Here is a 111,365-nt window from a genome sequence, read left to right on the forward strand (position 1 = left end):
AGGGGGAAATTGTAACAATTCCCTCCTTCTCCGTTTCGGAAACACTCTGGGGGTGCGTGGGCAAAGACCCCGTCAGGGCGCGATTCAGGAATCGGGCTCGATCAAACCCAGGCCGCGCAGGTAGATGCCGATGCCGGATTCCAGCAGGTCCTCGGGTGGGAACGGCGTGTTGCCGCCGGGATTGCCCCGCGCGAACAGCTCCACCACGCCATGTGACATTGCCCAGATATGCGAGGCAAACATCGTTGCCGGGGGCCGCCGGTCGGCCGGAATGTGTTGCGACAGGTCTTCGGCGGCCTTCTCCAGAATCCCGCGGGAGCGTCCGACCGCGCGGCTAAGTTCGGGGGTCGCGTGGCGCGACAGGCCGGATTCGAACATCGCCATGTAGTGGCCGGGATACTTGCGCGCAAACGCCAGGTAGGCGCGGCCCGTTGCTCCGAACGCAGCCAAGGCGGAGGGCTGTCCGTCGCGATAGGCGAATTCCATCAGGTCACCGAAGATCGCGTGACCCTGAAGGGCGCATTCGATGATGAGCTGTTCACGCCCTTCGAAGTGACGATACACGGCGGCGGGGGTCACCCCAGCCTGCTTCGCGGCCTCGGACAGGGTGAAACCCGTCGGTCCCTTCTCGGTGATGAGCGAGAGGGTAGCATCGACAAGCGCCTGCCTCAGGTTCCCATGATGGTAGCCGCGCTTAGGCACCGGCCAACCACAACTCGGGGCCGCCGGCGATCTTGGCGTCGATCTTCAGTACGGCATCATCGCGACCGGCATAATCCACCTGCGCCAGAACGCTGCGGATGGCGTTGAGGCGGGCGCGTCGCTTGTCGTCCGAGCGGACAACGGTCCAGGGGGCAAACCCCGTATGGCTGCGCGCAAAGGTTTCGGAAATCGCGTCCGTATAGGTGTCCCATTTGGCCAAGCCCTTCACGTCGATCATCGAAAGCTTCCATTGCTTGAGCGGGTCGTCTTCCCGCGCAAGGAAGCGGCGCAATTGCTCGGCGCGACCGACATTCAGCCAAAGCTTCACGAAGGTGATGCCTTCATCGACCAGCATCTGCTCGAACGCGGGCAATTGGCCGAAGAACGTCTCTCGCTGCTCGGGGGTGCAGAAGCCGAATACATGTTCGACCACCGCACGATTGTACCAGGACCGATCAAATAGCGTCATCGTTCCGGCAGTCGGCAGGTGCTGCACGTAGCGCTGGAAATACCATTGCCCGGCCTCGGTCTCTGTCGGTTTTGACAGGGCGACCGTGTGGGCGATGCGGGGGTTCAGGTTCTCGCGGAAGCGCTTGATCGTGCCGCCCTTGCCAGCGGCGTCGCGACCCTCGAAGACCACGGCGATGCGCGCGCCGGTCCCGTGAACCCAAGACTGGCACTTGACCAGTTCGATCTGGAGCGCGTCCAGCTCCGCCTCGTAGGTGTCCCGGTCCATCCGTTTGTCATAGGGATAGCCCTCGGCCAGTATGTCCTTCTTGCCGCCCTCTTCGATCAGGTCGCGAATACCCTGAGGGGCCTCGTCCTCGAAGAACCGGGTGATGGCGGCGTCAAAGGGTTTGGGCATCGGTCTCTCCTGTTGGCCACGACTTGCGCAGGCTGGGGGTGGCGCGTCAACGGGCGCGGCGCGCGCCGTGACCGACAACGGTGCACACGGACAACTCAGGCGGCGCAAACGCCTCTGCTTGGAGACGATACATCTCAGCAGGCATTGCCCAAATTGCCTGACCCATCAAGCGATCGTAGTCATTCGGCACGGGCGGCCGCGCGGTCGACGGCGGCTATGGTCGCCTCCGGATCGACGTGATGGGGCATATGTCCCACGCCATTCAGCATGGTCAGACAGCCATTGGGGATCATGTCGATCAGAACACGGGCATGGATGTCAGCGGGTACGATGGTGTCGTCGGTGCCGTGGATCATCTCGATCGGAAGGGTCAGCGTGGAATAGCGTTTTTCCATTTCGATGATGTGCGGCTTCAGCCCGTTCACCTGCCGTGCGTTCGACCGCAGGGAGTCGCGACGCAAGGTCAACTGACCGCCGACATGATCAAAATACCCCTCGGGCATGGGGTCGGGTGCGAAGATGGCCTTGGTGATCGCGCGCAGGCGGTCCTGACCGACGGTCGCTGTCAGTAAGGGCACCGCCAACGCCCCGCCGGGGGCGGAGGCATTGACTGCATACAGAGGGCCAAGACCGCCTTTCCATGTGTTCGATGCAGCACTCAACAGGACCAGCGCGCGCGCCGGGTGATCCAGCCCCCAGGCCAGCGCGATGGTTCCGCCGAAACTGTGCCCGAGGACGAGCGGCGTGCTTTCAGCGATCTCGGCATGGGCGCGGGCCAGCAATGCTGCCTGCTCTGCCGGGCTTTCAGAAGCGCTGGTGAAGGGTGTCGCGTATTTCGGGTGGGTATGGCCGGTATAGCCGAGACCGGGCCGATCGAAGGCGATGCAGCGATAGCGATCGGACAGGCGGCCCATCAGGTCGAACGTGAATTCGCGGGAATTTCCCGACGCCCCGTGCAGCATCACAAGGTCGGGGCCGGTGCCACGAATGACGGCGTGAACCGGCACGCCGTCCACATCCAGGATTTCGCCTTCCGGGGGATATGCCGCTTCAAACTCCGCCTCGCGGGCGGCGACCCGCCTTTCGATGGCGTTCCCACCAAGGGCGGCGATTATGGAGGCCAGCCCGCCCCTAGCGGCCAATCTGCGAGAGATCATAATGCGTTGTCTGATATATCTGGTTGATCCAGTTACCATATAGGAGGTGCGCGTGACTTCTCCACCGGTTGAGCGGTTTCCGACTGGGATCGTCACCGGGGTAGTAGTAACCAGGCACGTTGACGGGCGTGCCGCTCGCGATGTCACGCTCGTATTCCTTTTGAAGCGTATCGCTGTCGTATTCGAAGTGGTTGAAGATATGGATTGCGCGGTGCGCGCCGTCTTCGATCAGGCAGGGCCCTGTTTCCTCGGACCCGAGCAGGACCTTCATGCCCGCCGCTTCAACCGCGTCACGGCGGACCTCGGTCCAGCGCGATACCGGGATGACGCATTCGTCCGAAAATCCGCGCAGGTATGGGGATGCAGGATCCTCGTTCTGGACCTTGAAGCAGCCGAAATGCTTGTGATCCAACAGGTGCTTCTCGACCCCGTGGAAATGCCACGCCATCGCCATCCCGCCCCAGCAGACGCCGAAAGTGGAGTGCACGTTGGTCTGCGTCCAATCCATGATCTCGCGCAGTTCGTCCCAATAGGTGACCTCCGAGAACGGCAAATGCTCGATGGGGGACCCTGTGATGATGAAGCCGTCGAACTTCTGGTCTTTCACGTCCTGAAACGGGCGGTAGAAGGCATCCATGTGGATCGGGCTGGTGTGGCGCGATTGATGCTCGGTCATGCGGATCAGCGTCAGATCGATCTGGAGCGGTGTGGCACCGATCAGTCGGGCAAACTGTGTCTCGGTCGTGATCTTCATCGGCATCAGGTTCAGCAGGCCGATGCGAAGCGGGCGGATGTCCTGCCGGTGGGCCTGATCCTCGGACAGCACCATGACTCCTTCGCCGTCAAGAACGTCATAGGCGGGCAGGTCGCGGGGTAAGGTGATGGGCATTACGGTTTCCGGCTTTGAGCAGACGCGTGAATTAGGCCTTGCGGGCGGCTTTGCCAATGCCTTCTGAGATCAGCGCCATCACATCGCTGGCATCGCGCACGGTGGCGACGTCGACGGCCTGTACGGTTATGCCCCAGTTGCGCGCCATCGCGGCATAGCGCGGATGACGTGCCGTAATCGCGTCGCGATATGTGGCGGTGGCGAATTCATTCGGGTCCACGTCGTCGCCCCCGTGGGTTTCCCATTTCGCATTCAGGAACTCGGGGCGGTAGCACATGGGCTTGGGGGCCTTGGCAAAGCGCGCGACCAGGGTCTCGACGTGATCGGGCGTGCCTTCGATCCAGACGGGCAGGGTGTTGGCGGCCAGCGTGGCCATCACTTGGTCCTCGGGGTTGTCGGGGTCGACCACTTCGCAGATGGAGCCACCGGTGTCGCAGACAAAGTTGTCATAGCCGTAGATTTCGCGCGCGCGCTCGATGAAATGCGGCGTGTCAAGCAGGGCATTGACCTCGGCCCGGTGGTGCAACTCCTGCCGGCGGGCGTATTCCTCGAACGGCAGGCCGCCCTTGGACGTGGCACCGGGCTGGCCCAGGAAAGTCGACAGCGGGCTGAGGTTTTCGAACGTCATGTTCGGTCCGATGTAAATGCTATCGGTCCGAAGAAGTTGCGCCAGGAAGGGTTGCCTCATGGCATGACGCTTCAAGTTGTCGTTGATATGTTCGCCCAAGTATCCTGTGCCGATACGGTAATCGATGGAAAAGTGAAACCAGTCGCCCGAGCCGCGCAGGATCTGGCTGATATGCGTTTTTCCGAGGCCGGACATGCCGAACAGGGAAATGCGCTTGGCGGTGGCCTGGTTCCAGGCGTCTGGGGTGTCGTAGATCATGGACCGGGCGTAACGCTCCGGCGGAAGACGCGCAATATGCGCCCGTCCATAATGCCAAGGCCACAGGCGAGCAGGGCAAACCCCAAATAGACGTTGGGCGACAGAACCTCATCGCGCACCCAAGCCCCCAGAAGGATGGCAACAGGGGCCACCAAAAGCGTGCTAAGCATGGTGTTCCCGCTGCCCGCCATAGCAAGAACACGGAAATACAGAAGATAGGCAATGGCCGTCGCCGCGACCGCGTAATAGCCGATTGCAAGCCATGTCGCCGGATCGTGCGGCAGGACCGGTCCGTCAACCAGGAGCGCTGCGGGGATCATCAACAGGCTGGAGCCGGTGAGCATGCCGGCGGCCGAAACCTCGGGGTCCAACCCCTGTAGTTTCACCCGCCCCCAAACTCCGGCCAGCGCATAGAAAACCGTTCCGGCCACGACGGCCAGTTGCGCGGCGGAGCGAAGGTCCAATGCCGTCAGGTTTTCAAGACCGATCGCCGTCGCGACGCCGAAAAACCCAAGGCCGACGCCGACCGCGCGCCGTCTGGTTAGCCGTTCATCCGCCAACAAGAGGGCCGCGACCAGAACGCCGAACACCGCCGTGCCCGCGTTGAGGATGGAGGTCAGCCCGGTTTCGATGTGCAACTGACCCCAGGCCATCAGGCTGAACGGCAAGGCGTTGTTGAGGATACCCATCACCAGCAACGCGCCCCAGATGCGCGGATCACGCGGCACCGCAAGACGCCGCATCGCCACCCAGCCCCAGAGGACCAGTGCCGCAATGCCGACGCGGTAGGCGACCGAAGTCACGAAAGAGATTTCGTCCAGCGCGGTGCGGATCGCAAGGAAGCTGCCGCCCCAGATCAAGGCCAGAAGCGCCAGTGCGACCCAGGCGCGGTTGGGGATGTCGCGTGTGCTCATAGGCGCACCGTTAGACCGCAGCGTGTGACGGGGCCACCCGGAAGTTGTGCATACGAAAAACGCCCCGCCGGTGAGGGCGGGGCGTCAAACTTGGATCACACGTGGATCAGAAGCGATAGCCGATCTTGAAGCCCACGCCGATAAGCGAGTTGCCGTCGAAGTTCGCTCGGGCGACATTGGGCGGGTTGGTTTTGGGACGGGCGTCGCCCAAGCGGGAGTAGTTGATGCCGCCCGAAATCTTGACCGCGTCCGTCACCTGATAGCTGCCGGACAAGGTGATGCCATAGCGGCCATCGGTCGGACCCAGTGGCGATACGAGATCATCAGGACCACCATGCGAATAGTTCAGGGAGACAGCGCCCGAAAACTGATCGTTGAAACGGCGACCCACGCCGATCGTGTAGTCCCGTGCGGTGTCGATATCAGTCAGGCTCGTCCCGCCGAGGAGGCGCGGGCGCACCTTCGTCACCGTGTAGTCGGCGTAACGGAACGACGCAAAGGCCAGCGTGTCCTTGGCAATGCCTGTCTGGAACGAGATGTTGATGGCTTGGGGTGTCGTCACCGGCGTATTTGTAACGCCGGCCGCGAAGTTTTCGGTGGTGCGCAGGTCGTGGTCGATTTCGGAGAAATACGTCACTGCCAGCCGTAAGGCGATCTCGGGGATCTCGTAGGCTGCGCCGACTTGGTAACCGTAGGATAGATCTTTCTCGAAGTTCGGTGAGTAGCCGCTGCGGCCAACCGGAAATGGTCCCCCATAAGCCAAACCATCAAGCGTCACCTTGGCAGCCAAGGTCTGTGCACGCATGCCACCATGCACGCTGAAGCGATCGTTCAGCTTGTAGCGAAGCATGCCCGTCACGGAAGTCGTGTTCACCAGCGCGGAGGTGCCGCCCAGAACCGGACTGGCCGCCGAGTACTGGATGTCCGCACCATAGGGCTGATCTACGATAATCGCGAAGGACAGCTGATCGTTGATCTGCTGTTTATAGGCCAGGCTTCCCTGAATAAAGCTGTCTGCGACTTCACCGGTGGCCACGCCGGCTTGATCAACGCCATCGACCGACGGGCTGACATAGCCGAAGCTAAGCTCGGCGACCGTGCCGGTTTCAAAAATGATGTCGATGTTCTGACCCGAGCGGTCGAGGCCGCCGGCCATGGCGGTCCCGCTGCCTGCGATCGTAGCCACGACGGCGAGAGTGAAACGGTTCATCTTGGTGTCCTCTTCCCTGGAACGACCCCGGTTCGCGGGGCGATGTGCGGCGACGATCGAACCTCCTCAGATCGACAACCGCGTGCTGGAGTGGACGTTTATTGGCATGTAGCATCTGGTCAAATCTGACCCTACGTCACGGAATAATGACCATACGTCAGGCCAAGAAATATGACCGTAATGCAACATTTTTTCACGTACAAAGGCATCAGGCGCGACGGGACAGCCGCAGATTGGCCCATGCCGCCGCGAAAACGATTCCCCCGCCAAGCAGGACCATCGGCTCCAACGCCTCGGCAAAGAATACCGCCCCGATCATAGCGATGAGCGGTAGGCGAACGAAGTCGATGGGCATCACCGTCGACGCCGGGGCAAGGCGGAGCGCGTTCGTCAGGCACCAATGCGCACAAAGACCGGCCAGACCAATCAGGATGACCCAGGGCGCGGTCGTCGTCGTGGGCAGTGCGATGTCGCCGTCGTAGCCTGCGGTGATCAGCCCGAAAAGCAATTGGAGGGACGTCAGCCAGAACAGGATGCCCGTCACCGTCTCGTTACGCGTCAGGCGGCGTGTCAAAAGGTTGGTCAGGGCGAAGAATACTGCAGCCAGCGCGGCCCAAAGCAACCCGATCGACATCGTCCCGGAAAAAGGCTGGGCCACCAGAACGACCCCGGCGAAGCCGACGGCGGCCACGGCCAGCTGGACACGGCGCACCGTCTCGCCAAGTATCAGGGGTGCGAGCACGAGAACCCAGAGCGGTGATGTGAATTCAAGCGCGAAGACCTGCGCCAGCGGGGCCAGCGTGATCGCCAGGAACCAAAGGTTCTGGCCGGTGAAGTGGGTCATGTTGCGCAGGACCTGCATCGGCAGGTTGCGCGTCGTGATCTGACGCCACTTGCCCGTCGAGAAGGCCAGTGTCAGCACGACCAATATCCCCACACAGGAGCGGTAGAGCATGATCTCGAACGTATCGAGCGAGGTGCTGACGGCGCGGCCCGCGACGGCCATGGAGGTGAAGCTCAGGACGCTGCCGACCATCCATGTCGCAGCGCGCAAAGTGTCTGATTGCATTCCCGTCAGCTCTCGGGGGTCGCATCCGGATCGACGTAGGTGCCCTGTTCCTTGAGTGCCTCGATCACTTCCTTGGGCATGTAAGTCTCATCATGGCGGGCGAGGATTTCAGTCGCTTGAAAGGCCTGTCCGTCAAAGCGACCCGTGCCGACCATCCCTTCACCTTCCCCGAACAGGTCGGGCAGTACGCCGGTATAGCTGACAGGGATCGAAGCACCGCCGTCGGTCACCCGAAATGTGATCTCGGTACCTTCGCCGCGCACCAAGCTGCCTTCCTCGACCAGGCCACCGATGCGGAAAACCTCGTTCGCGGGGGGCGGGTTCGCGGCGATTTCGCTTGGCGCGCGGAAGAAGTTGAAGCTGTCCTGCGAGGCATAGATCATCAGGGCGGTCGACCCGGCAAGGGCAACGGCCGCCAAGGCGAGAACCTGTATCCGGCGGGTTTTCTTGAGCGATCTCATCTACGCAGCCTCGAACGTCAGGGGGCGGCGCAGGAATTGCGTCGCGCGGGCCGAGACCAGTTCCGGGTCGCCTGTCGTGAACATGCGCGACTGGCCACCCCGCTCCATCTCGGGCCTACGGGACAGGTAGTCGTTCAAACTCGCCGCGACAACGTCCGCCTGGCTGAAGACGGTCACGTCTTCGCCAAGGGCCCTCTGAAAGGCGTCCTGCACGATTGGATAATGCGTGCAGCCCAGGATCGCAGCCTGTGGCGTGGGCATCTTGCGTTTGAGCGCGTCAACATGGCTGCGAACCATCGCCTCGGCCAGGATCATATCGCCGTCCTCGATCGCGTCGACCACGCCGGCGCAGGCCTGCGCTTCGACATCGACGCCGATCGCGCGGAAGGCCAGCTCCCGCTGAAACGCGCGGCTTGCAACGGTGGCGGGCGTGGCGAACAGGGCCACCTGGCTGATCGCGACTTCGCGCGGCGGGGAATTGTCGCCCCAGTTGCGTTCGGTCAGTGCCTCGATCAGGGGGACAAACACGCCAAGCACCCGTTTGCCTTCGGGCACGCCTGCCTCCTGCATCCGGCGCAGGGCGGCGGCGGAGGCGGTGTTGCAGGCCAAAACCACCAAGTCGCAGCCTTTGTCCCACATGTCGTGAACGGCTGCCTGCGTCAGGTCGTGGATGTTGTCCATTGTCCGCACGCCGTAAGGCGCGTGGGCATTGTCGCCATAATAGGTCACCGCAAGATCCGGGCGCGCGCGGGTCACCGCATCCCAGATGGTCAGTCCGCCCAGTCCACTGTCAAAGATGCCGACGCTCATGTCTCGTGCCTCGTGTTCTCGCGGAGCCTATCACTTGTGCGCACATGCAAAAAGGCACCCCGTGGGGTGCCTCTGCAATCCTCGATCCGAAAATGGATCAGGAGTTGCCTTTGATGAAGCTGACGGCGTCACCAAACGTCTGGATCGACTCGGCGGCATCGTCAGGGATTTCGATCCCGAACTCTTCCTCGAATGCCATGACCAGCTCGACTGTGTCCAGCGAGTCGGCACCAAGATCGTCAATGAATGACGCGTTCTCGGTCACCTTGTCTTCTTCGACGCCCAGGTGTTCGACGACTTTCTTGCGGACGCGGTCCTCGATGTCGCTCATATCTCTACCTCATCTCGTGGCCCCTGGGGGCGAATGTGCATGACCGTGACCCCATGCCGGGTTGCCCGATCGTCCGGGCTGCGGGGTCCCCCCCGAATAGGTGTGCCGCCTATATCACGGGCGACTTGGATGGCAAATCTTTTGTCCGGTCGCGGTCAAAGCATTGCCATGCCTCCGTTCACGTGGATCGTGGCCCCCGTGACGTAGGCGGCTTCGTTCGACGCAAGATAGGCACAGGCGGCGGCGATTTCACCGGCTGTCCCCATACGACCGGCGGGAATCTGGTTGTTTATCTTGTCTTTCTGGTCGTCGGTCAGCTTGTCCGTCATCGGCGTTGCGATGAAACCGGGGGCAACCGTGTTGACCGTGATGTTGCGGCTGGCCACCTCGTGGGCGAGCGATTTGCCCATGCCGACCATGCCCGCCTTGGAGGCGGCGTAGTTTGCCTGACCGGGATTCCCTGTCGCACCGACGATCGAACTGATGTTGATGATCCGGCCCCAGCGCGCTTTCATCATGCCGCGGAGCACACCCTTGGACAGGCGGAAGGCGGATGTCAGGTTGACGTTGATGACCTCGGCCCATTCATCCTCGGACATGCGCATAAACAGGTTGTCGCGGGTAATGCCGGCATTGTTGATCAGTATATCGACACTGCCCATCGCCTCGGCCGCCTGCTTGGGCAGGGCGTTGACGGCTTCGGCGTCACCCAGGTTGCAGGGCAGGACATGCGCGCGGTCGCCCAATTCGGCCGCAAGCGTATTCAACGGATCCTCGCGCGTGCCCGACAGGCCCACGGTTGCGCCCTGCGCGTGAAGGGCGCGCGCGATTTCCGCACCGATGCCCCCAGACGCGCCGGTGACAAGCGCGCATTTCCCATTCAGATCAAACATCTGCGGACCTTTCTTAAAGTTCTTCTTTCGCGGCCACGACATCGGCGGCAGTTCCAACGGACCGGGTCGCGATGGATTTTTCGATACGGCGGATCATGCCGGACAAGGCCTTGCCCGCGCCGATCTCCCAGATTTCGGTCACGCCCAGTTCAACCATGCGGCCCACGCTCTCGCGCCAGCGGACGGAGCCGGTGATCTGGTCGACCAGCAGGGATCTGATCAGTTTGCTATCGTTGACCGGACTGGCCGTGACGTTGGCAATGACGGGCACGCTCGGTGCCTCGATCTCTACATCGTCCAGCGCCTCGGCCATGACCCGCGCGGCGGGTTTCATCAGGTCGCAATGAAACGGCGCAGATACAGGGAGCAGCATCGCGCGCTTGGCCCCCTTTGCCTTGGCAATTTCCAGCGCGCGGTCAACGGCTTCCTTGTGCCCCGAGACGACCACCTGACCCGGATCGTTGTCGTTGGCGGCCTGGCAGACCTGACCCTGTGCGGCTTCCTCGGCGACCTCCTTGGCATCCTCGAACCCGAGGCCCAGCAGGGCGGCCATCGCGCCCACGCCAACCGGAACGGCGCTTTGCATCGCTTCGCCGCGTATACGAAGCAGCCGCGCGGCGTCGGCGATCGTCAGGGACCCGGCGGCGACGAGCGCGGAGTATTCCCCAAGCGAATGCCCCGCGACATAGGCGGCGTGTTCGGACACGATGATTCCTTCGGCCTCCAGCGCGCGAAGGGCGGCGATGGACGTGGCCATCAGCGCGGGCTGCGCATTGCGGGTCAGCGTAAGTTCGTCGGCGTCGCCCGACCAGATGAGGTTCGAAAGGGACTCGCCAAGGGCGCTGTCGACTTCCTCAAAGACGGCGCGCGCGGCTGGATAAGCCTCGGCAAGGTCTCGGCCCATGCCGATGGCTTGCGCGCCCTGACCCGGAAAGACGAATGCTCTGCTCATGTGTTCCCCCTCAATATCAGGCCGGTTTAGCTATGCGGCAGGGTTATGTGAACCCTGCACGGTGTTTGTGCGCTGGTCGGGGATGGCAATGTGCCAGCCCGCTTTTAGGACTGTAACCAATACGATCACACACAAGGTGCTTTTAATGCCGCGCAACACCAACGCAACCAATACGACGTCCAGCTATGGCTGGGTCGAACGTGCTTTTCATTGGGCAATCGCGCTTTTGATTGTAACGGCCCTCGTCCTGTCCAAGGTGGCCGAGGAAATTGGCACCGGGACCGATGCTGAACTCGCGCAGAAGGTCTGGGTCTATTCGTTCCACAAGACGATCGGTGTGTCGGTCTTCTTCGTGGCGGTGGGGCGTATTCTCTGGGCCGTGTCGCAACCGCGTCCGCGCCCGTTGCACCAAGGTTGGGAGGCGCAACTCGCGGCTGTCGTGCATTGGATGCTCTATTCGTCGCTGGTGCTTGTTCCGCTGCTGGGTTGGACGGCGCACGCCGCGTCCTCGGGATTCGCAGAGATATGGTGGCCGTTTGGCCAGGGACTACCCGGTATCCCGAAGAGCGCAGAGCTGTCCGAGACGCTGTTCGGTCTGCATACGGTTTTTGTCATATTGCTGCTCGGATCGCTGATTTTGCACATATTGGGTGCGATGAAGCATGCGGTTCTCGACCGGGACCAGACTTTCGCGCGGATGTGGAACGGCACCGATCCGGGGGCCCTAGCGGGCGACCGTGGCCATGCACTGCCATTTGTCGGCGCGATGATGATCTGGGGCTTAACGCTGAGCGTGGGCCTCTTCCTGATCCCCGGCGAGGAGCAAGCCGGTGCAAGTGAATCGGCGCAGGCCGACGTGCCGTCAGTTGCCGCCGAAGCCGCCGACTCGAACTGGACGGTCGAGGAGGGGACGCTGTCGATCACCGTCACGCAACTGGGCAGTCCGGTGACAGGAAGTTTCAAGGACTGGCAGGCAAACATCGACTTTGACGAAACCCCCCGTGCGGATGGTACGAACGGAACGGTCGAAGTCTCGGTCGCGACCGGATCGCTGACGCTGGGGTCGGTTACGGGGCAGGCTACAGGAGAGGAGTTCCTTGCGGCCGGGCAATTCCCGACGGCGCTCTATGCCGCCGTTATCCGGCCGGACGGCGACGGATATATCGCCGATGGCCGACTGTCGCTGCGTGGAGCGGACGTCGCACTGCAGATACCGTTCACGCTCGCGTTCGAAGGCGACACGGCGACAATGGCCGGGCAGGCCGCGCTGGACCGGCGGGACTTTGGAATGGGCGAGACATATCCCGACGAATCCAGCGTCGGATTCGGGGTCAAGCTGGATATCGAACTGACGGCGGTGCGCACGCAGTGACGGTTGGCTAAATAACTCGTTAACTGCTCCGCCCGACCTTCCGAGGCTCACGCAACTGAGCACGGGAGGTCGGGCCATGCAGTCGGTTCGTGCCATCGCAGAAGAAATCGTCGCCCGTGAGGGCGGCTATGTGAACGACCCCGATGATCCGGGCGGGGCCACCAATCATGGCGTCACGATCCACACGATGCAGGGTCTGGGCCTTGATCTGGATGGGGACGGGGTCGTTGGCACGGGCGACGTGCGCGCGCTTACACGGGACCGCGCCGTCGATATTTTCGTCGAACACTATTTCTACCGTGTCCGCATCGACGTTCTGCCCGAGCCGTTGCAGGCGACGGTTTTCGATATGCAGGTGAATTCCGGGTCGAACGCGGTGAGGATACTGCAACGTCTGCTGCGGCGGATGGGGCAAAACGTGGCGATCGACGGGCGGATCGGACCGAAGACGGCAGCCGCAGCGCGTGCCGCGGTTGAGGAAGCGCCGGATCATATAGTCGATGCTTACGGCATTGCGCGTCGGAACTGGTACTATGCGCTGGCCGACGGGCGACCATCGTCGCGAAAATACGCACGACGCCGGGATGGCGGGAAGGGCGGCTGGATTACCCGCGCGGAGGAGTTCATCGCGCCCAGATTTCACCTGACGGAGGCCGAGCATCGCGCGCGGACCGCGAAATGGGCCTGATCCGGGGTTTGACCGCCGGGTCGGGCGCGGTGGAGACGCTGGGCCGGGCGGCGCAGGGTATCGCGGAGGTTTTCCATCCCAACGCCACCGAGGGGCAAAGGATGGGACATGCGGCACAGCAGGCAGCACTGGCGCAGTTGAGCGAGGAATTCGACATGCCAGCGCGGGGCTGGTTCGACCGGTGCGTGGACGGCCTGAATCGCCTTCCGCGCCCAATGCTGGCGTTGGGGACTCTGGGCCTGTTTGTCTACGCAATGGTGGATCCGGCGGGGTTCGCGCGCCGGATGGAGGGGCTGGCTTTCGTACCTGATCCGCTCTGGTGGTTGCTGGGCGCGATCGTGGGGTTCTATTTCGGCGCGCGGGAGCTGCATTACGTGCGCCGCGTGCCGCCGACCCCGCGTCCAGCGGCGTTGCATTCGTCGTGGCACGCTGCGGATGAAGAGACCGTAGCTGAGGTGAACCCCGCGCTTGGCGAATGGGCGGCCGCGCGCGACTGACGCAGAATTGACCGTCTGTTCCCGCGACCCCGCGACGCGCCCCATTGGCGCGGTCGCGGGGTTGGCGTAAGTGAAGGGCATGATCGTAGAGCTTGGACATTTCGCCCTGATCGTGGCCTTTGCGGTCGCCATCGTTCAAACCCTTGTTCCCCTGATCGGGGCCTGGAAGGGATGGAGCGGGTGGATGGCTGTCGCCACGCCCGCCGCCACGGCGCAGGTGGCGCTGGTCGCCTTCAGCTTCGCGGCGCTGACCTACGCCTTTGTGACGTCGGATTTTTCGCTGAAGTTGGTGGTGCTGAATTCGCACACCGACAAACCGATGCTCTACAAGGTGTCGGGCGTGTGGGGGAACCACGAAGGGTCGCTGCTGCTTTGGGTGCTGATTCTGGCGCTGTTCGGGGCTGCGGCTGCGTGGTTCGGCGGGCAATTACCGGCGACGTTGAAGGCCCGAGTTCTGGCCGTGCAGGCCAGCGTGGGCGTCGCCTTTTATGCCTTCATTCTGTTTACGTCGAACCCGTTCGTCCGGCTGGAGGTGCCGCCGTTCAACGGTGAGGACCTCAACCCGCTGCTTCAGGACCCAGGTTTGGCATTCCACCCGCCGTTTCTCTACCTCGGCTATGTCGGCCTGAGCATGGCGTTCAGCTTCGCCGTCGCTGCCCTGATCGAGGGGCGGGTTGATGCCGCGTGGGGGCGTTGGGTGCGGCCCTGGACGCTGGCGGCTTGGCTGTTCTTGACCATTGGCATCGCGCTTGGCTCTTGGTGGGCCTACTATGAGTTGGGCTGGGGCGGGTTCTGGTTCTGGGATCCGGTCGAGAACGCCTCGTTCATGCCTTGGCTGATCGCCGCGGCGCTGCTCCATTCCGCGATCGTCGTGGAAAAACGCGAGGCGCTGAAGGCCTGGACGATCTTATTGGCGATCCTGGCGTTCGGGTTTTCGTTGATCGGGACATTCATTGTACGCTCGGGCGTTCTGACGTCTGTGCATGCCTTTGCCAACGATCCGGAGCGAGGTGTGTTCATTCTTGGCATCCTTGGGTTCTTCACGGGTGGTGCACTGCTTCTTTACGCCGTTCGTGCGCCGGTGATGCAGGCCAAGGGCGTGTTCGGCGTCGTCAGTCGGGAATCGGCCCTGGTGGTGAACAACCTGTTGCTGGCGGTGTCTTGCTTCGTGGTCTTTATCGGCACCATCTGGCCTTTGGTGGCGGAGTTGATGTTCGACCGAACACTGTCGGTGGGGCCGCCGTTCTTTGACGCTGCGTTCACGCCGTTTGTCATCGCGTTGGCGGCGATCCTGCCGCTCGGGTCGATCCTGCCTTGGAAACGGGCGCGCGCGAAAACGCTACGGGTCATGATGCCGGTTCTGGTTCTGGCCTTGGCGGTGATGGGTCTGGTCTGGTCTATGCAAACGGGTTATTCCTTGGGCGGGCCACTGGGCGCGGGTCTGGGTGTCTGGCTGGTAGCTGCGGCGGCGGTCGATCTGGCGACGCGGACCGGACGGGGCCGCTGGTCCGAGCGTCTGAGCCGCGTAACACGTTTGCCAGGGGCCGACTGGGGCAAGGCACTGGCGCACGGTGGGCTTGGCATCACGATCTTCGGGGTCGCCGCCCTGACCGCCTGGCAACAGGAGGAGATCGCCATTCTGAACATTGGCGATAAACTGACGGTTGGGCGCTACGAAGTTGTTCTCAATGACGTGACGCGAGTACAGGGGCCGAATTACTTCGCAACGCGTGCCGACCTGACCGCTTACGAGGACGGACGGACGCTGGGCCATCTGTTCCCTGAGAAACGCGTGTATCCGGTAGCGCAGATGCCGACGACCGAGGCGGGAATCGACAGCGGGATTGCTCGCGACGTCTATGCGGTGATCGGGGACGCGCAGACGGGCGGAGGATGGGCAATCCGGGTCTACATCAAGCCATTCGCCAACTGGATCTGGGGCGGCGCGATCATAATGGCGCTGGGCGGCGCGGTGTCGCTGTCGGACCGCAGGTATCGTGTGGCGGCCGGAGCGCGCAAGATGCCGGCGGGCGGGGTGCCGGCGGAATGAGGGCCTCGCTGATTTGTGCGATGCTTTTCCTGGCGACACCGGGCTTTGCCGTCGAGCCGGGCGAGGTTCTGGACGACCCGGCGTTGGAGGAGCGCGCACGCGACCTGTCAAAGGGCTTGCGCTGTTTGGTTTGCCGCAACGAGTCGATAGACGAGAGTAACGCCGAGCTTGCGAGGGAACTGCGCGTTCTGGTGCGGGAGCGGCTGACCGAGGGGGACAGCGATCAGGAGGTCATCGACTATCTGGTTGCGCGCTATGGCGAATACGTCCTGCTGGAGCCGACCAAGGGCGGGTCCAACCTGATCCTCTGGATTGCGCCGCTGGCGCTGTTACTGCTGGGCGGGGCAGTCGCGGCGTTTGCCGTCACACGGCAGCGTCAAGCGCAGGACGGGCTGAGCGCCGACGAGGAAGCCCGGCTGAAAGTCCTGTTGGACGAGGAACCGCGGGCCTGATATCACTGCCCCACGGTCCGCAGTTCACCAAGGCGCCGCCGGGCAAATGCCCATGCTGAACCTGCATTCGAATCTGATCCATGATGATCCCATCCGTCATCCGACGGGCATTGGCGGCCACCTGACTCCCCGGTGGAGTGTGATGACGGCAGGAGAGATATCATGCCTAGGGATGCAATCCCCATTTTGGTCGAGGACGTGAGCCTGTTTGCGCGCAGCCTGCGCAGCCAGTTATCCGGGGAGACCACGCATCAGACGATGCTGAACACCGTGGCGCGGGCTGCGGGCTATCGCAATTTCCAACACCTGAAGGCCGCACATGGTTGGGCGGAGAAGGAGGCCGAAGTCCCGCCGAACCTCGCACTCGTGCGGCGGGCCCGCGCCAGATTCAATCCGGAAGGATTGTTCATCGGTTGGCCGGCCAAGCGTAGCCTTCGTACGCTGTGTCTTTGGCCGATCTGGGCGCGTTTGGACCCGAAGGCGGTTCTGACCGAGCGGGAAATATCGTCTGTGATCCATGGCCTTTGCACATTCCGCGACGCCGCCGGGATCCGCCGTGAAATGGTTGGTGAGGGGATGCTGACGCGGACGCTGGACGGCAGCGAATACCGCCGCGTGAACCGCAAGCCTGACCCGACGCAGCGCGCACTGATCCGTCTGGTTCTGCCGTGAGGTAGCTCTTCCCCCGGGCCGCGGCCCGCCCTAGGATCGCGGCAAAATGGGAGGCCCGACATGGACTATGAGACGATCCGCCTGAGCACGCGCGACAACGTCGCCGTTCTTACCCTGCACCGTCCGGATGTGATGAACGCGCTGTCCACCCAGATGCGCGCGGAAATCCTGCACGCGGTGCATGTGGCCGAAGACTCGGCGCGGGTGCTGGTGATGACGGGCAAAGGCCGGGCGTTCTGCTCGGGTCAGGATCTGGGTGACCGGGCCAACGTCAACAACCTGAACCTGGAGCGGACGCTGCGGGATGAGTACGAGCCGATGCTCAAGGCGATTTTCGACTGCGCCATTCCCACCATTGCCGCGGTGAATGGCCCGGCGGCGGGCGCGGGGGCAAACTTGGCGCTGGCCTGCGACGTGGTGATCGCCACCGAGTCGGCGGTATTCTTGCAGGCCTTCACGCGCATCGGCCTGATCCCTGACGCGGGCGGAACCTATTGGTTGCCGCGCCAGATCGGTATGGCCAAGGCGATGGGGGCCGCCTTGTTCGCCGAGCCGGTCAGCGCCCGCCAGGCCAGCGATTGGGGTATGATCTGGGAAGCGGTACCGGATGGGGAGTTCGAGACCGTCTGGAACGAGCGTGCGGTGCACTTGGCGAATGGCCCATCGCTGGCCTATCGCAACGTGAAGCGCGCGATCCGGGGGTCGTTCGACAATAGTCTGGACGAGCAACTGGCGCTGGAGGCGAAGTTGCAGGGTGAAGCTGGCCACTCGCGCGATTTCAAGGAGGGCGTAATGGCGTTTCTGGAAAAGAGGCCAGCGAAGTTCGAAGGGCGCTAGGGCCGGCTGTCTCTGCGGGCCTGAGAGTCGTGCTCCCCGGAGTATTTGAAAAGCCGGGAAAGACCCTGTGTCTTGAGGGGCGGGTGTCTGCCGTGTATCAGGCGCGGAAACGAACTGGAGTTTTGGCCGATGCAAATGCGCCGCGTTGTTGTAACGGGACTTGGAATGGTGACGCCTTTGGCCTGCGGGGTCGAGGAGACTTGGACGCGTCTGCTTGCCGGCGAGTCTGGTGCAGGGCCGATCACGCGGTTCGATGCGGGTCATCTGGCAACGACCTATGCTTGCGAAATTCCGCGTGGCGATGGCACCGCAGGGACTTTCAATCCCGACGATTGGATGGCCCCGAAAGAACAGCGCAAGGTTGATGATTTCATCTTATACGGTATGGCGGCGGCTGTGCAGGCGGTCGAGGATTCCGGGTGGAAGCCTGATGATGACGAAGGTCAGTTCCGGACCGGCGTGATGATCGGTTCGGGAATCGGCGGGCTTTCGACGATTGCCGAGACAGCCATATTGCTGAAGGAACGTGGGCCTCGGCGCGTGTCGCCCTTCTTTATCCCGTCGGCGTTGATCAACCTCGTCTCGGGCCAGGTGAGCATCCGCTACGGATTCAAGGGGCCGAACCACGCGGTGGTCACTGCCTGCTCGACCGGGGCCCATGCCATCGGCGACGCATCGCGTCTGATTGCCTTGGGTGATGCGGACGTCATGGTTGCGGGCGGCGCCGAGAGCCCGATATCCGAGATCGGCATTGCGGGTTTCAACGCCTGCAAGGCACTGTCGACCAAGTGGGGTGACGACCCCAAGAAGGCATCCCGTCCCTATTCCGACGACCGCGACGGGTTCGTTATGGGCGAGGGGGCCGGCGTCGTCGTCTTGGAAGAGTACGAGCATGCCAAGGCGCGGGGCGCGAAAATTTACGCCGAAGTGACGGGCTACGGGATGTCTGGCGATGCCTATCACATCACCGCACCTGCGGAGGATGGCAATGGCGCTGAGCGTTCGATGCGTGCCGCATTGAAATCGGCGAGGATCACGCCGGCGGACGTAGATTATATTAACGCGCATGGCACCTCCACCATGGCCGACACGATCGAACTGGGCGCGGTGGAGCGGATGATGGGCGACGCGGCCACCGGGGCGACAATGTCGTCGACCAAATCAGCCATCGGGCATCTGTTGGGCGCGGCGGGTGCCGTCGAGGCGATTTTCTGTATTCTTGCGCTGCGAGATCAGGTGGCACCCCCAACGCTGAACCTGGACACACCGGCAGTGGACACGAAGATTTCGCTTGCGCCGAAAGTGGCCGAGAAGCGCAAGATCGACGTGGTGCTATCGAACTCCTTCGGGTTTGGTGGCACAAACGCATCGCTTGTCATGGGCAAGATTTAACTTCGAGGCACAACCATCTGATGTGGAAGCATATTGCAGCCAACGCCCTGACCCTTGGTGTGGTTCTGATCGCCTGTCTTGCGGGGATCGTACAGTTAGGAAAATCCAAGTGGGCCGAGCCGGGACCGCTGACCGAGGCGACATTTTTTGAGGTGCCGCGCGGGGCTTCGATGCGCGGCGTATCGGAGGATTTGGCAGCGGCGGGTATCATATCGTCGGGCAGTGTCTTTCGCATCGGCACGAGGTACACAGAGCGCGCTGGTGATCTGAAGTTCGGGACTTACGAGATACCGGCCGGTGCATCTATGCCTGAAGTGCTGGATATCGTTACCGCTGGTGGCCCGTCGGTCTTCCCCTATTCGGTGACTTATCTCGTGCGCCAAAGGGGGCCGGAAATCCGTGTTCGAGAGCGTATTCCGGGGCAGGAAGAAGCAATCGAGATCGCCACATATCAACCTGGCGTGGATGACGTCCCTGAGGAATACACGGCACTGATCGAGCGTGGCGTGCCGATTGTCTGGCGTGTGTCGGTAGCGCCGGGCCTGACGTCCTGGGATGTGGTCGATGCGTTGAAGGTGGTGGATTTCCTGGAGGGCGGGGATGATCTGCCGCTGCCGCCAGAGGGGACGTTGGCCCCGGATACCTATGATGTGGTGAGTGGGTCGAGTGTTGAAGATTTGGTGAGCCGTATGCGGTCGGCGCAGGAGCGAATCCTGGCGGATGCCTGGGCAAGTCGTGTGCCGGGGCTGCCAGTGGAAACGCCGGAAGAGGCGCTGATCCTGGCATCTATCGTCGAGAAAGAGACCGGTGTGCCCGAAGAGCGTCGGACGGTCGCAGGTGTTTTCGTCAATCGCTTGAACCAGGGTATGCGACTTCAGACAGATCCGACGGTGATCTATGGCATCACGAACGGGCAGGGTGGGCCGCTGGGCCGGGGCATACGCGCGTCGGAACTGCGTGCGGCGACACCTTACAATACCTATGTCATTGACGGTCTGCCGCCGACACCGATTGCAAATCCGGGAGCAGCGTCGATCCGGGCTGCGTTGAACCCTGAGGAGACGAGCTTTGTCTTTTTCGTTGCCGACGGATCGGGTGGGCACGCCTTTGCAGATACGCTGGCCGAGCATAACGAGAACGTGGCAGAATGGCGCGCGATCGAAGCGGCGCGGGGTGCCACCTCGGGTAACTGAGGTAAGTTGGTTGATTTGGCGAAGGGCCGTCCGGTGGGCGGCCCTTTGGTGTTTCTATAGATTTTATTTGAAATCAGACGTTTGAGGAAATTCTCCGATCCCGGTCGAATTTGTGTTGACCCGGCGCGCGCTCAAAAACATCTTTGATCCAAGCTGGAGGAGATGGGCGAGGCGAACCGGGGAACCGGGCGACTTCGAACCATTTCCCATCGTGCGGACCGGGTCACTTACACCTGCGCGGAGCTGACTACATGGAAGAGCAAATCGTCGAACCCTTGGGCAAGGATTCACCGGAGGGGTTCAAATCACGCGTCGAAGCGGCCTTGGCAGGCATGGAGGCGCTACGGCAAACGGTACAACGAAAACTTGGCGAACTGAACGCAATGACCGAGGACGAATTGAAGGCAGCCGATTTGACGGCGCTTCAACGCGACCTGGGCAAGGCGGTGACATTGGCCGTACTTGAAGAAGGGAAGGTGTCTGATGCCTTACGACAGCAGACGGGCGGAGGTGGACTCGACCTCGACGCGGCACGCGCTGCGATACGGGGGCGTCTCGATAGCATCCGCGCCGCGAGCGATCCGGGAAGCGTTTCTGGAGTCGCTGAGCGAGAATGAATTGCAGGCCTTGCCCTATCTCTTCGAGTTTTGGGCCTTGGACCATCAGTTGCCACCACAAGAGGATTGGCGGACATGGGTGATCCTGGGTGGACGGGGCGCGGGCAAAACCCGCGCCGGCGCGGAGTGGGTCAGAGATCGGGTCGAAGGCTCCCGCCCGTTGATGGCCGGAAGCGCGCGACGCGTGGCGCTGGTCGGCGAAACCTATGATCAGGTACGGGATGTTATGATCGAGGGGGAGAGCGGCATCTTGCGATGCTCTCCCCCGGACCGGAAGCCGCAATGGAAGGCAGGCCAGCGCAAGCTGGTCTGGCCGAACGGAGCCGAGGCGCAGGCGTTTTCGGCGCATGACTTCGAGGCCCTGCGTGGCCCTCAGTTCGATGCCGCGTGGGTGGACGAACTGGCGAAGTGGAAACGACCGCAGGAGGCCTGGGACATGTTGCAATTTGGGCTGCGATTGGGCGACCGGCCGCAGGTGGTAGTGACGACGACGCCCAAGAACGTGGACGTATTGAAAGATATCCTGAGCAGAACATCTACCGTATCTACCCACGCGGCGACCGAGGCCAATCGCGCCAATCTGGCGCGCGGCTTTCTGGAGGAGGTCATGGAGCGCTATGGCGGCACCCGTCTGGGCCGTCAGGAATTGGAAGGTTTGCTTCTGGAGGACATCGAGGGAGCGTTCTGGACGACACCCGTTCTGGATGCGTTGCGGGTGGACGATGTCCCGACGTTTGACCGCGTGATCGTCGGTGTGGACCCGGCGGTTTCGTCAAAAGGGACATCCGACGAAACCGGGATCGTGGTCGTTGGCGCGGTTACGAAAGGCCCCGTGAAGGACTGGAAAGCCTGGGTGCTGGAAGATGCGACGGTGTCCGCAGCTTCGCCGACGGACTGGGCCAAGGCTGTGGCAACGGCCTATGAGCGATGGGGTGCCGACCGCGTCGTGGCAGAGGGCAACCAGGGCGGAGACATGATCGAAGCGGTGTTGCGGCAGGTTACGCCGACGGTGAGCTATCGCAAAGTGATGGCGCGACATGGCAAGGGCGCTCGGGCCGAGCCGGTTGCCGCGCTTTATGAGCAGGGCCGGGTACGGCACCGCAGGGGCCTGGGTGAGTTGGAAGACCAGATGTGCCGGATGTCGGTCACCGGATACGCGGGACGCGGATCGCCGGACCGAGTGGACGCGCTTGTCTGGGCGCTGTGGGCGGCGTTGCTTGACCCGGCGCTTTCAAGGGCTGGACCGCGGATGCGTCAACTCTGAACCTGCGCAAACGCGGCGGAATTGAAGACATTGAAACGAACGAGTGAAGGGCCCCCGCAAGGGCCCTTTTCTTTTGGGCAGACGGAAGGACGGACGATGTTCGGATTCAAACGGAAGGCCGCGGCGCAGGTGCCGGAGGCGAAAGCCTCGGCCACGGGGCGACTGGCGGCGATGGGTGCGGCCGGACGCGCCGTCTGGTCGCCACGTGACACGGGCACGTTGATGCGGCTGGGCTTTTCCGGGAATCCCGTGGGGTTTCGGGCGGTCAAGTTGATCGCGGAGGCGGCGGCGGCGATGCCGTTGGTGTGTTCGGATAGCGACGGACGCATGGATGTTCACCCGGTTCTGTCGCTATTGGCACGCCCAAACGGGGCGCAGGGCCGGAGCGAGTTCCTGGAGACTGTGTTCGGGCAGTTCCTGCTGTCGGGAAATGTATACGTGGAAGCGGTAGGGGCGGGCGGCCTGCCGGCGGAACTGCACGTGCTGCGGTCGGACCGGATGGCAGTGGTGCCCGGGGCGGATGGCTGGCCGGTTGCCTTCGACTACACCGTGGGAGGGCGCACGCATCGGTTTCGGGTCGGTGAAATCTCGCCGATCTGCCACATCCGGGCGTTCCACCCGCAAGACGATCACTACGGCCTGTCGCCCCTGTCGGCAGCGGCGGGGGCGGTTGACGTGCACAACGCGGCGTCGCGCTGGTCGAAAGGTTTGCTGGACAACGCGGCCCGGCCCTCGGGAGCGATTGTTAACTCGGGCGAGGGACTGACGCAGGAGCAGTTCGACATGCTTTCGGCGGAGATGGAGGCGCAGCACCAAGGCGCGCGCAACGCCGGGCGTCCCATGCTGCTGGACGGGGGGTTGGACTGGAAACCGATGGGATTCAGCCCCAGCGATATGGAATTCCAGAAGACAAAGGAGGCCGCGGCCCGCGAGATTGCGATGGCCTTCGGAGTGCCGCCCATGATCCTGGGGATTCCCGGTGACGCGACCTACGCCAACTACGTCGAAGCGAACCGGGCGTTCTATCGCCTGACGGTCGTGCCGCTGGTCGCGAAGATCTGCGACGGACTGGCCCATTGGATCGGCAGGCATTCCGGCGCGCCGGTATCCCTGACCATTGACCGCGACCGGGTACCCGCCTTGCAGGCCGAGCGGGATGCGGAATGGGCGCGGATCGCGGGGGCGAGATTCCTGACAGACGTCGAGAAGCGCAGGATGCTTGGACTGCCGCCATTGGAAGACGCATGAGCTTGGCGCGCAGCGGAGGGTCGCGGTTTCTGTACGATCCGTTCGATGCGGCCAACGCGCGGATCGATGCCAATGAACGGGTTTTGCAGGAGCGCTGGGACGCACTCACGTTCCGTTTGGAGCAGATCGAGGGGACGCTGGAGCGGCTGGAGAAGCGGCTTTGGCTGGCGGTAATGGGCGTAGCGGGGGCTGTGTTGGCGCAGGGCGTCAACTACCTGATTTCATTATAGGAGGGGCCTATGGGTCTGGAACGTAAGTTCGTGCAGGGGGATGCCCCCGTGCGTCTTGAGGATGGCTCCTGCGTTGCGGGATACGCATCGTGGTTCGGGGTGGAAGATACCGGTCGAGATATCGTGCAAGCAGGTGCCTATTGCGACAGCCTGGCGCGGATGTCGGTCGAGGGCCGGCGGGTCAAGATGCTTTGGCAGCACGACCCTACCCAAGTGATCGGTATCTGGGACGAAGTGCGCGAGGACGCGCGGGGCCTGTTCGTCAAGGGCCGCCTTTTGCCGGGCGTCGAGAAGGCGCGAGAGGCGGCGCAGCTGATCGAGGCGGGCGCGCTGGACGGGTTGAGCATCGGATACACGGTCAAACGGGCCGGGAAAGACAGTCAGGGCCGCAGGCTTCTGAAGGAACTGGAGCTTTGGGAAGTGTCGTTGGTGACCTTCCCAATGCTGCCCAGTGCGCGGGTTGGGACCAAGGCAGACCCTCTGCGTGAAATGGCGCGGGCGATCCAGTCCGCGCGTCTTGAACTGGCGCGCGACTGACGCCGCCGATCCCAACGGAAAGGAACACCCGATGAGTCATTACGGCGTCGGGGAAGTCACCGAAGCGCTGACCGGTCTGGTCAGCGATTTCAGAGGCTTCCGCCAAAATATTACCCAGAAGATGCAGCAACAGGAAGAGCGGCTGAATATGAGCTACAAGACCCAACGCCCCCAGCTGGCGAGCGACGATATGAGCCACGCCCCGCACCAGAAGGCCATGGACGCCTATCTGCGGTCTGGTGACGACGATGGGCTGCGCGCCTTGGCGCTGGACGCCAAGGGAATGAATACCGCCGTGTCCGCCGAGGGCGGATACCTGGTTGACCCGCAGACCGCGGAAACGGTGAAGTCGGTCCTGACTGGTGCCTCGTCTATCCGGGCGGTAGCCAATGTCGTCAATGTGGATGCCACGTCTTATGACGTCTTGGTTGACCACACCGATCTGGGTGCCGGTTGGGCCAGTGAGGCAGGCGGCTTTGCCGAGACGGTCAGTCCGCAGTTCGACCGCGTGTCGATCCCGCTTCACGAATTGTCCGCAATGCCCAAGGCTTCGCAGCGGTTGCTGGACGACGCGGCATTCGACATCGAGGGCTGGCTTGCGGGGCGTATCGCCGACAAGTTTGCATCCTCGGAAGCGGCAGCTTTTGTCGTAGGTGACGGCGTCGACAAGCCGACGGGGTTCCTGATCTATTCCAATGTCGACGAGGCAAGCTGGACCTGGGGCGCGCTTGGCTATGTCGCCACCGGGGCAGTGGACGATTTTCACGCAGAGCGTCCTTCTGATGCAATCGTAGACTTGGTCTATGCATTGGGTGCAAAATATCGGGCCAACGCCACCTTCGTCATGAATTCGAAGACGGCTGGCGCGGTGCGCAAGATGAAGGATGCGGACGGTCGCTTCCTGTGGTCGGACAGTCTGACCGCCGGTCAGTCGGCGCAGTTGATGGGGTATCCGGTGCTGATTGCCGAAGATATGCCGGATATCGGCGCGGATGCCACCGCCATCGCATTTGGTGACTTCGGTGCCGGCTACACGGTCGCAGAGCGGCCTGACCTGCGCGTTCTGCGCGATCCCTTCAGCGCCAAACCCCATGTTCTGTTCTATGCAACCAAGCGTGTTGGAGGTGACGTGACCGACTTCGCGGCGATCAAGCTGCTGAAGTTCACGTTGGCCTGATCCCAGCCGGCCCCGACTGTCGCGGTCGGGGCCAAGCGAGGTCGTCTGGGGACGAAACCCTTCATGCGACCAGAGATGGACGCAGGTTGGTGGGGCCGGTGTGTTTCCGGCCTGGTCCGCACGCGGCGCACTGGCTCCACAGTTGAATATGAAACCAATACGCAGGCGGAGGTGCCGATGGCGATGATGGTGCAGGGATCCGATGGGATCGAGGATGACGTTCTGCCGGTGGCAGATTTGGCCGCGTCAATGCGCTTGGCCGATGGCTTCGAGTCCGTTCCGGGCCAAATGGCTCGGTTGCGAGGGCGTTTGCGGGCGGCCATTGCCATCGTGGAGACACGCACGAGCAAGGTGTTGGTCGCACGGGAGTTCATGCTGAGAGGCGTGGCAAAGGACGGCACACGCCAAGCTGTTTCGATTTCGCCGCTGGTAGAGGTGATCGCAGCCGAAGTTCAGCAGGGGACGACGGTGGTCGATCTTGGGGAGGTTCTGGTTGAGCCGCATCCGCACCGGGCCGTTCTTGTATTCGAGCGTTCACTCCGGGTCGGAGCCGTTTTGACGCTGAGGGTGACGGCTGGATATAGCGCCTGGTCGCAGGTTCCAGCCCCATTGCGCGAAGCTGTTCTGATGATCGCGCAGGGGTTGGATTCTGGCGACGATGTCACGGCGCAGGCGGAGAGCCTTATGGCTCCATATCGGGCGTTGCGGATTGGGGGGAGGGGCTGATGGCACATGTCTTCACGCGGTACCTGAAGCTGGAGGTTCCCGTGCGCACTTCCGACGGTGCCGGAGGGCAGGCCGTGACATGGGAGCAGCGTGGAGGCCTTTGGGCCGAAGTTAGAATGCGGTCCGGCTCGTTGCGGCATGGGGACTTTGGGCGGACGCCGAGATTACAGGTTCGTATGCGAACCCATGCATTGCCCGAAGGCAGTTCAATGCGACCGGAGCCGGGTCACCGTCTGCGTGACGGGGCCCATGTCTATGAGGTCGAAGCCGCGCATTGCGACGACGCGCATGTGCTGACGATTCTGGCAAGTGAAACGCCCGGTGCGGGAGGCACGGCATGACCTATGCGATGGGCGAGAGCCTCCAGGCCGCGATTTACGCGCACCTGATAGACGATCCGTCGGTGGACGCTCTGCTGTCGGGTGCCGTTTTCGACGATGTTCCGACGGATGCACCAGACCCGTTCGTGGCGATTGGACCCGAGAGAGCGCGAGGCATCGGCGACAGCGGTGGCACCGGTGCAATGCACCAGATGACGATCAGCGTTGTAACGCGACGAAAGGGATACCTCGCAGCCAAAGCAGTGGCCGTCGCGGTTTCGGATGCACTGTCGCGCGCGGATCTGACGCTGGCGCGGGGCCGTCTGGTGTCGCTGCGCTTCGTTCGAGCTCAAGCAAAGCGGGACAAGGCTGAGGGCGCGCGGCGGATCGATCTGATCTTTCGGGCACGTACAGATGAGCCGGGTCTGTAGGCCCAATCAAGGAGATATGGAAACATGACTGTTCAAGCGGGCAAGGACCTTTTGTTGAAGGTTGACCAAGATGGAACCGGCGTTTTCGTGACGCTGGCGGGGCTGAGGGCGACGCGGCTGACTTTCAATGCTGGAAGTATCGACGTCACCTCGACTGAAAGTGCCGGCGGTTGGCGCGAATTGTTGGGGGGTGGGGGCGTAAAGTCAGCCGCCGTATCGGGATCGGGCATTTTCCGAGATGCTGGCACGGATGCGCGGGCGAGACAGCTGTTCTTCGATGGAGAGGTGCCTGCGTTCCAGGTCATCATTCCGGACTTTGGAATCGTGGAGGGGCCATTTCAGATCACCTCACTGGAATATGGTGGCACCCATGATGGAGAAGCCACCTATGAAATCGCGCTCGCGTCAGCGGGCGAGCTGATCTTTACGCCGCTTTGATGGAGTATGGGAACCCCTTCGCGGGCGAAGTGGCGCTGGTATTGAATGGCCAGCGATATGTCCTGAAGCTGACATTGGGCGCGCTGGCCGAATTGGAGGCCGACCTGGACGAAGATAGCCTGGTTGCGCTGGTTTCCCGGTTTGAAAGCGGCGGGTTCCGCGCACGCGACGTGGCGCAGCTCCTCTTGGCTGGACTGCGGGGCGGCGGGTGGCGCGGCAACGCCGGAACGCTTTTGTCCGCGGAAATCGAGGGCGGCCCCCCCGAAGCGACGCGGGTTGCCGCGTTGCTGCTGGGAAGAGCGTTCGCCCTGCCGGGATCATGAAACGGGTGTCTGACATCGGGCTTGATTGGCCTGCGCTCATGGCGGCGGGTCTCCGCAGGCTCGGACTAAAGCCTGCGGAATTCTGGGCACTGACACCAGCGGAGTTAGCGTTTTTATTGGGGCATGGGGACGGACGATTGCCGATGGACCGGGCGGGGCTTGATGCGCTGGCCGCCCGATTCCCGGACACGGAGGAAAGCAAAGATGGATGATGTGGTTGGCGAAGGCCTGGATGAGAAACTCGATGCGTTGGAAGCGCGGCTGGGCGGGTCAGAGGTGGTCGTGGCACGATTCACGGCGGCGCTTGGCACCTTGGAAGGGCAGATGCTTTTCACCCAACGGGAGGTGCAGGGCCTGTCCCGGTCATTCGGCGGGTCACTGAAGCGCGCCTTTGATGGTGTGGCTTTTGACGGTCAGAAGCTGTCAGATGCCCTGAGTACGTTGGCGCAGTCCATGGTCAACGCATCCTATAACGCGGCAGTGCGGCCTGTCAGTCAGGCGCTTGGCGGAACATTGGCGAGCGGAATCAACGCCGTTTTGCCCTTTGCAGACGGGGCGAGTTTCGCTCAGGGCCGTGTCATGCCCTTTGCAAAGGGCGGTGTGATCAGTGCGGCGTCGATGTTTCCGATGCGTGGTGGAACTGGCCTGATGGGCGAAGCTGGCCCGGAGGCCATCATGCCTCTACGGCGCGGGCCGGACGGCAGCTTGGGCGTGGCAGCACAAGGTGGGAGCGGCGCTGTCACCATCAACATGAATATTGCGACGCCGGATGTACAGGGCTTCAGGCGGTCCCGCAGCCAAGTTGCCGCTGAAATGTCCCGCGCCCTGTCGCGCGGTGCACGCAATCGCTGAGGAGGTGTCGATGTCTTTCCACGAAATACGGTTCCCGCCACGCTTGTCCTTGGGCTCCATTGGCGGGCCGGAGCGTTTAACCGAGATCGTCACGCTCGCTAATGGGCACGAGGAGCGCAATACGCCTTGGGCACATTCGCTTCGGCGCTATGATGCGGGCGTTGGGATGAGATCCCTGAACGACGTAGAAGACTTGATCGCGTTTTTCGAAGCACGGCGTGGGCAACTGCACGGATTTCGATGGAAAGACTGGGCCGACTGCAAGTCCAGCCGGCCTTCGGACCAGATCAGTTTTCGCGACCAGGTCATCGGGGTTGGCGACGGTCAGGCGAAGGTATTCCAGCTCTCCAAGACCTATGTTTCGGGCAACCAGGACTACACCCGTCCGATCACCAAGCCGGTGCCGCGCAGCGTATTGGCTGGGGTGCAGGACGACGAGCTAACATATCAGGTGCACTATACCGTGGACCACGAGTCGGGACTCGTAAGCTTTGTGGAGCCGCCTGATATCGCCGTTGAGGTGACTGCCGGGTTTGAATTCGACGTGCCGGTTCGTTTCGATACCGACGCGATCCGGACGTCGGTTGCCAACTTCCAGGCGGGCGAAGTCCCAGATGTGCCGGTCGTGGAGTTGCGAGTATGAGTATGCTTGCGGAGCACATGGCCAGCGGCTGTACGACGGTTTGTCGGGCGTGGATCGTACGGCGCAAAGATGGCTTGACCCTTGGATTTACCGATCACGATCTTGAATTGATCGTGGAGGGCGTTGCCTGTTTGGCAGCTTCCGGGATGACAGCCGGTGCCTTGCAGGCCTCAACCGGATTGGCGGTGGACAATGCAGAGGCGCAGGGCGCGCTAAGTCATGATGCGATCCGAGGAGAGGATATTCGCGCAGGCCTTTGGGATGGTGCGGAAGTCACGAGCTACTTGGTAAATTGGCAGTCAGCGCAGGATTTCGAAGTCCTGTTCCGCGGCTCGCTTGGTGAGATTTCCTGGGGCGAGGGTGCCTTTACGGCTGAATTGCGCGGGCTTTCTGAGACGTTGAACAAGGCGCGGGGACGCGTCTACCAGTCACGCTGCGATGCCGCGCTAGGCGACGAACGCTGCCGCCATGAGCTTGGGCCAATGTTCACCACGGAGGTGGAGGTATCCGCTTCCAGCGATGATCGGCTGGTCATGCTGCCGCTCTTGCGAGATTTCCCGCCGAAGTGGTTTGAGAACGGACAATTGATCGTCCTGTCTGGCGCAGCACAAGGGGCCTTGGAACGGATCAAGACTGACCGCACGCGGGAAGAAGTCCGAGAGTTGGGACTTTGGCAGTCTTTGCGAAGAGCAATCGAACCCGGGGATCGGGTGAAGATCAACGCCGGTTGTGACAAGCGCATGTCGACGTGCCGATTGAAGTTTGACAACTTATTAAATTTTAGAGGTTTTCCTCAGATTCCCGGCGAGGATTGGCTGTTGACCTATCCTGTTTCCGGCGGGGGAAATGACGGTGGCAAGTTGTGAATGCAATTGTAACGGCTGCCCGTGCCTGGATCGGGACGAAATACGTGCATCAGGCTTCTCTGAGGGGTGGGGGAACGGATTGCTTGGGCTTGGTGCGCGGTGTCTGGCGCGAGTTGTATGGCGACGAGCCTGAAGCTGTCCCCGCCTATTCCCGAGACTGGGCCGAACCGCAGGGCCTTGAAGTGTTGTTCGAAGCGGCAGGGCGTCACCTAGCCCGCGTCCCGAGATCGCGATCGTTCCAAGCGGGAGAGCTGCTGCTCTTTCGAATGCGCGATGCAGCTATAGCCAAGCACCTTGGTATCATTGGTGATGGCGGCAACACACCGACTTTCATACACGCGTACACCGGGCATGGTGTGGTGGAAACCCATTTGTCGTCGCCCTGGAACCGCAGGATCGCGGCGCGATTCGACTTTCCCCCAATCATTGACGAGGAGAACTGATCATGGCGACACTCGTCTTAGGAGCAGTCGGAGCAGCGGTCGGAGGAAGTCTCGGCGGGTCGTTTCTTGGCTTGAGCGGGGCAGTGGTTGGCCGCGCAGTCGGAGCCACACTAGGGCGCGTCATCGATCAGTCGATTCTGGGTGCCGGGGCTGATGCGGTTGAGGTCGGACGGCTGGATAGGTTGCGGTTGATCAGCGCATCGGAGGGTGCACCCATTCCTAGGGCGATCGGACGCGTTCGATTGTCGGGACAGGTCATTTGGGCGAGCCGATTCAGAGAAACACGCGAGACCACAGGTGGTGGAGGCAAGGGAGCGCCAAGGGCCCCGAAACAGACTTCCTTTAGCTATTCGGTATCTCTTGCAGTCGCCGTGGCAGAGGGCGAGATCACCCGGATCGGGCGGATATGGGCCGACGGCAAAGAGATTGCGCGATCCTCGGTATTGATGCGAGTCTATCGCGGCACGGAAGATCAGATGCCAGACTCGCTAATCGAGGCAATCGAGGGGGCGGACAATGCCCCGGCATTTCGCGGTGTCGCGTACGTCATGTTTGAAGATCTTGATTTGACACCATACGGGAATCGCGTGCCGCAACTGTCGTTCGAGGTCGTTCGTACGATCGAGGTTCCTGGGGAAGTACCGGCTCCGTCATCTCTGATCGAGGGCGTGGCACTGGTTCCCGGAAGCGGTGAATTTGCTTTGGCAACGACGGCGGTGCATTTCAATAAGGCCGGTGAGAAGGACTCGGCGAATGTGAATACGCCACAGGGGATCGCCGATTTTCGGGTCTCGATGGATGATTTGGTGGAGGAGTTGCCAAACCTGAAATCCGTGTCGCTTTTGGTGTCGTGGTTCGGGGATGATCTGCGCTGCGGAGAGTGCGAAATCAAGCCACGGGTTGAGCATACTGACGTTGAAGGAACGGGGCAGTTTTGGAACGTCTCCGGTCAGACCCGCGCAACAGCCGGCACGGTGCCGATGAAGGGTGGCCGTCCTGTCTATGGTGGAACCCCGAGCGATCTTTCAGTGATAGAGGCGATCCGTGATCTGAATGAGCGTGGACTCGCGATCACGTTTTACCCGTTTATTATGATGGACCAATTGGCTGGGAATGGCCTGCCAGACCCCTATGGATCTGAGGAGCAACCAGCTCTGCCGTGGAGGGGCCGGATTACGACTGGACTGGCGGCCCATCAAAACGGATCAAGCGACCGGACATTGCAAGCCCGCACAGAAGTCGAGGCCTTCTTTGGTCGGACCGATGGATCGGAGATCATCGTTAAGAGCACCGGAAGCACCTTCCGGCATGGGCATCGTATTATTCAAGGCCCGGCGGACGACTGGTCGTATCGCCGTTTCATCTTGCACTACGCGAAGCTGTGCGCAGAGGCTGGCGGCGTCGAAGCCTTTTGCATCGGATCAGAGATGCGCGGTCTGACCCGTATTCGAGCAGAGGGAGACAGTTTTCCATCAGTGGAGGCCTTGCGCGATCTTGCGCGCGATGTTCGAGGCATCTTGCCGGATACAAAGATCTCTTACGCAGCGGACTGGTCTGAATACTATGGTTATCAGCCGGCTGATACGGGCAACGTTCACTTCAATCTGGACCCGCTATGGGCTGACCCTGCGATCGATTTCGTTGGTATCGACAACTATATGCCGCTGGCGGATTGGCGAGACGGGGACGCGCATCTTGATGCAGCATTCCGCACTACGAACAACCTCGAATATCTTCAATCGAATATCGAAGGGGGCGAGGGTTTTGACTGGCACTATCCAACCCCAGAAGCCCGAGCGTCGCAGCGGCGCGTTCCAATATCTGACGGGGCCCACGGAGAGCCGTGGGTTTATCGCTATAAGGACATCCGAAGTTGGTGGACCAATGCACATCATGACCGAATTGATGGGACGAGAGCGGAGCAGCCGACGGCGTGGGTTCCGGGGTCGAAGCCAATCCGGTTCACTGAATATGGCTGTGCGGCCATAGACAGGGGTGCCAACCAACCCAACAAGTTCATTGATGAAAAATCGTCAGAGTCGAGCCTGCCTCGACACTCAGACGGGCGGCCGGATGACACGATGCAGATGCAGTATCTGCGGAGTCTGCTTGCGTATTGGAATGACTCCAGCCGAAATCCAAAATCCGAGGTTTACGATGGCCGGATGGTAGATTTATCGAGAAGCCTTGCATGGGCGTGGGACACAAGACCGTGGCCCTATTTTCCGGAGCTGGCGTCCCACTGGAGTGATGCCCAGAACTACGCGCGCGGGCACTGGATTTCTGGGCGGACCGCAAACCAGCCGCTTGCGAACGTTGTTGCGCAAATCTGTAGTTTGGCCGGATTGCGTGACTATGATGTTTCGCGCGTTGAAGGGGTCGTTCGCGGCTATGTCATGGCAAATGTTCAAAGCGCGCGTGCCGATCTTCAGCCTCTGATGATGACCTATGGGATTGAAGCGAGCGAGCAAGCCGGAAGAATAGTCTTCTTCATGCGTGCAGATGCGCCCGAAGCGAAGCTTGATCCTAACTTTTTCGTCAGGCGGGACGGCCCTGTCATCGTACGGCAGCGCGCGGCATTTGCTGAAGCGCCGAAACGTGTACTTGTCAACCACATGAATTCGGAGGGCGACTTTGAGATTCGCGTTGCGGACGCGGGCCTGCCGGGCAACTCGGACTCACCGGTCTCCCAATCCGAGGTGCCGTTGAGCCTGAGCAAAGGGGAAGCGCACGGATTGGCGGAACGGTTTTTGACCGAGACAAACATTTCGCGAGACACTGTAGAACTGGAACTCGCCCCATCGATGCGTCAATACAAACCGGGGCAACTAATTCAGATCGACGAGACAGGTGACCTCTGGCGGATAGACCGGCTTGAGGATGCTGGCGGGCGCAAAGTTCAAGCAGTAAGGACCGAGCGCGCCCAATATGAGCCGAGTGACCGTGTTGAAGACGGGTCTGGTCGCGTTCGTCCGCTGGCTCCGCTGCCAGTGGATTCAACGTTTCTGGAATTGCCTCTCCTGACTGGCGAGGAGGTGCCCTATTCTCCCTATATTGCCGTGTCTGCTTCGCCTTGGCCCGGTACGGTAGCGATATATTCGTCTAGCGATGATGCAAATTATGGGCTGAACTCCTTGATCAATCTGCCAACAGTAAATGGCGTGACGGAAACCGTTCTTGATCCCGCCCGACCGTCGGTGTTCGATAATGGTCCCGAATTGCTCGTGCGGGTTCGCAACGAGACGCTAGAGTCTGTGTCGCTCAAAGCCCTGCTGTCAGGCGCGAATGCTGCGGCGATAAACGATGGATCTCTGACTGGGTGGGAGGTTTTCCAATTCCAGCACGCCCGGCTTGTTGCGCCAGGCTTGTGGGGCTTGTCCAGACGATTGCGGGGTCAGCGGGGGACAGAATGGACAATGTGCGAGACCCGCCCTATCGGCTCCACAATTGTGTTCCTCGGTTCGAACTTGGCCCAGTTAGAGTTCGCCAAGGAAACCTTGGGTGTAGAACGCTATTTCAGAACTGGCCCTGCGCGTCTTCCGCTGGAAAACGAGGCATACCTTCAGGAAAAAATCGTGGTACGTGGCGAAGGACTTAGGCCCTACGCGCCAGCGCATCTGAGGGCCACACGACAGCCGGACGGTGTTGCGGTGTCATGGATCCGGCGATCCAGGGTTGGCGGAGACGGTTGGGGTGCCGCTGATGTGCCAACTGGAGAAGCGCGGGAGCGCTACCGCGTTCAGGTGTTACGGAGCGATGAGAGCGTTTCATTCGAGATTGATACAGTCCTGCCAGAGGTGTTCATCGACAATCAAAGTCTCGATAACCCGGAAGTTGGACCGCTCCGGCTGTCCGTCGCTCAGATATCGGAAGACGTTGGATCAGGCGCTGAGGCGTATATCGCGGTTCCGTGATCCCAGTTTGCTTTGGTCGGGCGGAAGGCTTAGATCAAAACTCAAAGATGGAGATGCGCAATGCGGATGCCGAGCAAGAAATTGCATTCAATCGACCCGGTTTGGGATAGGATTACTGTGGAGGCGCGTCAGGCAGCCCAAGATGAGCCTGTTCTGGGCGGACTTACTCATTCATCTGTTCTACAGCACGATCTATTAGAAGATGCGCTTGCTTATCACTTCGCGCAAAAGCTGGCTTCAGTTGAGATGAGCGAGCAAATTCTGCGCGAAGTTGCGGACACGGCTTTGGCCGATGATCCGCGTATCGCCACGGCGGCGCGTGCTGATATTGTGGCGACTTATGAACGTGACCCAGCCTGTGATCGTTTCTTGCAGCCGCTGATGTTTTTCAAGGGCTACAGGGCTGTACAGGCCAGCCGGATCGGGCACTGGCTTTGGATGGAAGGCCGTAGGGATCTCGCCTACTTCGTTCAGATGCGAATTTCAGAGCTTTTCGGAGTCGATATTCATCCGGGTGCCCAGATCGGGCGCGGCATCATGATTGATCACGCACATTCTATTGTTATCGGTGAGACAGCAGTTGTGGGAGATAATGTTTCGATGTTGCATTCGGTGACGCTGGGCGGGACGGGTAAGGAAGACGATGACCGGCACCCGAAGATAGGGGACGGTGTTTTGATCGGCGCTGGAGCAAAGGTTCTTGGAAACATCAAGATCGGTCATTGCTCGCGGATTGCGGCAGGATCGGTTGTGCTTGAGGATGTGCCACCGAAGACTACGGTGGCGGGCGTACCCGCCCGGATTGTTGGCGAGGCGGGATGCGCACAACCCTCTACCATGATGGACCAGTTGATTGGCATCCGATCATCTGACGACTGAGTTTATATCGGCAAAGACAAGAGGCCGGGGCTTCCGCCCCGGCTTCTCTGCGAAAACGCTGCTGCTTTCAGGCAAGCATAGTGATCGGGTTCTCCAAGTTGGCGGCAATTGCCTTCAGGAAATCTGCCCCGAGCGCACCGTCTATGACGCGATGGTCGACTGAGAGCGTTACCGACATCATCGTGGCGGCGGTTATTTCTCCGTCACCCCCTATGATTGGCTTTTTCACACCCGCACCGACGGCGAGGATCGAACCGTGTGGCGGATTGATAACCGCGTCGAAGTTGTCGATGCCAAACATGCCCAGATTCGAGATCGCAAAACTGCCGCCCTGATACTCATGGGGGGCCAGCTTTCGATCGCGAGCGCGTGCAGCAAGGTCCTTCATTTCTGCTGAAAGCGCCGACAGCGACTTTAGGTGCGCGTCCTTCAAGACCGGTGTGAAAAGGCCACCCTCGATTGCCACTGCTACCGCCACATCCGACGGCTTAAGTTGCAGCATCCGGTCACCGGCCCAGACCGCATTGGCGGCCGGAACCTCTTGCAATGCCAAGGCGCATGCCTTGATGATGAAGTCGTTCACCGAGAGCTTTACACCCCGACCTTCCAGCTGCTTGTTAAGCTGGCTGCGGAACTTAAGTAACGCGTCCAGCTTAATATCACGGCGCAGATAGAAGTGTGGGATTGTTTGCTTGGCCTCTGTGAGGCGGGCCGCGACGGTCTTACGCATACCGTCGAGCTTTACCTCTTGGAACTCGCGGCCTTCAAACATCTTCATGACCTGTTCCGCCGACATGCCTGCGGGCATGGCCGTCTTGCCTGCGGCTGCTTCAGTCTTGGGCGCATCGGTCGTAGATGCGGCACTCGATGGCTTGGCGGCACCGGACTGCGCGCTTTCGACGTCGACTTTGATAATCCTGCCGCGCGGGCCGGAGCCCTGGATCTGGCTGAGGTCGAGGCCTTTGTCCTTGGCAATACGCCGGGCGAGCGGTGTCGCAAAAATGCGGTCTCCACCATCAGTCTTGGGCGCTGGCGGTGCAGCGGTCGCATCGCCACGACCGTCGGCCTCAACTGGTTCGGTCTGTTCAGATGTATTCGCGGGCGAGGCGTCGGCAGACCCGGATGCCCCGCCTGGCGATGCGCTTTCGATGGCGGACGCATCCTCTCCTTCTTCCAGAAGCACGGCGATGGGCGAGTTGACCTTCACGCCCTCGGTGCCTTCGGCGACGAGGATCTTGCCGATCGTGCCTTCGTCGACGGCTTCGAATTCCATGGTCGCCTTGTCGGTTTCGATTTCTGCCAGCAGATCGCCGGAGGACACGGTGTCGCCCTCCTTGACCAGCCATTTGGCAAGCGTGCCTTCCTCCATAGTAGGGGATAGGGCGGGCATCAGGATTTCAGTTGCCATGTGTCTATCCCCTTAACGGTAGGTGACTTTTTTGACGGCTTCGACCACTTCGTCCGTGGTCACGAGCGCCAGCTTTTCGAGATTGGCCGCATAAGGCATGGGCACGTCCTTACCTGTGCAGGTGATCACCGGAGCATCAAGGTAATCGAACGCACGCTGCATGATGACCGAGGCCATGTGGTCGCTGAAAGACGCTACCGGATAGCCTTCCTCGATCAACACGCACCTGTTGGTCTTCATCACTGACGCAAGAACCGTGTCGTAGTCGACGGGGCGCAAGGTGCGAAGATCAATCACCTCGGCCTCAATCCCGTCGCCGGCCAGGCGTTCGGCTGCTTCAAGCGCATAGGTCATTCCGATGCCCCAACTCACCAAGGTCACGTCGCTACCCTCGCGCCAGATCTTCGCTTTGCCGAATGGCACGGTGAAATCGTCAAGCTTGGGCACCTCGAAGGACTTCCCGTACAGGATCTCGTTTTCCAGGAAGATCACCGGATTCGGGTCGCGGATGGCCGATTTCATCAAGCCTTTCGCGTCTGCTGCTGAGTATGGCATTACGACCTTCAGGCCAGGGATGCTGGCGTACCAAGCGGCGTAATCCTGGCTATGCTGCGCGCCGACACGGGCGGCGGCACCGTTCGCACCGCGGAAAACCATCGGTGCTCCCATCTGGCCACCCGACATGTACAATGTCTTCGCGGCAGAGTTGATGATCTGGTCAATGGCCTGCATGGCGAAGTTGAACGTCATGAACTCCACGATGGGCTTCAGGCCGCCAAAGGCCGCACCGACGCCGATTCCGGTAAATCCATGCTCGGTGATCGGTGTGTCGATGATGCGCTTGGAGCCGAACTCGTCCAGCATCCCCTGCGAGATCTTGTACGCCCCCTGATACTCGGCGACTTCCTCGCCCATCAGGAACACGGTCTCGTCGCGGCGCATTTCTTCGGACATGCCTTCTCGGATGGCCTCGCGCACGGTCATGGTGACCATCTCGGTGCCTTCGGGCCAGTCAGGGCTGGCGTTCGACTGCGGCTTGCCGGTGTCGGCCTCAAGGCGCGACTGGTCTTTGGGCGCGGCGGGGACCGTCTCGGTTGGAGTGTCGTCCTTGGGGGCAGCCTCGGCCTTCGAACCGGCGCTTTCGGCGGCAGAGGCGTCCTCGCCTTCCTCCAGCAACACAGCGATGGGTGAGTTCACCTTCACCCCTTCGGTGCCTTCGGCGACGATGATTTTGCCTATCGTTCCTTCATCGACGGCCTCGAACTCCATCGTGGCCTTGTCGGTTTCGATCTCGGCCAGGATGTCGCCGGAGGACACAGTATCCCCCTCCTTCACCAGCCATTTTGCGAGCGTGCCCTCCTCCATAGTGGGGGAGAGGGCGGGCATCAGGATTTCGGTCGCCATTACACGGCCTCCTGCGGAATTTCTTCGGCGTAAATATCGGTCCACAACTCTTCGAGCGCGGGCTCCGGGCTTTCCTTGGCGAACTCGGCGGACGCGTTGACGACCTCCTTGATGTCCTTGTCGATAGCCTTGAGATCATCTTCCGTCGCATGTTTGCCCGTCAGAAGGATCTGGCGTACCTGCTCGATGCAGTCACGCTCTTCGCGCATCTTCTGAACCTCGTCGCGGGTCCGGTACTTGGCCGGATCCGACATGGAGTGGCCGCGATAGCGGTAGGTCTTGATTTCAAGGATATAGGGGCCTTTGCCCGCGCGGCAGTGGGCCACGGCCTTCTCACCTGCGGCTTTCACGGCCAACACGTCCATGCCATCGACTTCCTCGCCCTCGATGCCATAGGCGGCACCGCGCTCCCAGTAGCTGTTGGACTTGGTCGACCGTTTGGTCGACGTGCCCATTGCGTATTGGTTGTTCTCGATCACGAACACGACCGGCAGGTCCCAGAGTTCCGCCATGTTATAGGCTTCGTAGACTTGACCCTGGTTGGCCGCTCCGTCGCCGAAATAGGTGAACGTGACGTTGTCGTTGCCCTTGTACTTGTCGGCGAATGCAAGGCCCGCGCCGATAGGCACCTGGGCCGCGACGATGCCATGGCCGCCATAGAAATGCTTCTCCTTGGAGAACATGTGCATCGAGCCGCCCTTGCCCTTGGAGTACCCGCCCTCGCGGCCCGTCAGTTCGGCCATGACGCCGTTCGGGTCCATACCGCAAGCCAACATGTGACCGTGATCGCGATAGGAGGTGACGCGCTTGTCTCCCTCTTTGGCGGCGGCCTCCAAGCCCACGACGACGGCTTCCTGACCGATGTAGAGGTGGCAGAACCCCCCGATCAGCCCCATCCCGTAGAGTTGTCCCGCCTTCTCTTCGAAACGGCGGATCAGAAGCATATCTCGGTAGTATTGAAGGAGATCCTCCTTCGAGACATTCGGGGTCGCCTTGGCGGCGGTCTTACGGGTGGCCATAGGGCTCATCTCCTCCGGTCGTAAGATCGTTCAACGTTAAACAAATGACTAACTCAAACGTTCCCGTGGGGAAAGGGCATTGCGCGCAGAGGAGGATTGCCCGGATTGCAAAGCTGCCCGCGCCCAGCGTTGCGGGCTTCGCGGCTCGGCTTCGCGCGGTTATTCGACGATGATCTCGTCGGCCCGCGCGACACCCAAAACCTGACGCGCACGTTCATCCAGCAAGTCCAGATCTAGGTAATCGTCCGACAGCCGGCGTGTGCGGTCCTGCATCCGCCGCGTTTGTTGGTTCAAGAGTTCCATTTCGGCAAGAAGGACTTCACGCTCTGCGTCCAACTCCACTCGCCGAAAGACGCCGTATTCGCCTTGCACCGCTGCAAATACGAAGTAGCCACCGAACCCGAGAAGGGCCACCGGAAGGATCAGGCCGTAGCCTGCGCGTTTGCGTTTGAATGCCATCGAACTGCTCTTTGTCGGGCGGCCTCTTACGGGCCGGTCCCGGCACTATGACACAGGCTGATTCGCATGTGAATCCCCTTTTGGGGCGCTAATTGCGAACGTCAGCCCCCGACCGAGGCATTGTAGATGCTGTCGATCGTCTCGGCGATCGTTGCGTTGAACGTGGCATCGTCCTGCGCATCCGACAGACCTTCGGTCAGCGCGCGGCTGAAGCTGGCGATCACGCCGGGGTTCTTGGACAGTCGGCTGTTCGCCTCTTCGCGGGAATACCCGCCCGACAGGGCCACGACGCGCATTACCCTCGGGTGCTCGACCAGAGGGGAATAGAATCCGGGCTCTTCGGGCAAGGTCAGCTTCAGCATCACTTCCTGGTCGACGGGCAGTGTGTCCAGCTGCCGCATAAGAACGTCGCGCAGAATGACCTCGGCATCGGCCTTCTCATAAATGCTGATTGTAACTTCGGGTTCGATGATCGGGACCAATCCATGCGACAGCACCTGGCGGGCCACGTCGAGTTGTTGCAGGACGATCTCCTCGATGCCGTCCGGGTTCGCCGCGTCGATGACCGAGCGTTCCTTCGTTCCGAAGATGCCTAGGGCCTTGGCCCGCTCCAGCGTCTTGTCCAGGCCGGGGATTGGCTTCATCAGCTTCACGCCGTTCATTTCCGCCTCAAGACCTTTGTCGATCTTAAGGAACGGCACGATGCCCCGCTCTTCCCAAAGGTAGGTGGGGGCGGGCTTGCCGTGGAACTGCCGGTCCATCGTCTGCTCGAACAAGATGGCACCGATGATCTTGTCACCGGTGAACGCCGGAGCCTTCACGATCCGGGCGCGCATGCCGTGGATCAGATCGAACATCTCCTGCTCAGATGAATAACGGTTTTCATCTATACCATAGAGCCCAAGCGCCTTTGGCGTTGATCCCCCGGATTGGTCGAGGGCGGCAACGAAGCCCTGACCGGCACGGATCTTCGCGGCTTTGTCTTGATCGACCATGGGGACCTCCGGAGAAATAAAAAACCTTACCCCGGAAGTAAGCGGCCCCTCGGGATGTCGCAAGATTGGTTGCGCTAACGGGCCTCAGTGATCTGACAACGCCGCGACGCCGGGCAGCACCTTGCCTTCCATCCATTCCAGGAAGGCACCGCCCGCAGTCGATATGTACGTGAAATCCGTTGCAACCCCCGCATGGTTGAGCGCGGAAACGGTATCGCCCCCGCCCGCGACCGAAATCAGCTTGCCCGCCTTCGTCAGTTCAGCGGCGTGCCGTGCGGCGGCGACCGTTGCTGCGTCGAAGGGTGTCATCTCGAAGGCCCCCAGCGGCCCGTTCCAGACCAGAGTCGCGCAGCCGTCCAGCACGGTCTTGATATGCGCCACCGAATCCGGACCGGCATCCAGGATCATGTATCCTGCGGGAACTTCATCGGCCTTGACGGTCTGCGTGGGCGGATCGGCGCGAAATTCCTTGGCCACGACGACATCGTTGGGAAGAAGAATGGCGCAGCCCGCGGCCTCGGCCTTGGCGGTGATCTGGCGAGCGGTGTCCAGAAGATCATGTTCGCAGAGCGATTTCTGCACGTCTACACCCTGCGCCGCCAGAAACGTGTTGGCCATGCCGCCGCCAATGATTAGATGCTGCACTTTGCCGACCAGGTTGCCCAGAAGGTCCAACTTGGACGATACCTTGGCCCCGCCGACCACGGCCGCTACAGGCGGCTTGGGCTTGCCGAGCGCGGCCTCCAGCGCCTTCAACTCCGCTTCCATCGACCGACCGGCGCAGGCGGGGAGCAGGTGCGCGATGCCCTCGGTGGAGGCATGGGCACGATGGGCGGCGGAAAACGCGTCGTTGCAATAGACATCCCCGAGTGAAGCCAGGAATTTCGACATCATCGGATCGTTCGCTTCCTCCATGGGCGAGAAGCGTGTGTTTTCGATCAGGATCGGACCATCCGTCGCGTCGATCGTGGCGCGGTCCGGTCGTTCGATGAAGGCCACGTCCTGCCCCAATGCCTGCGACAGCGCCGGGACGACTTGGCGCAACGACATCTCGGGCACGACCTTTCCCTTGGGTCTGCCAAAATGCGCAAGCATAACCACTTTTCCCCCCGCCGCCTGAATGTCACGCAAGGTTGGCAGAATGCGATCGATGCGCGTGGTGTCGGTGACGTGACCGTCCTCCACTGGGACATTGATGTCCACGCGGGTCAACACGACCTTGCCGGCCAGGTCCATGTCGTCGAGGGTCTTGAAATTCATCGCAGATGCTCCGCTTGCTTTGCCCGTCAGATGCCTTTGACGGGTACATTTGTCGAGCAAAGAAAAGAGGTGCCGCTTTGCCCGAATTTGACGGTAGATGATGCAATGCGAAGCGTCCAACAAACACTCCCAGTTCAATTCGGCCCCACTTGAGACCTTCATAGAAGGCGGTCGGCTTACCTCAGGCTTGCAGTCACTTTTCTTGTGGCCGCAGGTCATTTCCCCAACAAAGCCACGACGGTGCCCAGATTCAATTTTATTGTTTCGTGTATGGAACATGACATGAGCCACGCCATGCACAATGAGCCTTGCATGAAGCGGGGCAGGATGGTTGTTGCAATCAGGCTATGCCCTTCGAACACTCGATGCCTTTTCAAACGTGATCGTCATGGAAACCGCTGCCGGCGGTTTTTGCGCTCTGAATCCGGCGCAGTTACCGTAGATTGGGTCATTCTGACATCTACGATTGTGGGCTTGTGTATCGCGGCAGCCGTGCAAGTTGGCGGCGGGCTTCGAGAAGCTTCTGACGACTTGACAGAATGCTTGGAAATCCAAGGGCAACTTGTTTCAAGCGACAACAGTTCTTACTACCTTGAGGACAGTCGTTCGCTGCGTTCAGGCGACAACAGGGCGTACCATCGGAAGAATGTTCTTGCGCGGCGTTGGTGTGGGAACCTGTGACGCCGTCCGTACATCTGGGCAAGCGCTGTCCCGAGGCTGGCTCTCCACAATAAAATGTAAACGCGACAACTACATACGAAGCAGGCAATGACAATCGATCTGAGACCGCAACAAGCAATTCACCCTTTATGAAAAGGGTATGGCGACCCGCCAGACGCTGTTTGCCGGGCCAGTCTTCGCCGTTACATCCGTAGGTATGCGACGGCATCCGTGACCATCAAATCCGGACATGTTCATGCAGTTAGAAAACGTGAACGCCAACGGTTTCGGGTAAGTCTAAATTCAGAAGATACTTGAAACACCCGAATTTATCTTCGGGAGTTTCAAACCATGCTTACTCCTCAAAACTTTCCACCCAAATCGACAAGGCCGATCGTTGCATCAGTCACTGCAATACGCCCGGCCGCGCGGGCCCCCCATGGCGTCAGATGAGTTTGCCCATCGCCACAGCCGTATCCGCCATGCGGTTCGAGAAGCCCCATTCGTTGTCGTACCACGACAGGATGCGGACCATCTTGCCCTTCTCCATGACCTTGGTCTGGTCGGTATGGAAGATCGACGAATGCGGGTCGTGGTTGAAGTCGGTCGAGACCAGCGGCTTGTCCGTGTACCCGAGGATGCCCTTAAGCTCGCCGTCGGCGGCCTTGCGGATCGCGTCGTTGATCTCCTCGACCGTGGTGTCGCGCGATGCGGTGAAGGTCAGATCGACGACCGAAACGTTCGGCGTCGGGACGCGGATGGCGACGCCGTCCAGTTTGCCGTTCAGATCGGGCAGGACCAGACCAACGGCTTTGGCGGCTCCGGTCGACGTCGGGATCATCGACAAGGCGGCGGCGCGGGCCCGGTACAGGTCCTTGTGCATCGTATCCAGCGTGGGTTGGTCGCCGGTGTAGCTGTGGATCGTGGTCATGAATCCACGCTCGATTCCGACGGTGTTGTGCAGGACATGGGCAACCGGTGACAGGCAGTTCGTGGTGCAGGACGCATTCGACACGATGATGTCGTCGGCGGTCAGCGTGTCGTGGTTAACGCCGTAGACGATAGTCTTGTCCGCGTCCGAACCGGGGGCGGAAATCAGAACACGGCTGGAGCCATTGTCCAGATGTGCCTGGCACTTTTCCTTGGAGGTGAAGATACCCGTGCATTCCATCACGACGTCCACGTCCGACCATGGCAGGTCTGCGGGGTTGCGCATCGCGGTGACGCGCATCTTGCCGCGGCCCACGTCAATCCAGTCGTCGCCGGTCGTCACGGGTGCGGGGAAGCGGCCATGAACGCTGTCGTATTGTAGCAGGTGGGCGTTGGTTTCGACCGGGCCCAGGTCGTTGATGGCGACCACTTCGATGTCAGTGCGTCCGCTCTCAATGATGCCACGCAGCACGTTGCGCCCGATGCGGCCGAAACCGTTGATTGCCACTTTGACCATGTTGTCACCTCCGGAGGATGCGCCGCGCAGTGCGGCGCGGGCGCGATGAAAATCTTCACGCGGGAACGTTTCGTTACCGCTAACGGTTCCGGCGCTAGCATGTCCGCAGCCCAGCACGCAACCGCCGCGAAAACGCTAACGCAGGATCGTGTTGAGGCAAATGCGCAAAATCGGAGGTGTCAGCGCCAGAAAGCAATCTGTTCGGTCAGATCAATCAAGCGCTTGCCGAGGAACATCGCAATCTGTGCATCGTTGAATAGCCAGTCCGAACCGAAGAACGAGACGAGCAGGATAGCAAGAATGGCAAAGGTCGTATTATTCATGGCGTTGAGCTTTGCGGGATGGTGCATGCGGATGCAAGCAGGAGGGCGCGGCAATCCCGCCATCCTGATCTGCGCCGCGTGGGTGCAATTTCTCTCGTCAGACGCGACCGCCTTGCCGCCGTGATTGACCCAATTGCCGCTAGATCATTCGACCCATGTGTGCGGCCACGTCGGCCATACGACACGAAAAACCCCATTCGTTGTCATACCACGCCAGAACCCGCACGGTGCGACCGACGACCTTGGTCTGGTCGGGCGCGAAGATCGACGAATGCGTTGTGTGGTTGAAGTCGATAGAGACCTTCGGCTCCGGGTCATAGGCCAAAACGGCCCCCATGTGCCCGGCCGCAGCCTCGGCCATCACGGCGTTTACGTCGGCCACCGTAACGTCCTTGCTTGCCTGAAACGTCAGATCGACGGCGCTGACGTTCGGCGTAGGCACCCGCAGGGCTGTGCCGTCCAGCTTGCCCGCCAGTTCTGGCACGACCTCCCCGATCGCCTTCGCCGCGCCTGTAGATGTGGGGATCATCGCCATTGCAGCCGCGCGCGCGCGATACAGGTCGTCATGCCGTCGATCCAGTGTCGGCTGATCTCCGGTATAGCTGTGAATTGTCGTCATGATGCCGCTCTCGATCCCGATGGCATCGTTCAGGACTTTGGCCATCGGGGCCAGGCAATTCGTGGTGCAGCTGGCATTCGACGCGACGTGGTGGTCCTTCGTCAGGGCCCGGTGGTTCACACCGTAGACGACCGTCAAATCCGCATCCTTCGCCGGGGCCGATACCAGAACTCGCTTCGCCCCACGCGACAGGTGGATCGCGGCGGCCTCGCGGTTGTTGAACTTGCCGGTGCACTCCAGAACGACATCCACGCCGTCCCAATCCAGCTCGGACGGGTCGTAAGTCGATTGCACGCGGATCGGGCCGTGCCCAAGGTCCAGCGTGTCGTCTTTTACCCGCACCTCTCCGCCGTAGCGACCGTGGACGCTGTCGTAGCGCAGCAGGTGGGCGTTGGTCTCGATCGGGCCGGTGGCATTCATCCTGACCACGCTGACGTCGTTCCGCGCGGCGCTTGCGATATGCGCCAACGTGCAGCGCCCAATGCGGCCGAAACCGTTGATCCCGATAGTAACCGTCATGCCCGAACTCCTGGTATCCTACGGTATGCCGTAGGATACCAGGTTGAGGTGGACAACGCGGAAAGCCATTTTTTGACAGTGTGTTAGCGTTAAACTTGGCCGGTTGCGCTAACCGTTAGCGCTGACAGAAGGTCCGGCGTACGTTGACCCCGGCGGGTGCGGCCTAGATCGTGCGCCAGACCAAACCGGGGATTCGGAATACATGAGCGGACTTCTTGCGCTTCTCGACGACGTGGCGGCGATTGCAAAGGTCGCGTCGGCTTCCATCGATGACATAGCCGCGCAGGCCACCAAGGCGGGGGCCAAGGCGGCGGGTGCGGTCATCGACGACGCTGCCGTCACGCCCAAATACGTGCATGGGTTTCAGGCCGCACGCGAATTGCCCATCGTGTTCAAGATCGCCCGCGCTTCGGTCTTCAACAAACTTGTCATCCTCCTGCCCATTGCGATGCTGCTGTCACAATTCGCGCCCTGGGTGATCCCGTATTTCCTGCTTTTGGGTGGCCTGTATCTGTGTTTCGAGGGGGCCGAGAAAGTATATCACTGGCTCATCCCCCACGATGACCTGAGCGACATTGACCCCGAAACCACCCCGCTGGACGACACCCATCTTGAGGAGCAGCGGGTCAAGGGCGCGATCAAGACCGACTTTATCCTGTCGGCCGAGATCATGACGATCATCCTGGCCAACATCGACCCCGGCAGCGCCTGGTACTTTGACGCGGCCGTTCTGGGCGTGGCGGCTCTTGCCATCACGATCGCCGTCTATGGTTCGGTCGCGTTGATCGTAAAGGCCGATGACGTCGGTCTTTTCATGGCCAAAAGCGGACGTCTGTCGGGAACCCGCGCCGTCGGTCGCGCGGTGGTCAAGGGAATGCCGACCTTCCTCGTGGTCCTGACGACCATCGGCACGGCGGCGATGATCTGGGTCGGCGGCAACATCCTGGTCCATGCCTTGGGGCAAATCGTCTGGCACGGCCCCTATGACCTGATTCACGCCGTGGCCGTGGCGGCGGCTAATGCGCTGCCCGTGGCACAGGGGTTCGTTGAATGGCTGGTCACTGCGGTGCTTGACGGGATCGTCGGTCTGTCCGTCGGTCTGCTGATCATTCCGGTCGTCGGTTTGTTTGCCGGCAAGAAGGACTCGGCGCACTAGGTCCGCAAGGCGAAACCCTCGGGCAGGAAGCGCACCATCGGTGTGCTCCTTTCTGCGTCGCCCGGCACACTCGGATCGATGGCGAACAATTCCGGATACCGCTTCAGAAACGCACGCCAAGTCTTTGCGCCTAAAGACGTGAGCGAGACGCCATGCTCTCTCTTCATTTCGTCATTCAGCACCTTCAGCGTGATCCCCCGGCCACCCTTGCTGTTGATCTTGATGACGCTGTGAACAAGGCCGGTCACCACTTCTTCTGTCAGCCCCATATTGTTCTTATTGGGAGCGTCCTGCTTGCGTGACTCCAAGGTGTTGAAGGCGGTGCAGGCCAGGGCGAAGCTGGGCGGTGCCTTATTCTCTCCGAGGCCGACGACACGAATGCTCAACGCTCTGAGTGCGAAGGCCAAGTGCCTGAAGTCTCCGTCAGAGCTTGCGATAATGGCCGTGTCGAACATTCGCCTGTGGGCCAAATCCATGGCCTCGACACACAACAAGATATCGGCTGCGTTCTTGCCTGTGCCGGCATGTATGAACTGAAACTCAGGTCGAGCCTGCCACGCAGGAGCTTTTGCCGCATTTCCATAGATGCGCAACATGCAGGCGGAGCCTTCCGACTTGATCCGCCGAAGAATCCCGTCCGCATTGTCGGCGCTTATATTGTCACCATCGACGAACACGGCGACGCGGTCGGTCTTGGCGCTATTTGCAAGAATCGGAAAAGATGCTGTCATGATCGGACCGTATTGCATCAGTGTGGCAAATCTTTGTCTTGCGATGGAGAAAACGCGTCGCAAGTGTCAGAAACGATTGGCGCTTACCTAGCAAACTGCTCTCGCCACAAACCGGTTCGCGCCGCATCGCGCTGGTCGTATGCGTCGATCGCAGCCGCCAGGTCATCGGAGTCGAAGCCCGGTGTTCCTTCGGCCAGCGCGGTCATCTGCATCGTGTACCACGCAGTCACGCCGCCTTCGGGTGGGGAGGTGAAGCGCGGGAATGCCGGATCGGCCCCGTTGTCTTGCCAGTGTCTTGGCAGAACCGGGTCAAGGACCAGCGCGCGCGCCAAACCGATCACGTCGACGGCACCGCTGTCCAGTGCGGCCACGGCCTGCGCGCGGGTCTTGACCCCACCGTTCAGCATCAGCGGCTTGGCCGTACGGGGACGGGCCTTGGCCGCGAACTCGAGGAAATATGGTCCCGACGACACCCGGTCCGAGGCCGAGGCCGCGCCGGGGAAATACGTCCCGCCGCTGATGTCGATAAGGTCGACCGTCGTGGCGTCGAGTGCCGAAATGACCTCCAGCGCCTCCGCCTGTTCGAAGCCGCCTTCCAACTGGTCGGTCGCGTTAAGCTTGATCGCAACCGGAAACGCGGTGCCGACGGCGGCGCGCACGGCCTCTACCACTTCCAGTGTCAGGCGCATCCGGTGGGAAAGGCTGCCGCCCCAGGCATCGCTTCTTTGGTTGAACAAGGGCGAGAGAAACTGGCTCAGCAGGAAGCCGTGTGCCGCGTGAACCTGCACGCCGCCGAAGCCCAGTCGTTTCGCCATTGCCGCAGTTCGTGCAAAAGCGGCGGGCAGGGCGGTAATTTCCGCTTCTGTCATCGCGTCGCAGTTAAGACCGGAAATATTCAGGGCCGAAGGGCCGCGCGGGCGGCTGATTGGCGGGTGGGCCATCGCGCCCGCGTGGCCCAGTTGCGCCCAGAGTTGCGCGCCGTTCGTGGCACCGCGACGGGTCAAGTCGCGCAGGTTCACCTCGTCGGAGGATGGTCCCAGCACGAGGTTGCCGGGTTTTTCCGCTACCGAGGGGTCGCCCTGAACTTCGCCGATGATGGACACGGCGACGCCGCCCTCGGCCCAGCGCTCATAAAGGCGCGCCTGTACGGGGCAGGGGTTTCCCCGTCCGTCGCCCAGCGAGTCCGACATCGCGGACTTCACCAGCCGGTTCTTCAGCACCACCCCACAGGGCAGCGTCAGGGGGCGGAACAAGGCCGTCATTGCTCCGCCCATGTCAGCTTACAGCATCTCGCGCGCGGCCTTGGCCACGGCTTCGGCGGTGATGCCGAAATGCTCGTAGAGAACATCAGACGGGGCTGAAGCCCCGAAGCCGTCCATTCCGACGAAGGCACCCTTGTCCCGCTTGCCGCGCTCACCGGTCAGCCAGCGATCCCAGCCCATGCGGCAGCCGGCCTCGACAGCCACGCGGACGGGACCGGCGGGCAGGACTTTCTTGCGGTACTTTTCGTCCTGCGCCTCGAATAGCTCCCAGCAGGGCATGGAGACGACGCGCGTTCCAATGCCCTCGGCCTGAAGGATGTCGCGGGCCTTCATGGCAATCTCGACTTCGGAGCCGGTGGCCATCAGGATGACCAGCCGCTTGCCCTCGGTCGCATCGGCCAGAACGTAGGCACCCTGCGCGACAAGGTTCTTGTTGGTGAACTCCGTCCGCAGCGTCGGCAGGTTCTGACGTGTCAGCGACAGGACGCTGGGCGTGCTGTCCGCCGTCAGCGCCAACTCCCAAGCTTCGGCCGTCTCGACCGTGTCGCAGGGGCGGAATACGTTGGTGTTGGGCGTCGCGCGGCAGACGGCCAGATGCTCGACTGGCTGGTGGGTCGGGCCGTCTTCGCCAAGGCCGATGCTGTCGTGCGTCATCACGTAGGTCACCGGAATGCCCATGAGCGCCGACAACCGCATCGCGGGGCGGGCGTAGTCGGTGAAACAGAAGAATGTGCCGCCATAGGGCCGCGCGCCGCCGTGCAACGCCATTCCGTTCATCGCGGCCGCCATACCGTGTTCGCGAATGCCATAGTAGATATAGCGCCCGCTGCGATCCTCGGGCGAGAAGACACCCATGTCGGCCGTAAGCGTATTGTTCGAGCCGGTCAGGTCCGCAGACCCGCCGATGGTCTCGGCCATGATCGGGTTGATCACTTCCAGCACGGTTTCGGACGATTTGCGGGTCGCCATCTTGGGCTGGCTCTCGGCGATCTGACGCTTGAGCGCCTTGATTGTGGCCGGCAGCCTGCGGTGGGCTTCACCGCGCAGCGCCCGCTCGAATTCGCCGCGCTTGCCCTGGCCCAGTTCGGCAAAACGCATTTCCCAGGCCGCGCGCTCTTCGGCTCCGCGGGCCCCGATGGCCTCCCATTCGGTTTTCAGGTCGGCAGGGATATCGAACGGCGCATACTCCCAGCCATACGCCCGCTTTGTGTCCGCAATCAGGGTCGGATCGGTCAATGCGCCGTGGCCCTTGGATGTGTCCTGCGCGCTGGACCCTATGGCGATGTGGGTCTCGCAGGCGACCATCGTCGGCTTCTTGCCCTTCTTGGCCTGCGTCAGGGCGGCGTCGATGGCGACCGGGTCGTGGCCGTCCACTTCGATCACGTCCCAACCCGATGCCTTGAAGCGCTGCTTCTGATCGGTGCTGTCGGAAAGGGACACCTTGCCGTCGATGGTGATGCCGTTGTTGTCCCACAGAACGATCAGGTGCGACAATTGAAGGTGGCCGGCCAAGGCGATCGCCTCTTGGCTCACCCCTTCCATAAGACAGCCGTCGCCGGCGACAACCCAAGTGTAGTGATCGACGATCTTGCGGCCGTAACGCGCGCGCTGGATTTCCTCGGCGATGGCCATGCCGACCGACGTTGCGATGCCCTGGCCCAGCGGACCGGTCGTCGTCTCGATCCCTGGCGCGTGGCCATATTCTGGGTGACCGGCGGTGATTGCTCCCAGCTGTCGGAAGTTCTTGAGCTGGTCCAGAGTCATCTCCGGGTAGCCGGTCAGGTGCAGCAGCGAGTAGAGCAACATCGATCCGTGACCCGCCGACAGAACAAAGCGGTCGCGGTCCGGCCATTCAGGGCGGCTGGCGTCGAATTTTAAATGCGATTCAAACAGAACCGTGGCGACATCGGCCATGCCCATCGGCATGCCGGAGTGGCCCGAATTCGCGGCGGCCACGGCATCCAACGTCAGGGTCCGGATCGCGGCGGCACGACGCCAATGGGTGGGGTTGGCGGCCCGAAGGGCGTCCAGGTCAGGGGTGTGATCGCTCATGTCGGTCTTCTCCGTAACTGTCGCATATCTCCTAGCAGGCTATCGCCGGGGTGCAAGGATTGGGCAGTCCCCTTTGACATGGGCGCGCAATTGCTGTGTCTTACGTGAAAAGACCCACCAGAAGGGATGGCATCGATGGCAGATCAGGCGGAACTCGACAAACGTATCGCCCGGCTGGAAGTGGCGCTGAGCGCCAATGCGGACGCGTTGGAGCAGGCACTGAAGCAATCGGCTGCTTCATCCGAGGTCCCGGACCAAAGCGCCGACCTGAAGGCCGCGCAGGACGAATTGCTGACCGCGCAGCAAACAATTCAGACGTTGGAGCAACTGGTTAAAGACCGCGAAGACAAGCTGGATACTGCGCTGGAGCGGGCAAAGACGGCCGAGGCAAAAGTCAGGGAGGTGCGTGCGCTAAAAGACGGGGCCGCACCGCAAGTCGCTGCGCTGGAAGCCGAGATGGTCGAACTGAAAGCGGCACGCGCGCAAGACCTGGCCGAGATGAAAGCCCTGTTGGCCGAACTGGAACCCATGCTGGAGAATGCAGATGCCTGACATGACCATCGAAATCGGGGGCAAGGCATTCATGGTCGCCTGCCAGGATGGCGAAGAGGGCTACCTCAAAGCCGCTGCGAATCTGCTGGACCGCGAGGCGCAGGTGCTGGTCGGTTCCGGTGTCCGGCTGACGCAAGACCGGATGCTGCTGATGGCCGGCCTGATGCTGGCCGACAAGACCATCTCCGCCGAGGAGGAGTTGCGCGCGCTCGACCGCCGGCTTGCCCAACAGACCCAATTGATCGACGAGATGCAGGCACGACCAGCTCCGACCCCCGAAGTACGCGAAGTGGTGAAGGAAGTTGAAGTCGTAAAAGAGGTCACGAAGGAAGTCATTCCCGACGAGGCGCTGGCACGCCTCGATGCGCTTGCCGAGCGCGCCGAGGCCCTGGTGGCGCAGGCCAAGGCTGGCTGACGCGCACGTCTTTGGTGACAAGCCAAAAGGCCCCGGACAGGGGCCTTTTATTTCCTTCAGAGCCCGATAAGGCCCATCAACCGCGCAGCTTCCGGTCGCGTCTCCGACAGCTTGGTGCGATCCTCGCCGGGATGGAACCGGGCGCGAACAGCGGTTGGCATGGGCTGCGGAGTAAGCAGGTGCACCTTGGACGCACGTGTCGTCGTCGCCTCGGCCTGCCAAGACCGGACCATCGCTTTCTGGGCTGCTTTCGTCGCCAGATACGCCCCGGCGAACTTGGACGGCCGGTCGTCGTCGAAGAATACGGCCTGCGCCGCGCCGTCGGCTTGCAACAGCGGGGCGACGTAGGGGATCAACCGCTGTAACGCCGTGACGTTGGTGTTCAACGACTTGGCGAAATCCTTCTCGTCCGCCATGTCGGTGGGCGACAACGGCGGCGCGTGGATCGCAGTGTGGACCCAAAGCGGCAAAGCACCCCAGCGGTCGTGTAGGCCTTTGCACAAATGCTGCATCGCGCCCGCGTCGCAAATGTCCATCGGGGCCAGCGTGGCCTTACCACCTTTGGCTTGGATGCGGTCGTCCAGCTCTTCCAGACCGCCTTGGGTCCGCGCGACAGCGACGACATGCGTACCTTTCGCGGCAAGATGTTCTGCAATGGCGGCCCCCAGGCCGCGCGACGCGCCGGTGACCAGCGCTAGCGTAGGATATTCTGTCATGGAAGCTCCCGTGCCACGACCTGATCGCGGGATCAAGTTGACACCCATTGCGGCAACGCGGAAAAGAAAAGAGACAACAGGTATTCCACGGAGAACGAGATGACCCTGACTGCAATGGCCCTGGGCCGCATGACCCTGATGAAGCAAGCCGCCCTGGTTCTGGGCGGCACCGGCGTTCTGGCGCTGGCCAGTCAGGTCAGTGTTCCGTTCTATCCGGTTCCGATGACGCTGCAGACACTGGCGGTCCTGTCGATCGGGTTTGCCTTTGGCTCGCGGCTGGGCGCGATCACCGTGCTGGCCTGGCTGGCGCAGGCCGCCATGGGCGCGCCGGTTCTGTCCAACTTTGGAAACGCGGCGACCTTCTTTGGCCCGACGGCAGGCTTCCTCGTCGGGTTCGTCGGCATGGCGTTCCTTGCGGGCCTCGCCTCCGAGAAGGGCCTGTTCAAGATGGCCGGCATGGGTCTTTTGGCCTCGGCTTTGCTTTACGTCCCCGGCCTTGCCTGGCCATTGGGCGTCGCCGAAGCAATGGGCCTACAGGTCTGGGGGCAGGATCTGGCCTTCGGCGCATTGCTGGACGCCTTTGCCATGCCGTTCCTTCTGGGTGACGCGGTCAAGGCGGTGTTGGCTGCTGCGCTGGTATCTGGTGGTCTGTCGGTCCTGCGCAAGCGCGGCTGACGTTCATCGCGATCCTGAACGCGAAACGCCGCATCCTCGGGTGCGGCGTTTTCATTTGAGTTGAAGGTCGGCCACAGCCCTTTTGCAGATGCCCATTGGTAACCACCGGCACCCTTCGCACAGCCGATCAAGGTCATCTGGTGCAACTCGATTTCGCGCGCGCTCCAGGCACTCCCCCCAAGACAGTGTTTGTCCCGGCGCGATGCCCAAAGCCGCACCGTGGGCCGCATCAAGTCGTGCTATCTCTTCCTCGTCAGAGCACCGCAGGCCGATGCGGTGCGGGCAGGGCGCGCAGATCGAATCCGCCTGGCCTGTGATATTGATCTGGATCTGTAGCCCTTGGCACCCGCGGAGTTGCTCGTTCGTGATGTGGCTCATGTTGGCTACAAAAGGGCCGTCATATCCCTCACCCCTCAGGCCGACGCTGCACAGGACGTGATGGGGGCGAAGCCGAATACTCATCCATATAAAGATATAGAAACATTCGGTTTTTGCAAGAAAATGGCCGCGCTACTCAGCTGCCTTCAACTGGAAGCCCTTGTGGATCTGATCGGATGGCTCAACCGGGTAGTCGCCCGAGAAGCAGGCGTCGCAATATTGCGGCGACGCGGGGTCGCGGCCCTTGGCCTCGCCCACGGCGCGATAAAGACCATCGAGCGAGATGAACTTCAGGCTGTCGACGCCCAAATGCTCCCTCATTTCTTCGGTCGACATCGTGGCCGCCAGGAGCTTTTCACGTTGCGGCGTATCCACCCCGTAGAAGCACGGCCAAGCCGTCGGAGGGGACGCGATCCGGAAGTGCACTTCCGCCGCACCCGCTTCCAATATCATCTCCTTGATCTTGTGGCTGGTGGTGCCGCGCACCACGCTGTCATCGACCAGGATGATCCGCTTGCCGCGCACCAAGGCGCGGTTCACGTTCAATTTCAGGCGCACGCCCATGTTGCGGATCGACTCCGACGGTTCGATGAAGGTTCGACCCATGTACTGGTTGCGGATGATGCCCATCGCATAGGGGATGCCCGATTCCAGGCTGTACCCAATCGCAGCTGGCGTGCCCGAATCCGGCACGGGGCAAACCAGGTCGGCATCGACCGGGGCTTCCTTTGCCAACTCGCGCCCGATATTCTCGCGCGTGGAATAGACGGACTGCCCACCAAGGATGCTGTCGGGGCGACTGAAATAGACATGCTCGAAAATGCAGAAGCGCGGCTTCTTTGCCTCGAACGGGCGGTGCGACACGATCCCGTCCTTTTCCGAAATCACGACCATTTCGCCCGGTTCTACTTCGCGGATGAACTCCGCCCCGATGATGTCGAGTGCACAAGTTTCCGACGACAGAACCCAGCCGTCCCCGACTTTTCCCAGCACCAGTGGGCGCACGCCTAGCGGATCGCGAACGCCGATCAGCTTGGTGCGCGTCATGGCCACAACGCTGAACGCGCCCTCGACGCGGCGCAGGGCGTCCTTCATCCGCTCGGGGATGTTGCGCTGAAGCGAGCGTGCCATCAGGTGAATGATGCACTCGGAATCGCTGCTGGATTGGAAGATGGAGCCACGCTCGATCAACTCCCGGCGCAGGCTGTCGGCGTTGGTGATGTTGCCGTTGTGCGCGATGGCGGCACCGCCCATCGCGAATTCGCCGAAGAAGGGCTGCACGTCGCGGATGGCGGTCGCGCCCTTGGAGCCGGAGGTGGAGTAGCGCACGTGCCCGATACCGATCGGGCCGGGCAACATGTCCATAACATCCTGCTGGGTAAAGTTGTCGCGCACATAGCCAAAGCGCCGGACGGTGTTGAACCCCTGCTCGGGGTCGTGGACGACGATGCCGCCCGCTTCCTGTCCGCGATGCTGCAACGCGTGCAGGCCAAGAGCGGTGAAGTTCGCAGCGCTGCTGACGCCGACGACGCCAAAGACTCCGCACTCCTCTTTCAATTTGTCATCGTCTTCAACGGGATCGAAGGGGGAGCTGCGCCAGTCGGTCATCTGTGATGATTCCTGCGGTTCAGTGCGTTTCGCGTGACATAGGCGCATCGGTAGCCAGTGTCACCCGTCTGTCATGAAAGGTGAGGTCACTCGGTCGGGGTGATGGGCTCGACCGGGCTGGCGGGTGCGCCGCAGTCGCCGACCATCGTCTCATAGCGGGACAGGATCCAGCCCGGTGCATCCTCGGGAATTTGCTCCTCGATTCCGCCTTGCACACGCTCGAAAACGGCCGCCGAGCGGCTGTTGGCAACCGAAGGGACACCTTCATTGACGGTCACGCGGTCGTAGACCACGAAAGCCACTGCAACCAGCAGCACACCTCGCAACACGCCGAAAAGAAACCCAAGGCCCCGGTCGAAGGGGCCCAGCACAGAATGCCGGATCGCACCCGATAGTAGGGGAGTGAAGAAGCTGGTCAGGATAAGGGCCAACGCGAAAACCAAGGCAAACGCAGCGATGACGGCCAGTTCACAGCTGTCGCCCAAGACATCGCCGACGTAAGGAATTTCACGTACCAGCGGCTCAGCCGCTCCGGCGAAGGTGAATGCCAGTATTGCGGCCGCGACCCAGCCCACGATGGCCATGGCTTCGCGGACGAGTCCGCGGGAATAGGCGAGGATGGCGGAAATAAGAATGACCGCCGCAACCGCGCCATCCACAATGGTGAAACCGTCCATTCGTGCCCCGTTCCTGGTCGCCGGGGGCGGTCAACCCGCGCCGAAAACCTCGCCCACCAAAGTGATCAGGTCCGGCAGCAGGCGCAGGCTCATTCCGCCCGCATCCCCCGTCTTGCACCCCTTCGGGGCCATAGCGGCTGTAAAACCAAGTTTGGCCGCCTCTTTCAACCGATTTTCGGCTTGCGAGACCGGACGCAGCGCGCCCGATAGGGACAACTCTCCAAATACAACGGTTTCCGGGGGGATGGAGGCGTCTTCCCGCGCTGAAAGAAGCGCGCAGGCCACGGCCAGATCCGCGGCCGGTTCGCTGATCCGGATGCCACCTGCCACGTTCAGATAGACGTCGAGGCCCTGGAAGCTGATCCCCGTGCGCGCCTCCAGCACCGCCAGGATCATGGAAAGCCGCGATCCGTCCCATCCGACGACCGCGCGTCGGGGTTGCGACAACTGGCTGGGCGCGACGAGCGCTTGGATCTCCACAAGCAGGGGGCGCGTGCCCTCGATTCCCGCGAAAACCACGCTGCCGGGGGCGGGGGCGTCACGGTCGCCAAGGAATAGGGCTGAAGGGTTGGTGACCTCCGCCAAACCCATGCCCGTCATCTCGAAGACACCGATTTCGTCAGCAGGCCCGAAGCGGTTCTTGACTGCGCGCAGGATGCGAAACTGGTGCCCGCGCTCCCCTTCGAAATAAAGAACCGTGTCCACCATGTGCTCGACCACGCGGGGGCCGGCGATCTGGCCATCCTTGGTGACGTGGCCGACCAGGATCACGCTGGTGCCGAAGCGCTTGGCGAAAGTCGTCAACTCATGGGCCGATGCGCGGACCTGGCTCACCGAACCGGGGGCGCTGTCCACCGTGTCGACCCACATCGTCTGGATTGAGTCGATGATGCACAGGTCGGGCTTTTCCGCTTCAAGGGTCGTCAGGATGTCGCGCAGGTTCGTTTCCGCCGCCAGTTTGACGGAAGATTCACCCAAGCCCAATCGCTGCGCGCGCATCCGCACCTGCGCCGTCGCCTCCTCGCCCGAGACATAAACAACGCTGTGCCCCGCGTTTGCGAAGGCCGCCGCCGCCTGCAACAGCAGGGTCGACTTGCCGATGCCCGGATCGCCGCCCACCAGCGTCGCGGAGGAAGGGACCAGCCCGCCGCCAAGCACCCGGTCAAGTTCCGACAGGCCGGAGAGCGTGCGTTGCGGCGGTGTTTCCTCGGTCGTCAGGTCGGTCAGCGCCATGCGCTTGCCCTTCATCGTGCCCAGCGATTTCTTGGACGGCCCCTGGGACAGGGGCACCTCCTCCTGAATAGAATTCCAGGCCCCGCATCCATCACAGCGCCCGGTCCATTTCTTGTAGGTCATGCCGCAGTCGGAGCAGGCGAATTGGGTGATCGGTTTTACCATGTTCTTGTTTTGGTCCATTGCGGCGTGCGGCGCAAGTGGGGCCGAAATCGGGCCGAGCCGCCTTGGTTTGGCATCCGCCGGGACCGCCCGTGATCGAACTGCAACGCCATGGCATTAGTTAACAACTTGTTAAGGCATGGAGGGGGATTTCTCGGAACGCCGTTGTAGGCCTTCATCCATACTGGCCCAGCACGGGCCCCACTCAGAAGAAGAGCTTATAATGAGTAGAGCAATTTGTTCCGGCATCACGGGTGCCATGGTTTTGGCGGCGACGACGGTGCTTGGCAGCGGGGCTTGGGCTCAGTCGGTCACCGTAAACGGGGCGATTAACGCGACCACCACCACATCATATTTCAATGGTTCAATACCTGGTGGAGGCTGCTGCACCTATGGCGGTACGGCTTTTTCATTTTCATACGACATTGTCAGGGTAACTGTCGTCAACGGACCCACTTTTTCGGCGGAAGTGACTTCCGCTTCTATTGGTGACCCATTCATGTGGGTCGGTCGTTCCGACTTTGACCTTTCCCTGAGTACCAATGAAGCCGTCGCATACAACGACGACGGCAATGGAGGAGGGTTTTGGTTAAACCCGAGAATTTCCACAGCGATCCCCGATGGGCAATACGCGGTTTTCGTTGCGAATCTTGGTGGCGTAGGTGGCGGGACCTACACCTTGGTGCTGAACGGTGTGACTCTTGGCTGGGGGCCAAACACCGCCACGCAACTCTCGGCCCTCTCTCAAGGCAGCGCCGCCCTTTCGCGCGGTGTCGTGATCCAGGCTGGGAGCGTCGCGGCCACACAGGCAAATGAAGGTCTGGCCGGCGACACTACCGCATCGTCGCGCGGCACCAACCCAACCGGCGTCAACACGTGGGTCGAGTTCACCGGCTTCGTCACCAACGGCAACGACCTGCGCCAAACCGCGACCGGCTTTCAGTTGGGCGGCGACATGCATGTCATGTCGAACCTCACGCTTGGCCTGTCCATCGGCCACAGCGAAGTTAATTCCGACACGACCGGCTTCGACCTCTCGGGCGACCTGACGTTCGTGCAGCCCTATCTTGCCTACGTGAACGGCCCGATGCGGGCGGAAGCCTCCCTGATCTATGGGCGCGGCGACTTCGAACAGATCTCGCTGGGTGGCACGGGCACCGCGGACTCGACGGTTGTGGCGGCCACCCTGTCGGGTGCCTATGACTTGGCGCTTTCGACCGGCCAAACCCTGTCGCCGATGGCATCGCTTTCGTACGGCGAAGAGGAAAGCAAGGGCATCGGCGGCACGCTGGCCGGGGCCGGAACGGAGACGACCAACTTCGGTCGCGCCTCCGTGGGGGCGCGCCTGTCCACCAACTTCGACATGGGGACTGCCTTCGTTGGTCTGCACGCCGACTATGACTATGCGAACGGCGACACCAATGTGATCGCGGGCTTCAATGACGATACGGGTCTGGCCGGTCGGGTCGAGCTTGGCGTCAACGCGGCCATCACCGACCGTCTGGACCTGCGGACCAACATGTCGGTCGGTGGCCTCGGCACGTCGACCAAGGATGTCGCCGCAGGCCTGACGCTCAGCATGAGCTTCTGATCGCAAGCGATTGAAGGAAAAGGGATGCACCGGTTACTCGGCGCGTCCCTTTTTTGTGATCTTGGCCGGGGTCGTTGCGGTCTGACCCGTTACTCCGCCGGGTGGGCCATCTTGTCGCTTGTACCGTCGCGCCGCGTCAGCCCGACCACGTTCTGCGGCCGATAATGACCAGTCAAATTTAGGGCGTCGGTCACCTCGGCCAGATCCTTTTGCAGGCGATCCAATTGCTTTTCAGCCAGCCCCTCCTCGACCGAGACGGCCTGCATCCAGCGCTTGATCTCCTGCACAGTGGCCTGCGCCATTGAGATCTTCTGGCGGTAATCCTCGATCTCCTGCTGGCGCTGGCGCAGGAAACTGCGGGCGCGGTCGACCTTCTCGGTGGAGTAGACTTCGGCGATCTCCCGGCTCTCCACAGACATTTGCGCGGCGACCTGAAGCACGTCGTGCTCCATCCCCGCCAGATCGGGATGGTTGCGCATCCATTCGATCCGGTCTCGCATCATGTCGAATTCACGACTCAGTTGAAACGTCCCGTCACGATCGGCGGCGTGGACCATGGCATAGGCCTGCGCGACATCGTTCATCGACAGGTGAAAATCGCGGTTGGTCAGCTCCAGCCGCCGCATCCGCGCATTTGCTGGCAAAAACCCCACCAGCAAGAGGATCAGAACCGTCATACCGATCTGCGCGATCATTCCGGCCTGTACGATGTCCTCGCCCCCCACCGAGACGGGCAGTTCAAGCCACGGCAGCACGCCTAGCAAAGCGCATCCAGTCAGTCCGGCAAGGACGAGTGCGACTAGAAACAGAACGAAAGTGCAAAGCTGTTGCAACAAGCTGGTCGCGAAGGCGACCGAAGGAGAGACGTCGTTCATCAAGCCAGACCCCTTTCCGGATCAGAATGTTCGGGTTTCTTGGCTGCTCACTCTCAGTATAGGCGGAAAGCCGCCGGTCGAAGCAAGAAATTCTTAACGATTTGTTAATAAAGTGCCGGGGTATCCCCGAAACACTTTGTTTTCTGAGCCTATCTCGAGCCGATAAGGGTCGTATCAGGAAACAGTTCCGCGGTATTGGCGCCGATACCTGCGACCCAATCGGGTCAGCATCTCATAACCAATCGTTCCGGCATGGGCGGCCAAGGCATCTATACCGTGGTGGGCATCCAGCAGGCGCACGGTTTCCGGATCGCGATCCAGATGGGAGATGTCGATAGTCATCAAGTCCATCGATACGCGCCCCACGACGGGGCAGGGCACGGGCCCGGCCATGACCTCGACCCCCGGTGCCAGCGCACGGTGCAGCCCGTCGGCATATCCCCCGGCCACGGTCGCCAGTCGCGTCGGTGCCCGGACGGCCCATGTCGCGTTGTAACCCACCGTCTCACCCGGTGCGGCGTCAAAGCAGGTGACCACCGGAAGCGCCAGTTCGACCACCGGGTCGGCCTTTGCGAAAGGCAGACCGCCGTAAATTCCGATGCCCGGACGAACCATGTCAAAGTGATATTCTGGGCCCAGCAAGGTGCCACCGGTCGCCGCAAGGCTTCGCGGGACGTCTATCCCGTCGGTCATTTCGTGAAACGCAGCTAATTGCGCCGCGTTTTCCGGCGCGTCCGGTTCGTCAGCCGAAGACAGATGCGACGCAACAAGAACCGGGCGCGCGCGCAGTGCCAGTTCGGCAACGGCTGCCCATTCGTCGAATTTCAGGCCCAGGCGGTTCATGCCCACGTCGAGTTGCAGGCCGAAGGGGTGACGGGGCAGGGTCTCCAGGTGCCGCTCCAGCTGTGCGAGCGAGCAGACCATCGGGACGACATCGCCACGCTGCAACGTGACCGTGTCGCCGGGCATGTGACCGTAATAGGCGTAAATCCGTGGCTCAGGCCCCAAGGCACGGCGCAACTCCAGCCCCTCGTCGGCGGTGGCAACGAAGAACGCGCGGCACCCTTCGGCGAAAAGACGCGCGGCGACTTGCGTGACACCCAAGCCATAGGCGTCGGCTTTCACCGTCGCCGCCGTCTCGCAGATCGACGACGTCATCAGGTCAAGCGCGCGCCAATTCAAGGCTACGGCTTCCAGATCAATATGAAGCACTCCGGTCGGCATGGGGATGGGTGATGCGATGCGATGCTGCCGCCGTCAAGCGGCGTTGCGCGGCACGGCATGCCCTCGGATCGCCTCGCTCATCCGCGCGAGCATGGCGCATTCGACCTAAGAAGGCGGACATCAGCTAGTTTAGAAGAAAAGCGACGGACCGATGGCCAACCCGAGATCGTTCAGAGTCTCGATCACGAGAGTGCGTGCTGGGCGACCAAAGCCACCCTCGGACAGTTCCTCGAATTTGCCGTTCACCTTGAAGGTGTCGAGCCCGAACCGGTTAAAGAACTGAAGGTACAGCGATTCGGAGTACCTTCGTCACGTCGGCCGGGTCTGCTCCTGCGTCAACGCGCGTGCCACCGGGGCCACGCGCCAAATATCGTCGCTATCGTCGCTGTCGTCGGAACGGATCATTACGGGCTGCTACACCCGCGGCGCAAAGCGTGAGGCGATGACGGTCGTCTTCCAAGATCGCTAGAGCGCTTTCTTCGAACGCGCCAATTATCCTTGCGTCCTCATCGACGCTCATTTTCCGATGCCTTCGGGCGCACCAAGGCGGTGCGCGCCGGTCAGCAAGAAGGGATTCGCGCCGATGAAAGGGGCGTCAGGAAGGTCCAGCCTTCTAGCGCCCCTCCTGCCAAGGCTTCACCAGGTTGCCGAAGCGGGTAAACCGGCCTTCGAACGACAATTCGACGGTGCCGATGGGGCCATGGCGCTGCTTGCCGATGACGACCTCCGCCTTGCCGTGTACGGCCTCCATCGCGGCCTGCCACTCGGCCATCTTGTCGAGTTGGTGGTCGCCGGGCTTTTCCCGTTCCTTATAATATTCCTCGCGGTAGACGAACATCACGACGTCCGCGTCCTGCTCAATCGAGCCCGATTCCCGCAGGTCCGACAGTTGCGGACGCTTGTCCTCGCGGGACTCGACCTGGCGCGACAGCTGCGACAGGGCGATTACGGGGATGTCCAACTCCTTGGCGATGGCCTTCAGGCCCTGTGTGATCGCCGAGACTTCGTTCACGCGGTTGTCGCCCGCCCCCGGTGCCTTCACCAGCTGAAGGTAGTCGACGATCAGCAGGTCCAGGCCATGCGTCCGCTTCTGTCGCCGAGCCCGCGCGGCCAGTTGTGCAATGGGCAGGGCAGGTGTGTCGTCGATGTAGAGCGGGCAGGATTCAAGCGCCTTGGCCGCCTCGACAAAACGACGGAACTCGGCTTCGGTCATGTCGCCCTTGCGGATTTGTTCGCTGGGCACCTCGGATGCCTCCGACAGGACGCGTGCGGCAAGCTGTTCCGCTGACATTTCCAGCGAATAGAAGCCCACGACACCGCCTTCGACCGCGCCATCACGCCCGTCATATGTCTTGCCGCGCTTGTAGGCTTTGGCGACGTTGAACGCGATGTTGGTCGCCAGCGATGTTTTCCCCATCGACGGACGTCCCGCCAGAATCAACAGGTCCGAGCGGTGCAATCCGCCCAGCTTCTTGTCCAGGTCGATCAAACCGGTCGAAGTGCCCGCCAGCCCGCCGTCGCGCTGATACGCGGCGTTCGCGACGTCGACGGCCTGTTTGATGGCGGACAGGAACGACTGAAACCCGCTCTCGGATTTGCCCTGCTCGGCCAGTTTGTAGAGCTTGGCTTCCGCATCGACGATCTGGTCTGCGGGTTCCTTTTCGACGGTCACGTCGTTGGCCTGCGCCTGAATGTCCTTGCCCAACGAAATCAGCTCCCGCCGGATGGCGAGGTCATAGATCAACTGCGCGTAGTCCCGCACCGCATAGGCAGCCACGGCGGAGGCGGCGAGGGTTACGAGGTATTTCGGCCCGCCAAGCGCCTTCAGCCCCTCGTCTTCCTCCAAGAATGGTTTGAGCGTCACCGGGGAGGCGAGGGCGTTCTTCTGAATCCGAGCGGCGCAGATTTCATAGATGCGCGCATGAACCGGGTCGTAGAAATGGTCCGACTTGATGACACTGGCAGCGCGGTCATACAGGTCGTTGTCGGTCAGCAATGCGCCTAAAAGCTGTTGTTCCGCCTCGATGTTGTGGGGAAGGCTTGCTTCGGACATGTCGTCCTGCGTTGCCGGAACACCTGAATCCATGCGTGCGATCTCGTTCATCTCTGCTACCCCTGTTCCCCGCTTCCGGTTCTACGGCACGGGCTGGCTTTCAACAACGGCCCACACCTGTGGATAGCGGGGAATGTGTGAGCTTCGGCTCTTAAGTTTATGATTTTATGATGAAGTATATCAGAGCATCTCCGTATCGCGTCAGTGCGGCAGATTTGCGCACGAGCCCCTGCGCGCGGCCGACCCGAAAAGCGCAGCACGGCGACCGGCACGGGATCGGAGTGATGCTGTGCCGATGCGTCGAGGGCTCGAAGAATAACAGGACCGCCGTTTCCGATGGACTTCAGGTTTTTCCACCTGACCCGGATTTACCCTTTGCGCGCCGCCTGCCAGGCGCGCGGATCGTTGAGGAACTCCTGCACACCCGCCAGCGTCTCGGCGTCGAAATGGCCCTGCGCCTTGGCTTCGGCCAAAACATCCCACCAAGTGCAGAGCGCGTGGAGTTGCACCCCGTGGTCGCCGAGCGTTTTTGTGATCTCCGGGAAGATGCCATAGCTGAAGATGACACCGGTGTGCGCGCAGGTCGCACCCGTTTCCCGGATGGCGTCCACAAAGGACAGCTTGCTGCCCCCATCGGTCGTCATATCTTCCACCAGCAGAACGCGCTGCCCTTCGGTCATCACGCCTTCTATTCGGGCGTTGCGGCCGTATCCCTTGGGCTTTTTGCGCACATACGTCATAGGCAGGACCAGACGCTCGGCGATCATTGCGCCGAAGGGGATGCCCGCCGTCTCGCCGCCGGCGACGTTGTCGAAGGCTTCGAACCCGGCTTCGCGCATGACCGTTACGGCCAGAAAATCCATCAGCGTCGAGCGGATACGCGGAAAGCTTATCAGTTTGCGGCAGTCAATGTAGGTCGGGCTGGGCAGGCCGGAGGCCAGCGTGAACGGCTCTCGCGAATTGAAGTGTACGGCCTCGACTTCCAACAGGGCGCGGGCCGTCAGGCGGGCGATTTCATCCTTGGGCGGAAAGGAAGTGGGGATCATGCGCAAGCCTCTACGTGCCAATGGATAGGGTGACCTGGGTCGAACAGGGTGACGGACTGGCCATGCGCCTCGACCCGCTCCGGAAAATTCTGGGCCAGACCCTTGGACAGGGTGATCCGGTCCGCGTTCACCGGCAGGCCATAATGCGCGGGACCGTGGAGCGATGCAAATCCTTCGAGCCGGTCCAGCGCGGTCTCTTCCTCGAAGACATGCGCCAGCAGGGGCAGCGCGTGCGTCGCGGTGAAACACCCGGCGGAACAGCACGACGATTCCTTGGCGTGCGTGGGATGCGGTGCGCTGTCGGTGCCGAGGAAGAACTGCGCATCTCCCGACGTTGCGGCCTGCCGCAGGCTTTCCTGATGCGTCGACCGCTTTAGGATTGGCAGGCAATAGAAATGCGGGCGCATCCCTCCCGCCAACATGTCGTTTCGGTTCGCCATCAGGTGCTGAACGGTGATCGTCGCCCCCACGCCGGGATGCGCGCGAACCCAGTCAACGGCATCGGCCGTGGTCACATGCTCCAGCGTGAGTTTCAGCTTCGGATGCGCGGTCCGCAACGGCGTCAGCACCTTGTCGAGGAACGCGGCCTCCCGGTCGAAAATGTCGATGCTGCGGTCCGTGACTTCGCCGTGCAGGCACAGCGGGACGCCCGCCTCCTCCATCGCCGCCAGTACGGGGCGCACATTCTCGAAGTTGCTGACCCCCGACGCGGAGTTCGTCGTCGCCCCCGCCGGGTAGAGCTTCACGGCGGCAATCACACCGTCCGCATGGGCCTGTACCACGTCTGCCGGATCGGTGGTCTCGGTCAAGTACAGCGTCATCAGCGGGTTCGCGAAACCAGCCGCGATCACACGCTCGCGGTAGGCGGCGGCCTGCGCCCCGGTGACCACGGGCGGCACAAGGTTGGGCATGATGATGGCGCGGTTGAAATGGCGGCTTTCCGGTGCGACCGCGCGCAGCATGTCGCCGTCGCGCAGGTGCAGGTGCCAATCGTCGGGGCGGCGGATCGTGAGCTTTTCCATGGGCACCTCCGGTAACGCTCTTGCGGCCCCTTGGCCAGAGGGTCAGGGTGCCGGAATGCTCGATCATCCCAACATGCAGCGCATCAGGGGCGAGGCCCGTGTGTCGCTGGGCCGCGCCGGTCTGCGCGATCTGCGGCAGGCCGGGTCGGCCAAGGCCATGCTACCGCGCGTCGATACCGACGTGCCCGAAGTGGTGTTTCTAAATACGGCGGGCGGCGTCACCTCGGGCGACCGGCTGGACTACACGCTCAACATCGGTGCGGGTGCGCGGGCGACCGCCGGCACGCAGACCGCCGAACGGGCTTACCGCGCCACGGGTGGACCGGGGCGAATCGAAACACGGATCACGGTCAGCAGGGGCGCGCATCTGGATTGGCTTCCTCAGGAGTTGATCGCGTTCGAAGGCTCTCATCTTGCCCGTGTAACTCAGGTCGATCTGGCGGCAGATGCCCACTTTCTGTGCGTCGACAGCGTGATTCTCGGGCGGCCCGCGCACGGTGAAATTGTCACCACCGCGCGATTGGACGACCTGCGCACAATCCGGCGGGACGGTGCGCTGTTCCATCAGGAGCATCTGTCGCTGGGGCCGGAGACGCTGTCCGATCCGGTGGCTTTGGGCGGCGTACGCGCCCTTGCCACGTTGGTTCTGGCGGCTCCGGGAGCGGGCGACGCCCTGTCTGCTATCCGAGCCTTGCCCTCGACGGGCGGGGTCCGGCAGGCGGCCTCCGCTTGGGATGGGCGGTTGGTCGTACGCCTGATGGCCCGTGATCCGGCCCCGTTGCGCCGGGCTTTGATGTCGGCCATCGTAACGCTGCGGGGCACGCCGATGCCGCGCGTCTGGCAATCCGACGTCTGAGGCGATCCATGAATTTGACACCGCGTGAAAAAGACAAACTCCTGGTCAGCCTGGCGGCAATGGTCGCCCGTGGGCGGCTGGCGCGTGGGGTGAAGTTGAACCACCCTGAAGCGATTGCGCTCATTACCGATTTCGTCGTCGAGGGCGCGCGCGACGGGCGCAGCGTCGCCGACCTGATGCAGGCCGGAGCCCATGTGATTACCGCAGATCAATGCATGGAGGGTATTCCCGAGATGATCCACGACGTGCAGGTCGAAGCGACCTTTCCCGATGGCACCAAGCTGGTGACCGTGCACCACCCGATCCGCGTGCGGGAGGTGGCGGAATGATTCCGGGCGAGGTTTTTGCGGTACCGGGTGATATCACCCTGAACGACGGTATCGACGCGGTGACGCTGGAGGTGTCGAACACCGGCGACCGTCCTGTTCAGGTGGGCAGCCACTATCATTTTGCGGAAACCAACGCCGCGCTGGACTTCGATCGGGACGTGGCGCGGGGGCACCGCCTTGATATCGCCGCAGGCACGGCGATCCGATTCGAGCCGGGTCAGACGCGTCGCGTGGCCCTTGTACCGTTAGCGGGCGATCGCCGTGTCTTCGGATTCAACGGCAAGGTTCAGGGAGAGCTCTGACGGTGTTGCAGTATTTCAATTTGCATATGCGCACGGCGCAAATGCTGGTCGAAGCCCAGGGAGTCATCAACATGCGGATGATGGGCATGGCGGGCCTTGTCCCGTCGCATGCGGACGAGGGTCTGCGGATGGTTGCCGAGAAGCATACAGTCTTCATGGAGTCGGCGCTGGCGGGCACCGGGGCGCTGCTGGCGGGCAAAACGCCTGCGCAGGCCTATGGTTTGGCCCTGACGCCGATCGGTCGGACCACGCACGCGAACTCCAAACGCCTGACCGCACCGTCATGAGCCCGGCGGCGCACCTTACCGTGGCCAGCGTTGCGGCGGTCGGTGGCATATGGGCCTTGCCTGCCGTAGCGCAGATGTCCCTGACCGAGGCCTGCGAAGCGGCGTCTGCTTCGGGTGTGGAATTCCGCCAATGCGCGATCGACGCCTACGACGAAGCGGATGCCGAACTGAACGAGGTTTACCGGCTGGCCATCACGCGGGCCAAGGCGTTCGACGTGGACGCAGCCGTTGAAGGACAGGCTGGGCCGCTGACGCTGGAGGAGGCGCTGCGCCGGGCGCAACGCGACTGGATCGTCTTTCGCGAAAGCGACTGCGATGCACTGGCCGTGACCTTCGGCGGGGGAACTGGTGCCATGGCGGCGGGTACGCTTTGCCGGGCCGAGAAGACCCTGGCACGTGCGCAGGCCCTTCGGTCGATGATGGCCGATTACTGACCCAGTGTATCGCGCTTGTTGACAGCGGCCCCCGTTATGGCGCGCACTCGTCCGACCCAAACTCAGGAAAGGGTGCCCCATGTGCGATATCTGCGTGATGACTGCGGTCAAAGACCGAATGCTCAGCCGTAGGGACCTGTTCCGGGGGGGATTGGCGGTCGGTGCCGCCGGGTTGACTGCGGGGGCCATGGCCAAGCCCGCGATGGCCGATGCGCATGGGTCGGTCTATGACCTGACCCACACCTATGGCCCCGACTTCCCGACCTTCTTCGGCGTGCCCGGCATTACGACGGAGCAGGCCTATAAATTCGAGTCGGACGGCTTCAACCTCTTCAACCTTTCCATCAACGAGCACACAGGCACCCATATCGATGCGCCATTGCATTTCTCGGCAGATGGCAAGTCGGTGGACGAGATCGAGGTGGGCAACCTGGTGGTGCCGCTGTGCGTTGTTGATATCCGGGAGCGGTCGGCCTTCGACGCCGACGCCCAGCTGACGCCCGACGACCTGACCGCCTGGATCGAAGCGAACGGCGACATCCCGGATCGGGCCTGCGTCGCGATGCTGTCCGGATGGGGCGACAAGGTGGCCGAGCCGAGCTATCGCGGGCAGGACGACGCCGGCGGCCTTCACTTCCCCGGCTTCCACCCCGAGGCGACGGCGATGCTGCTGGAAATGACCTCCGCCGCGGCCATCGCTGTCGACACGCTGCCCCTTGATCATGGCGCGTCTGCCGATTTCGCCACGCATTACGCGTGGCTGCCGGCGGGCCGATACGGGATCGAGAACCTCGCTGGGCTGGAACAGGTGCCCGCGGCTGGCGCGACCCTCATCGTGGGTGCGCCAAAGCATGCGGGCGGGTCAGGCGGGCCGGCGCGTGTCTTCGCGATGGGCTGAGGCCGGACGGGGTCTCGGGGCCGCGCCCCAGACCCTTCCTGAAAATCGGTCTGGTCCTGCCTGAATTTCGGGCATTGTTCCCCCGCGTCTGCGAAAGCGCGGCTGATCGATTTGACAAGCGCGCGTCCCGCGGGGACATCTGAAAGCCCAAGTCGCCAGGAAGGTCCGCCCATGTCCACCACCATCTCCCGCCGCGCCTATGCCGACATGTACGGCCCCACCACCGGCGACCGGGTCCGTCTGGCCGATACAGAGCTGTTCATCGAAGTCGAACGAGACCTCACGACCTACGGCGAAGAGGTAAAATTCGGTGGCGGCAAGGTTATCCGCGACGGCATGGGCCAGTCGCAGCGCACCCGCGCCGAAGGGGCGATGGACACGGTCATCACTAACGCGCTGATCGTGGACCACTCGGGCATCTATAAGGCCGACGTCGGTCTGCGCGACGGGCGCATCGCCGCCATCGGCAAGGCGGGCAACCCGGACACACAACCGGGCGTCGATATCGTCATCGGACCGGGAACCGAGGCCATCGCGGGCGAAGGGCGCATCCTGACGGCGGGCGGCTTCGACTGCCACATCCACTATATCTGTCCGCAACAAATCGAGGATGCGCTGCACTCCGGCCTGACCACGATGCTGGGCGGCGGCACAGGGCCCGCGCATGGGACGCTCGCCACCACCTGCACGCCGGGCGCGTGGCACATCGGGCGGATGATCCAGGCGTTTGACGCCTTCCCGATGAACCTGGCCATTTCGGGCAAGGGCAATGCGTCGCGGTCCGACGCGCTTTACGAGATGGTTGATGCCGGAGCCTGCGCGCTCAAGCTACACGAAGACTGGGGCACGACTCCGCAGGCCATCGATACCTGCCTGACCGTGGCCGACGAACGCGACGTGCAGGTGATGATTCACACCGACACGCTCAACGAATCCGGCTTTGTTGAGAATACCATCGCCGCCATCAGGGGCCGGACCATCCACGCCTTCCACACCGAGGGCGCGGGCGGCGGACACGCGCCCGACATCATCAAGGTCTGCGGGCTGGAGCATGTCATCCCGTCGTCGACCAACCCAACACGCCCCTATACCGTGAACACGCTGGAAGAGCATCTCGACATGCTCATGGTTTGCCACCACCTCGACAAGTCGATCCCCGAGGACGTGGCCTTCGCCGAGAGCCGAATCCGCAAGGAGACCATCGCGGCCGAAGATATCCTGCATGACATGGGGGCCATGAGCATTATCGCGTCCGACAGTCAGGCCATGGGTCGGGTCGGCGAAGTCCTGATCCGCACTTGGCAGACCGCCGACAAGATGAAGCGCCAACGCGGGCGTCTGCCAGACGAAACCGGCGACAACGACAACATCCGCGTGCGCCGATACATCGCCAAATACACCATCAATCCTGCCATCGCCCACGGCATCAGCCACCAGATCGGGTCGGTCGAAGTGGGCAAACGTGCCGATCTCGTCCTCTGGAACCCCGCGTTCTTTGGCGTCAAGCCCGAGATGTCCTTGATCGGCGGCACCATCGCCATGGCCCAGATGGGCGACCCCAACGCGTCGATCCCCACACCACAGCCCGTGCATTCGCGTCCCATGTGGGGGGCGTTCGGGCGTTCGGTGGAGCGGGGCGCGGTGGTCTTCGCGTCGCAATCGGCGGTGGACGCGGGACTGTCGGAGAACCTTGGGACAGCCAAGGATCTGATCGCCGTCAAGGGTACCCGCGGGATCGGCAAACGCGACATGGTGCTGAACGACGCGCTGCCCGATATCGAAGTGGACCCGGAGACCTATGAGGTCCGCGCGGACGGAGAGCTGCTGACCTGTGAACCCGCCAGCGAGTTGCCGATGGCGCAGCGGTATTTTTTGTTTTGAGAAACACGCATTTTGAATCATTTGAATTAATGAACTTGGCCGTCGACTACTTTGAGGCAGGTAAGTTTTTAAAGACAGCTATCGATGAAGAAACCATCGAGCTTGACTCACCTGCAGCCATGGAACACTGCTTCGCACACTCTGCGGAACTGGCGATGAAATCGCTTTTGCTCGGGACAGTTGAAGACTTCGATCTGAAGAAATTCGGACATGACCTCAAAAGGTTGTATCAGCGCGTCTCAGAGTTATCGGAAGCCAAGCAAGCCGCGGAATACATGGGACAAAGCCTGTCGGAATGGATCGTCGTCGTGCCGACAGATGGTCCAGTGACGCTGAACTTGCCAAGTAATGGCGAAGACATTCAAATCGGCGATCGCAATGGGATCACTCCGGAAAACCTGTTTGACTGGTATGGCAAGTATCATTCAAGCGATGGTGGGTGGCATCGGTACGGGTATCAGCACATCGAAAAGCGTACAATAGTTTGGAGGCGAACAGCAGACCGGGAACCACGCAAAACGGAGCCGTTTATTTGGGCGCTTGAGTACTGGCTGGAGGGTTTTCTGCGTCAGATCGAGCCATCGATAAGAAAAGCGAACGCATCGCGGATTGAGAAATGACCCAACTCCTCACCCACCTCCATCACCCCACCGACACGATCCGCCTCGATTACGATGCGCGGTTGGTGCGTCGCAAACGGCTGGTGACCGAGGCGGGCAGGGCGGTGATGCTGGACCTGCCGACGCTGACGGACCTCAGCCATCACGCGGGCCTGCGCCTTGAGGACGGAACCGAGATCGCGCTGGAGGCAGCCCCCGAACCTGTCCTGGTCATTCGGGGTGACCTGCCGCGTCTGGCCTGGCACATCGGCAATCGCCACACGCCCTGCCAGGTCGAAGTCGATCACCTGATCATTCGCGACGATCACGTCCTTAAGGGTATGTTGGAGGGCCTTGGAGCAGGGATCACCCCCGACACGCGCCCCTTCCACCCCGAGGGCGGGGCTTATGGCCACGGGCGTACGATGGGGCACGATCACGGCCCGCATGATCACGACCACACTCATGACCACTGATCTTCTACGCCTGACGCAATGGTTGTCCCCGGCGTTCCCCGTCTCGGGTTATGCCTATTCCCATGGGCTGGAGACGGCGATGGCCGAGGGGCGCGTGACCGATGCTGCCTCGACCGCCGCTTGGGTGCGCACCGTCCTGACCAGCGGGACCGGTCCGCTGGATGTCTGGGCGATCCGACGTGTCATGGGCGGTGCCGACCCGGAGGAGGTCGCCGCGACCCTGCGCGCCCGCGCGGGCAGTGCCGAACGCTGGCAGGAAACCCGCGATCAGGGCGCGGCATTCTGCGACGTCACCAACGCGATGGGGGAGGTGCCACTCTCGGACCTGCCGTTGCCCGTAGCCCTTGGGGTGCGCGCCCGCGGCATGGACGCGGGCATCGTCGCGCAACTTTATCTTCAGGCCTTCGCGGGGCAGATGGTCTCGGCGGCAACGCGCTTCCTGCCCCTGGGTCAGCGTGCGGCGCAGACATTGCTGCGCGATCTGCACCCCGCCATCGCCGCCGTCGCCGAACGCAACGACACCGACCCACCCGGCAGCGCCGCCGCCTTGGCCGAATTGGACGCCATGGCGCATGAGGCCCTTCAACCGAGGATTTTCCGCACATGACCTCCCCCAACGGACCCCTGCGCATCGGCATCGGCGGCCCCGTCGGCGCGGGCAAGACGACCTTGACCGAACATCTGGCGCGGGAATTGTCGCGCGACCTGTCGGTGGCCGTCATCACCAACGACATCTACACGCGCGAGGATGCGGAGGCACTGATGCGCGCACAGGTCTTGCCGCTGGACCGGATCCGGGGGGTAGAGACAGGGGGCTGCCCGCATACCGCGATCCGGGAGGATGCCTCGATCAACCTTGCCGCCATCGCCGACCTGACTGCCGCGCATCCCGATTTGGACATCGTCCTGATCGAGAGCGGGGGCGACAATCTGGCCGCGACCTTCAGCCCCGAATTGGCCGATCTGACACTCTACGTCATCGACACCGCTGCCGGTCAGGACATCCCGCGCAAGCGGGGGCCGGGTGTGACGCGGTCCGACCTTCTGATCCTGAACAAGACCGATCTGGCCCCCTACGTGGGCGTCGACCTGAAACAGGCCCGCGCGGACCTGGACGTTGCGCGCGGCGCGCGACCCTATGTCATGGCCGCGCTGCGCGCCGGCACCGGCGTGGAAGACATCGTGGCCTTCATCCGCCGGGAGGGCGGGTTGGAAAATTCCGAATGACCATGACAGCCTCCTGACATAATGCTGTCAGGAGGGATGCTGCATCCTGTCGACACGGCTCGATATCCGGGCCCGAAACAGGAGAGCGACAGTGAGCCTTCCACAAAATGCCGTCGTCTGGACGGAGCTTCCCGTAACCGACCTCGACCGATCCCGTGCCTTCTATGGCGCTGTCCTTAAAGACGAGCTGACGATTGAGGAGGGCGCGCCGAACCCGATCTGGAACCTGCCTTGCGCCGACCCGAAAACGGCCGTTGCCGGGCACATTTATGAGGGTAAGCCAGCGCCCAAGGAGACGGGACCGACCGTGCATCTTGCTGTTTCCGGCGGCCTGGATGATGCGATGGAGCGCGTCCGCGCAAACGGTGGCGACGTCGTGAGCGGGGTCATCACAATTCCGGCGGGGCGCTTTTTCTTTGGGCATGACCCTGATGGGAATTCCATCGGCTTTTTCGAAAGCTGATCGGGATGCGCCGCGCCGACCGCCTGTTTCGCCTTGTGCAGCTTTTGCGCGGTGGGCGTCTGTGGACGGCGGCGCGGCTGGCTGAGGCGATGGAGGTATCACCGCGCACCGTCTATCGCGACATCGCCGACCTTCAGGCGTCCGGAGTGCCGATCGACGGTGCGGCCGGCGCGGGATATGTGATGCGCGCGGGCTTTGACATGCCGCCGCTGATGTTCACCCAGGCGGAGGTGACGGCGCTGGCACTTGGCGCACGGATGGTATCGGCCTGGGCCGGTCCGGACATGGCCGATGGCGCGCGCGATGCCCTTTCAAAGATCGAGGCGGTGCTGCCCCGCGCGCAGGATGTGCGGGACGCGCTGTCCCGTCTTGCGGTGCCGCGCACGGGGATCACCGAAATCGATCGTGGCCGGATCGACATCATTGACCGGCAAATTCGTGAGCGGCTCTGGACGCGGCTGATCTATGTCACGCCGGACGGCACGCACACCGACCGCCGGGTGCAACCGCTGGGCCTTTGTTGGTTCTGAGGCCGCGTCTGGACGCTGGTGGCGTGGTGTGCCCTGCGCGAGAACTTCCGGATGTTCCGTATCGATCGGATCCGCGTCCTCGACCCGCTTCAGGATCGTTTTCCCCGCGATCCCACGCGCAGCCTCGCTGCCTGCATGACGTCGATGGAGGCACGGGAGGGGCGACACCTTCCGGACGATCCGCTGGGATAGGTCGGGTCAGCGCGTCTTGGTGAACAGACGTTCGAAATTTGCTTCGGTCGCGGCCGCGAAAGCGGCGTAGTCCAAGCCGAAGACCTCGGCACCTTTGCGCGTGGTCAGGTTCACGAAGGACGGCTCGTTGCGCTTGCCGCGATGGGGCGGGGGGGCAAGATACGGACTGTCGGTTTCCACCAGAACGCGGTCCAGCGGCGTGGCGGCGAAGATATCGCGCACGCCTTGCGATTTCGGGAAGGCCGCGATCCCGGACATCGACAGGTAAAAGCCCAGGTCCAGTGCCGCCTCGGCCAACGCTGGCCCGCTGCTGAAGCAATGCATCACGCAGGAATAAGCCCCGGCGGCGTGTTCGTCGGTCAGGATGCGGGCCATGTCGTCGTCCGCGTCGCGTGCGTGGATGATGAGCGGCAGGCCGGTGCGTCGCGCCGCTTCGATGTGGATGCGCAGGCTTTCCTGCTGCACGCCCTTGCTGTCGGCGGTGTAGTGGTAATCCAGCCCGGTCTCGCCGATCCCCACCATCTTGGGGTGCCGGGCCAAGTCTTCCAACGCCTCGACACTTGCCATCGGCTCCTCGGCGGCGCTCATGGGGTGCGTTCCGGCGGCCCAGAAGATGGGCGCATGCGCTTCGGACAGGGCCTGCACGGTCGGTGCGTTGCGCAGCTTGGTGCAAATGGTGACCATTCGGTGCACGCCCGCGTCGGCGGCGCGGGTCAGAAGATCGGGAAGCTCGTCTATGAGCTGCGGGAAGTCGAGGTGACAGTGGCTGTCGGTAACTTTGGGTTCCATGGGGGCCGGGCTAATGGCCTTGACCGCGACCTGCAAGTCTAGAGCTTGCGGGCCTGTGCATCTATCCGGGCCAGCGCGTCCCAGACGATGGCGGCGGGATCCACGTTGACGGCGCGCGCATGGGCGGCGCGGTCGCTTACGTCCTGCGCGACCCGGGCCCAGGCGCGCGCGGCGGCGTCATGGGGGGCCATGCGCGTCAGGGTGCGCACTTCGGTATCGGGCGCGTCGGCGGGCGGGCCCAGCAGACCGGCGCGTGCGGTGCGGTGCAACAGGCGCTCGATCGCGTTCAATGTCGCGTCCAGCCGGGCCTGTCCGGCCTTGCCGGCGCAGGCATCGGCCATGGCGCGCGCGCGCGCACGGTCCAGCACAGGTTTGGCGAACAGACCCACCAACGCTTCGTAGGTTTCGGCCCCGCCTTCCGCCAGTTCCAGCGCCGCCCCGACCGAACCTTCGGCCAGCGCATTCGCCGCCGCCGCATGGCGGCCCGCCTGTTCGACGGCGGCCTCCAGCGCGGGCAAATCCAGCGGGGCCAGGCGCAGCACTCGGCATCGCGACCGGATCGTTGGCAGCAGCCGTGCCGGCTGGTGCGAGATCAGGATCAGCGTGGCTTGCGCCGGCGGCTCCTCCAGCAGTTTCAGGATGGCATTGGCGGCCGAGGGGTTCAGGTCGTCCGCCGGATCGACGATCACCACGCGCCGCCCGCCCGACGACATGCCGAAGAACCCGCCAAGCCGGCGCACTTCGTCCACCGTGATCTGGGTCTTCAGCTTCTTGGCCTTTTCGTCCCAAGGCCGCCGCAACAGCATGACGCCGGGGTCCGACAGCGCGCGGATGCGGGGCAAGGACGGGTGGCCGGGTGTCGGGTCAAGTGTCTGGGCCTGTACAGGCGGATCGGTCAGCAGGAACCGCGCGATCCGCCACGCCAGCGTCGCCTTGCCGATGCCCCGCGCCCCTGTCAGGAGCCAGCCGTGGTGCAGCCGTCCGGTGTTCCATGCTTGAAGAAACGCGGCTTCGGCCGCCTTCTGGCCGAACAACTGCTCGGTCATGCGGGGATGCGGGGCGTCGCCGTGGCGGTCAGGTTCGGGGATGTCGTTCATAACAGCGCCTCGATCCGCGCGGCGACCGTTTCGGAATCGGCCATGCCGTCGATGATGCGGATGCGATCGGGAAAATCTTGGGCCAGCGCCAGGAACCCGGCGCGCAATTTTTGTTGGAAGGGCAGGCCGAAGTCTTCGAACCGGTCCTCGCCCGAACTGCGTGCCAGCCCGCGCTTCAGCGCGACCTCCGGGTCCATGTCGATCACCAGCGTCAGGTCCGGTTCCCGCCCGATCACCAGCCGATGCAGGCTGTCGACGAGTGCGCGGAGGTCGCCACGGGTGGCCCCTTGGTAGACGCGGGTGGAATCTGCAAATCGGTCGGACACGACCCAGTCGCCCCGCGCCAACGCCGGTTCTATCAGGCGCTCCAGGTGATCGCGGCGCGCGGCGTTGAACAGCAAAAGCTCCGTCTCGGGCGACCAGCGGTCGGGATCCCCCTCGACCAGCAGCCGCCGGATCGCCTCGGCCCCTTCGGATCCGCCCGGTTCCCGTGTGAGGACAACGGCGTGGCCCCGCGCGCGCAGGTTTTCTGCCAGTAGCCGCGCCTGCGTGGACTTGCCCGAGCCGTCGATACCTTCGAGGGAAATAAACATGACCGAAGCCCTAACAGGCCTGCGAACGGGGGAAAATCCCCCGGCTTCCTCGCTTTAAAAATACTCGGTGCGGCAATCGGGGCGCGTGTTACTCGAAGCGTTCCAGCGCGGACCCGAGCACTTCCCCCGCGACGCGGGCTCCCGCGATCTGAATGCGGCGCAGTGGACCTGCGCGGGCGACATCATTTTGTGCCACCAGCGGAACTGCCACGGGGGGCACGCCGGGATGGGACAGGGTTAGCGTTCCAAGCCGCGTTCCGGCGGCAATAGGTGCCTCCACCGGGCCGCTCAGGGTGATCTCGCCCGACACCATTTCGCGTTGGGTGATCGGCAGCAGCAAAATGACGCTTTCTTCTGGGACAAGGCCGACCGTTCCGGCTTCCCCCATGAAGACGTCGGCCTGTGTCACGGCGGATTGGCCGGTCAGTACCTCGACCTCAGCGAACTGCCGGAAGGCCCAGTTGACGATACGCTCACTCTCTTCGGCGCGCGCGGTCTCGGACGGCAGGCCGGAGATGACAAAGGTCACACGCCGGTCGCCCTGAACCGCACTCCCGACAAGGCCGTAGCCTGCTTCCATCGTATGACCGGTCTTCAGGCCATCCGCGCCGATATTCAGGCGCAGCAGGGGATTGCGGTTGAACCGGTTTGAAGGCGAGCGGCCGTCAAAGGTGAACTCACGCTCGGCGAAATACGGATAGAACTGCGGGAATTCCGTGATCAGTCGCTCCGCCAGGATGCTCAGATCCCGCATCGACATGACGTGACCGGGCGCGGGCCAGCCGTTGGAATTGCGGAACATGGATTGCTCCATACCCAATTCGCGCGCCCGATCGGTCATCATCTGGGAAAACCCTTCCTCCGTTCCGTCGGGCGACAGGGCCTCGGCCAGAACGGCGGTCGCATCGTTGCCGGAAAGTACGACGACCCCGCGGATCAGGTCCTCGACCGTGACGCGATCCCGTGGATCGAGGAACATGGTCGAGCCGCCATAGCTGGAGGCATGCTGCGAGACGGGCAGGACGGTGTCCAAAGACAGGCGGCCATCAACAAGCGCCTCGAACGTCATGTTCAGCGTCATCAGCTTGGACATCGACGCGGGCGGCAGGGGCACTTCGGCGTTCTTCGACAGAAGGACCTGGCTTGTGTTGTGGTCGATCACGACGGCCGATCCGGCCTGTGTCTGGAATTCCTGCGCCAGGGACGGCGAGGCGATGAGCAAGGCCGCGATCAGGGGGCGAAAGGTCTGACGGAGCATGGCAGGCTTCTCCGGGTTGAGAATGTTTCGTGTCCTATGGACTTCAACCGCCGGTTGCGAAAGCGTCGGTAAAGCCCAGAGACTTTGCCTTGCGGATAACCGCCGCCCGGTCGCCGGCGCTGGTGGTTGGGCCGACGACGACGCGCCAGAAGGCGCGACCCCGGCTTTCCTGTTCCTGAACGGTCGCCACGATTCCCGCAGTCGATAGCGATGTGGCGGTATCGCGTGCATTCTGTTCGACAGTGAAGATGCCGATCTGGACGTACGGACGCTCAAGCCCGGTGCTGCTGGCGGGGAGGGCACCGACCGAAGCGGTGCGAACCGGGGTCGCGTCGAGGGTCGTGGCCGTCACGGCGGGTGCGGTCGCACTGTTGACTGCGGCCTGTTCAAGCGGGGCAGGCATCACCGATTGGTCGGGCATTGCGGCGGGCCCACCATTTGCCGATCCGCGCCGTTTGAATATGCGAGAAAAGAAGTTGCCGCGCTGCGGCTCAGGGGCCGTGACCTGCGCGGTGTCCAACTCCGCCGATTCGGAGCCTGTTTCGATGGCCGCGACGGATGCGCTATCGTCGCTGGTCTCGGCGGCTTCGATGGCGGCGGTTGCGGCGGCAATGGCGTCGGGGCGCGCATCTTCGGTCGCGGGGGCCTCTGCGGTTTGGACGATCTCCTCGGCGATAGGGCCGGCCTCGCTCTCGGACACGGCCTGCGGTGCACTGGCGGCCGGGGCGGGAACGGGTGCGGGGGTTTCTTCACGGCGCAGGGCGACGACGTCGATCGTCGTCGGCGATCCGGCCAAGATGCCAAGCGCGGCTGCGGCGTCGGAAGACAGCTGCAGCGTCGGGCCGGGGTTGGAGCGTTCCCGTTTGAAAAGGGCTCCAATGACGAACTTGCCGTTGTCCTCGTTCCGGATAATCACGCGCTCGGGGTCACGCACCTCGGGCGCGGCCACCCAAACACCGCCCAGAGAGGGTCGACCATCCCACAGGGCGCGGTCCTTGGCGCTGAAGACTTCGGGCGCTTCGACATCGCGTTCGATCAGTTGGACGCTTTCGCCGATTGGCATGGCGCGGGTTGCGTCACCGCCAGAATTGCCACCGCCCGGAAACGCCCCCTGACATCCAGCCACCATCGCAACCAAGGCGACGGATGAGAATACGCGAATAGAAAAGAGGGAAAATACCCCGTTGGTTGCCTGTCGCACTGTCACTGCCCCGTGCTTTTGATACTGCCTCGTGCGGACCGTTTGCCGGACCTGCATTGCCAATGACCGTAGCCGAGGAATGCAGTTCTGTGAAGCCTGTGCGTGGTCAATGCCCGATATCGGGCGGAATCGTGTCCAATATGTTGGGTATATGCTTCTTTACCTTGAAAAATCCTGCGGTTGCATGCGGCCATGCGGCGGCGTCCCAATCGCGCAGCGGGCGATGCATCTGTATGGATACACCGTCCAGCGCGCTGCGCAGCCAGCCGGTCGGTGCATGCGGCGTCACGATGTGATCGAAGTCCTGTGCCCAGCGGCTGATCTCTTGGGCGTCGGTTGTGACCGGTCCCGGCGCGTGAGCCCGACCGATGGCATCTTCGGCAAGGCCAGTCGTGAAATCAGCGACGTGCCGCGCGATTGTCAGCGGTGATCGACCCGCAGGCGCGATCAGGGCCGCGGTGCCCGACGGCTCCAACCCGCGTGCAAACAGGTAGTCGGGATGCAGATCATCCTCGTGCAGCAAGAGGCCAATCCGCCCCGTGGGCAGCGCTACGTCTTCGGGCACCGGACCGGGGTCCGGGTGCGGTGGCCCGTTTAGCGCGTCAACGTCGCCTGATGGGGTCAACTGGTGCCCCAAGGTGCGCGCGTCGAACCGGTCGCAGGTGAACTTGGAAATGTTCGACGCACGCGCAGGATATGGTCTGCCCCGCGTGTGCAGCCCCGCGACCCAACGCCACGACAGCGTGTTCGACGCCGCATCCCCGTCCAGCAGGTGCCGCAGGAAGAAATCGGCCCCCAACTCCCACGGAAGGCGCAGGGTGTGCATCCAGATCGAGGCGAACCACATGCGCGCGTGATTGCTGAGATATCCCGTCCGCGCCAGTTCCGCCGCCCAGGCATCGAACGGCGCGATCCCGGTGTTGCCCCCGCAGGCGTCCTCCCATGCGCGGCGCAGGCCAGACGATGTGGCCAGCCTGTCGCGGGCGGCCTCTAATCCGCGCAGGTAGTCGAACCAGACCGAGGGGCGACGCTCCAGCCAGCCCTTGAAGTAGGCGCGCCAGATGATTTCGGAGAGCATCTTCTCCGCCGTCGACGCACCGAAACGGTCGATGATCATGCCAGCCATCTCGGCCTCGGTGACCGCGCGATGGGACAGCCAGGGCGACATCATCGACACGTTCTCATGCCCCGGAAGATCGTGATTTCGCGTTTCCGCATAAGCGCGTCCGGCGCGGGGCAGGAAGGCGTCCAACCTTTCCAACCCGGTGGCGCGGGTGGCGATAAAGGTCGGGTCGGGCGCGGTCTGAGCGGTCTGATCCTTCATTGTTGGAAAAGTAGTGTGCGGCGCGCGCGCGTCTATCGTGCCGCCTGCGACAAACTGTCGGGCAGGATCAGCCGACGCGACGGATTAAGAAGGTGCCTTGAAGTTGAGATGCCGCGCGCCGCCCCGCCAATCGCCGTGAATGATCCGCTCCATCCCGCCGCCGACGGCGGCGCTTGCCGCGCGCCATTGGTCCGTGTGTAGGACACCGCCAACTACAGCCCGTCTGGGCTTTCAATGCGGCAGTCCCCCGCCATATGTGCAAAGGTAAAATGGGCATCGCGTATGGGCGGCGGGCCGTCCGACAGCAACGTGGCGGACATCGCACGCCCGCCGGGGCACAGAAAAAACGCAGCGTTTTGGCCACGTGGCGTTGCGTGGTTCCCCGCAGCAGGTGAATGAAGACCGACAGGGCGATGGCGCAATCGAAGCTGCAATCATCGTAGGGAAAACGCAGCGCCTCCGGTCGCGTCCGGCCCCAGTGGTTGTAGACGCGGTTGTGCAGGTCGAAATGGCCGAAGCGATAACCGAGATACGCCGCTAAACGCTTGCGGCACCACTCGATCCTATATGCGGCCGGGTCGAAACCGCGATATGCTAGGTCAGGTTGGGTCAAGACGAGGGACGCCAGCACCCGTCGGATGCTGCACCCGGTATGCGGCAGCCGGTCGCGGGCTCCAAGGTCCAGCACGTCTGACACGCGTCGGGCCATGATGTGGACCAGGGCTTCAAAATCACCGCAACCGGCGTAATTGATCGCGACGGAGGAACTGTCCAGGCTCCGTAGGCAAGGTCCATTTGGCGAACGACGCGGGCGAGGATTGGGCCGGGATGCTCTATTCGAAAAGCCGCCAGATCCGCGCCCGCGCAATCTTCACGGCGGGGTCAGCCTGCGGTCGCCGACTCTTCCTTCTTTTTTTCGGAGTGGATCAGCAGGGGCTTTACCTCGCGGCGGACCGCTTCCTCGTTGACGACCACTTCTTCGACGGTGTCCATGCCGGGCAATTCGAACATGGTATCCAGCAGGATGTCTTCCATGATCGACCGCAGGCCACGGGCACCGGTCTTACGCTCGATCGCGCGTTTGCCGATGGCTTGAAGCGCCTCGTCGGTGAAGGTCAGCTTTACGTCCTCCAACTCGAAAAGACGCTGGTACTGCTTAACCAGCGCGTTCTTGGGCTGTGTCAGGATGATGACCAGCGCGTCCAAATCCAGATCGGTTAGCGTCGCGATGACGGGCAGACGGCCTACGAATTCCGGGATAAGCCCGAACTTCAGAAGGTCCTCCGGCTCCAGATCCTTGAAGTATTCGCCAACGGTCTTTTCTTCGGGGTCCTTGACGTCGGCACCGAAGCCCATGGACGATCCCTTGCCGCGCTGCGCGATGATCTTGTCCAGACCGGCAAAAGCCCCGCCGCAAACGAACAGGATGTTGGTCGTGTCCACCTGAAGGAATTCCTGCTGCGGATGCTTGCGCCCACCCTGCGGGGGCACGGAAGCGACGGTGCCTTCCATGATCTTGAGCAGGGCTTGCTGCACGCCTTCACCCGATACGTCGCGGGTGATTGACGGATTGTCTGACTTGCGGGTGATCTTGTCGACCTCGTCGATATAGACGATCCCGCGCTGCGCGCGCTCAACATTGTACTCCGACGCCTGCAGCAGCTTGAGAATGATGTTCTCGACATCTTCGCCCACGTAACCCGCCTCTGTCAGGGTGGTGGCGTCGGCCATCGTGAAGGGAACGTCCAGAATGCGTGCAAGCGTCTGCGCCAGAAGCGTCTTGCCGCAGCCCGTTGGGCCAATCAGCATGATATTCGACTTGGCCAGTTCAATTTCGGATTTGCTGGCATTGTCGAGGCGCTTGTAGTGGTTGTGCACCGCCACCGCCAACACGCGTTTGGCGTGTTCCTGACCGATTACATAGTCGTCCAGAACTTCGGCGATTTCGCGCGGCGTCGGCGTGCCCTCCGAAGATTTCAGGCCCGCGGCCTTCGTTTCCTCGCGAATGATATCCATGCAAAGTTCGACGCATTCATCGCAGATGAAGACTGTCGGTCCCGCGATCAGTTTACGCACCTCGTGCTGTGACTTGCCGCAGAAGCTGCAATAGAGGGTGTTCTTACCCTCACCGGAACTGGAACTGTTGGCCATCGTCGCCTCCTTCGCCGTGTGACCCAGCCGATTGGCCACCGACAGCGGGGTCCGAGCCCCGCCTGAAAAACCTGTGATTTCCGCTGAGACTAGGCGGATCGGGCGGGGGCCACAATGGGAAATTCCAGCTCGCTCCAGCGGCTTCCCGTCGCGTCATACTCAGCGTTCAAAATGGGACAAAGGGCCGCCAATGATGTCTTGGCGGCCCCGCCATTTCAGCGGATCAGTCCGGGCTGATCTCGTGCTGGCCGTTACTTCGCGTCGTCTGCCTTGGCGTCACTACGGTTCTCGACGATTTCGTCGATGTGGCCCCAATCCTTGGCTTCCTGAGGCGACATGAAGTTGTCGCGCTCCAGCGCGCGCTCTACTTCCTCGAAGTCCTGACCGGTGTGCTTGACGTAGATTTCGTAAAGCTGCTTGCGGATCTTGGCGGTTTCCTGCGCGTGGATCATGATGTCGGTCGCCTGACCCTGATACCCGCCCGACGGCTGGTGCACCATGATCCGGCTGTTGGGCAACGAGAACCGCAGGCCCTTTTCACCCGCGGCCGACAGAACCGACCCCATCGAGGCAGCCTGGCCGACCACCAGCGTCGAAACGGCGGGGCGGATGTATTGCATGGTATCATAGATCGACAGGCCGGAGGTGACGACGCCACCCGGGCTGTTGATGTACATACTGATTTCTTTGGACGGATTTTCCGCCTCAAGGTGGAGCAACTGGGCCACGACAAGCTGGCTCATGCCGTCGTGGACGGGGCCGTTGACGAAGATGATGCGCTCCTTCAGCAGCCGGCTGAAGATGTCGTACGCCCGTTCGCCACGGCTGGTCTGCTCGACCACCATCGGCACGAGATTGTTCTGAAACTGGTCGACCGGGTCGATCATGGCACTGCCCCTTCTGCCGCCCCGCCACGCCTGTCGCGGCCGGGATCGAGAGCGAACCTATGCCCGGTAACCGGGGGCTTCAAGGCAATGTCTTTGGACAAATTGAAACGGCCCGGTGCGCATGCCTGCGCCGGAAGGCTCCGGACAGGAAGATGTTGATTGACCGGGCCGGGGCCTGCGTGAATACGGTCGTCCATGACTTACGAAGCAATTCTGACGGCGCTGGCCGATCCAACGCGCCGCGCCGTGCTGGAACGGCTGCGCGACGAACCCTTGCCCGTGGGTAGAATTGCCGAGGATCTCCCCGTTTCACGCCCGGCGGTTTCCCAACATCTCAAGGTGTTGCTGGATGCAGGTCTCGTTTCGATGCAGGCATCGGGCACCCGCAATCTCTACGCGCTGCTCCCCGGTGGGGCCGCGCCCCTGCTTGGATGGCTGGGCGACCTGCGGTCCGCTCCGGCGGCACCCGGCACCGCGCCGGGATGGAGGCGCAGCCTGGCTACGCGACTCAACCCGCACGAAGCATGGCAGCTGTTCTGTGACGATCTGGCAATCTGGTGGCCCGTCGCGCGCTTCTCCATTTCCGCGCATAAAGAGGGCGCGCTGCCGCAGGCCGTATTTCTTGATCCGGTCGTTGGGGGGGCGTTGAGTGAGATCCTTTATGATGGAAGCAAGGGCATCTGGGCCACCGTCATCGACGCAAGGAAACCGGACTGTCTGACGCTGGATTGGCAAATGGGTGTGCCCGACCGCTCAGAGGTGCGAATTGATTTTACGGCCGAGAGGGACGGAGCGCGCGTCACCCTGCAACAGGACGCCGAAACGCCCGAGGCGACGGCGCTCTGGGACGCGGTGATGGAGCGGTTCGCCTCAGCCGCAAATGCCAGTCTGTCCAACTTCTGATGCGCCGCATACGTTTGCTTTCGCTGGTGATTGTTCTTGTTTCCTTGGGACTGCTGCCATTCCCGCGCCATGTCCTTTTTCCGGGCTGGGCAGGCTTGAACTACGTGTCTGACGGCGTGTGGATGGAGGCAACGGCAGGTGATTCCGAGCGCTTTGTCGAGGAACTGACTTGGGCCGAGGCGCAGGTGGCCGACTGGTGGGGAGAGGTGCCCGACCGGCCCCGGATCCTTGTCTGCGGCAGTTTGAAATGCGACAGCGCCCTGAATGGGCCTGGCCCCTATGCGCAGGCCTACGGCCGCCACCTGTTGATCGTGCATGCTCGTCTTGGATTGGAGGATCCCGAGTTGCGCCGCGCGATCCTGGCCCATGAATTGAGCCATATCATCGTTGCGTCCCGCGTATCGATCCCTGCTTACCTGAGGGGGGATATGCCGGCGTGGCTGAACGAGGGGCTGGCTGTTCTGGCATCCGACGATCCGCGGTTCAATCTTACACCGGGCCTTTGCGATATGTTGGTCGAGGAACCGTTGCCCGAGGGCATGCGCGACTGGGGTCATCTGGCTGGTGAGGGGAACAGGCCGATCTATCAGGCGGCAGCCTGTCGGGCGCGCGCGTGGCTTGAAAACAACGATTTGGCAGATATTTAGCCTTCGATCTTCATCTAATCCAAAGACCGTTTCGTTTCAGTCTGTTGCGGATTGCCTGCTCCTTGCGAGGCAGGGCGTCGCGATCGAACATCTCGCGCGCCTTGGTGCCCTTGGGTTGATACAGGAACCGTTTGAACGGCTCGTAATTCTTTAGCACCTTTTTAATGCGGTTGGGCGCGGTAGCGGCCTGAACCGCCGTAATCACGTGATCTGGGGCCGTTGCGTACATAAGGGGGAGAAATCGGTAATGAAAACTGTGACTTGAGTCCAGAACTTCAGGCCCAATCCCACCTTTGTCACCCGGTCGCCCACCGCCCAATTCGTGTATCGCCAAAGGCAGTGCGGCCTGGTCCAGCCAAGGGTCCAGAACCTGCGTCACGATCTCTTCGGGCGGGTCGTCGCGGATCATCAGCGCAGCATCCCTGAACGCGTGATGGAACGTCTTGGGATCGTCGCCGAAGAACCAGCCGGCGTTGAAGTACAAATAGCGCTGCCAGTATTCATCCGGCCAACTCAAGTCCAGCGTATCAGTCAGATGTCCGCCACGTTTGGCGTGAAGTGCGCCCCATATCTCATTGAATCCTGGACCATAAAGCTCCGGACTTGGCCAAGTGTTCTCCCGCTTCATGGATGCGGACGGTCGGCTGAAGTCGATCGCCAAGTCGCTCAGTTCTGCCGTGATCACGGTATCCGTATCAAAGAACATGAAGGGCCCGTCCGGCAGGCAGGTGAGGCCTTCGATCTTGTTGCCATTCGGGTAGGAACTGCCGAAGTGCCAATTACGGAACGGCACGATCTCTGCCCCGAGATCAGTCAAGAGCGACCGTTGATCGCCTTCAGGAATACGCGGATCTTCCGGCCAACGATCTCCGGGTTCCGGCTCACCGACGATAAGACGCCCGGACCAGTCTGGACTGTTATGCCTGAGCGTCGCGGCAAACAGGCACGCCTCGTGGGTGAGGCGGCCTTTCTGCCCGATAATCAGTATGTTGAACGTCATTGCAGCTCATTAAGGCTTTCTAGAGCGGCCTGCACGGCGTCACGCTCCGCCTGCCGCGCGGCGAGATTGGCCTTGGTCTCCTCTACCACTTCGGGCGGAGCGGACTCGGCGAATTTGGGATTGTTCGCGCGGCCAGCGATGCCTTTGATCTCCTTGTCGAGCTTGCCAATCGACTTTTCCAGTCGGCCCCGTTCGGCGGCGACGTCGATGATCCCTTCGAGCGGCAGGGCAAAGCGGCCCGATCCGGCGGTCACCGCGATGGCGCCCTTTGGCGCGGATCCTTCTCGCAGACCCTTGATCCGGGCGAGGGTGCCGATCATGACAGCGTTGGTTTCATAGGCTTTCTTCGCGTCCGCGTCCCAATCGACCGCGACCACCGGGATTGTTGCGCTGGCCGGGACATTCATTTGGGCCCGCGCGGACCGCACCGCCTCGATGAAGGCGATGCTCCAGCGAATTTCCTTTTCCGCTTCAGTATCAATAACTTCCGTAGTGACGTTCTCTGGCCACGTGCGGTGGACGAGCATGCCTTCGTGACCCGTGGCACGCCACAACTCCTCGGTGATGAAGGGCATGAAAGGATGCATCATCGTCATGCACTGCTCCAGCACCCAGCCCATGACCTTCTGGGTTTCCGCTTTCGAATCAGTGGATTCCCCCTGAAGAACCGGTTTGGAAAACTCCACATACCAGTCGCAAACGACGTTCCAGACGAACTTGTAGAGTGCGCTTGCCGCGTCGTCGAACCGATAGGCGGAGAGGGCGGCGTCCACCTCGGTTCGGGTGCGCGCGGTCTCGCCGATGATCCATTTGTTCACCGTCATATGGATGGGTGACCCATGGGTGATCTGCGTCGGATCCTGGTCCGAAAACTTTACGTCGTACATTTCCGCGAAACGGACGGCATTCCAGAGCTTGGTGCCGAAGTTGCGGTAGCCCGCGATCCGCTGCGTGTCGAGTTTCAGCGCTCCGCCCAACGACGCCATCGCGGCGTTGGTAAAGCGCAGCGCGTCGGCCCCGTATTCGTCGATCAGGTCGAGGGGGTCTACGACGTTGCCCAGCGACTTGGACATCTTCTTGCCCTTGGCGTCGCGGACTAGGCCGTGGAGGTATACGCTTTTGAAAGGAATGCGGTCTTCGACCGGTTTGTCGTCGGGCAGGACGGCGAGTTGCATCATGATCATCCGGGCGACCCAGAAGAACAGGATGTCGGTCCCGGTGATAAGGGTCGAGGTGGGGAAATACTTGGCGAGTTCCGGCGTCTCCTCGGGCCAGCCGAGGGTGCCCAGCGGCCACAGGCCGGAAGAGAACCAGGTGTCGAGGACATCGGGATCGCGGAACGCCGGGATGGTAAGGGGGCTTTGCGCCTGACGAATGCGGCCCTCAGTACGCGTGCCACGACCCGCGAGGCCGTCGCGCAAGATGTCCAGCGCCTCGGCTTCGGTTTCCACGATGCGGATGTCGGCGTCTTCGCCATGGATGCGACGCAGATGCTCCATCGCGTCCGCCTCCGAGGTGGCGCAGATCGGCAGCCAGTCTGCATCGCCGTCGGGATCCCACGTGTACCAGACTGGCACCTGATGGCCCCACCACAGCTGCCTCGAGATGCACCAAGGTTCTATGTTTTCCAGCCAGTGAAAGTAAACTTTTCGGTCGCTTTCGGGCAGGATCTCGATGGTGCCGTCGCGCACCGCATCGATCGCGGGCTGGACGATCTTCGCGGTGTCGACGAACCACTGGTCGGTCAGCATCGGCTCGATCACGACCTTGGAGCGGTCGCCGTAGGGCTGCATGATCGGCTTGGATTCGACCAGCGGGACCAACTGCTCCTCCTCGGTGCGGGCTTCACCGCCTTCTTCCGGGGCGACGGGGGCCTTTACGGCACCGAGGCGCGGATCGGTCGCGGGGACCATGACGGCCAGCCCCTCGGCCGTAATCTCCTCGACGACGCGCTTGCGCGCCTCGAACCGGTCCAGGCCGCGCAGGTGGTCGGGGACCAGGTTGATGGTGTCGATATCGCCCGCCGACATGTCGATAGTGTTGTCGCGCAGGCGGGCCGCAGTCTTCGCCGCCTCGGCATAGGGGGCACCGTCGTCGCGGAGGTTGGCCTGCGTGTCCATCAGGCGGTAGCAAGGGATGTGGTTGCGCTGCGCGACGGCGTAGTCGTTGAAGTCATGTGCGCCGGTAATCTTGACCGCGCCCGAGCCGAAATCCTTATCGGGGTACTCATCAGTGATGATCGGGATCTGGCGGCGGTGTTCCTTCGGCCCAACAGGAATTTCGCATAGTTTTCCGACGATAGGCGCGTAGCGCTCATCCGATGGATGAACTGCGACCGCGCCGTCGCCCAGCATCGTTTCGGGCCGCGTTGTGGCGATTGAGATGTAATCGCGCGTTTCGGTGAAGAGGACGTTCCCGTCTTCGTCCCGTTCGACGTATTCATAGGTTTCGCCGCCCGCGAGGGGATATTTGAAGTGCCACATGTGGCCCGGCGTTTCGAGGTTCTCGACTTCGAGGTCGGAAATTGCGGTCTCAAAATGGGGGTCCCAGTTCACCAGCCGCTTGCCGCGGTAGATCAGACCGTTGTCGTACATCTCCACGAAGACCTTGATGACGGCGTCGTGGAAGTTCTGTTGAGTCGGGTCGGGATCACCGGGTGCGCCGCCCATGGTGAACGCTTCCCGGTCCCAATCGCAGGACGCTCCGAGGCGTTGCAGCTGGCCGATGATCGTGCCGCGGGATTTGGTCTTTTGCTGCCAGACACGTTCCAGAAACTTGTCCCGGCCCATTTCCTGACGTGACGGTTCGCCGTTCGCGGCCATGTCACGCTCGGTCACCATCTGGGTGGCGATGCCCGCGTGGTCCGTGCCGGCCTGCCACAGCGTATCGAAACCGCGCATCCGGTGCCAGCGGACCAAGATGTCCTGCAAGGTGTTGTTGAAGGCGTGCCCCATGTGCAGCGAGCCGGTGACGTTCGGCGGCGGAATGACGATGGAGAACGTCTCGGGGCGCGAGGCATTCGCCCCGGCGCGGAAGTACCCCCCGTCGATCCATTCCTTGCTGATGCGGGATTCGGCGGATTTCGCGTCGAACGTCTTGTCCATCGGGGGCCTCTGATCTGGTGTTGGCGATGTCCTAACGCGGCGACACCAAAAGGGGAAGGTGGCTGGACAGTCGGGCGCGGCCCGCTAGTGTCCGCATCAAGTTATTCCTTCCGCCGGAGATGCCCAGATGACGAAGATGATGCCCGCCGCCAACGAGAATTTCGGCCTGAGCCAATCGGTCCGCCGGGCCGAAGACCCCCGGCTCTTGACCGGTCGGGGTGTTTACGTGGATGACACCGCCCCGACTGGGGCGCTGCACGCATTCGTCCTGCGCTCTTCCGTGGCGCATGCGGATATTACGGTGAACGTGGAGGATGCGCGCGCGGCCGAGGGTGTCGCGCTGATCCTGACGGGGCCGGACATCGACGCGGCTGGGGTCGTAAACCACATCCCGACGGTCGTGGCCGACAACCGTGACGGCGGCAAGGCAGCGGACCCGCAGCGGCCGTTGCTGGCCCTTGGGCGGGTGCGCTTCGTCGGCGAGGCGATCGCCATGGTCATCGCGGAAACGATGGAGCAGGCGCGCGATGCGGCCGAACTGATCGAGGTGGATTACGAAGAGTTGGACGTGAAGCTGGACGTGGCCGAGGGCGGCGTCGCCGTGCACGCGGAAGCCCCCGACAACGTGGTATATGACTATGGCAAGGGGGATGAAGCGGCGACCGAGGCGGCGCTGGCCAAGGCGGCACGCGTGGTCGAGCTGACGGTGGACGATAACCGCGTTATCTGTGCGTCGCTTGAGCCGCGTGGATCCTGGGCCGAGGTCGCGGACGGGCGGCTACATGTTTGTGTGAACGGACAGGGTGTCTGGGCGGCCAAGGGCCAGTTGGCGGCGTCGCTGAACCTGAATAAGGCGGACGTGCGGGTGACGAACCCCGACGTGGGCGGTGGGTTTGGAATGAAGGCCATGATCTATCCCGAGACGATCCTGGTGGCCCACGCGACGCGCGCACTAGGCAAGCCTGTCCGATGGATGGGAGACCGATCGGAATCGATGCTGTCGGACAATGCGGGGCGCGACCTCATCTGCCACGCCAAGCTGGGGTTCGACGCGGACAACAGGCTGATCGCCTACCGGATGGACAACGTGGCAAATATGGGGGCCTACAACTCGGGCTATGCGCAGCATATTCAGTCGGAGCTGTTCTCGAAGGTGATGCCGGGCTGCTATGACGTGCAGGCCTGCTACATGACGTCCAAGGGCATCTTCACCAACACGACGCAGGTCGATGCCTATCGCGGGGCGGGTCGGCCCGAAGCGATTTACGTGCTGGAGCGGGCCATGGACCATGCCGCACGCGAACTTGGCATCGACCGGTTCGAGTTGCGCCGCAAATGCTTCATCCAGCCGGATCAATTCCCCTATGTCAGCGCAATGGGCGAAACCTATGATGTGGGCGATTTTCCCCGCGTCCTGAACCGCGCGATGGTCGAGGCGGACGTCGCTGGATTCGAGGCGCGCAAGGCCGAGAGTGCGGCAGAGGGCAAACTGCGCGGTCTGGGGCTTTGCTATTACATCGAGTCCATCCTCGGGAACCCGAGCGAAAGCGCCGAGATTGAATTCACCGATGACGGTCGCGTGACGCTCTACGTGGGGACGCAGTCGAACGGGCAGGGGCACGAAACGGTCTACCGGCAGTTCCTGTCCAACGATCTGGGTATCGCGCCCGACATGATCGACATCGTGCAGGGCGACAGCGACCGGATCGCCACGGGCGGCGGCACTGGCGGCTCCCGTTCGGTCACGACGCAGGGCACCGCCAACAAAGCCGCGTCGGCCAAGGTGATAGAGAAGTTCACACCCTTTGTGGCGGGGCTGCTGGATGTGGATACGGTGGAGTTCGAGGAGGGCACCTTCCGCGCCAGCGAGTCCAACCGCGTCGTGACGATTCTGGAAGCCGCCGCCGAGGCGCGTATGGCGGGCGAGACGGACCTGCTCAAGACCCGCGAGACGACCACCTTGCCGGGCCGCAGCTATCCTAATGGGGCCCATCTGTGCGAAGTTGAGATCGACCGTGACACCGGGCAACTGGAGGTCGTGAAATACACCGTCGTCGATGACTTCGGGAATCTGATGAACCCGATGCTGGCCGAGGGTCAGGTCCACGGCGGTGTGGCGCAGGGTATCGGTCAGGCCGTCAGCGAGCAGGTCGTGTATGACGAAACGGGTCAGCTGCTCACGGCATCTTTCATGGACTACGGGATGCCAAGGGCACAGGGTATGCCCATGATCGCCTTTTATTCCGAACCTGTTCCGTCGACGGCCAACGTTCTTGGCATGAAGGGCTGTGGTGAGGCGGGAACCGTCGGGGCCATGGCCGCCGTTGGCAATGCGGCGCTGGATGCACTTTGGGACTTGGGGTTGCGTCAGGTCGACATGCCCTTCACGCCCAGCCGCGTCTGGGCGATGCTGCATCAGGCCGAAGGCGCGATCGCCGCTGAGTGATGGGCCTGCGCGACCTTTTCGACCGCCTTCTGGGGCGCGACGGCGGGGGCATCACCCGTTCCCCCGTCGAGGAAACGCAGGTCCAGACGCATGTGGTGCTGCTTGATGGCACGATGTCGACGCTGCGACCGGGGTGGGAGACGTCGATCGGCCTGATCTATCGGCTGTTGGCCAGCGAGGACCAGCAGTGCCTGTATTATGAGCCGGGGCTGGAATGGCGCGGCTGGCGGCACGCACCCGAGATCATGGCGGGCGTCGGTATCAATCACCAGATCCGCCGCGCCTATATGTTCCTGGCGCATCGCTATCGTCCCGGCGACCGGGTTTTCCTGCTGGGATATTCGCGCGGGGCTTACGCGGTACGGGCGCTGGCCGGGATGATCGACCGCATCGGCCTGCTGCGCCCTGAGTTCGCGGAGGAGGAGATGGTGCTGGAAGCCTATACGCATTACCGCGACGGGCCTCTGCACCCCAACGCGCGACGGTTCGCGACCCAGCATTGCCATCAAAATAGCCGGATCACCGCCGTTGGCGTGTTGGACACGGTGCAGGCGGTCGGCATCCGCTGGCCCGTCCTCTGGCGGGTGTTCCCCGAGGTGCACGCCTTCCGGTCGCACCGCTTGGGCCAATCGGTGGACTTCGGATTTCACGCCATGGGACTGGACGAGACGCGGAAGGCTTACTCCCTTGATCGCTGGCGCACGCGGGGCAAAAGAACGGCAAGCGTGGAGCAGGTCTGGTTCCGGGGCACGCACGGCGATGTGGGCGGCCACCTGAACGGCCACGACCCGGCGCGCCCCCTGTCCAATGTCCCGCTGGTCTGGTTGTTGTCGCGACTGGAGGATGTGGGGCTGGATCTGCCGGAAGGCTGGCGCGACCGGTTCCCACAGGACTCCACGGCACCCTCGGTCGGTAACTGGCGAGGCTTCGGTCCGGTGTTTCTGTCGCGACGGAGGCGGGTCTTCGGTGAAGACCCCAGTGAATGGCTGCATCCAACGGCCACGGATCATCCCGCAGCAGCCCGTCTGAACGTCTGGGACGGTAAGGCCCCGGACGAGCAGGACCGGGCAGTAGAGTATACCTTTGCCCGGAAAGGACGGATTGAGCCCTGACGCGCGATGGGGGACGATCGGCCCCTTCGCCGGGCTTAAATCCGTCGGACTGACTTTTCCTGGTCTCGATCACCGGATCGGCCGCGCCGCGGGGACAGTCACCTTCCCTTGGCGTCTTCCAGCGCGAGCGCCGCATACAAGTCCGAAGCAGAGCAAACAGCCTAAGGCCGCCGCACCCGATGCGAGCGGTGCCGGCTCTTGCTAGCGAAGTCAGCCCAAGGGGCGAATGCGCAGCTGCGTAATACGGTTCGCCTCGCGTGCGGCGACCTCGAAGCGGAACCCGTGGAAGCTGAAGACCTGACCCATTGTCGGGATCGTCTGCGCCTCGTGGATGACCAGACCGGCCACGGTGTTCGCCTCCTCGTCAGGCAAGCCCCAGTCGGTCGCGCGGTTCAGGTCGCGGATCGTCATGCTGCCTTCGATCAGGTAGGTCCCGTCGGCCTCGGCCTCCAGAACCGGTTCGTCCGGGTGGTCATATTCATCGGTAATCTCGCCCACGATCTCCTCCAGTATGTCTTCCAGGGTTATCAGGCCTTGCAACGCCCCGTATTCGTCCACAACCAGTGCAAAATGCGTGTGCCGCTTGAGAAATTGGCGCATCTGGTCATCGAGCGTGGTTGTCTCGGGAATGAAATAGGGTTCCATCATGACGTCGGTCAGGTCCAGCTTGGCCATCGCGTCGATACCGCCCCCCTCCGCGCGCACCAGCTTGTCGATGGCTCGCAGCAGGTCCTTGGAATGGATCAGGCCGATCACGTTCTCCGGCTCGTCGCGGTAGACGGGCAGGCGCGTGTGGCGGGAGCTCAGAACCTGGTCGAGGATATCTCCGGGCGAGTTGTCCACATCCACCATCTCGATCCCCGAGCGGTGGAGCATAATCTCCTCCACGAAGCGGTCCGCCAGGTCGAGCGCACCCAGCAGGCGGTCACGGTCCTCCTTTTCGACGCTGCCCTCGGTGTGGCCCAGCGTGATGGCACCCATGATCTCTTCGTGGGCGGACATGATGTTGCGGTTGGGGTCGGTATCGACGCCGAACATCGACAGGATCACGCGGACAAAGCCGCGCACGGCATAGACCACTGGGCTGAAGACGCGGATGACGACCGCGATGATCGGGGCGACCCGGCTGGCCGCGCTTTCGGGGTTGGTGATCGCATAGGTCTTGGGCAGGACCTCTGCAAAGACGAGGACAAGCGCCGTCATCACCAGGGTCGCAATGGCCACGCCGCCTTCGCCGAACAGCGTGGTGAACAGCGCCGTCGCCAGCGCGGCCGACAGGATGTTGACGATGTTGTTTCCCAGCAGCACGCTGCCGATCAGACGCTCGTTGTCCTCGGTCACAATCAGGGCGCGTTCGGCCCCCGCGTTGCCCTTGTCCGCCTGGCTGCGCAGCTTGGCGCGGCTGGCCGCCGTCAGCGCCGTTTCCGACCCCGAGAAGAATGCCGACAGGAACAGCAGAAAGACAATGCCCGCTGCCGTGCCCCAGGTCGCGCCCCAGTTGATCGTTTCGATGGTGTTTTCCATGCCTGCGTTATGGGGCGCGCGGGACGACGCGACAAGATGCCGTCGTCAATCAGGTGGGCAGCGTGCCGTCGAGCACATATTGCAGGATCTGAACCACCTGTTGCGGCGTTTCGACCACGGCCAGGGCGGCAGCGTCGACTTCCTTCAGGGCGTGCTGATGCTCGGGCCCGTGCATCACGATCAGCGACGTGCCGAGTGCGGCGGCAGTGCCCGCATCAAAGGCGGCGTTCCACTGCTTGTATTTTTCGCCGAAGCGCACGACCACGATATCTGCCTGCTCGATCCCGCGTCGCGTCCGGATGGCGTTCAGCTTGGCCCCCTTGTGATCATGCCAGAACTTGTTCGGCTCGGCCCCCATGATCGAGACTCCGCAATCGTCGGAGGCGGCGTGGTCGGTAACAGGCCCCGAGAACGCCACGTCGAGGCCGGCCTCGGTGCAGGCGGTGGTGATTTCATCGCGCCAATCGGTGTGAATCTCGCCGGAGAGGTAAACGGACAGGGTCATATTCCATACTTTCTCTGCTTCATAAATACTTCGGGAGCGCGAGGGCAGCGCCCTCGCTCCCCCATCTCAATCCCTTGCCAGCGGATGATGTGTCAGCACCAGTTCCCTCAGGCGGGTCTCGAGGACATGAGTGTAGATTTCGGTGGTCGATATATCGGCGTGGCCCAGCATCGTCTGGATCGCCCGCAGATCGGCTCCACCCGCAAGCAGATGCGTGGCAAAGGCGTGGCGCAGGACGTGGGGGCTGACGGTGTCGGGGTCGAGGCCGGCAAAGGCGGCAAGCGTCTTGATGCGGCTGTGAAACCAGACGCGGGTCAGGTGCCCGGCTTTGCCGCGTGATGGAAACAGGTGCGGGGATGCTGGTGTGCCCTTGGCTGTGCGGGCGGCGCTGTCTTCGGCGTCGCGGTGCCGCAGCCACATCGCCATGGCGTCGCGCGCCGCGGGGGAAAGGGGGACCATCCGCTCCTTGCCGCCCTTGCCGCGCACCAACAGCATCCGGGGATCACCGCGTGCCGCGGCGACAGGCAGGGCGACCAGTTCGCTCACCCGCATCCCTGTCGCATAGAGGAGCTGCATCAAGCAGGTATCGCGCAGCTTCTCAGCCTCGGTCTTGCCCATATCTTCGGCGGCCCCCAGCAGGGCGTCCACATCCCCCTCCGACAGGGTCTTCGGCAGGCTTTTGGGCTTTTGCGGGCCGGTGATGCGGATCGCGGGGTCGTCCTCGCGAAGGCCCTCCTCGTGGGCGAAACGATATAGGCCGCGGATGGCCGAAAGGCGGCGTGCGCGGGTTGATGCGGCAAGGCCCTCGGCTTCGCAGGCCACCAGGAAAGCCTCGATCTGCGTGCGGGAGGCGGTGGCGATGGCAAGGCCCCGGTGGCTCAGGTGGGCGTCAAAGGCATCGAGATCGCGGCGGTAGGCCTGAAGCGAATTGAGGGCCGCGCCGCGCTCGGCAGCCTGCGCCTCCAGGAAGAGGTCGATCCAGTTCACGTCAGCAGCAATTGCAGCGCCATCCGCCGTGCCACGTCCAACAGGCCGACGGAACGGAAGAAGGCCAGCGCGTCGGCGATGTCCTGTGGGTCGCTATCGGCACCGTCCGCCAATAGGCTCACCGCTTCCAGCAAGGCCTCTCCAAGTCGTTCACTCTCAGCCAGCCTTGTCAGGTGGTCTGGCGGCGTGCCGGTCAAACCGTCGTTGATCGCTTGGCTCAGCGGGTCTGGCGGGGGGGGCACGTCGAAGTTGCCCTGCGCTATGGCCAAGGCAAAGGCATCGCGCGGCATCGTGGCCGTCGCGCTGGCGGCGATCGTTTCGTAGGCGGGCGAAAGAAGACCCACGCGCAAAGCCAGCGCGGCGGCGGGCGCATCGAGCGCGATGTGCGACAGTCGCTCTCCGTAGAGATCGGCAAAGGGTACCAACAGACCCGCATCCTGCATTCGGGTGAATGCCTGCGGCAGGGCATCAGCCACTCCGGCCATGTCTCCGGCGATGAGCGCGGTGTCGAGTTTCTGAATCGCCGCGGCCCGGTCCCAGACGCCACCCGAGGCCGAGGGCCGTCCTTCGGTGTAGAGCGCCAACAGGCGGTTCACGTCAAGCGCACGGGCGCGGGTCAAACGCTCGGCCGCTTCTATCTGGCTCTTCCAGCCGGTCGTCGGGCGCAGATCCGCCACGGCGAACGCAAGCGGCAGGCCTGCGGTCGAAGGTGTCTCACCGATGCCGTCCAACAGGCGGAAGGCCAGCGGCGTGATCGGGCGCGGGGCCATCGGAGGGGGCAGGTTTTCAAACATCTCGGGGTCAAGGAATTGCGCCAGCAGGGCGTCTTCCTGCTTCGAAATGATGCCGAGGGCGCGGCCCGTGTCCAAGGTTAGCGCCGCCGCGGCCCAATCGCCCGATCGAGTCAGACAGAAAATGCGTGCCGGAAGGGTCGGGGCTACACCGGGGTTGGCGGTCATCGCATCGCACGCACGGGTGTCAAAACCGGTCAGTAGCGAGGTATCCCACCACCGGCGGAACGCTTGCGGGTCGGTCGCCCCCGCGCGCTCCAGCAGGGCTTGCGCCTGATCCAGCGCGCCGAATCGAAGCAGCCCGTCGACCCGCGCGAAGAACAGCGTGTCAGGGTCTGCGGCGGCCCGCGGCGGGTCCAGTTCCGCCAGCATCAGCATCAGAACAAGATCCTGCATAGCGGGCAACGCATCTGGCGGAAGGTTTGCAATAAGGTCGGCCACCCGCCGGGGATCGACCCCGGCAAACGTGTCGGACGGCAGCCCCGTCAGGCGCGACGACAGCAGGCCGACCGCATCGCGACGCGTTTGGCCCAGCGGCATGACTGTTACCTGTGTGCCCGTCAGCGGTGTAGCGGCGGGTTCATCCCGGCGCGGCGCGGTCCGCGGCGTCGATAGACTGTCCGAGAGCCATGAAATCGCCGAATCGGGCGTATCCTGCGCGGACAGCGGGGTCCCGAGAATCACCGTGCAGGCAATCAGGCGAAGATCAGCCCGCATCGATCTCGATCGTCGTGGAGGGGGGGGCGGGCTCCGGCTCCAAAAGATAGGAATACCCGAAAAGCCCTGCCGTCCCGAGGATCAGGAGGATCAGGAGATATTTTACAAATCTAAGCATGCCTGCCTTGCCTGTTATCGTTGCAACCATTGTGGCGGGGCGAGATATAGATGGCAATCGGTCAAGCGACAGGGCATGGACGACGAATGCAGGCGATGGGCGACAAGATGCTGGGCAAGGGGCTGGCGCGGGGCGGGGCACGCGGGTTGCACCTTAGCCGTCCTGTTGTGCTTGTCGGGATGATGGGCTGCGGCAAATCGGCAATCGGCAACGCCTTGGCGGCGAGGCTGGGCGTACCATTTCGCGATACCGACGAGGCCCTGACGGCAGCCGCCCGCATGACCATTGCCGAGATATTTGCCCGAGACGGGGAGGCGTTCTTCCGCGCCCGCGAATCCGAAGTGTTGGCCCGCTTGCTGGCCGAGGGGCCGGGCGTCGTCTCGACCGGGGGCGGAGCCTTCCTCCGCGCGGAAAACCGCGCCCTGATAGCGGAGCTTGGCGTATCGGTCTGGTTGAAGGCGGATGCGGAGTTGTTGTGGTCGCGGGTCAAGCAACGAACCACGCGGCCCCTGTTGATGACCGATGATCCGAAGGCCACGCTTATGGAGCTGCTGGAGGCGCGGACGCCGTCCTACCGAGAGGCGGACTTGGTGGCCGAGGCATCGCCCGACCTGCCGATTCCGCAGATGGTCGATCGGGTGATCACCGCGTTGCGTGACGCTGATTTTGTGAAGTGAGGTTCCCATGACCGAAACCGTGCATGTCCCGCTGGGGGACCGCGCCTATGATGTGCATGTCGGGCAGGGCCTAATGGGGCAGGCGGGGATGCTGATCCAGCCGTTCCTGCGCCGCCCGAAGGTATTTGTCGTGACGGAACGGCGGGTTGCGGGACTGCACCTGGACCGGCTGCGCGACGGATTGGGCAAGATCGACGCGCCCGCTCTCCTGCTGGAGCCGGGGGAGGCGATCAAGGGTTGGGCCGGGTTGACGCAGACGGTCGAGTGGCTGCTGGACCAGAAATGTGAGCGGGGCGACATCGTCATCGCGCTGGGCGGGGGAGTGATCGGGGACCTGGTGGGCTTTGCCGCCGCGATCCTGCGACGTGGCGTGCGCTTTGTGCAGGTGCCGACGTCACTCCTGGCGCAAGTGGATTCCTCGGTGGGCGGCAAGACGGCAATCAACACGCGGCACGGCAAAAACCTGGTAGGGGCGTTTCACCAGCCGGTTCTGGTGCTGGCCGACGTCGATGTGCTGGACACGCTGACACCGCGCGATTTCCGCGCCGGGTATGGCGAGGTGGTGAAATACGGGCTGCTGGGCGATGCTGAATTCTTCGTCTGGCTGGAGGAGAACGCAGTCAGGCTGTCCGACGATCCGGTTCTGCGGACACAAGCCGTGCGCCATTCGGTTCAGATGAAGGCCGATATTGTCGAGCGCGACGAGACGGAGCAGGGCGACCGCGCGCTTCTGAACTTGGGCCATACGTTCTGTCACGCGCTGGAAGCGGCGACGGGATATTCGGATCGCCTGCTGCACGGGGAGGGCGTTGCCATCGGCTGTGCGCTGGCGTTCGAGCTGTCGTCGCGGCTGGGCCTGTGTTCGCAGGAAGATCCAAGCCGGGTGCGCGCGCACCTGCAAGCGATGGGCATGTCGCGAGATTTGAGTGACATTCCCGGTGACTTGCCGTCGGCCGAGGCATTGCTTGGCCTGATGGGGCAGGACAAAAAAGTCGTGGACGGCACGTTGCGATTCATTCTGGCGCGCGGAATTGGAGAGGCCTTCGTGACGGCGGACGTGCCGGCGGGCGAGGTTTTGGGAGTCTTGCGGGCCTCGGCCTAGATGACCCTCGGGCACGGCTTGGGGGTCGTGCTTTGCATCAAAGCGCTTCAGGGCGACGGCGTGGTCAGCCAGAGCAGTCAGCATGGTCAGCATTTTCCAAAAGAGTGCTAGTCTTCCGGTGCCCGTTGCACGTGTTTCAGTACGGTCACCCGGATCGCGGAGGCGAGGCCCGCGCTTACGCCCCGTTCCCGGTCGATTTGCGCGGCGAGCGCGTTGACCGAAACGCCCCTGTCGCGCGCCATGTGCACGAAGGCGATCCAGAACGCATCCTCCAGCGAGACGGAAGTTCGGTGACCGTGCAGCGTGAGGGAGCGTTTGCGAGGGCGCGCGTCGATCATTCGCCTTCGCCGTCCCGGCGATGTCCGTCCAGACGGCGGCGCGTCGCGCTCGCCTCGGACGCCTCGCGTGCCTTTTCTTCTTTGGTTCGTCCAAAGCGCGCGGAATTGGCGTCGGCCTCGACCTTGCGCGCGGCGCGGGTTCGGTCCTTGCGGGCACGGTTCAGGTTTATGGGTTTCGTCATTCCTGGACGGACCTTCCACGGATCATGGGCGACAAACGGCGGTTGGAGCCTGCACCCTGATCTTGACAGCTTTGTCGGTCGCCGCAATCCTCGCGATGTCGTTACCCCGAGCGGAGGTATCTTCAAATGCCCGCCTATCTTGCCGTCCTGTTTTTGGCTTCTCTGACGGCTCCGGGCCTGGCGCAGGCCGAATGGCGCTTTGAGGTGCCGCGTGCCCCGGACGATCTTGGACGGGCCAGTGCCGTCAACGAACAGGGTCAGGTCCTGACGGTCGGGTGCGGGAACAGTGGGATGGTCGACATCTCGATCACGCCCGACTTGCGTCCGCCGAACCTCGAATGGCGGGATGAGGGGACGGTGCTGTTCTTCCACATCGACGAGGGGAAGGGATTGCAGATGCCCGCAAGATGCGACGCGCGGGGCTGCTTCCAAGCCCCCATGCTGGGTGACGCGCCTTGGCCCGCCCGCGAGATGGAGGTCATCACGTTGGCCCTGCGCCGGGGGGCCAGCGTAGATGTCCGTGTATCGGGCCAGATTTTGGCGCGCTTTGATCTGACCGGATCCGGCGTGGCGTTGAACACCTTGGCGGAGCAGACCAGTTGCGAAGGCCTCTGAGGTTCAGCTCTTGGGACCGATCATCAGCCTTGGATCGACGACGCGATCGAAGGTTTCCTCGTCAACCAGACCCATTGCCAGCGCCTCCTCTTTGAGGGTGGTGCCGTTCTTGTGCGCGGTCTTGGCGACCTTTGTGGCGTTGTCATAACCGATGGTCGGGGCCAGCGCCGTCACCAGCATCAGCGATTCCTTCATCAGCTTGTCGATCCGCTCCACGTTGGCTTGTGTACCAACGACCATGTTGTCGGTAAAACTGCTCGCCGCATCGCCCAACAGTTGCATGGATTGCAACACGTTGTAGGACATCATTGGGTTGTAGACGTTAAGCTCGAAATGGCCTTGGCTGCCGGCGAAGCCCACGGCGGCGTCGTTGCCCATGACCTGCGCACAGACCATGGTCAGCGCCTCGGCCTGGGTGGGGTTCACCTTGCCCGGCATGATCGACGAACCCGGCTCGTTTTCCGGCAGTATAAGCTCCCCCAGACCCGACCGCGGGCCGGAGCCCAGCAGGCGCATGTCATTGGCGATCTTGAACAGGCTGGCGGCAACGGTCTTGAGCGCACCCGAGAACATGACCATCGCGTCATGGGCCGCCAGCGCCTCGAACTTGTTGGGCGCGGTCACGAAGGGCAGGTCGGTAATGGACGCGATTTCCGCGGCGACATTCTCGGCAAAGCCCTTGCGGGTGTTGAGGCCTGTGCCGACGGCGGTGCCGCCCTGCGCCAACTCGTAGATGTCGGGCAGGCAAGCCTCGACCCGTTGGATCCCCTTGGCGACCTGATGGGCGTAGCCCCCGAATTCCTGACCCAGCGTGAGCGGCGTCGCGTCCTGCGTGTGGGTGCGGCCGATCTTGATGATGTCCTTGAACTCGTCCGATTTGGCGACCAGCGCGGCGTGCAGCTTGCGCAAGCCCGGCAGCAGGGTGTCGCGGGCCGACATGCCGATGGCAACATGCATCGCGGTCGGGAACGTATCGTTGGACGACTGGCCCATGTTGCAGTGGTCGTTAGGATGCACCGGCGTCTTGGACCCGATCGTGCCGCCCAGCATTTCGATCGCGCGGTTCGAGATGACCTCGTTGGCGTTCATGTTCGATTGCGTGCCCGAGCCGGTCTGCCAGACGACCAGCGGGAAGTTATCGTCGAACTTGCCGTCGATGACCTCCCCGGCGGCATCCTGAATGGCCTTGGACAACTGCGCGTCCAGATCGCCGAAACCTTCGTTCACAGCCGCCGCCGCCTTCTTCACCACGCCAAGAGCGCGCACGATCGCAATGGGCTGGCGCTCCCAGCCGATTGGGAAATTCTGAATCGAGCGCTGCGTCTGCGCGCCCCAATACTTGTCGGAGGGGACCTCAAGCGGGCCGAAGCTGTCGGTTTCGGTACGGGTGTTGGTCATTTCTGCGCTCCGGCAAGTCAAATGTCGGGCATGGTTTAGCCGCCCTGCGCCGGGCCGTCCATCACCGGGCACGTCCCGGCAATGGAAAGATTTGCCGATTTACTTGCGAAACTTGTCCAAGCTGACGACTTCGGCGTCCTTGCGGGGGGGCTTCTCCTCGTCCTCCTCCTTGATGTCGGCAAAGGGCGCTTCCTCGATTGGATCGCGATCCTCATCTTCGTCGTGGCTCTCGAATCGGAAACCGAATTCGACCGAGGGGTCGACGAAGGTCTTCATCGCGGCCCAAGGCACGATCAGCGGCTCTTGGCTTTCGCCGAAATTGAGAGTGACCGAGAATCCGTCATCGCGCACGTCCAGCCCGTCAAACCAGTGCTGGAGCACGATGGTCATGTCTTCGGGGTAGCGTTCGTGCAGCCAAGGCGCGATTTCGACGCCTGGATAGTTCGTGTCGAACGAGATGAAGAAGTGGTGGTCGCCGGGCAAGCCTTTCTGGGCCACGTCCTCCAGCACCCGCCGGATCAGCCCGCGCATGGCATCGTGCATGAGCGAGCCGTAGTCGATTGTCGCTGTCGCGTCGGTGTCGGTCATGATCCCTCCGGGGGCCGTCTAAGGGTTAAATTAGAACAGAGGTCGCGAAGGTCGGCAAGGGGAGGATCGGCGGATTGTTTGGGCGACCGCGGAATGGCGCAGTGCGGAAGTTCATGGGGGATTTCGTTTGGGAACCTGGCCTTGATGTGTGCCGAATGTGCGAGAATACAAGCCACGAACCCTTTGATCCACGTCAACGAGCCGAGGCCAGCGTTCACTAGGATTATTGGTCTGGATCTCGATCATCCGGACGTTCGAGGGAGGGTGGACAAAAATGAGAAAGATCTTCTCGATCATATGGTTTGCAGTTTTTCTGGCGCTCGTTTCGATCGCTTCATTCCCAGCAGCGGCGGAAACCAACGTCGGGTCGAATATCGACAGCCGCGTGGTTTTGGCATTCAAAGCGAACGACGATGCGATCGAGGCAATGCTTCCCGACGGATGGCGTGTGATCACGCTTCCCAAAGGGCCACTTGCCGGCTCCAACTTGCTTGTGGCGTTCATCGACCGCCATCTTGCGCTCGACCCCGAGAACCAGCCCCTCGAGCCATATGAGACCCGCTCGGTCGCCATTCTCGCCCATGGTGTCAAACCCGGCGAGGATGGTGCGCATATGTTCGTGCTGCGTGTCTACGAAACGCCTCCGGTTGCCAGCAGCTATGGCAACGGTGTTGCGGCAAGTATCGGCAGGGTGAAGACATCGGTCGCTCCGATCGGCAGTGCCCGAACACATCGGGAAACTTGGCGGGTCGATCCTGAAACGGGCGGCGAACTCAGTCTCATTCTATCGTATCGCAGTGGCCGACCAAGTTGGTCCAGTGCCGAGGCGAGACCGTATTCAGCGGTCGATCCGGATTTCCACCGGATATATCGCTACGATCAACTGGCCGATCTCGTCATGAGTGTTGCCCTCGAGCGGCAACTTGACGGCAATATATTTGTTCGATCCAGTATTCCGGAACTCGCTGACATATTTGACGGAAATGAGACACTGATGGCGGTCTTGTCCATCCCATTCTACGTTCGCGAGGTTTCATTGCCGTGACCTCTGCCCCGGACGGGAGAACCAATGTCGGGGGCAATGCGCCCGTTTGACGGCGCGGCCAACTTGGCTGTCCGAATTGCCGAGCAGGTAGGTGGCGTCTGTTGGCGCGCGCACTCCCTGCTGACTGCGGGTTTCGACGGCGCATCACCGCGTAAGATAACAATTTTCTTGGAAGAATAAAGTGCAGGCTTCTGTTGCCAGGTGCCTGCGAACCCCGCCTTACACTGCTAGGCGCAAGGACTTAAGTTTCGATCTCGGCGCAGCTTACGCTGCGACGGCGACCGGAGCACTGTTGTTATTGGCAACTGTACATTTTGTACCGATAACGGTGGTAACTCACCGGGCAAAAGCATTACCCCTTTAGACGTCCGTCGATCCTGTTTCGACCCCATGATCCCCCAATAAGGATGTTGGTGGAGTCGCCGGGTACCGCCCCCGGGTCCGAACCGCTTATTACGAGCGCGTTTATTGCCATAGTCCGCCGAAACGAACAGGTAGAACATAAATGGCAGGTAGCCTTGAATCAAGGGGCGACATCAGTCTGATCGCACCTGATCGTGGGGGGGGCGATGTATTTCGGTGCCTTCATCATCACTTCGCCCAAGGTGGAAAGCATCCGGTTCACCTGCGATCGCTCGGCGAAAATGTCTGGCGCGTATCTTGCCACGAGCTATTCTCTACGCATCAGCAAGTCGCCAAGATGCGCCATTGTCTTGCGCCCAAGCCGAAGCTTGGTGCCAAACTCGGGATGATTTAGATCATGTTGTCGGGCGCGAATTTGACTGGCGGATAGCACCCCCCGTGCCGCAAAAATGCGTTCAGATACAGCTCAAGAGAATGGATAGCGCACAGACGTGCCGGACCCTGCATGCCGTGCCCGGAATAATTCTCGGAGTATTTGAAAAGGTGGATCGCACAATTGTAGTAATCGTGCGCCAGATCCAAGATGCCCCACTTTGTTGCGGTCTCACCGGGGTAGGCATTAGCGGAGTATTTCATTGGTCTAAGCCCCTTATCCCCGCCGACCTCTGCCGGCGGGGGCGTTGTACTGTCAAATTAATGGCACCTCAGAACCCGGCCTTGATCCGCTCGAACGTCTCGGCCTGCCGTTGGCGCAGTTGGCCGTCCATCGGCAACTGGGCCAGAACAGGGGCGTCGATCGTACCCAGACCCGCGGCGACCAGCGCCTCTTCGCCTTGGCCCTCCATCGCCGCCAGGTTCGACTGGCCGTAGCCCGCATCCAGCAGAGGCACGGTCGCGCTTTCATCCAGCATGGCGTTCAGGAAGTCATAGGCCAGATCCTCGTCCGAGGTGGTCTCCTTCATGTTGACGTATCCGCAAAGCCAGAGAGAGGAGCCTTCGGTCGCTTCGCGCTGGAAGCCGATGGGGAACCCCTCGTCGACCATGGTAGGCAGGGTTTCGTTCCAGGCCCAACTGACCAGCACCTCGCCCGAGGACAGAAGCTGTGACAGTTCCGCAGGGTCGGTCCAGTAGGTGCGGAGGTTCTGGTGAGCGGCGCGCAGCCATTCATTTGCGGCCTCGAACTGGGCGTCGGTGGCGGCGGACCAGTCGGTTGTGCCGGTTGCCAGATAGGCCAGCGCATAGGCGTCATCGACGTTGTCGGGCAACGACATGCGACCTTGGAATTCAGGGTTCAGGAATACGTCGAGGGTTGCCACGGCCTCGGCCGGAACTTCGTCGGTGTTATAGGCGATCGCTGTCGAGCCATAGTCGACGGGCACGAAATAGACGTTCGCTTCGGTGGAATTGATGTCCTGCCCTGTCAGGTCCTGGCTCAGGTTGTCCCAGTTCTCGATGCGCGACAGATCCCATGGCTCCACGAGGCCGGATTCGATGAACTTGGTGGCCGAGCCCGCGCAAATGTGGGTCACGCCGGGTTCATTGTAACCCGAGGAGAGCTTCTGAAACGCCTCCTCTTCGTCTCCGAAGAAGGCGAAGTCCGGGCTGGTACCATGCTTTTCGACGTAGGTGGCGTGAAAGGCGGGGTCTTCGAAGCCGGAGTAGTCGAAGACGGTCAGGTCCTGCGCTGCGGCGGGCAGGGCGAGGGCGGATGTGGCCAGTAAGCTCAGGCGGAATGTCATTGCGGTCTCCCGTTGGTGTTTTCCGGAACCTGCGGTTTGTCGCGGGAAATGTCTAGCGGGCGTTGCGCCGCGATTGGCCAGCCTTGAACAGGGCGAGCATGAGTGCCTCCAATTCGGACAGTATCTGACGGATTTCGCCTGCATCGCGCGCCTTGAGGGCATTTGCGACACGACGGTACAGCGTGAGGATCGTTTCGCGGTCCCGCTCGGCATAGGTTAGCATGTTCATCAGCGGCTGCATGGCCTCCACGGCCCCGGCCAGCTGGTAAGACAGGACGGGGTTGCGCGCCGCATCGACAAGCGTGCGATGAAAGGCGACATCGGCGGCGCAGAACTCCTCGTCGGTGATCGGCTCGGATAGGCGGCGGATCGCGGCCTTGAGTGTCTTGAGGTCCGTTGCTTCGTGATTGGCCACGGCTAGATTGGCGCAGGCCCGTTCCAGTGCGAAGCGCGCCTCTGCCGCGGTCTGGAAGTCGACGGCATTCATCGACAGCAAAAGGGTGGACGTCGCGACATGGGCGTCCAGCGCTGCCGCATAGGTCAGATCGTTCACGAACGCGCCGCCTGCGGCCCCCCGCGCCGTCCGGATCAGGTTGCGCGCGGCCAGACGTTTCAACGCCTCGCGGACTGTCGCGCGGGAGCAGTCGAATTGCTCGGCCAGGTCGGTTTCGGACGGCAGCCTGTCCCCTGCCATCAGGTCGCCCGCTGCGATGCGCGCGGCGATCCTGTCGGAGATGGAGGTAGATAGAGGTTGACGTTGCGCCATTGGGCGAATTCCAATTGTCTGACATTTGATTGTCTGACATTTATGTCGGAGGAATCACAACCGATCAAGCGGCAGGGGAGGGCTGACTTGTGAAGAATCTCTCTCGCATGGGTGGGCCGCACTGGCTGGCGCTTTATATTGGGCTGATCGCGTGCTGGGTGGCGGTTTTTGCGATGTCGACCGACGCGGGTGTAGCAACGGCGCTGCGCGATATTTGCCGACTGCCGGTCGATGCACTTGGAGTGGGTGGTGCGCTGGCGATGTGGCTGATCATGTCGGCGGCGATGATGCTGCCCACTGCGATCCCGGCCTTCGCGACCCACGACCAGATCGCCGACAGTCAAGGCACGGGCGGGGGCGCGCGGCTGGTGTCGGGATACGTGACCGTCTGGATCGGCTTTTCCGTCGTTGCGGCGCTGGTTCAACTGTCGGTCGCGGACTTGGGCCAGATCGATGGGCCGTGGTTCGCCGCCGCGCTGCTTATCCTTGCGGGCGCGTACCAGTTCAGCGCGCTGAAGGACGCCTGCCTGTCGAAGTGCCGCCAGCCGCTCACCTTTTTCATGGGTCACTGGGCCGAGGGGCCCTGGCGCATGGGCCTTCGCCTTGGTGCGGTGTGCCTGGGCTGCTGCTGGGCGTTGATGGCGCTTGGGCTGATCGGCGGCACGATGAGCTTGGGCTTCATGGCGCTGGCCACGATACTTATGACACTTGAGAAACTCTCGCGGGGGGCGCTGGTGCCCAACGCGATCGGCCTCGGCTGCCTTGTGGGCGCGGGCTATTTGATTGGAGGAACGATATGAACCAGAAAATTGCCGCGCCGGTCGTGTCCAATCGAATGTCGCCCGCCCTATCGGGGCCGAAGACGCCCTGGGCGATCAAGGGTGAGTTGATCCTTAATTGCAACTGCACGGTGTTCTGTCCCTGCGTCGTCTCCTTGGGCAAGCACGCTCCCACCGAAGGCTATTGCCAGGCGTGGTCGGGCATCCGCATCGACACCGGGCACTATGGCGACACCGACCTGTCGGGCCTGAACGTAGGCCTTCTGCTGGAAATTCCGGGGTTGATGGCGCGCGGCAACTGGAAGGCTGCGGCCTTCATTGATGACCGCGCCAGCCAAGAAGCCTTCCTGGGCCTGATCGAGATATTCTCGGGCCGGGCCAAGGGAACGACGGGCCTGTTCAAACTGCTGGTGAGCGAGTTCCTGGGAGCCGAGCGCGCAAAGATCACCTATGAGAACGAGGGAAAGACCCGCCGCTTGATGGTTGGCAAGAAGATCCAGGGTGAAGTCGTCCCGGTTCAGGGCAAGGATCCTGAAAAGGATATCGTCGCGACCAATACCGAATACTGGATGGGCAGCGATATAACCGTGGCCACCGCCACCAAGGGTCGCGTCCGCGCCTTCGGTCGCGTCTGGGATTTCGACGGCCGCAGCGCCGAGATCTGCCAGATCGACTGGGCCGGCCCAGACGTTCCCCGGTAGACTCCGGTGAAGCTCCTGGCTCCATCCAATCGGTTGCGGCGGACTTGGTGGTCCGACGCGGTCGAAGCGGCGGGCGTGTCCGCCTATACGGTCTATAACAAGACGCTGCTGCCGGTGGTTTTCGACAGTATTTCCGAGGACTGCCGTCATCTCAAGACCGCCGTGCAGATCTGGGATGTCGCCTGTGAGCGGCAGATCCGGATCGAGGGCCCCGACGCTGACGCCTTGATGCAGCGGCTGACGCCGCGCGACCTGGAGCGGGTGAAGCCGGGCAAATGCGCCTATGTCCCGATTTGCGACGTGAACGGCGGCATGTTGAACGACCCGGTCGCGTTGCAGCCGCGTCCGGGCGTGTGGTGGATATCGCTGGCCGACAGTGACCTTGCCCTTTGGGTCGAGGGGGTTGCGATGGGGGGCGGATACGACGTCTCCGTCTCCGAGCCGGATGTTCAGATATTGGGCCTTCAAGGGCCGCTGGCGACCGAACTGGCGGCGGAGGTCTTTGGGGAGGAGACTCGGGAGATTCCGTTCTTCGGATTCCTGTGGCTGCCGTTCGGGGATGGTGAGGTTCTGGTCGCACGCTCTGGCTACTCCAAGCAGGGCGGGTTCGAGATATATGTGCCCGACGCGGGGCTTGCGATGCCGCTGTGGGACCGGCTTTGGGCGGCGGGCGAACAACATGACATCCGCGCGGGCTGTCCCAATGCGATCGAGCGGATCGAGGGCGGAATGCTGTCCTACGGCAACGACATGAACCGCGCCGACACGCCATTCGAGGCGGGTCTGGGTCGTTACGTGCAACGGTACGACTGCATCGGTGGCGCGGCCTTGCGCGCGCATACCCAGGTGCGTCAGATTGTTGCTATCGAGCTCTCAGAGGCTCCGCCGGTCTGCGATCGGGAGTGGGCGCTGATGGACGGCGATGTTCAGGCGGGGCGCGTGCGATCCGCCGCCTGGTCGGACGAATTCCAGTGCGGTGTGGCCGTCGGGATGGTCGGCATGGACTGGGGGCCCGGCGATCGGCTGACCTGTGTGACGCAGGACAGCGAGATCACGGCCGAAATAAGAGAAAGGTTCTGGAGATGAGCGATACTTTCAAGGCGCTGGTCGTCAACAAGGAAGATGATGGCACGCAAGCGGCGGTCACAGACCTGACGCTGGCCGATCTGCCCGAGGCCGAGGTGACGGTCGCGGTCGAGTACTCGACCGTGAACTACAAGGACGGGCTGTGCATCGGGCCGGGTGGCGGGTTGGTGCGCAAGTATCCCCATATTCCGGGAATCGATTTCGCGGGTACGGTCGAAACATCCATCGATGACCGCTACAAGCCCGGCGACAAGGTCGTTTTGACCGGCTGGCGCGTGGGCGAGGCGCATTGGGGCGGCTATTCCCAGAAGGCGCGCGTCAGGGCCGACTGGCTGGTGCCATTGCCCGCAGGGCTGACCACACGACAGGCGATGGCGGTGGGCACCGCCGGTTTCACCGCGATGCTGGCCGTGCAGGCCCTGATTGATCACGGGATCAAGGCCGGACCGGTGCTCGTAACCGGGGCGGCAGGCGGTGTCGGGTCGGTTGCGGTTGCCTTGCTGTCGGCGATGGGCCACCAGGTGGCTGCGGTCACGGGGCGACCGGAACAGGCCGACTATCTCAAGTCCCTGGGCGCGACACAAATCGTCGCCCGAGAGGAACTGAACGAGACCGTCAAGCGTCCCCTGGAGGGCGAGACCTGGGGCGGGTGCGTCGATGCAGTGGGCGGCGCGATGCTGGCGCGTGTTCTGGGCCAAATGGAGTATGGCGCGAGTGTCGCGGCGGTTGGACTGGCCGGGGGGGCCAACTTGCCCGCGACGGTCATTCCGTTCCTTCTGCGCGGTGTGAACCTGCTTGGCATCGACAGCGTGATGCAGCCCTATGACAACCGGGTGCGCGCTTGGGCCAAGCTGGCCGAGGTTCTGCCGATGGACAAGCTGGAAGCGATGATCGTTCCCGCGACCTTGGCCGATCTGCCGAAGCTGGGGGCCGACATCCTGAATGGGCAGGTGCGCGGTCGCGTCGTGGTTGACGTGAACGCCTGATCTCGACCGGTCGGGGCTCTGCCCCGGACCCCGGGATATTTATGGAAAGAGGAAGGCGGCCCCGACCCCCGGTTTTGTCTGGGGCGGGGCCGTCCTATCTCAACATCCGAGAGGGAGGACGCGATGAAGCCGATCATTCTGTGGCTGCGGCGCGATCTGCGCCTGACTGACAACCCCGCGCTGGACTGGGCGGCGCAAACGGGGCGTCCCGTCATCCCGGTTTTCATTCTGGACGAGGTGGTCGAGACATGGGGCGCGGCCCCGGCGTGGCGTCTGGGCCTTGGGCTGGAGAGCTTTGGCGAGGCTCTTGAGGGCATTGGCGCGCGGTTGATCCTGCGGCGGGGCAAGGCACTGGAAGTGCTTCAATCTCTCGTGGATGAGACGGGGGCAGATACGGTCATCTGGAACCGTCTGTATGTCGCGGACGAGCGGGCGCGCGATACGCATGTAAAGGAAGAGCTGCGCGATCGCGGGGTCGTGGCGCGATCCTTCCACGCGCATGTCCTGTTCGAGCCTTGGACGGTCGAGACGGGGACCGGCGGTTTCTACAAGGTGTACACGCCTTTCTGGAAGAACGTGCGCGACCGCGATGTCGCTGCCCCCCTGACCGCGCCCTCGACGCTTTCGGCCCCGACGGACTGGCCCGGAACGGACGAGTTGGCCGACTGGGCCCTGGCCCGCGCAATGCGGCGCGGCGCAGACGTGGTGGCGCGGCATGTGCACGTCGGTGAACAGGCCGCACAGGCCCGGTTGGGGGCCTTCATCGCGCACCGCATCGACGCCTATGCCGAGGCCCGCGACCAGTTGGCCGTCGACGGAACAAGCGGCCTCAGCGAAAATCTTACCTATGGCGAGATCAGCGCGCGGACCTGCTGGCACGCCGGGCAACGGGCGATGCAGGATGGCAAGCAGGGGGCCGAAACGTTCCTGAAGGAAATCGTCTGGCGGGACTTTGCCCATCACCTTGCCTACCACACGCCCGAACTGATGACGGAAAACTGGAAATCCGATTGGGATGGCTTCCCCTGGCGCGGTGACAATGCCGATGCGGAGGCCTGGCGGCGCGGCTGTACCGGCCTTGATGTCGTGGATGCGGCCATGCGCGAGGTCTATGTTACCGGTCGGATGCATAATCGTGCGCGCATGCTGGCGGGCAGCTATCTGACCAAGCACCTGATGACCGACTGGAAGGTCGGCCGCGACTGGTTCGCGGACATCCTGGTCGATTGGGACCCGGCGTCGAACGCGATGGGATGGCAGTGGGTTGCGGGGTCCGGCCCCGACGCGAGCCCATTCTTTCGCATCTTCAACCCCGAGACGCAGGCCGAGAAATTCGACAAGGCGGGCCATTACCGCCGACGTTGGCTGGAGTCGGATGAATTCTACGAAGCCATCCCCGAAAGCTGGGAGTTGAGCCGCGCGTCGGGACGCCCCCTGCAGCCCATTGTCGGTCTTTCGGAGGGGCGGACCCGTGCGTTGGACGCCTACAAGCAACGCGACACAGGGTAATCCGCCTCTAGGGTCTTGCTTTGAAGACATTTCAAGCGATGTTATCATTGGTAAATTTTGGGGGACCAATGGACGCTTTGACGACGACCGACGGGCAAAAGGATCTGCCGCGCTATTTCCGGCGATGCTTTGCGATGGCGGAGAAGACCCGCTCGGGTCGGATTGACATCGTGTTGCGCGACGGGCGCCGCTTCCGTCATCAAGGGACCGAGCCGGGGCCCGTGGCCGAGATCATATGTACCAACGAAGAAGTTTTCACCCGGCTGGTCCGGGAAGGGGACATCGGTTTCATGGAGTCCTATATGGACGGGGCGTGGACGACGCCCGACCTTCAGGCCGTTTTCGATTTCATCAACAAGGAAGGGGACATGTTGATCCAGCAGTTTCCCGGCCTGAAATGGGTGCAGGCCTACGAGAGGCTGCGCTTCTGGCTGCAACGCAACACGAAAGAGCAGGCCAAGAAGAACATCGAGGCACATTACGACCTGGGCAACGATTTCTATGCCCTGTGGCTGGACCGCACGATGACGTATTCGGCGGGCGTGTTCGAAACCGGTCAAGAAGACCTGGAGGCCGCGCAGACCGCCAAGTACAAGTCCATCATCGACCGGATGGGCGTGACCCCCGGCGATCATGTGCTTGAAATCGGCTGCGGTTGGGGCGGGTTCGCGGAATACGCGGCCGCCGAACGCGGTCTGCGGGTAACATGTTTGACACTCAGCCGGGAGCAGTTGAAGTACGCCGAGAAAAGAATTGAAAAGGCTGGGCTTTCCGAAATGGTAGAGTTCAGATTGCAGGATTACCGCGACGAGACCGGTATCTATGACGGCATCGCCTCAATCGAGATGTTCGAGGCGGTTGGCCAGAAGTTCTGGCCAACATATTTCGACACTTTGCGCGACCGCCTGCGGCCCGGTCGGCAGGCGTCGCTGCAGATCATCACCGTGCCGAACGAACGCTGGGCGACCTATTCCAACCAGGTGGATTTCATTCAGAAGTACATCTTTCCGGGCGGCATGTTACCGGCACCGATGAAACTCGATGAACAACTGGCCCGTGCGGGGCTGGAACACGCTGGATCGATCACGCTGGCCAAGGATTATTCGATCACGCTGCGGCGCT

At 62.4% G+C, this 111,365-nt stretch carries 116 protein-coding genes and 1 other RNA gene (1 of these 117 running past the window's edge); 60 read left to right on the plus strand and 57 right to left on the minus strand.

Translation table 11 applies throughout. The annotated features are described in order from the left end of the window. Nucleotides 1-84: 84 nt before the first annotated feature. From BLV27_RS11475 to fabD, 13 genes are all read right to left on the minus strand, one after another. Nucleotides 85-702, minus strand: coding sequence for a TetR/AcrR family transcriptional regulator (locus BLV27_RS11475; protein WP_092646078.1), 618 nt, complete (start codon nt 700-702; stop codon nt 85-87). Beyond that, nucleotides 695-1,567 carry a polyphosphate kinase 2 gene (gene ppk2, locus BLV27_RS11480; RefSeq protein WP_092646080.1) on the minus strand — a complete coding sequence of 291 codons (873 nt, stop codon included), beginning with the start codon at nt 1,565-1,567 and terminating at the stop codon, nt 695-697. The genes BLV27_RS11475 and ppk2 overlap by 8 nt, the downstream gene beginning before the upstream one ends. A gap of 179 nt (nt 1,568-1,746) precedes the next feature. After that, nucleotides 1,747-2,724, minus strand: coding sequence for an alpha/beta fold hydrolase (locus tag BLV27_RS11485; RefSeq protein WP_092646082.1), 978 nt, complete (start codon nt 2,722-2,724; stop codon nt 1,747-1,749). After that, on the minus strand, nt 2,699-3,613 hold the full coding sequence (locus BLV27_RS11490) for a homoserine O-succinyltransferase (RefSeq protein ID WP_092646084.1): 915 nt from the start codon (nt 3,611-3,613) through the stop codon (nt 2,699-2,701). Before BLV27_RS11490 ends, BLV27_RS11485 begins: the two co-directional genes overlap by 26 nt. Nucleotides 3,614-3,644: 31 nt before the next feature. Continuing rightward, the gene (locus BLV27_RS11495) at nt 3,645-4,499 is read right to left on the minus strand and encodes an ATPase (RefSeq protein WP_092646086.1); all 855 of its coding nucleotides are present in this window, start codon (nt 4,497-4,499) and stop codon (nt 3,645-3,647) included. Then, complete coding sequence (locus BLV27_RS11500; RefSeq protein ID WP_092646088.1) at nt 4,496-5,413, minus strand: DMT family transporter; 918 nt, start codon at nt 5,411-5,413, stop codon at nt 4,496-4,498. The genes BLV27_RS11495 and BLV27_RS11500 overlap by 4 nt, the downstream gene beginning before the upstream one ends. Nucleotides 5,414-5,519: 106 nt before the next feature. Then, nucleotides 5,520-6,569, minus strand: a complete 1,050-nt coding sequence (locus tag BLV27_RS11505; protein ID WP_244504633.1) for an OmpP1/FadL family transporter — start codon at nt 6,567-6,569, stop codon at nt 5,520-5,522. Nucleotides 6,570-6,831: 262 nt separating this feature from the next. Continuing rightward, nucleotides 6,832-7,692, minus strand: coding sequence for a DMT family transporter (locus BLV27_RS11510; RefSeq protein WP_092646092.1), 861 nt, complete (start codon nt 7,690-7,692; stop codon nt 6,832-6,834). A gap of 5 nt (nt 7,693-7,697) precedes the next feature. Next, on the minus strand, nt 7,698-8,153 hold the full coding sequence (gene ccmE / locus BLV27_RS11515; RefSeq protein ID WP_092646094.1) for a cytochrome c maturation protein CcmE: 456 nt from the start codon (nt 8,151-8,153) through the stop codon (nt 7,698-7,700). Next, nucleotides 8,154-8,963, minus strand: a complete 810-nt coding sequence (locus tag BLV27_RS11520; RefSeq protein ID WP_092646096.1) for a glutamate racemase — start codon at nt 8,961-8,963, stop codon at nt 8,154-8,156. It lies immediately after the preceding gene. Between the two features lie 97 nt (nt 8,964-9,060). Then, a complete protein-coding gene (locus tag BLV27_RS11525) occupies nt 9,061-9,294 on the minus strand; it encodes an acyl carrier protein (protein WP_092646098.1) in 234 nt (77 codons plus the stop codon). 155 nt (nt 9,295-9,449) lie between these two features. Continuing rightward, nucleotides 9,450-10,187, minus strand: coding sequence for a 3-oxoacyl-[acyl-carrier-protein] reductase (gene fabG / locus BLV27_RS11530; RefSeq protein ID WP_092646100.1), 738 nt, complete (start codon nt 10,185-10,187; stop codon nt 9,450-9,452). 13 nt (nt 10,188-10,200) lie between these two features. After that, on the minus strand, nt 10,201-11,139 hold the full coding sequence (fabD, locus tag BLV27_RS11535; protein ID WP_092646102.1) for an ACP S-malonyltransferase: 939 nt from the start codon (nt 11,137-11,139) through the stop codon (nt 10,201-10,203). 145 nt (nt 11,140-11,284) lie between these two features. On the opposite strand from fabD, the gene BLV27_RS11540 reads away from it, so the two are divergent. The 27 genes from BLV27_RS11540 (at nt 11,285) to cysE (ending at nt 35,200) form a co-directional block, all read left to right on the plus strand. Then, complete coding sequence (locus tag BLV27_RS11540) at nt 11,285-12,511, plus strand: cytochrome b/b6 domain-containing protein (RefSeq protein WP_092646104.1); 1,227 nt, start codon at nt 11,285-11,287, stop codon at nt 12,509-12,511. Nucleotides 12,512-12,587: 76 nt separating this feature from the next. Further along, complete coding sequence (locus tag BLV27_RS11545) at nt 12,588-13,199, plus strand: holin-associated N-acetylmuramidase (RefSeq protein WP_092646106.1); 612 nt, start codon at nt 12,588-12,590, stop codon at nt 13,197-13,199. Further along, nucleotides 13,190-13,696 carry a holin family protein gene (locus tag BLV27_RS11550; RefSeq protein WP_092646108.1) on the plus strand — a complete coding sequence of 169 codons (507 nt, stop codon included), beginning with the start codon at nt 13,190-13,192 and terminating at the stop codon, nt 13,694-13,696. The genes BLV27_RS11545 and BLV27_RS11550 overlap by 10 nt, the downstream gene beginning before the upstream one ends. Nucleotides 13,697-13,775: 79 nt before the next feature. After that, nucleotides 13,776-15,746, plus strand: a complete 1,971-nt coding sequence (locus tag BLV27_RS11555) for a heme lyase CcmF/NrfE family subunit (RefSeq protein WP_092646110.1) — start codon at nt 13,776-13,778, stop codon at nt 15,744-15,746. Then, nucleotides 15,743-16,198, plus strand: a complete 456-nt coding sequence (locus BLV27_RS11560) for a cytochrome c-type biogenesis protein (RefSeq protein ID WP_092646112.1) — start codon at nt 15,743-15,745, stop codon at nt 16,196-16,198. Before BLV27_RS11555 ends, BLV27_RS11560 begins: the two co-directional genes overlap by 4 nt. Nucleotides 16,199-16,360: 162 nt before the next feature. Then, the gene (locus BLV27_RS11565; protein WP_092646114.1) at nt 16,361-16,870 is read left to right on the plus strand and encodes a DUF2087 domain-containing protein; all 510 of its coding nucleotides are present in this window, start codon (nt 16,361-16,363) and stop codon (nt 16,868-16,870) included. Nucleotides 16,871-16,930: 60 nt separating this feature from the next. Then, the gene (locus BLV27_RS11570; RefSeq protein WP_092646116.1) at nt 16,931-17,707 is read left to right on the plus strand and encodes an enoyl-CoA hydratase-related protein; all 777 of its coding nucleotides are present in this window, start codon (nt 16,931-16,933) and stop codon (nt 17,705-17,707) included. Nucleotides 17,708-17,842: 135 nt separating this feature from the next. Further along, nucleotides 17,843-19,099, plus strand: a complete 1,257-nt coding sequence (gene fabF, locus BLV27_RS11575) for a beta-ketoacyl-ACP synthase II (protein ID WP_092646323.1) — start codon at nt 17,843-17,845, stop codon at nt 19,097-19,099. Nucleotides 19,100-19,119: 20 nt separating this feature from the next. Next, nucleotides 19,120-20,292, plus strand: coding sequence for an endolytic transglycosylase MltG (gene mltG, locus BLV27_RS11580; RefSeq protein ID WP_092646118.1), 1,173 nt, complete (start codon nt 19,120-19,122; stop codon nt 20,290-20,292). A 251-nt stretch (nt 20,293-20,543) separates the two neighbouring features. Further along, nucleotides 20,544-20,909 carry a hypothetical protein gene (locus BLV27_RS19770; RefSeq protein ID WP_244504634.1) on the plus strand — a complete coding sequence of 122 codons (366 nt, stop codon included), beginning with the start codon at nt 20,544-20,546 and terminating at the stop codon, nt 20,907-20,909. After that, the gene (locus BLV27_RS11585; protein WP_425283657.1) at nt 20,830-22,173 is read left to right on the plus strand and encodes a DNA-packaging protein; all 1,344 of its coding nucleotides are present in this window, start codon (nt 20,830-20,832) and stop codon (nt 22,171-22,173) included. The genes BLV27_RS19770 and BLV27_RS11585 overlap by 80 nt, the downstream gene beginning before the upstream one ends. A 96-nt stretch (nt 22,174-22,269) precedes the next feature. Next, nucleotides 22,270-23,421 (plus strand): phage portal protein, encoded by a 1,152-nt coding sequence (locus BLV27_RS11590; protein WP_092646122.1) that lies wholly within the window; start codon nt 22,270-22,272, stop codon nt 23,419-23,421. Next, on the plus strand, nt 23,418-23,651 hold the full coding sequence (locus tag BLV27_RS11595; protein ID WP_092646124.1) for a GTA head formation protein, RCAP_rcc01685 family: 234 nt from the start codon (nt 23,418-23,420) through the stop codon (nt 23,649-23,651). The genes BLV27_RS11590 and BLV27_RS11595 overlap by 4 nt, the downstream gene beginning before the upstream one ends. A gap of 9 nt (nt 23,652-23,660) precedes the next feature. After that, a complete protein-coding gene (locus BLV27_RS11600) occupies nt 23,661-24,188 on the plus strand; it encodes an HK97 family phage prohead protease (protein WP_092646126.1) in 528 nt (175 codons plus the stop codon). A gap of 31 nt (nt 24,189-24,219) precedes the next feature. Continuing rightward, a complete protein-coding gene (locus BLV27_RS11605) occupies nt 24,220-25,365 on the plus strand; it encodes a phage major capsid protein (protein ID WP_092646128.1) in 1,146 nt (381 codons plus the stop codon). A 63-nt stretch (nt 25,366-25,428) separates the two neighbouring features. Beyond that, nucleotides 25,429-26,091 carry a head-tail connector protein gene (locus BLV27_RS11610; protein WP_092646130.1) on the plus strand — a complete coding sequence of 221 codons (663 nt, stop codon included), beginning with the start codon at nt 25,429-25,431 and terminating at the stop codon, nt 26,089-26,091. Further along, nucleotides 26,091-26,432, plus strand: coding sequence for a head-tail adaptor protein (locus tag BLV27_RS11615; RefSeq protein ID WP_092646132.1), 342 nt, complete (start codon nt 26,091-26,093; stop codon nt 26,430-26,432). The genes BLV27_RS11610 and BLV27_RS11615 overlap by 1 nt, the downstream gene beginning before the upstream one ends. After that, a complete protein-coding gene (locus BLV27_RS11620) occupies nt 26,429-26,842 on the plus strand; it encodes a DUF3168 domain-containing protein (protein ID WP_092646134.1) in 414 nt (137 codons plus the stop codon). The genes BLV27_RS11615 and BLV27_RS11620 overlap by 4 nt, the downstream gene beginning before the upstream one ends. Nucleotides 26,843-26,866: 24 nt before the next feature. Then, nucleotides 26,867-27,280: a phage major tail protein, TP901-1 family gene (locus BLV27_RS11625; protein ID WP_092646136.1), complete on the plus strand. Its 414-nt coding sequence runs from the start codon at nt 26,867-26,869 to the stop codon at nt 27,278-27,280. After that, a complete protein-coding gene (locus tag BLV27_RS11630; RefSeq protein ID WP_092646138.1) occupies nt 27,280-27,603 on the plus strand; it encodes a gene transfer agent family protein in 324 nt (107 codons plus the stop codon). The genes BLV27_RS11625 and BLV27_RS11630 overlap by 1 nt, the downstream gene beginning before the upstream one ends. After that, the gene (locus BLV27_RS11635; protein ID WP_092646140.1) at nt 27,600-27,815 is read left to right on the plus strand and encodes a rcc01693 family protein; all 216 of its coding nucleotides are present in this window, start codon (nt 27,600-27,602) and stop codon (nt 27,813-27,815) included. The genes BLV27_RS11630 and BLV27_RS11635 overlap by 4 nt, the downstream gene beginning before the upstream one ends. Then, nucleotides 27,808-28,455, plus strand: a complete 648-nt coding sequence (locus tag BLV27_RS11640; RefSeq protein WP_092646142.1) for a phage tail tape measure protein — start codon at nt 27,808-27,810, stop codon at nt 28,453-28,455. The genes BLV27_RS11635 and BLV27_RS11640 overlap by 8 nt, the downstream gene beginning before the upstream one ends. Nucleotides 28,456-28,465: 10 nt before the next feature. Further along, nucleotides 28,466-29,098, plus strand: coding sequence for a DUF2460 domain-containing protein (locus tag BLV27_RS11645; RefSeq protein ID WP_092646144.1), 633 nt, complete (start codon nt 28,466-28,468; stop codon nt 29,096-29,098). Next, on the plus strand, nt 29,095-29,964 hold the full coding sequence (locus BLV27_RS11650) for a DUF2163 domain-containing protein (RefSeq protein ID WP_092646146.1): 870 nt from the start codon (nt 29,095-29,097) through the stop codon (nt 29,962-29,964). Before BLV27_RS11645 ends, BLV27_RS11650 begins: the two co-directional genes overlap by 4 nt. After that, nucleotides 29,961-30,407 (plus strand): NlpC/P60 family protein, encoded by a 447-nt coding sequence (locus BLV27_RS11655; protein WP_092646148.1) that lies wholly within the window; start codon nt 29,961-29,963, stop codon nt 30,405-30,407. Before BLV27_RS11650 ends, BLV27_RS11655 begins: the two co-directional genes overlap by 4 nt. A gap of 2 nt (nt 30,408-30,409) precedes the next feature. Next, on the plus strand, nt 30,410-34,321 hold the full coding sequence (locus BLV27_RS11660; RefSeq protein WP_092646150.1) for a baseplate multidomain protein megatron: 3,912 nt from the start codon (nt 30,410-30,412) through the stop codon (nt 34,319-34,321). A 60-nt stretch (nt 34,322-34,381) separates the two neighbouring features. Continuing rightward, nucleotides 34,382-35,200 (plus strand): serine O-acetyltransferase, encoded by an 819-nt coding sequence (gene cysE, locus BLV27_RS11665; protein WP_092646152.1) that lies wholly within the window; start codon nt 34,382-34,384, stop codon nt 35,198-35,200. Between the two features lie 67 nt (nt 35,201-35,267). On the opposite strand, the gene BLV27_RS11670 is transcribed toward cysE, so the two are convergent. The 9 genes from BLV27_RS11670 to gap (BLV27_RS11710) all read right to left on the minus strand — a co-directional run bounded on the left by BLV27_RS11670 (nt 35,268) and on the right by gap (BLV27_RS11710) (nt 45,313). Then, on the minus strand, nt 35,268-36,608 hold the full coding sequence (locus BLV27_RS11670; RefSeq protein WP_092646154.1) for a pyruvate dehydrogenase complex dihydrolipoamide acetyltransferase: 1,341 nt from the start codon (nt 36,606-36,608) through the stop codon (nt 35,268-35,270). A 12-nt stretch (nt 36,609-36,620) separates the two neighbouring features. Further along, a complete protein-coding gene (locus tag BLV27_RS11675) occupies nt 36,621-38,012 on the minus strand; it encodes a pyruvate dehydrogenase complex E1 component subunit beta (RefSeq protein WP_092646156.1) in 1,392 nt (463 codons plus the stop codon). Beyond that, nucleotides 38,012-39,031, minus strand: coding sequence for a pyruvate dehydrogenase (acetyl-transferring) E1 component subunit alpha (gene pdhA / locus BLV27_RS11680; protein WP_092646158.1), 1,020 nt, complete (start codon nt 39,029-39,031; stop codon nt 38,012-38,014). The genes BLV27_RS11675 and pdhA overlap by 1 nt, the downstream gene beginning before the upstream one ends. Before the next feature lie 159 nt (nt 39,032-39,190). Beyond that, a complete protein-coding gene (locus tag BLV27_RS11685) occupies nt 39,191-39,490 on the minus strand; it encodes an FtsB family cell division protein (protein ID WP_092646160.1) in 300 nt (99 codons plus the stop codon). A gap of 101 nt (nt 39,491-39,591) precedes the next feature. Then, nucleotides 39,592-40,485 carry a fructose bisphosphate aldolase gene (locus BLV27_RS11690; RefSeq protein WP_092646162.1) on the minus strand — a complete coding sequence of 298 codons (894 nt, stop codon included), beginning with the start codon at nt 40,483-40,485 and terminating at the stop codon, nt 39,592-39,594. A gap of 84 nt (nt 40,486-40,569) precedes the next feature. Next, nucleotides 40,570-41,745, minus strand: coding sequence for a phosphoglycerate kinase (locus tag BLV27_RS11695; protein ID WP_092646165.1), 1,176 nt, complete (start codon nt 41,743-41,745; stop codon nt 40,570-40,572). 1,105 nt (nt 41,746-42,850) lie between these two features. After that, entirely contained in the window at nt 42,851-43,852 is a 1,002-nt protein-coding gene (gap, locus tag BLV27_RS11705; protein ID WP_092646169.1) for a type I glyceraldehyde-3-phosphate dehydrogenase, read from the minus strand. A 179-nt stretch (nt 43,853-44,031) separates the two neighbouring features. Continuing rightward, nucleotides 44,032-44,175, minus strand: a complete 144-nt coding sequence (locus tag BLV27_RS19365; RefSeq protein WP_170831433.1) for a hypothetical protein — start codon at nt 44,173-44,175, stop codon at nt 44,032-44,034. Between the two features lie 139 nt (nt 44,176-44,314). Then, nucleotides 44,315-45,313 carry a type I glyceraldehyde-3-phosphate dehydrogenase gene (gap, locus tag BLV27_RS11710; protein ID WP_092646171.1) on the minus strand — a complete coding sequence of 333 codons (999 nt, stop codon included), beginning with the start codon at nt 45,311-45,313 and terminating at the stop codon, nt 44,315-44,317. Nucleotides 45,314-45,515: 202 nt separating this feature from the next. Between gap (BLV27_RS11710) and BLV27_RS11715 the strand changes: the two genes are divergently transcribed. Beyond that, nucleotides 45,516-46,469 (plus strand): DUF808 domain-containing protein, encoded by a 954-nt coding sequence (locus tag BLV27_RS11715; protein ID WP_092646173.1) that lies wholly within the window; start codon nt 45,516-45,518, stop codon nt 46,467-46,469. Here BLV27_RS11715 and BLV27_RS11720 read toward each other — a convergent pair. From BLV27_RS11720 to tkt, 3 genes are all read right to left on the minus strand, one after another. Further along, nucleotides 46,466-47,200 carry an NYN domain-containing protein gene (locus BLV27_RS11720; RefSeq protein WP_170831434.1) on the minus strand — a complete coding sequence of 245 codons (735 nt, stop codon included), beginning with the start codon at nt 47,198-47,200 and terminating at the stop codon, nt 46,466-46,468. The two genes, BLV27_RS11715 and BLV27_RS11720, sit on opposite strands and share 4 nt — an antisense overlap. A gap of 83 nt (nt 47,201-47,283) precedes the next feature. Beyond that, nucleotides 47,284-48,474: an oxidoreductase gene (locus tag BLV27_RS11725; protein WP_244504635.1), complete on the minus strand. Its 1,191-nt coding sequence runs from the start codon at nt 48,472-48,474 to the stop codon at nt 47,284-47,286. Between the two features lie 6 nt (nt 48,475-48,480). Then, nucleotides 48,481-50,514, minus strand: coding sequence for a transketolase (gene tkt / locus BLV27_RS11730; RefSeq protein WP_092646179.1), 2,034 nt, complete (start codon nt 50,512-50,514; stop codon nt 48,481-48,483). A gap of 135 nt (nt 50,515-50,649) precedes the next feature. Here tkt and BLV27_RS11735 point away from each other — a divergent pair, with 135 nt between their 5' ends. After that, nucleotides 50,650-51,066, plus strand: a complete 417-nt coding sequence (locus BLV27_RS11735) for a hypothetical protein (RefSeq protein WP_139176612.1) — start codon at nt 50,650-50,652, stop codon at nt 51,064-51,066. Further along, the gene (locus BLV27_RS11740) at nt 51,059-51,481 is read left to right on the plus strand and encodes a cell division protein ZapA (protein WP_092646325.1); all 423 of its coding nucleotides are present in this window, start codon (nt 51,059-51,061) and stop codon (nt 51,479-51,481) included. The genes BLV27_RS11735 and BLV27_RS11740 overlap by 8 nt, the downstream gene beginning before the upstream one ends. Before the next feature lie 56 nt (nt 51,482-51,537). Here BLV27_RS11740 and BLV27_RS11745 read toward each other — a convergent pair whose 3' ends face one another. Next, a complete protein-coding gene (locus BLV27_RS11745) occupies nt 51,538-52,197 on the minus strand; it encodes an SDR family NAD(P)-dependent oxidoreductase (protein WP_092646183.1) in 660 nt (219 codons plus the stop codon). Between the two features lie 99 nt (nt 52,198-52,296). Between BLV27_RS11745 and BLV27_RS11750 the strand changes: the two genes are divergently transcribed. After that, entirely contained in the window at nt 52,297-52,872 is a 576-nt protein-coding gene (locus BLV27_RS11750; RefSeq protein ID WP_092646185.1) for a biotin transporter BioY, read from the plus strand. A gap of 51 nt (nt 52,873-52,923) precedes the next feature. Here the strand turns inward: BLV27_RS11750 and BLV27_RS11755 are convergent, their stop codons facing one another. The 4 genes from BLV27_RS11755 to radA form a co-directional block, all read right to left on the minus strand. Then, nucleotides 52,924-53,334, minus strand: a complete 411-nt coding sequence (locus BLV27_RS11755; protein WP_092646187.1) for a DUF1284 domain-containing protein — start codon at nt 53,332-53,334, stop codon at nt 52,924-52,926. Between the two features lie 48 nt (nt 53,335-53,382). Next, complete coding sequence (gene purF, locus BLV27_RS11760; protein WP_092646189.1) at nt 53,383-54,858, minus strand: amidophosphoribosyltransferase; 1,476 nt, start codon at nt 54,856-54,858, stop codon at nt 53,383-53,385. Between the two features lie 86 nt (nt 54,859-54,944). Continuing rightward, entirely contained in the window at nt 54,945-55,535 is a 591-nt protein-coding gene (locus BLV27_RS11765; RefSeq protein WP_092646191.1) for a CvpA family protein, read from the minus strand. A 30-nt stretch (nt 55,536-55,565) separates the two neighbouring features. Then, entirely contained in the window at nt 55,566-56,933 is a 1,368-nt protein-coding gene (radA, locus tag BLV27_RS11770) for a DNA repair protein RadA (protein WP_092646327.1), read from the minus strand. A gap of 496 nt (nt 56,934-57,429) precedes the next feature. Here radA and BLV27_RS11775 point away from each other — a divergent pair, with 496 nt between their 5' ends. Further along, nucleotides 57,430-58,521, plus strand: a complete 1,092-nt coding sequence (locus BLV27_RS11775; protein WP_170831435.1) for an autotransporter outer membrane beta-barrel domain-containing protein — start codon at nt 57,430-57,432, stop codon at nt 58,519-58,521. 89 nt (nt 58,522-58,610) lie between these two features. On the opposite strand, the gene BLV27_RS11780 is transcribed toward BLV27_RS11775, so the two are convergent. From BLV27_RS11780 to pyrC, 5 genes are all read right to left on the minus strand, one after another. Next, nucleotides 58,611-59,396 (minus strand): hypothetical protein, encoded by a 786-nt coding sequence (locus BLV27_RS11780; RefSeq protein ID WP_092646195.1) that lies wholly within the window; start codon nt 59,394-59,396, stop codon nt 58,611-58,613. Nucleotides 59,397-59,570: 174 nt separating this feature from the next. Next, a complete protein-coding gene (gene alr, locus BLV27_RS11785; RefSeq protein WP_092646197.1) occupies nt 59,571-60,620 on the minus strand; it encodes an alanine racemase in 1,050 nt (349 codons plus the stop codon). 613 nt (nt 60,621-61,233) lie between these two features. Continuing rightward, complete coding sequence (locus BLV27_RS11790; RefSeq protein WP_092646199.1) at nt 61,234-62,724, minus strand: replicative DNA helicase; 1,491 nt, start codon at nt 62,722-62,724, stop codon at nt 61,234-61,236. Between the two features lie 317 nt (nt 62,725-63,041). Continuing rightward, the gene (locus tag BLV27_RS11795) at nt 63,042-63,719 is read right to left on the minus strand and encodes an orotate phosphoribosyltransferase (RefSeq protein ID WP_092646201.1); all 678 of its coding nucleotides are present in this window, start codon (nt 63,717-63,719) and stop codon (nt 63,042-63,044) included. Next, nucleotides 63,716-64,741, minus strand: a complete 1,026-nt coding sequence (gene pyrC / locus BLV27_RS11800) for a dihydroorotase (RefSeq protein ID WP_092646203.1) — start codon at nt 64,739-64,741, stop codon at nt 63,716-63,718. Before pyrC ends, BLV27_RS11795 begins: the two co-directional genes overlap by 4 nt. Before the next feature lie 55 nt (nt 64,742-64,796). On the opposite strand from pyrC, the gene BLV27_RS11805 reads away from it, so the two are divergent. From BLV27_RS11805 to BLV27_RS19775, 14 genes are all read left to right on the plus strand, one after another. Further along, nucleotides 64,797-65,597, plus strand: a complete 801-nt coding sequence (locus BLV27_RS11805; protein ID WP_092646205.1) for an urease accessory protein UreD — start codon at nt 64,797-64,799, stop codon at nt 65,595-65,597. An 8-nt stretch (nt 65,598-65,605) separates the two neighbouring features. After that, a complete protein-coding gene (locus BLV27_RS11810; protein ID WP_092646207.1) occupies nt 65,606-65,926 on the plus strand; it encodes an urease subunit gamma in 321 nt (106 codons plus the stop codon). Continuing rightward, on the plus strand, nt 65,923-66,228 hold the full coding sequence (locus tag BLV27_RS11815) for an urease subunit beta (protein WP_092646209.1): 306 nt from the start codon (nt 65,923-65,925) through the stop codon (nt 66,226-66,228). Before BLV27_RS11810 ends, BLV27_RS11815 begins: the two co-directional genes overlap by 4 nt. Before the next feature lie 41 nt (nt 66,229-66,269). Beyond that, a complete protein-coding gene (locus BLV27_RS11820; RefSeq protein WP_139176614.1) occupies nt 66,270-66,515 on the plus strand; it encodes an antifreeze protein in 246 nt (81 codons plus the stop codon). Further along, a complete protein-coding gene (locus BLV27_RS11825) occupies nt 66,512-66,949 on the plus strand; it encodes a lysozyme inhibitor LprI family protein (protein ID WP_092646214.1) in 438 nt (145 codons plus the stop codon). The genes BLV27_RS11820 and BLV27_RS11825 overlap by 4 nt, the downstream gene beginning before the upstream one ends. A gap of 79 nt (nt 66,950-67,028) precedes the next feature. Continuing rightward, entirely contained in the window at nt 67,029-67,847 is an 819-nt protein-coding gene (locus BLV27_RS11830) for a cyclase family protein (protein WP_092646216.1), read from the plus strand. Between the two features lie 171 nt (nt 67,848-68,018). Further along, nucleotides 68,019-69,728 (plus strand): urease subunit alpha, encoded by a 1,710-nt coding sequence (gene ureC, locus BLV27_RS11835; protein ID WP_092646218.1) that lies wholly within the window; start codon nt 68,019-68,021, stop codon nt 69,726-69,728. Nucleotides 69,729-69,757: 29 nt separating this feature from the next. Beyond that, complete coding sequence (locus BLV27_RS11840; RefSeq protein WP_139176616.1) at nt 69,758-70,348, plus strand: hypothetical protein; 591 nt, start codon at nt 69,758-69,760, stop codon at nt 70,346-70,348. Beyond that, nucleotides 70,345-70,803, plus strand: coding sequence for an urease accessory protein UreE (locus BLV27_RS11845; RefSeq protein WP_092646222.1), 459 nt, complete (start codon nt 70,345-70,347; stop codon nt 70,801-70,803). The genes BLV27_RS11840 and BLV27_RS11845 overlap by 4 nt, the downstream gene beginning before the upstream one ends. Next, nucleotides 70,793-71,410: an urease accessory protein UreF gene (locus BLV27_RS11850; RefSeq protein ID WP_092646224.1), complete on the plus strand. Its 618-nt coding sequence runs from the start codon at nt 70,793-70,795 to the stop codon at nt 71,408-71,410. The genes BLV27_RS11845 and BLV27_RS11850 overlap by 11 nt, the downstream gene beginning before the upstream one ends. After that, nucleotides 71,407-72,030: an urease accessory protein UreG gene (ureG, locus tag BLV27_RS11855; protein WP_092646226.1), complete on the plus strand. Its 624-nt coding sequence runs from the start codon at nt 71,407-71,409 to the stop codon at nt 72,028-72,030. Before BLV27_RS11850 ends, ureG begins: the two co-directional genes overlap by 4 nt. A gap of 91 nt (nt 72,031-72,121) precedes the next feature. Then, nucleotides 72,122-72,493 carry a VOC family protein gene (locus BLV27_RS11860; protein ID WP_092646228.1) on the plus strand — a complete coding sequence of 124 codons (372 nt, stop codon included), beginning with the start codon at nt 72,122-72,124 and terminating at the stop codon, nt 72,491-72,493. Between the two features lie 5 nt (nt 72,494-72,498). After that, on the plus strand, nt 72,499-73,023 hold the full coding sequence (locus BLV27_RS11865; RefSeq protein WP_244504636.1) for a helix-turn-helix transcriptional regulator: 525 nt from the start codon (nt 72,499-72,501) through the stop codon (nt 73,021-73,023). 51 nt (nt 73,024-73,074) lie between these two features. Then, complete coding sequence (locus BLV27_RS19775) at nt 73,075-73,215, plus strand: hypothetical protein (RefSeq protein ID WP_244504637.1); 141 nt, start codon at nt 73,075-73,077, stop codon at nt 73,213-73,215. 6 nt (nt 73,216-73,221) lie between these two features. Here BLV27_RS19775 and BLV27_RS11870 read toward each other — a convergent pair whose 3' ends face one another. The 8 genes from BLV27_RS11870 to BLV27_RS11905 form a co-directional block, all read right to left on the minus strand. Further along, the gene (locus BLV27_RS11870) at nt 73,222-74,004 is read right to left on the minus strand and encodes a TatD family hydrolase (RefSeq protein ID WP_092646329.1); all 783 of its coding nucleotides are present in this window, start codon (nt 74,002-74,004) and stop codon (nt 73,222-73,224) included. Nucleotides 74,005-74,042: 38 nt separating this feature from the next. Further along, complete coding sequence (locus BLV27_RS11875; protein ID WP_092646230.1) at nt 74,043-75,101, minus strand: DNA polymerase III subunit delta'; 1,059 nt, start codon at nt 75,099-75,101, stop codon at nt 74,043-74,045. Next, nucleotides 75,098-75,694, minus strand: a complete 597-nt coding sequence (tmk, locus tag BLV27_RS11880; RefSeq protein ID WP_092646232.1) for a dTMP kinase — start codon at nt 75,692-75,694, stop codon at nt 75,098-75,100. The genes BLV27_RS11875 and tmk overlap by 4 nt, the downstream gene beginning before the upstream one ends. Before the next feature lie 88 nt (nt 75,695-75,782). Next, nucleotides 75,783-76,952 carry a D-alanyl-D-alanine carboxypeptidase family protein gene (locus BLV27_RS11885; RefSeq protein WP_092646235.1) on the minus strand — a complete coding sequence of 390 codons (1,170 nt, stop codon included), beginning with the start codon at nt 76,950-76,952 and terminating at the stop codon, nt 75,783-75,785. A gap of 43 nt (nt 76,953-76,995) precedes the next feature. Continuing rightward, nucleotides 76,996-78,153 carry an SPOR domain-containing protein gene (locus tag BLV27_RS11890; RefSeq protein WP_092646237.1) on the minus strand — a complete coding sequence of 386 codons (1,158 nt, stop codon included), beginning with the start codon at nt 78,151-78,153 and terminating at the stop codon, nt 76,996-76,998. Nucleotides 78,154-78,259: 106 nt separating this feature from the next. Continuing rightward, nucleotides 78,260-79,477 carry an FAD-binding domain-containing protein gene (locus tag BLV27_RS11895; protein WP_092646240.1) on the minus strand — a complete coding sequence of 406 codons (1,218 nt, stop codon included), beginning with the start codon at nt 79,475-79,477 and terminating at the stop codon, nt 78,260-78,262. 882 nt (nt 79,478-80,359) lie between these two features. After that, nucleotides 80,360-81,628 carry an ATP-dependent Clp protease ATP-binding subunit ClpX gene (clpX, locus tag BLV27_RS11900; RefSeq protein WP_092646242.1) on the minus strand — a complete coding sequence of 423 codons (1,269 nt, stop codon included), beginning with the start codon at nt 81,626-81,628 and terminating at the stop codon, nt 80,360-80,362. Between the two features lie 251 nt (nt 81,629-81,879). Further along, on the minus strand, nt 81,880-82,515 hold the full coding sequence (locus BLV27_RS11905) for an ATP-dependent Clp protease proteolytic subunit (protein ID WP_092646244.1): 636 nt from the start codon (nt 82,513-82,515) through the stop codon (nt 81,880-81,882). A gap of 195 nt (nt 82,516-82,710) precedes the next feature. Here BLV27_RS11905 and BLV27_RS11910 point away from each other — a divergent pair, with 195 nt between their 5' ends. Both BLV27_RS11910 and BLV27_RS11915 read left to right on the plus strand, forming a co-directional pair. Next, complete coding sequence (locus tag BLV27_RS11910; RefSeq protein WP_092646246.1) at nt 82,711-83,418, plus strand: ArsR/SmtB family transcription factor; 708 nt, start codon at nt 82,711-82,713, stop codon at nt 83,416-83,418. Then, nucleotides 83,418-84,065, plus strand: coding sequence for a hypothetical protein (locus tag BLV27_RS11915; RefSeq protein ID WP_092646248.1), 648 nt, complete (start codon nt 83,418-83,420; stop codon nt 84,063-84,065). The genes BLV27_RS11910 and BLV27_RS11915 overlap by 1 nt, the downstream gene beginning before the upstream one ends. A gap of 10 nt (nt 84,066-84,075) precedes the next feature. On the opposite strand, the gene BLV27_RS11920 is transcribed toward BLV27_RS11915, so the two are convergent. Continuing rightward, nucleotides 84,076-85,065: a hypothetical protein gene (locus BLV27_RS11920; RefSeq protein WP_092646250.1), complete on the minus strand. Its 990-nt coding sequence runs from the start codon at nt 85,063-85,065 to the stop codon at nt 84,076-84,078. Further along, nucleotides 85,062-88,169 carry a valine--tRNA ligase gene (locus BLV27_RS11925; protein ID WP_092646252.1) on the minus strand — a complete coding sequence of 1,036 codons (3,108 nt, stop codon included), beginning with the start codon at nt 88,167-88,169 and terminating at the stop codon, nt 85,062-85,064. Before BLV27_RS11925 ends, BLV27_RS11920 begins: the two co-directional genes overlap by 4 nt. A 127-nt stretch (nt 88,170-88,296) precedes the next feature. On the opposite strand from BLV27_RS11925, the gene BLV27_RS11930 reads away from it, so the two are divergent. Both BLV27_RS11930 and BLV27_RS11935 read left to right on the plus strand, forming a co-directional pair. Beyond that, the gene (locus BLV27_RS11930; RefSeq protein WP_244504638.1) at nt 88,297-90,615 is read left to right on the plus strand and encodes a xanthine dehydrogenase family protein molybdopterin-binding subunit; all 2,319 of its coding nucleotides are present in this window, start codon (nt 88,297-88,299) and stop codon (nt 90,613-90,615) included. Next, nucleotides 90,615-91,727, plus strand: a complete 1,113-nt coding sequence (locus BLV27_RS11935; protein ID WP_092646255.1) for a DUF2235 domain-containing protein — start codon at nt 90,615-90,617, stop codon at nt 91,725-91,727. The genes BLV27_RS11930 and BLV27_RS11935 overlap by 1 nt, the downstream gene beginning before the upstream one ends. Before the next feature lie 210 nt (nt 91,728-91,937). Here the strand turns inward: BLV27_RS11935 and BLV27_RS11940 are convergent, their stop codons facing one another. The 5 genes from BLV27_RS11940 to BLV27_RS20040 form a co-directional block, all read right to left on the minus strand. Then, on the minus strand, nt 91,938-93,251 hold the full coding sequence (locus BLV27_RS11940; RefSeq protein ID WP_092646257.1) for an HlyC/CorC family transporter: 1,314 nt from the start codon (nt 93,249-93,251) through the stop codon (nt 91,938-91,940). 49 nt (nt 93,252-93,300) lie between these two features. Beyond that, nucleotides 93,301-93,756, minus strand: coding sequence for a YtoQ family protein (locus BLV27_RS11945; protein ID WP_092646259.1), 456 nt, complete (start codon nt 93,754-93,756; stop codon nt 93,301-93,303). Nucleotides 93,757-93,822: 66 nt separating this feature from the next. Next, nucleotides 93,823-94,743 (minus strand): site-specific tyrosine recombinase XerD, encoded by a 921-nt coding sequence (locus BLV27_RS11950; RefSeq protein ID WP_244504639.1) that lies wholly within the window; start codon nt 94,741-94,743, stop codon nt 93,823-93,825. Continuing rightward, nucleotides 94,740-96,251: a hypothetical protein gene (locus BLV27_RS11955; protein ID WP_092646263.1), complete on the minus strand. Its 1,512-nt coding sequence runs from the start codon at nt 96,249-96,251 to the stop codon at nt 94,740-94,742. The genes BLV27_RS11950 and BLV27_RS11955 overlap by 4 nt, the downstream gene beginning before the upstream one ends. Continuing rightward, nucleotides 96,241-96,369, minus strand: a complete 129-nt coding sequence (locus tag BLV27_RS20040; protein WP_280140304.1) for a hypothetical protein — start codon at nt 96,367-96,369, stop codon at nt 96,241-96,243. Before BLV27_RS20040 ends, BLV27_RS11955 begins: the two co-directional genes overlap by 11 nt. 107 nt (nt 96,370-96,476) lie before the next feature. Here BLV27_RS20040 and BLV27_RS11960 point away from each other — a divergent pair, with 107 nt between their 5' ends. Together BLV27_RS11960 and aroB are read left to right on the plus strand one after the other, a co-directional pair. After that, on the plus strand, nt 96,477-97,046 hold the full coding sequence (locus BLV27_RS11960; protein WP_092646333.1) for a shikimate kinase: 570 nt from the start codon (nt 96,477-96,479) through the stop codon (nt 97,044-97,046). Nucleotides 97,047-97,053: 7 nt separating this feature from the next. Beyond that, nucleotides 97,054-98,148: a 3-dehydroquinate synthase gene (aroB, locus tag BLV27_RS11965; protein WP_092646265.1), complete on the plus strand. Its 1,095-nt coding sequence runs from the start codon at nt 97,054-97,056 to the stop codon at nt 98,146-98,148. Between the two features lie 107 nt (nt 98,149-98,255). On the opposite strand, the gene BLV27_RS11970 is transcribed toward aroB, so the two are convergent. After that, a complete protein-coding gene (locus BLV27_RS11970; protein WP_092646268.1) occupies nt 98,256-98,486 on the minus strand; it encodes a ribbon-helix-helix domain-containing protein in 231 nt (76 codons plus the stop codon). Next, the gene (locus BLV27_RS11975) at nt 98,483-98,668 is read right to left on the minus strand and encodes a DUF4169 family protein (protein WP_092646270.1); all 186 of its coding nucleotides are present in this window, start codon (nt 98,666-98,668) and stop codon (nt 98,483-98,485) included. The genes BLV27_RS11970 and BLV27_RS11975 overlap by 4 nt, the downstream gene beginning before the upstream one ends. Before the next feature lie 126 nt (nt 98,669-98,794). Here BLV27_RS11975 and BLV27_RS11980 point away from each other — a divergent pair, with 126 nt between their 5' ends. Further along, complete coding sequence (locus BLV27_RS11980) at nt 98,795-99,283, plus strand: hypothetical protein (protein WP_092646272.1); 489 nt, start codon at nt 98,795-98,797, stop codon at nt 99,281-99,283. A gap of 3 nt (nt 99,284-99,286) precedes the next feature. On the opposite strand, the gene fumC is transcribed toward BLV27_RS11980, so the two are convergent. Together fumC and BLV27_RS11990 are read right to left on the minus strand one after the other, a co-directional pair. Beyond that, nucleotides 99,287-100,681, minus strand: a complete 1,395-nt coding sequence (gene fumC, locus BLV27_RS11985) for a class II fumarate hydratase (protein ID WP_092646274.1) — start codon at nt 100,679-100,681, stop codon at nt 99,287-99,289. 99 nt (nt 100,682-100,780) lie between these two features. Next, nucleotides 100,781-101,269: an SspB family protein gene (locus tag BLV27_RS11990; RefSeq protein ID WP_092646276.1), complete on the minus strand. Its 489-nt coding sequence runs from the start codon at nt 101,267-101,269 to the stop codon at nt 100,781-100,783. 274 nt (nt 101,270-101,543) lie between these two features. Between BLV27_RS11990 and BLV27_RS11995 the strand changes: the two genes are divergently transcribed. Continuing rightward, nucleotides 101,544-102,314 (plus strand): hypothetical protein, encoded by a 771-nt coding sequence (locus BLV27_RS11995; RefSeq protein ID WP_092646278.1) that lies wholly within the window; start codon nt 101,544-101,546, stop codon nt 102,312-102,314. Between the two features lie 180 nt (nt 102,315-102,494). Here BLV27_RS11995 and ssrA read toward each other — a convergent pair. The 3 genes from ssrA to BLV27_RS12015 form a co-directional block, all read right to left on the minus strand. Beyond that, nucleotides 102,495-102,845: a transfer-messenger RNA gene (gene ssrA / locus BLV27_RS12000) on the minus strand. 536 nt (nt 102,846-103,381) lie between these two features. Next, nucleotides 103,382-104,416: an ABC transporter substrate-binding protein gene (locus BLV27_RS12010; protein WP_092646282.1), complete on the minus strand. Its 1,035-nt coding sequence runs from the start codon at nt 104,414-104,416 to the stop codon at nt 103,382-103,384. 52 nt (nt 104,417-104,468) lie between these two features. Further along, nucleotides 104,469-105,182: a FadR/GntR family transcriptional regulator gene (locus BLV27_RS12015; protein ID WP_092646284.1), complete on the minus strand. Its 714-nt coding sequence runs from the start codon at nt 105,180-105,182 to the stop codon at nt 104,469-104,471. An 89-nt stretch (nt 105,183-105,271) separates the two neighbouring features. Here BLV27_RS12015 and BLV27_RS12020 point away from each other — a divergent pair, with 89 nt between their 5' ends. The 6 genes from BLV27_RS12020 to BLV27_RS12045 form a co-directional block, all read left to right on the plus strand. Beyond that, nucleotides 105,272-105,982, plus strand: a complete 711-nt coding sequence (locus BLV27_RS12020) for a DUF2182 domain-containing protein (protein ID WP_244504640.1) — start codon at nt 105,272-105,274, stop codon at nt 105,980-105,982. Between the two features lie 35 nt (nt 105,983-106,017). Then, nucleotides 106,018-106,662, plus strand: a complete 645-nt coding sequence (locus BLV27_RS12025; protein WP_092646335.1) for a DUF1326 domain-containing protein — start codon at nt 106,018-106,020, stop codon at nt 106,660-106,662. Between the two features lie 6 nt (nt 106,663-106,668). Then, nucleotides 106,669-107,748, plus strand: coding sequence for a dimethylsulfoniopropionate demethylase (locus tag BLV27_RS12030; protein WP_092646288.1), 1,080 nt, complete (start codon nt 106,669-106,671; stop codon nt 107,746-107,748). Continuing rightward, nucleotides 107,745-108,734 carry an acryloyl-CoA reductase gene (acuI, locus tag BLV27_RS12035; protein WP_092646290.1) on the plus strand — a complete coding sequence of 330 codons (990 nt, stop codon included), beginning with the start codon at nt 107,745-107,747 and terminating at the stop codon, nt 108,732-108,734. Before BLV27_RS12030 ends, acuI begins: the two co-directional genes overlap by 4 nt. A 123-nt stretch (nt 108,735-108,857) precedes the next feature. Next, complete coding sequence (locus BLV27_RS12040) at nt 108,858-110,243, plus strand: cryptochrome/photolyase family protein (protein WP_092646293.1); 1,386 nt, start codon at nt 108,858-108,860, stop codon at nt 110,241-110,243. A gap of 68 nt (nt 110,244-110,311) precedes the next feature. After that, nucleotides 110,312-111,365: the 5' portion of an SAM-dependent methyltransferase gene (locus BLV27_RS12045; RefSeq protein ID WP_092646295.1), read on the plus strand. Its footprint extends 158 nt past the window's final position; 1,054 of the gene's 1,212 nt are visible here — the first part of the coding sequence; the start codon lies at nt 110,312-110,314; its stop codon lies beyond the right edge, outside the window.

It is taken from the genome of Jannaschia faecimaris (assembly GCF_900107415.1).
GTDB lineage: Bacteria > Pseudomonadota > Alphaproteobacteria > Rhodobacterales > Rhodobacteraceae > Jannaschia > Jannaschia faecimaris.

What these genes read in the sequence shown, in the direction of transcription:
- BLV27_RS12015 (WP_092646284.1), bottom strand. Translation starts at nt 105,182, where the DNA reads ATGGCGCAACGTCAACCTCTATCTACCTCCATCTCCGACAGGATCGCC.
- BLV27_RS11840 (WP_139176616.1), top strand. Translation starts at nt 69,758, where the DNA reads ATGAACTTGGCCGTCGACTACTTTGAGGCAGGTAAGTTTTTAAAGACA.
- BLV27_RS11925 (WP_092646252.1), bottom strand. Translation starts at nt 88,169, where the DNA reads ATGGACAAGACGTTCGACGCGAAATCCGCCGAATCCCGCATCAGCAAG.
- BLV27_RS11560 (WP_092646112.1), top strand. Translation starts at nt 15,743, where the DNA reads ATGAGGGCCTCGCTGATTTGTGCGATGCTTTTCCTGGCGACACCGGGC.
- BLV27_RS11605 (WP_092646128.1), top strand. Translation starts at nt 24,220, where the DNA reads ATGAGTCATTACGGCGTCGGGGAAGTCACCGAAGCGCTGACCGGTCTG.
- BLV27_RS11915 (WP_092646248.1), top strand. Translation starts at nt 83,418, where the DNA reads ATGCGCCGCATACGTTTGCTTTCGCTGGTGATTGTTCTTGTTTCCTTG.
- BLV27_RS11905 (WP_092646244.1), bottom strand. Translation starts at nt 82,515, where the DNA reads ATGATCGACCCGGTCGACCAGTTTCAGAACAATCTCGTGCCGATGGTG.
- BLV27_RS11995 (WP_092646278.1), top strand. Translation starts at nt 101,544, where the DNA reads ATGAGAAAGATCTTCTCGATCATATGGTTTGCAGTTTTTCTGGCGCTC.
- BLV27_RS19770 (WP_244504634.1), top strand. Translation starts at nt 20,544, where the DNA reads ATGGAAGAGCAAATCGTCGAACCCTTGGGCAAGGATTCACCGGAGGGG.
- BLV27_RS11910 (WP_092646246.1), top strand. Translation starts at nt 82,711, where the DNA reads ATGACTTACGAAGCAATTCTGACGGCGCTGGCCGATCCAACGCGCCGC.
- BLV27_RS11820 (WP_139176614.1), top strand. Translation starts at nt 66,270, where the DNA reads ATGCTGGTCGAAGCCCAGGGAGTCATCAACATGCGGATGATGGGCATG.
- purF (WP_092646189.1), bottom strand. Translation starts at nt 54,858, where the DNA reads ATGACCGACTGGCGCAGCTCCCCCTTCGATCCCGTTGAAGACGATGAC.
- BLV27_RS11550 (WP_092646108.1), top strand. Translation starts at nt 13,190, where the DNA reads ATGGGCCTGATCCGGGGTTTGACCGCCGGGTCGGGCGCGGTGGAGACG.
- BLV27_RS11500 (WP_092646088.1), bottom strand. Translation starts at nt 5,413, where the DNA reads ATGAGCACACGCGACATCCCCAACCGCGCCTGGGTCGCACTGGCGCTT.
- fabF (WP_092646323.1), top strand. Translation starts at nt 17,843, where the DNA reads ATGCGCCGCGTTGTTGTAACGGGACTTGGAATGGTGACGCCTTTGGCC.
- BLV27_RS11830 (WP_092646216.1), top strand. Translation starts at nt 67,029, where the DNA reads ATGTGCGATATCTGCGTGATGACTGCGGTCAAAGACCGAATGCTCAGC.
- BLV27_RS11610 (WP_092646130.1), top strand. Translation starts at nt 25,429, where the DNA reads ATGCGACCAGAGATGGACGCAGGTTGGTGGGGCCGGTGTGTTTCCGGC.
- BLV27_RS11815 (WP_092646209.1), top strand. Translation starts at nt 65,923, where the DNA reads ATGATTCCGGGCGAGGTTTTTGCGGTACCGGGTGATATCACCCTGAAC.
- pyrC (WP_092646203.1), bottom strand. Translation starts at nt 64,741, where the DNA reads ATGGAAAAGCTCACGATCCGCCGCCCCGACGATTGGCACCTGCACCTG.
- fabD (WP_092646102.1), bottom strand. Translation starts at nt 11,139, where the DNA reads ATGAGCAGAGCATTCGTCTTTCCGGGTCAGGGCGCGCAAGCCATCGGC.
- gap (WP_092646171.1), bottom strand. Translation starts at nt 45,313, where the DNA reads ATGACGGTTACTATCGGGATCAACGGTTTCGGCCGCATTGGGCGCTGC.
- BLV27_RS11640 (WP_092646142.1), top strand. Translation starts at nt 27,808, where the DNA reads ATGGATGATGTGGTTGGCGAAGGCCTGGATGAGAAACTCGATGCGTTG.
- BLV27_RS11495 (WP_092646086.1), bottom strand. Translation starts at nt 4,499, where the DNA reads ATGATCTACGACACCCCAGACGCCTGGAACCAGGCCACCGCCAAGCGC.
- BLV27_RS12010 (WP_092646282.1), bottom strand. Translation starts at nt 104,416, where the DNA reads ATGACATTCCGCCTGAGCTTACTGGCCACATCCGCCCTCGCCCTGCCC.
- ureG (WP_092646226.1), top strand. Translation starts at nt 71,407, where the DNA reads ATGACCTCCCCCAACGGACCCCTGCGCATCGGCATCGGCGGCCCCGTC.
- BLV27_RS11740 (WP_092646325.1), top strand. Translation starts at nt 51,059, where the DNA reads ATGCCTGACATGACCATCGAAATCGGGGGCAAGGCATTCATGGTCGCC.
- radA (WP_092646327.1), bottom strand. Translation starts at nt 56,933, where the DNA reads ATGGTAAAACCGATCACCCAATTCGCCTGCTCCGACTGCGGCATGACC.
- BLV27_RS11825 (WP_092646214.1), top strand. Translation starts at nt 66,512, where the DNA reads ATGAGCCCGGCGGCGCACCTTACCGTGGCCAGCGTTGCGGCGGTCGGT.
- BLV27_RS11645 (WP_092646144.1), top strand. Translation starts at nt 28,466, where the DNA reads ATGTCTTTCCACGAAATACGGTTCCCGCCACGCTTGTCCTTGGGCTCC.
- BLV27_RS11695 (WP_092646165.1), bottom strand. Translation starts at nt 41,745, where the DNA reads ATGAATTTCAAGACCCTCGACGACATGGACCTGGCCGGCAAGGTCGTG.
- BLV27_RS11870 (WP_092646329.1), bottom strand. Translation starts at nt 74,004, where the DNA reads ATGGAACCCAAAGTTACCGACAGCCACTGTCACCTCGACTTCCCGCAG.
- fabG (WP_092646100.1), bottom strand. Translation starts at nt 10,187, where the DNA reads ATGTTTGATCTGAATGGGAAATGCGCGCTTGTCACCGGCGCGTCTGGG.
- BLV27_RS11630 (WP_092646138.1), top strand. Translation starts at nt 27,280, where the DNA reads ATGGAGTATGGGAACCCCTTCGCGGGCGAAGTGGCGCTGGTATTGAAT.
- BLV27_RS11635 (WP_092646140.1), top strand. Translation starts at nt 27,600, where the DNA reads ATGAAACGGGTGTCTGACATCGGGCTTGATTGGCCTGCGCTCATGGCG.
- gap (WP_092646169.1), bottom strand. Translation starts at nt 43,852, where the DNA reads ATGGTCAAAGTGGCAATCAACGGTTTCGGCCGCATCGGGCGCAACGTG.
- BLV27_RS11595 (WP_092646124.1), top strand. Translation starts at nt 23,418, where the DNA reads ATGAGCTTGGCGCGCAGCGGAGGGTCGCGGTTTCTGTACGATCCGTTC.
- cysE (WP_092646152.1), top strand. Translation starts at nt 34,382, where the DNA reads ATGCGGATGCCGAGCAAGAAATTGCATTCAATCGACCCGGTTTGGGAT.
- BLV27_RS11675 (WP_092646156.1), bottom strand. Translation starts at nt 38,012, where the DNA reads ATGGCGACCGAAATCCTGATGCCCGCCCTCTCCCCCACTATGGAGGAG.
- BLV27_RS11545 (WP_092646106.1), top strand. Translation starts at nt 12,588, where the DNA reads ATGCAGTCGGTTCGTGCCATCGCAGAAGAAATCGTCGCCCGTGAGGGC.
- ccmE (WP_092646094.1), bottom strand. Translation starts at nt 8,153, where the DNA reads ATGAGATCGCTCAAGAAAACCCGCCGGATACAGGTTCTCGCCTTGGCG.
- BLV27_RS11805 (WP_092646205.1), top strand. Translation starts at nt 64,797, where the DNA reads ATGCTCGATCATCCCAACATGCAGCGCATCAGGGGCGAGGCCCGTGTG.
- BLV27_RS11650 (WP_092646146.1), top strand. Translation starts at nt 29,095, where the DNA reads ATGAGTATGCTTGCGGAGCACATGGCCAGCGGCTGTACGACGGTTTGT.
- alr (WP_092646197.1), bottom strand. Translation starts at nt 60,620, where the DNA reads ATGCCGACCGGAGTGCTTCATATTGATCTGGAAGCCGTAGCCTTGAAT.
- BLV27_RS11765 (WP_092646191.1), bottom strand. Translation starts at nt 55,535, where the DNA reads ATGGACGGTTTCACCATTGTGGATGGCGCGGTTGCGGCGGTCATTCTT.
- tmk (WP_092646232.1), bottom strand. Translation starts at nt 75,694, where the DNA reads ATGTTTATTTCCCTCGAAGGTATCGACGGCTCGGGCAAGTCCACGCAG.
- BLV27_RS11920 (WP_092646250.1), bottom strand. Translation starts at nt 85,065, where the DNA reads ATGACGTTCAACATACTGATTATCGGGCAGAAAGGCCGCCTCACCCAC.
- BLV27_RS11690 (WP_092646162.1), bottom strand. Translation starts at nt 40,485, where the DNA reads ATGGTCGATCAAGACAAAGCCGCGAAGATCCGTGCCGGTCAGGGCTTC.
- ppk2 (WP_092646080.1), bottom strand. Translation starts at nt 1,567, where the DNA reads ATGCCCAAACCCTTTGACGCCGCCATCACCCGGTTCTTCGAGGACGAG.
- BLV27_RS11865 (WP_244504636.1), top strand. Translation starts at nt 72,499, where the DNA reads ATGCGCCGCGCCGACCGCCTGTTTCGCCTTGTGCAGCTTTTGCGCGGT.
- BLV27_RS11590 (WP_092646122.1), top strand. Translation starts at nt 22,270, where the DNA reads ATGTTCGGATTCAAACGGAAGGCCGCGGCGCAGGTGCCGGAGGCGAAA.
- BLV27_RS11510 (WP_092646092.1), bottom strand. Translation starts at nt 7,692, where the DNA reads ATGCAATCAGACACTTTGCGCGCTGCGACATGGATGGTCGGCAGCGTC.
- mltG (WP_092646118.1), top strand. Translation starts at nt 19,120, where the DNA reads ATGTGGAAGCATATTGCAGCCAACGCCCTGACCCTTGGTGTGGTTCTG.
- BLV27_RS11720 (WP_170831434.1), bottom strand. Translation starts at nt 47,200, where the DNA reads ATGACAGCATCTTTTCCGATTCTTGCAAATAGCGCCAAGACCGACCGC.
- BLV27_RS11970 (WP_092646268.1), bottom strand. Translation starts at nt 98,486, where the DNA reads ATGATCGACGCGCGCCCTCGCAAACGCTCCCTCACGCTGCACGGTCAC.
- BLV27_RS11520 (WP_092646096.1), bottom strand. Translation starts at nt 8,963, where the DNA reads ATGAGCGTCGGCATCTTTGACAGTGGACTGGGCGGACTGACCATCTGG.
- tkt (WP_092646179.1), bottom strand. Translation starts at nt 50,514, where the DNA reads ATGAGCGATCACACCCCTGACCTGGACGCCCTTCGGGCCGCCAACCCC.
- pdhA (WP_092646158.1), bottom strand. Translation starts at nt 39,031, where the DNA reads ATGGCCACCCGTAAGACCGCCGCCAAGGCGACCCCGAATGTCTCGAAG.
- BLV27_RS11955 (WP_092646263.1), bottom strand. Translation starts at nt 96,251, where the DNA reads ATGCGGGCTGATCTTCGCCTGATTGCCTGCACGGTGATTCTCGGGACC.
- BLV27_RS11565 (WP_092646114.1), top strand. Translation starts at nt 16,361, where the DNA reads ATGCCTAGGGATGCAATCCCCATTTTGGTCGAGGACGTGAGCCTGTTT.
- BLV27_RS11660 (WP_092646150.1), top strand. Translation starts at nt 30,410, where the DNA reads ATGGCGACACTCGTCTTAGGAGCAGTCGGAGCAGCGGTCGGAGGAAGT.
- BLV27_RS11755 (WP_092646187.1), bottom strand. Translation starts at nt 53,334, where the DNA reads ATGAGTATTCGGCTTCGCCCCCATCACGTCCTGTGCAGCGTCGGCCTG.
- BLV27_RS11485 (WP_092646082.1), bottom strand. Translation starts at nt 2,724, where the DNA reads ATGATCTCTCGCAGATTGGCCGCTAGGGGCGGGCTGGCCTCCATAATC.
- BLV27_RS11715 (WP_092646173.1), top strand. Translation starts at nt 45,516, where the DNA reads ATGAGCGGACTTCTTGCGCTTCTCGACGACGTGGCGGCGATTGCAAAG.
- BLV27_RS11625 (WP_092646136.1), top strand. Translation starts at nt 26,867, where the DNA reads ATGACTGTTCAAGCGGGCAAGGACCTTTTGTTGAAGGTTGACCAAGAT.
- BLV27_RS11945 (WP_092646259.1), bottom strand. Translation starts at nt 93,756, where the DNA reads ATGACCCTGTCCGTTTACCTCTCCGGCGAGATTCACACCGATTGGCGC.
- fumC (WP_092646274.1), bottom strand. Translation starts at nt 100,681, where the DNA reads ATGACCAACACCCGTACCGAAACCGACAGCTTCGGCCCGCTTGAGGTC.
- BLV27_RS11975 (WP_092646270.1), bottom strand. Translation starts at nt 98,668, where the DNA reads ATGACGAAACCCATAAACCTGAACCGTGCCCGCAAGGACCGAACCCGC.
- BLV27_RS11980 (WP_092646272.1), top strand. Translation starts at nt 98,795, where the DNA reads ATGCCCGCCTATCTTGCCGTCCTGTTTTTGGCTTCTCTGACGGCTCCG.
- BLV27_RS11940 (WP_092646257.1), bottom strand. Translation starts at nt 93,251, where the DNA reads ATGGAAAACACCATCGAAACGATCAACTGGGGCGCGACCTGGGGCACG.
- BLV27_RS11725 (WP_244504635.1), bottom strand. Translation starts at nt 48,474, where the DNA reads ATGGGCGGAGCAATGACGGCCTTGTTCCGCCCCCTGACGCTGCCCTGT.
- BLV27_RS11875 (WP_092646230.1), bottom strand. Translation starts at nt 75,101, where the DNA reads ATGAACGACATCCCCGAACCTGACCGCCACGGCGACGCCCCGCATCCC.
- BLV27_RS19365 (WP_170831433.1), bottom strand. Translation starts at nt 44,175, where the DNA reads ATGAATAATACGACCTTTGCCATTCTTGCTATCCTGCTCGTCTCGTTC.
- clpX (WP_092646242.1), bottom strand. Translation starts at nt 81,628, where the DNA reads ATGGCCAACAGTTCCAGTTCCGGTGAGGGTAAGAACACCCTCTATTGC.
- BLV27_RS11670 (WP_092646154.1), bottom strand. Translation starts at nt 36,608, where the DNA reads ATGGCAACTGAAATCCTGATGCCCGCCCTATCCCCTACTATGGAGGAA.
- BLV27_RS11895 (WP_092646240.1), bottom strand. Translation starts at nt 79,477, where the DNA reads ATGAAGGATCAGACCGCTCAGACCGCGCCCGACCCGACCTTTATCGCC.
- BLV27_RS11930 (WP_244504638.1), top strand. Translation starts at nt 88,297, where the DNA reads ATGACGAAGATGATGCCCGCCGCCAACGAGAATTTCGGCCTGAGCCAA.
- BLV27_RS11795 (WP_092646201.1), bottom strand. Translation starts at nt 63,719, where the DNA reads ATGATCCCCACTTCCTTTCCGCCCAAGGATGAAATCGCCCGCCTGACG.
- BLV27_RS11750 (WP_092646185.1), top strand. Translation starts at nt 52,297, where the DNA reads ATGACCCTGACTGCAATGGCCCTGGGCCGCATGACCCTGATGAAGCAA.
- BLV27_RS11780 (WP_092646195.1), bottom strand. Translation starts at nt 59,396, where the DNA reads ATGAACGACGTCTCTCCTTCGGTCGCCTTCGCGACCAGCTTGTTGCAA.
- BLV27_RS11490 (WP_092646084.1), bottom strand. Translation starts at nt 3,613, where the DNA reads ATGCCCATCACCTTACCCCGCGACCTGCCCGCCTATGACGTTCTTGAC.
- ureC (WP_092646218.1), top strand. Translation starts at nt 68,019, where the DNA reads ATGTCCACCACCATCTCCCGCCGCGCCTATGCCGACATGTACGGCCCC.
- BLV27_RS12040 (WP_092646293.1), top strand. Translation starts at nt 108,858, where the DNA reads ATGAAGCCGATCATTCTGTGGCTGCGGCGCGATCTGCGCCTGACTGAC.
- BLV27_RS11790 (WP_092646199.1), bottom strand. Translation starts at nt 62,724, where the DNA reads ATGAACGAGATCGCACGCATGGATTCAGGTGTTCCGGCAACGCAGGAC.
- BLV27_RS11810 (WP_092646207.1), top strand. Translation starts at nt 65,606, where the DNA reads ATGAATTTGACACCGCGTGAAAAAGACAAACTCCTGGTCAGCCTGGCG.
- BLV27_RS11735 (WP_139176612.1), top strand. Translation starts at nt 50,650, where the DNA reads ATGGCAGATCAGGCGGAACTCGACAAACGTATCGCCCGGCTGGAAGTG.
- BLV27_RS11570 (WP_092646116.1), top strand. Translation starts at nt 16,931, where the DNA reads ATGGACTATGAGACGATCCGCCTGAGCACGCGCGACAACGTCGCCGTT.
- BLV27_RS11775 (WP_170831435.1), top strand. Translation starts at nt 57,430, where the DNA reads ATGTGGGTCGGTCGTTCCGACTTTGACCTTTCCCTGAGTACCAATGAA.
- acuI (WP_092646290.1), top strand. Translation starts at nt 107,745, where the DNA reads ATGAGCGATACTTTCAAGGCGCTGGTCGTCAACAAGGAAGATGATGGC.
- BLV27_RS11525 (WP_092646098.1), bottom strand. Translation starts at nt 9,294, where the DNA reads ATGAGCGACATCGAGGACCGCGTCCGCAAGAAAGTCGTCGAACACCTG.
- BLV27_RS11745 (WP_092646183.1), bottom strand. Translation starts at nt 52,197, where the DNA reads ATGACAGAATATCCTACGCTAGCGCTGGTCACCGGCGCGTCGCGCGGC.
- BLV27_RS11845 (WP_092646222.1), top strand. Translation starts at nt 70,345, where the DNA reads ATGACCCAACTCCTCACCCACCTCCATCACCCCACCGACACGATCCGC.
- BLV27_RS11615 (WP_092646132.1), top strand. Translation starts at nt 26,091, where the DNA reads ATGGCACATGTCTTCACGCGGTACCTGAAGCTGGAGGTTCCCGTGCGC.
- BLV27_RS19775 (WP_244504637.1), top strand. Translation starts at nt 73,075, where the DNA reads ATGTTCCGTATCGATCGGATCCGCGTCCTCGACCCGCTTCAGGATCGT.
- BLV27_RS11505 (WP_244504633.1), bottom strand. Translation starts at nt 6,569, where the DNA reads ATGGCCGGCGGCCTCGACCGCTCGGGTCAGAACATCGACATCATTTTT.
- BLV27_RS11600 (WP_092646126.1), top strand. Translation starts at nt 23,661, where the DNA reads ATGGGTCTGGAACGTAAGTTCGTGCAGGGGGATGCCCCCGTGCGTCTT.
- BLV27_RS11685 (WP_092646160.1), bottom strand. Translation starts at nt 39,490, where the DNA reads ATGGCATTCAAACGCAAACGCGCAGGCTACGGCCTGATCCTTCCGGTG.
- aroB (WP_092646265.1), top strand. Translation starts at nt 97,054, where the DNA reads ATGACCGAAACCGTGCATGTCCCGCTGGGGGACCGCGCCTATGATGTG.
- BLV27_RS11990 (WP_092646276.1), bottom strand. Translation starts at nt 101,269, where the DNA reads ATGACCGACACCGACGCGACAGCGACAATCGACTACGGCTCGCTCATG.
- BLV27_RS11555 (WP_092646110.1), top strand. Translation starts at nt 13,776, where the DNA reads ATGATCGTAGAGCTTGGACATTTCGCCCTGATCGTGGCCTTTGCGGTC.
- BLV27_RS11935 (WP_092646255.1), top strand. Translation starts at nt 90,615, where the DNA reads ATGGGCCTGCGCGACCTTTTCGACCGCCTTCTGGGGCGCGACGGCGGG.
- BLV27_RS11885 (WP_092646235.1), bottom strand. Translation starts at nt 76,952, where the DNA reads ATGCTCCGTCAGACCTTTCGCCCCCTGATCGCGGCCTTGCTCATCGCC.
- BLV27_RS11620 (WP_092646134.1), top strand. Translation starts at nt 26,429, where the DNA reads ATGACCTATGCGATGGGCGAGAGCCTCCAGGCCGCGATTTACGCGCAC.
- BLV27_RS11540 (WP_092646104.1), top strand. Translation starts at nt 11,285, where the DNA reads ATGCCGCGCAACACCAACGCAACCAATACGACGTCCAGCTATGGCTGG.
- BLV27_RS20040 (WP_280140304.1), bottom strand. Translation starts at nt 96,369, where the DNA reads ATGCTTAGATTTGTAAAATATCTCCTGATCCTCCTGATCCTCGGGACG.
- BLV27_RS12025 (WP_092646335.1), top strand. Translation starts at nt 106,018, where the DNA reads ATGTCGCCCGCCCTATCGGGGCCGAAGACGCCCTGGGCGATCAAGGGT.
- BLV27_RS11850 (WP_092646224.1), top strand. Translation starts at nt 70,793, where the DNA reads ATGACCACTGATCTTCTACGCCTGACGCAATGGTTGTCCCCGGCGTTC.
- BLV27_RS11960 (WP_092646333.1), top strand. Translation starts at nt 96,477, where the DNA reads ATGCTGGGCAAGGGGCTGGCGCGGGGCGGGGCACGCGGGTTGCACCTT.